We start from the raw sequence: 94862 nt of genomic DNA, 5'->3' as shown, positions 1-94862 counted from the left end.
CCCAGAACCGCGCCTGCTTCTCCACCAACTCATACTTCGACCACACGTACAACACCTCACAAATGGGAGTGTTGCGACGACCGGTTGAATCCGCCGAACGTCTTGCGGGCGCACAATTCAGAGATCGAACACTAACGCGAAGACCCGCCTGAATTCGCCAGGCCCTCCGCCAGACGTTGGAGGTCTTTGGAAGACACTGCGTCCTACGCGACACGGTGCTCCCGGTGCCGCGGAACGGCTACAAATCTGTGTTCGGCTGCACCTGGGCGAGACCTGATCGACGTCCAATAGACAGCCATGCCAGCGGACCGACGACCGGCACGAAAATCGTCACGAGCGCCCAGATCATGGCTTGCGCTGAGGTAAGGCGTTTAGCGGTTCGAGCCATCGAGACAAGCGCTACGACGACCAGGGCAATGACCAGAACCGAGAACATAGTCCACGCGAGGTCGTACCCGACTGGAATGATTGGATTAATGGAGTTGCCCATATCGTCAGCTTACGGCGAAGGTTCTGCGAGCGGCAACGGTACTGGCGGCAACGGTCAAGCCCTCTGCTAAGCGTGGGCAGCCCGTAAGCCGAACCCTCTACGGGACATGGTTCGCCTCTAGCCAGTCGAAGCTGGCTAACCCGCGGCGACAATGTCGCCACCGCAGCGCCGCCAACATTGATGGCGCGATAGTGTCTTAACTTGGTACACGACAGCCGTCATGTGACGATGTCGGCGACGTGCCACTGCCGGCGGTGCCCCGGCTGCCGGTAATGTGCCCTACTGCCGGCGGCTTAGTCCGTGGTCTTCAAACCAGTAGGAAAAGTGGCATCGCCGCTCACGAGGCTCCGTCACGGTCTGCGGTTCTGGCCAAGTCAAGACCGGACTCGAAGACCCGCATCCGCTCGGCCATGGCATCCCGGATCGCGACGTAGGCGTCGGAACCGAGCAGCTGACGGTTCGGCGGGTTTTCAGCATCACCGACGTCGATCATCGCCTGCGCTGTGCGGATCGGGTCCCCGGGCATCGCCTTCGGATCGGTAACTCCCTCGCGAAACCACGCCGCGGGGCTCCCCGCGTAGATCTCCATTGCGGGAGCAATATCACTGGAGCCGCCGGGTTCGAAAAAGTCGGTCCCGATCACTCCGGGCTCGATCAAGGTGGTCAGAATGCCAAACGGTGCCACTTCCTTGGCGAAGGAGTCGAAGAACCCCTCCACGCCCCACTTGGACGTGTGGTACATCGAGAATCCGGGGAACGTCAGGTGGCCGCCCATGCTCGACACCTGCAGGAACCGTCCGCCGCCCTGGGCTCGAAGGTGTGGGGTCACTGCCCGGGCGAGCTGAATGGGCGCGACCAGGTTGGTGGCGAGCTGCCGATCGATCTGGTCGTCGCGCAATTCCTCGGCGGCACCGAGCAGGCCGTAGCCTGCGTTGGAGATGATCACGTCGATCCGTCCCAAGTCAGCGAATGCCTCGTCGACAACCCGCCGCATGGCAGCCGTGTCAGTAACGTCCAGTTCTCTGACCCACAAGCGGTCACCGTACTTTTCGGCAAGAGCGTCCAATCGGCTGGGGTTGCGCAACGTCGCCGCCACACGATCACCGCGCTCCAACAACAGCTCGGAGAGGTGCCGGCCGAAACCGCTGGATGTTCCCGTGATGAACCAAGTCTTGGCCATGTCCGCCTCCGTTATTTGTCGGTGCCCAACGTGGAATGTCAGGTCTTGATAGGGTACCTGCGCATTATTGCTTAGACCATTGAGCCAAGTCTTGAGCTCCTCCTTTGACGCCATTTCGCCACACTGATTGGAACGAGACACCTCGGTTATGCGATAGACGGCGACTACGTCGACGCACTCCTGCAGGCAGGCAGGCGATCATCAGGTCCGGAAACCACGCGGACACCCCGCCCGCAAGGCCTTCCCAAATTCCCACGAGTTTTATCACCGTTCTCTGGCACGGTCTCGTGTAAAGTCTGATCTTTTGCGACACCCCCGCTCAGGCTCGATGCTCTTGGCGGCACGGTGCGCTGTGAACAATCAGGAGAACACGCCATGGCCCGTCCGACTTCTCTCAGAAAAACGTCTGCCATTGCGACGGCTACTGTGTTCGCATTTTTGCTTTCAGGATGTGCCCCTGCAACTTCGCCCCGAGCGGTGCCCTCGCCGGCGGCTTCGACGCAGACAGCTAAGAGCTCCGCGAACGCCGATGCAAAATTTACCAATTTGGAGGCTGCACACGACGCCCGACTGGGCGTCTACGCCGTAGATACCGGCACGGGCGAGGAAGTTGTGTGGCGTTCGGACGAACGATTCGCCTTCGCTTCTACGAGCAAAGCGCTCAGTGCCGCTGCGCTTCTGGATAGCGTCGGCATCGCTGGCTTAAGCGCCGATGTAGATGTTGCTGCGGAAGACATCGTCAGCTCTTCGCCACAAACACAACAACATGTTGGTGCGTCAATGACGTTGGGCGAGCTCGCCGCTGCATCGGTACAGCACAGTGACAACACGGCCGCAAATCTCGTGGTTGAGCATCTCGGCGGTCCCGCCGGTTTCGACTCCGCCCTGTCCCGCATTGGAGACGACACGACAGAAGCGACTCGGACAGAGCCTTCCCTGAACGAATGGGTTCCCGGCGACCGCCGCGATACCACCACGCCGCGGGCGCTGACTATGGATCTACGTACCTATGTCTTGGGCGACGTTCTCTCGGGTGAGGAGCGTGAACTGCTCACAACGTGGTTGATCGATCACTCCCTGGGAGATACTCTCGTGCGCGCGGGGACACCACAGGGTTGGACGGTAGGCGACAAGTCTGGTGCAGCAGCGTACGGCACTCGCAACGATATCGCCGTTATCTGGCCGCCCTCCGGTTCGCCGATCGTGATCGCGGTGATGTCCTCGCGGACCGAAGCAGATGCCGAATACGACGACGCACTCGTGGCCGCAGCTGCAAGCGCGGCTGTCGCCTTACTCGATAAGCGAAGCTAACGAGATAGGTCCGGCCGATCGCGCATCGGACAATTTTAGGGCACCACCGCCGGCACAGTTCCGTCTTCGAGCGGAGACGTACCCGTCAACCCCGAGAACGGCTGCCCGCAAGCCGAACCTCCTGAGGTGCGTCGTCAGACTCTGCAGTACGCCTGCTGGAACCCGAATACCTCTATGTCGCGGAGAAGCTTCAGCTGAGCCTGAGTCTGCGCATCCGGTGCGCCCCACACGGCGTCGTACGCGTTGACGACACGCTCCGACCATTGCTTCACGCTGTTGGTCGGGGACTCCCCCGCCATCGCGCTCATCAGCTTCTTCGCCTCGGTCTGATCTTCTTCATCCGCGGAGTAGGTGGGTGCGGAGAAGTCAACAGCGATATTGCACACCTTCTGGAACGCCTCGTCCTGTTGCTGGTTCGCATACACCGCATTCACCTCGGCCGTGCGGGCGTCAGCGACCGCCGCAATCTTCAGACCTTCGTCCACGGTACTGCTCACCTTCGCTTTCGCGGCAGCGACGTCGAGGACTTTGAACTCGTCGACATGCGCGCCGAAAAACTTCACGATCGTCTGCCCGGCGGTCTTAGTCGTTTGCCCGGAAATAGGGCAGCCCGTAAGGAGCAGGGATACGGCGGTCGCGACCGCGAACGCGCCAAGCATCTTCGGAGATTTAAAAGCAGACATCGGGAGTACCGCCTCACGCGCCGCCGTTGGCGCGACGTTAAGGGTACTCGCGTCAGGTGCGGCTGTCACCCCCCGCCCGGCCCCGGCGACCTCAGCGAGGAACGCACCCCAGCGACCCGCCGAGCCAACTCCTACCTGTCACACAGACAGGTCGCAGCGCTGGCGACCGCCTCCGGCGACCGTGCAACTCTCGTTCTCATAATGGCGTATTGCGGCCTCCGCTGGGGCGAAGCCATCGGGCTTCAGGTCAAGGACATCGACTTTGTCAAGCGCAGAATCAACGTCAATCGCAACGCTGTTGAGGTCGGTTCGCAGATAGAGGTCGGAACTCCGAAGTCCTACAAAGTGCGCTCGGTGCCCTTCCCCGCGTTCCTGCTCCCCGGACTGAGTGACGAATGTCGAGACAAGCCGGCAACGGCTCTCGTCTTCGCCGATCGATTCGGAAACCACCTCAAACGCACCCGGGTAAGCCTGGGCACGCGGAGCTGGTTTCTGACGGCACTTACGACGCAGGCCTACCACGGATGACAATTCACGACCTCCGCCACACGGCCGCAAGTCTCGCTGTGAGCGTCGGCGCAAACGTCAAAGCGGTGCAACGGATGCTCGGTAATGCCTCCGCAGCGATGACCCTCGACACCTACGCGGACCTCTTCGATGACGACCTGGACGCCGTTGCAGACCGTTTGAATCAGGCCGCTATTTTTTCAAATGTTGCCAAAATGTTGCCAAAACAGAATTTTGGGGCAAAGGAAAACCCCTGACTCCCAGTGTTTATATGGGATTCAGGGGTCCAAATCGCTGCGGAGACGGTGGGATTTGAACCCACGGTACCCCGTAAAGGGTACTCCACCTTAGCAGGGTGGTGCACTAAGCCGAACTATGCGACGTCTCCTTGGCATCTGCTTGCGCAAACACACTCGTCCATCTTAGCCGTACTGCGGGCATCCGCTCTGACCATGAAAAGAACGGATGCTCGCGCCCGGCTAACCTTGCTCGCTCAGCAGGCGACCGTCCGTGCAGGTGTAGTCACCGGCCGTCTGACCGGTCACCGACTTCGACAGGACAGCACCGGGCGCTTCCGTGGCCACGGGCGCCTCAGTGACCGCCGGATCGGCTGCCACGGAAGGATCAGTGGTCGCGGCCGGGGCGGGAGCCGCTTCGACGGGAGCATTCGGGTCGGCCACGGTGCCGGTGCCGGTGGTTCCACTCAGGGTCAGCGGCTCATCGGCAGCGACCGCCTCGAACAGGTCGTCGAAGGCCGGCTGACTGGCCTTCACCCCGCCCGCCACATTGCCGGTGGGCACCTGCGCAAAGACGACCTGGTTGAGGTCGATGTCCTTCAGCGCGATGGCAATGGATGCGAGGGTGGTCACGCTATTAAGACTGTCGGACAGACGCATGTTGCCCGTGACCGCCTTGGCCAGGCCGTACACCTTGGCGGGGTCGGAGAGCGTGTCAGCGCTCTGGATGGTGCGCACGAGCGATGACATGAACAGCTGCTGGTTGTTGATGCGGGTCAGGTCGCTGCCATCGCCGAGGCCATGGCGGGTGCGCAGAAATTGCAACGCGTCATAGCCCTCGAGCACGTGCTCGCCCGGATCGAGCATTGTTCCGGTGTATTCGTCTTCGATGCGCTCCGCCACGCAGACCGGCACGCCGCCGACGGCGGAGGACATGGCCATGACACCGCTGAACTGCGCTTCGGCCGCGAAGGGAATGGAGAGTCCGGTGAGCTTTTCAACGGTCAACACGGTGCAGGCGAGGCCGCCGTAGCTAAGCGTGGTGTTGATCTTTTGGCTGCTCATGGCGCTGAACGAGCCGCCCTCGGGGTCGGGGCAGGAGGGGATCGGGACGTACAGGTCGCGGGGAAAGCTGATGACCGAGGCGTTGCTGTGGTCTTCGGAGATGTGCAACAGCATGGTGACGTCGTTGAGGTCGCCGGTGGAGTCTTCGGGGCCGAAGGCTGCGTCCTGCCCGACTCGGCTGTCACTGCCGACGATGAGCATGTTCACGCCGCCGTCGATGGCGCCGATCGATGGGACCGGGCCGTTGCTCTCATTGGCGAGGTGCACGCTGGGCTGCACGCTCACGGCGACGTCGTAGGTGGCGATGGCCGCCACGGAGAACCCGCTGACCAAAACGACAGCCAGGCTGCCGGCAAGAAACTTCGCGACCGTAACGGCAGCATTCGACTTCTTCAGTCGGCCGTGACGTGCAACGGTTTTGAGGTTCCGTGAACTGTTCGAGCGGGGGCGAAGCTGGTCGCTCACTCATGTCCTCTCATCGGGTTGCTGGCTGGGCCGGCCTGAGGCGACAATCACTGTACGCCGGTCGTTGTGCATTTAACAGGTGCTGCGGAGGGCGTGGGATTCGAACCCACGAGACATTTCTGCCCACCAGTTTTCAAGACTGGCTCCATCGGCCGCTCGGACAGCCCTCCCGGTTGCCCTTGCCCCACGCAAAATGCAACGCGGAAACAATTGGGCGAACTGGCCCGATTCTAGCCGATGGCAGACTGCTCAGGCTGACAGAGCCGGCTGATAAACGGCTGAATGCCGCTTAGAGCGTGCGCAACACCGTGGCGAGGCCGTCGATTGCCACGTTGCCGGTGATCTCCGATCCGGCGGCAAGAACGTCATCGGGCGACTCCCCCATGGCTACACCGCGACCGAATTCGGCGGCCCATTGCAGCATGTCGATGTCGTTGCGACCGTCGCCGACGGCCATCACCCGGTCGCGGGGAACACCAAGCGACACCCGTACCCGCTCCATCGCCGTGGACTTATTGACGCCGTCGGGGGCAATGTCGAGCCAGGCTGTCCATCCGATGGCGTAGCTGACCCGGTTCAGCCCCATGCGCTCGACCACCTGGAGAAAATCCTCCATGTCGTGGTCGGGGGAGATGACGACCACGCGGGTTGCCTGGTGCTTCAGAAGCTCATCGAAATCAACCCGTTCGCTATCCATACCGATAGTGGCATCGGGAATCGGCTCGGTGTAGCGGTAGAAGCCGTGCTCGTCCTCGACGGCGAACCGCGCCGCCCCGAGGTGCGCGCGAATGGATGTGAGCACGTCGCTGGGGTCGAAGGTTTCGACCCATTCACGGCGGTAGCCCATGGGCGCTGAGGCGTCACGGTGCATGGTGATGGCGCCGTTGGAGCAGACCACGTAGCGCGGTGAGATGCCGAGTCGGTCGAGTACCGGCAGGGCTGCTGCTGCGGAACGCCCGGTGGCCAGCATGACCTCGTGCCCACCAGCGGTAAGCCGGGCGACCTCGTCGATCACAGCCTGGCTGATCGAGCCGTCTTCGTGCATCGTCGTGCCGTCGATGTCAAGGGCGACGAGCCACCGCTCGGTTGTTACCACCGAGCTCACTTCGTTCCCTTCACGGGGAGCGGCGTGAGCACCTCAAGGCCGCCGAGGTAGGGCCGCAGCGCCTCAGGAACGCGCACCGATCCATCCGCTTGCTGGTGCGTTTCGAGCATGGCGACGAGCCAGCGAGTGGTCGCCAGCGTGCCATTGAGGGTGGCAACGGGCGCGGTCTTGCCCGTATCGGTCCGATAGCGGATGTCCAACCGGCGCGCCTGGTAGGTGGTGCAGTTGCTCGTGCTGGTGAGCTCACGGTATGCGTTCTGGGTGGGCACCCAGGCCTCGATGTCGAACTTGCGGGCGGCGCTCGAGCCGAGGTCACCGGCAGCAACGTCGATCACCCGGTAGCTGAGGCCGAGCGACTGCAGCATGCCCTCCTGCAGGGCGACGAGGCGATCGTGCTCGGCCTCGGCGTTCTCGGGCAGCACGTAGGTGAACATTTCGAGCTTGTTGAACTGATGCACGCGAATAATGCCGCGGGTGTCTTTTCCGCCCGAGCCGGCCTCGCGGCGGTAGCAGGTGGACCAACCGGCGTAGCGCAGCGGCTCCTCGGACAGGTCGAGGATCTCGTCCTTGTGGTACCCGGCGAGCGCGACTTCACTCGTGCCGGTGAGGTAGAGGTCGTCGGCGGGCAGGTAATAGACCTCGTCATTGTGTTCGCCGAGAAAGCCGGTGCCGTCCATGATCTCTGGGCGCACCAGAGTGGGGGTTATGAGCGGCACGAAGCCGGCTTCGAGCGCCCGGTCGAGCGCCATGTTCATGAGGGCGATCTCGAGGCGGGCGCCGATGCCCTTCAAGAAGTAGAAGCGGGTTCCCGACACCTTGGCTCCGCGAGCCATGTCGATGGCGCCGAGCAGTTCGCCGAGCTCGAGGTGGTCGCGCGGCTCAAAGTCGAAGACCGGGGCCTCGCCGTGGGTGCGCAGGGTCGCGAAGTTTTCTTCGGCGCCGGCCGGAACGCCGTCGATGATGGGGTTGGCGATGGTTTTGACGATCGTGGTGAAACGGGCGTCGGCATCGCCAGCGACGACTCCGGCGGCTTTCACCTCGGCGGCGAGGCTTTGCGCTTCGGCGACGAGTGCCTTCTTCTCGGCGCCGGGTGCCGAAGCTACCCGCTTGCCGAACAGGTTCTGCGCGGCGCGCAGGTCTTCGAACGCCGTGATGGTCGATCGCCGTTCCGCGTCGGCGGCAAGCGCGGCATCGACCGCCTCGACGGAGTCGCCGCGAGCCTCCTGCGAACGCTTGAAGAGGTCAGGGTTTTCGCGTAACAGCACCGGATCAATCACCCGGCCAGTCTACAAGCGCCTTCCGCCGGGCAATCGCGAGGCCAACCCAGTAGCCTAGGCCTCGTGAGCGCCTCCGAAAACCTCGCCCGGCACGCCGCCGTCGTCTACAACCCGGTCAAAGTCGACCTCGCCAGGTTGCGGGCGAGCGTGACCACAGCGGAGCAGGCCGCCGGTTGGGGTGCGACGCAATGGTTTGAAACGACCATCGACGATGTCGGTCAGGCAGCCACGAAACAGGCCCTCCATGCCGGCGCAGCCATGGTGCTCTCGGCGGGCGGTGACGGCACAGTGCGGGCAGTCGCCGAGGCGCTGCGCGAGTCCGGCGTACCCATGGCCATCGTTCCATCGGGTACCGGCAATCTGCTCGCCCGCAACCTGCTGCTACCGCTCGGCAGCATCGACGCCGCAACGTCGATCGCTTTCAGCGGTGTCAACAAGCCCATCGATCTCGGCGTCGCCATCGTGACCACCGACGCTGGCGCCGTGGAGGAGCACGTCTTCCTGGTCATGGCCGGGCTCGGCCTCGACGCGCAGATGATCGCCAACACCCGCGACGATCTGAAGAGGCAGGTGGGCTGGCTCGCCTATGTCGACGGGGTGGCGCGAGCGCTTCCGAAAGCGCGTCCGTTTCGCATCCGCTACAGCGTTGCTGGGCGCACGGACCGGCCGGCGCAGGTGAGCGCCATTCTCGTTGCCAACTGTGGGCTGCTGCCGGGCAACCTGCAGTTTTTGCCGGATGCGCGTCTCGACGACGGCATTCTGGACATTGCCGTGCTGCAGCCCAAGGGCGTGCTCGGCTGGCTGACTATCTGGCGGCGGGTGACGTGGGAGAACGGGGTGCTGCGGCGCTCAGCGGTCGGCCGGCGCATGATTGCGGCTACGGAGTCGTCAAATGAGCGGGTGATGACGACCTTGCGCGGACCCGACATTCGTATCGCGCTCGAGCACCCGCAAGATTTCGAACTCGACGGCGACGAGTTCGGGCTGGTGCGCCAGGCGCGGCTGCACGCCGATGCCGGCGCGCTCATCGTGCGCGTTCCGGCCTAATCGCTGTGAGGGGTCGTAAATCGACCTTCCGCCTCCGGTATTTGGCCGATTTGCGCCCCCTCACGCGCTCAAGCGGAGTGCTTATCGGCGGGGCACCCGGGAACGCCAGCGCAGGGCCTGGAAAAACAGCAGCCCGACAGTGGTGGCCAGGCCGGTTGTGATCATTGCGGGTGCGAGATGCCAGACCAACTGCTGCATCACCACTTCGATCGGCAGCTCGGCGCTCGAGGATCCCGTGAAGCCCGAGTTGCCGAAGGACTCGAGAATTGTGCGCACTTGCAGCACCAGCCCGCCAATGGTGAGTGCTGGTCCGATCACCCATAGGGCAATAATGAACGGATTGAGTGGCTCAACCTGGTCGACTTGGTCGCCATCGTCAGGTGCACCGTTTGCGAACACGGGGAGCGCGACCGAGTCGCGCCGGTCTGTGCCGACGGATGCTGCCGGCTGATCTCTTGAGGTGGGCGCGAACAGCTCGGTCATCGCCGAGCTACCGGCATCCGCCGAGTCACCGGGCTCGTAGCCGCGCTGATAGCGGGCATCGTGCTTGGGGTCAAAGCGCGCATCGGTCATTTGGTGGGCTCCCCCGCGATCAGGCCGCGCAACCAGTCGCGGGCCTCGATGAAGATGCCGTCGTCGTAGCGGGAGGTGAACTCGATCTTGCGCTGGTCTGCGCGCGGATAGGATCCGAGAAAGATCACCTTCGGGCTGAAGCGGCGAAGTCCGAGCAGGGCGTCGGCGACGCGCTCGTCAAGAATATGACCGTCGGCGTCGACGACGAAGCGATAGCGACCGAGGGAATCACCGATTGGCCGTGACTGAATCAGGCTGAGGTTCACGCCCCGGGTGGCGAACTGCTCGAGCATGTCGAGCAGTGCGCCGGAGCGGTCGCTCGGCAGCTCGATGATGAGGCTGGTCTTGTCAGCGCCTGTGGGCGCGGTGAGCTCGGCGGTGCGTCCGACCAGCACGAACCTGGTGACCGCGTTCGGGTTGTCTCCGATTTCTGACGCCAGAACAACGAGCTCGTGGTGCTTGTCGATACCGGGCGGGGCGATTGCGGCATCCGCTTGATCATTGTCTAAGAGGGCAGACGCGGCGGCGACGTTGCTCGACGCTGGGAGGTGGCCATGGCTCGGCAGTGTGCGTTCGAGCCAGTTGCGACACTGCCCATAGGCGACCGGATGCGCGTTGATGACGCGTACGTCGCCCAGGGCCGTGCCGGGGCGGGCGACGAGCACGAAGTTCACCGGCACCAGGTATTCGCCGATGATGCGCAGGTTCGGCACGCTCGCGAGGGCATCCTGCGTGGCCGTGACTCCGCCGTCGACCGAGTTCTCGATGGCGATCATTGCCGCCAGGCTGCGGCCGCTCGCGACATCGGCGAAGGCCTCGCCCACATTGTTGACCGGACGCCAGATCTGGCCGCGAGCGCCCGGCACCTGGGCGAGCGCCGCTTCGGTAAAGGTGCCGGCCGGGCCGAGATAGCTGTAAGTCTGGGTCTGCGCTTTGGTCTGGGGCGGATACGGCGAGTCGGGCATGGCTCACAGCCTACTGGGGGTGCCAGACTGTGCTCATGAGCCAACGAGCAGGAACCCGCGCCCAGGAATCTGATTTGATCGACGTTGATGGGCTGGTCAAGGCCTATTACGACCTGAAACCGGATGTCGCGGTGCCGGCCCAGCGGGTCGTCTTCGGCACCTCCGGGCATCGCGGCAGTTCACTGAATACCGCGTTCAACGAAGATCACATCAGTGCCACGACGCAGGCAATTGTGGAATATCGCACCGGGCAGGGCATCACCGGGCCGCTGTTCATCGGCACCGACCCGCACGCCCTGAGCGGCCCGGCTTACACGACCGCCCTCGAGGTGCTCGTCGCCAACGGCGTGCGCGTGCTCGTCGACGAGTTCGACGACTACGTGCCCACCCCCTCCCTGTCGCACGCGATTTTGGCCTACAACCGCGCCGAGCACGGCGACCTGGCCGACGGCATCGTCGTCACCCCGAGCCACAACCCGCCGATGGACGGCGGCTTCAAGTACAACCCGCCGCACGGCGGTCCGGCCGACAGCGATGCCACCTCGTGGATTGCCAATCGGGCCAACGATCTCATTGCGAATGGCCTCGATGGCGTGCTAATGAGCGAACCCAGCGCCCTGGAAACCTACGACTTTCGCGGCAATTACGTGAACGACCTCGAGAACATCATCGACATGCAGGCCATCCGCACCAGCGGGATCCGCATCGGCGCCGACCCGCTCGGCGGCGCGAGCGTCGGCTACTGGGGCGCCATCCGCGACCGCTACGAGATCGACCTGGTCGTCGTCAATCCAACCGTCGACCCGACCTGGCGATTCATGACCCTGGACTGGGACGAAAAGATCCGGATGGATCCCTCGAGTGCGTCTGTTATGGCATCCGTTGTCGCCCACAAGGATGAGTACGACATTCTCACCGGCAACGACGCCGACGCCGACCGGCACGGCATCGTCACCCCCGACGGTGGTCTGATGAACCCGAACCACTTTCTGGCCGTCGCCATCGACTACCTGTACAGCCACCGCGAAGGCTGGAAGCCCGACGCCGCGGTCGGCAAGACCCTCGTCTCATCGACCATGATCGACCGGGTCACCGGCTTTCTCGGCCGCGACCTGTGGGAGGTGCCGGTGGGCTTCAAATGGTTCGTGCCGGGCCTCATCGACGGTTCCGTGGCTTTCGGCGGCGAAGAGAGCGCCGGCGCGAGCTTTGTGCGTTTCGACGGCACCGTTTGGACCACCGATAAGGACGGCATCCTGCTCGCCCTGCTCGCCTCCGAGATTCTCGCGGTGACCGGCAAGACCCCCTCGCAGCGCTATGCCGAGCTGGCCGAGCACTTCGGCGCTCCCTCGTATGCCCGAGTGGATGCCGCGGCCACGCCCGCGCAGAAGGCCGCCCTGGCCAAACTCGACGGTTCCATGATCACGGCCACTGAACTGGCCGGCGAGAAGATCACCGGCGCGTTCAGCGTTGCCCCCGGCAACGGCGCTGCCATCGGCGGCGTCAAGGTCACAACCGAGAATGCCTGGTTCGCGGCCCGGCCGAGCGGCACCGAAGACGTTTACAAGATCTACGCCGAGTCTTTCCTCGGAACGGAGCACCTGGCTCAGGTTCAGCTCGAGGCCAAAGCCATCGTCGACGCCGCGATCGCCTAGGGAACACTCCAGTAGTAGGCCGTTCCCCCCGGATGCTCCACGGTGATTGCCGTGTCGACCGAGCGATAGTCGGAATCCAAAGTGTGCCCGGCAAAGAAGATCGAGACGGTGTCGCCGACCTTCTCGACCTTGGTGACAATGCCGGTGTGGTCGCGGTCGCCGGTGTTGTCCCAATCGAATTGCGCGATGTCACCGACCTTGACCTGATCACGCTGCTGATCGGTCAGCGCGGTGGCTTTGCCGGTCTGCGCGATGTACTTCATGAAGGCGGTGGAGCTGCGCCAGGCCGCTGAGGATTCGTACGCGTTGCCGTTCTTCGGACTCGACCAAACAGCGTCCATGGTCCAGCCGCGGGCGATCATGGCCTGGCTGGCGAAGTTGACGCAGTCATTCTCGCCGAGCACTCCCCACTCTGCGGAGTTGTAGTTTTCGAGGCTCCAGTGCGCGAGAAGGTAATCCACCTGGGCTGTTACCGCGGCGCTCACAGCCGGTGCTGCCGCGACCGGCGCCGCAGCAGCAGACTCGGTGGGGGTGGGGCGGGCCGGTTGCTCCGTTGCGGCGGGAGCGGCGGCATCCGTTGTCTGCGCGGTCTTCGCAGAGTCGGCGGAACCCTCGAGGGCCTGCACGACGAGCGCGGTCGCGCCGACTGCGAGCACCGCTCCGACGGCCGACGTAAGGCCGAGTAGCTGCCACCGGGTCAACCGCACTGTGTACTCACTTCGATTTTTCTGGGAATGGTGGACTGCCTAAGCATTGAAGGCGGCACTCAAATAGAGCCCGATGGCCGCGAGGGCGACAAGCACTCCGACGATGATGACGCCGATCAAAAACCGGCGGCGGAGACGCCGCTGGTCGGCTTCCGTGGGTTCGTTGTTCTGCAGCATGATTCGAGCTTAGCCGCGACGAATATCAGAGTTCTGGATGCCGCGTGCACAACCGCGGAGATATCCGGCAAAGACTGCGGTTCCACCCGATTGCAGGCCCCTTTCGACCGGAGGTCAGCACTGATGCACGCAGGCTTCACGGGGAAGGTTCAAAACGTTGGTTGCATGCCGCACGGCAGGATAGCGTGACGTCATGTCGCAGATCGAACCCACACCCTTCTCCTGGCCGCACGGATTTCTCTGGGGGTCGGCGACGGCCGCCGCGCAGATCGAGGGCGCCGGTCATGCTGGCGGCAAGGAAGACTCCATCTGGGACGCGTTCGCGCGGGTTCCGGGCGCCATCGCGGGCGGCGACGACCTCGAGACCGCCGTGGATCATTACCACCGGATGCCCGCCGACGTGCAGGTCATGGCCTCCCTCGGCCTCGACTCCTACCGTTTTTCCACGAGCTGGGCGCGGGTACGCCCGGGCGACCGCGCCGTGAACCCCGAGGGGCTCGACTTCTATTCCCGACTCGTCGACGAACTGCTCGGCGCGGGTATTCTGCCCTGGCTCACCCTGTATCACTGGGACCTGCCGCAGGCCCTGGAGGAAAAGGGCGGCTGGGCCAACCGCGACACCGCCTACCGTTTCGTCGACTATGCAACGGATGTCTACTCCGCCCTCGGCGATCGGGTCACCCACTGGACAACCTTCAACGAACCGTTCTGCTCCTCGCTGCTCGGCTACGGATCGGGCGTGCACGCGCCGGGCCGCCAAGACGGCCGGGCGGCGATCGCTGCCGTGCACCACCAGCACCTCGCGCACGGCCTGGCGGTCAATGCGCTGCGCTCAGCGGGCGCCCAGAACCTCGGGATCACGCTCAACCTCACCAATGCCGTGCCGCGCGATGCCACCGACCCGGTCGACGTGGAGGCGGCCCGGCGGCTCGATTCACTCGCGAACCGCATCTTTCTCGACCCGCTGCTGCATGGCGCCTACCCCGAGGACACCCTCCGCGACCTCGGGCCGTTCGGACTCGCCGAGGTTATCCACTCGGACGACCTCGAGATCATCGCCGCCCCGCTCGACTTTCTCGGCGTCAACCACTATCACGACGACCTCGTGAGCGGGCATGCGGATGCCTCGGCGAGCGACTCTCACGCCGGCGGCGCTGCGCGTTCGGTCGGATCGCCGTGGATCGGATCCGAATACATCACCTTTCCCAGCCGCGGGCTGCCGCGCACCGCAATGGACTGGGAGGTCAACCCCGACGGACTGCGCCTGCTGCTCGTGCGGCTCGGCAAGGAATACGACCGGCTTCCGCCGCTCTATGTCACCGAGAACGGCGCGGCCTACGACGACGTGGTGAGCGCCGATGGCGCCGTGCACGACGCCGAACGCACGGAGTACATCGTGGCGCACATCAACAAGGTGGGTGAGGCAATCGCGGCCGGCGCCGACGTGCGCGGGTACTTCGTCTGGTCGCTGCTCGACAACTTCGAATGGTCCTATGGCTACGAAAAGCGCTTCGGCATCGTACGGGTCGACTACGACACGCTCGAGCGCACGGTGAAAGACAGCGGACGCATGTTCGCCGAGCACCTACGGGTGGCACACGCGGGCTGAGCGGCCGCAGGCGAGCGGATGCCGGCAGCTCGCAGCATTCGCTTCCCGCGGCACTCGTCGGCGATCGCGGCACTCTTAGGTGGGGGTGCCAGCATCTCTAACGAGTGCCGCGAGCGTTGAACGGCCGCCGGCGAGCTAGCGCAGCTGCGGAACCACCTCGGCGGCGAGCCAGGAGAGGTGGTCGAGGTCATAGATATCCATGATCTGCAGGTAGACGCACTCGACGCCGGAGTCTCTGAGGGTACCGAGCCGGTCGACGATCTCGGAGGCGGTGCCGGCCAGGCCATGCTCACGCAGCTCGGCCGGCTCACGGCCGACCGCGGCAGCCCGGCGCGTGAACGCGGTTTCGTCGTGGCCACCGACGGCGATCAGCGCGGCCGAATAGGTCAGCTCGGCCGGGTCGCGGTCGATGGCTTCGCAAGCCGCCCGCACGCCGTCGAACTTTGCCGCGATGTCAGCGAAGTCGGGGAACGGCAGGTTGAACTCGGTCGCGAACCGGGCGGCAAGTTTCGGGGTGCGCTTGGCGCCGCCGCCACCAACGATCACCGGCACCCGCGCCTGCACCGGCTTTGGTAGCGCCGGCGAATCGACGAGGGTGTAATGCTCGCCGGCAAAGTCGTAGCGCTGCCCGGCCGGCGTGTTCCAGAGCCCCGTGATTACCTCGAGCTGCTCCTCGAGCATGCCGAATCGCTTGGCCGGAAAGGGGATGCCGTAGGCGAGGTGCTCCTGCTCAAACCAGCCGGTACCGAGGCCGAGTTCCACGCGGCCACCCGACATCTGGTCGACCTGCGCCACCTGGATGGCCAGGATACCCGGCGGTCGATAGGTCACCGACGAGACGAGGGTACCCAAACGGATGCGCTTCGTCTCGCGCGCCAGCCCGGCCAGGGTGGTCCAGGCATCCGTCGGACCGGGCAGGCCGTCACCATCGCCCATGGCCTGGTAATGGTCGCTGCGGAAGAAGGCGTCGAAGCCGAGCCGTTCGGTGGTCTGGGCAACGGCCAGGATGTCGTCGTACGTTGCGCCCTGCTGGGGCTCGGTGAAAATGCGGAATTTCATAAGTTCTCCTTTAGAGAAAGTCGACGCCGGACACCGGCGCGAATCGAGCGCGCATCACGTCGACGGCCTCCGGGTTCTGGTCGATGAGCACGAACCGTCGGTCGAGCGCTGCCGCGACCGCGCCGGTCGTGCCACTTCCGGCGAAGAAGTCGAGCACCCAGTCACCCTCGCGGCTGGATGCCTGGATGATGCGGCGCAGAATTCCGATCGGTTTCTGCGTGGGGTAGCCGGTTTTCTCCTTGCCGGTGGGCGAGACAATCGTGTGCCACCAGACATCCGTCGGCAGTTTTCCCTTCGCCACTTTTTCGGGCGTTACCAGGCCGGGCGCCATGTATGGCTCGCGGTCGACGGTAGTGGAGTCAAAGTAGTACCGGGCCGGATTCTTCACGTAGACCAGAATTGTGTCGTGCTTGGTGGGCCACTTGTTCTTGGATTTCGCACCGTAGTCGTAGGCCCAGATGAGTTCGTTGAGAAAGCATTCCCGGCCGAACAGGGCGTCGAGCAGCACCTTGGCATAGTGCGCTTCGCGGTAATCCAGGTGCAGGTAGAGCGTGCCGTCGTCGGCGAGCAGGCGCCAGGCCTCAATCAGGCGCGGCTCCAGAAAGGCCCAATAATCCTCGAACTGATCGTCGTAGCCGAGCAGGTCACCCTTGATGCGCTCGTACCGCTGACCTTTGAATCCCGTGATCGTGCCGGCCGCGTGCGAGCCGTCGGTGGAGACCGACCGTACGGAGGTGGTGCTCTGCCGTTTCTGTGACCGGCCGGTGTTGAACGGCGGGTCGAGGTAGATCAGGGTGAAGGCGCCATCGGGCAGGCCCGGCAGCACCTCAAGGTTGTTGGCGTGTACGACACGGCTCGGGCTGGTCGGTGTCCACGCGTTTGGCATGTGTCCATTCTTTCAGCCTGCGCGCCGCTAATCGGCTTAGTCTGTCGGGATGACTGCTGAAACGACGACCATCCACTCGCAGAATCTGGCCGATGCCGGGACTGTGGAAGTACGCCACGAACCGGGCCAGAGCCGCTACACGGTGTGGCTCGACGACGAGAACGTGGGATTAGCCGACTACACCACGACGTCAACGGCCGTGCACTTCACCCACACCGAGGTCGATCCGGCCCAACGCACGCACGGGCTCGCCAGCATTCTGGTCGAGCAGGCGCTCGACGACGTGCGCCTGCGCACCGAGCACGCCGTCGTGCCGGAGTGCTCCTACGTGGCGCACTGGATCGACACCCACGCGGATTACCAGGACCTGCTGACGCGCGGGCGTTAGTGGTGAGCGGATGCTGGCGGCCGCGCCGCCAGCATCCGTTTGTCGCGGTTTAAGGAACCCGGGTCAGCCAGGCTTCTGTGCTGAATTTGTTCGCGACGAGCTCAGTGGCCTTGGCATATTCCTCGGCGGTGACGTCACCCTCGATGGCGCCGTACAGGCCGGTGAAGGTCTCTTTCATACGGTCGATGATCGCTGCGCGGGTGAGACCGGTCTGACTGCGCAGCGGGTCGACGCGCTTGGCGGCGCTCGTGATGCCCTTATCGCTGAGCTTTTCGCGGCCGATGCGCAGTACCTGCACCATTTTTTCGCCGTCCATGTCGTAACTCATGGTGACGTGGTGCAGCACGGCGCCGCTTCCGAGACGCTTCTGAGCGGCTCCGCCGATCTTGCCCGCTGGGCTCGTGATGTCGTTGAGCGGCACGTAGTGCGCGTCAATACCGAGGGATTTGAGGGCGGTAATGACCCACTCGTCGAGAAAAGCGTAGGAGTCGGCGAAACTCATGCCCTGCACGAGGTCGGTCGGCGCGTAGATGGAATATGTGATCACCGACCCGGCTTCCATGAACATGGCACCGCCGCCGCTGATGCGCCGCACCACGGTGAAGCCATACTTGGCGGCATTCTCGGGGTCGACCTCGTTCTTGAGTGACTGAAAACTGCCGATCACGACGGCCGGTTCGTTCCACTCCCAGATACGGAGTGTGGGCTGTCGGCGTCCCTCCCCGACCTCGGTCGCGAGCACCTCGTCGAGGGCCATCTGCAGCACGGGCGCGACGGGCTTCCTCGAGTGGATAATCTGCCAGTCGTAGTCCCGCCAGGTGCTCGCCTGCGCGAGCGAACGGCGAATCGCCACGGCCACGGCCTCCGGCGAGAATCCGAGAAGAACGGCACCGCTGGGGAGCGCGCCGCGCACCGTAGCGGCGATCGTGGCCGCCGCACTGGCGGCGGGGAGGCCGGTCACCGCGGAGTTGATGTCTTCGAGGGCATCGTCGGGCTCGAGAAAAAAGTCCCCGGCCAGACGAAAGTTGGTTATGACGTCATCGACGACATCGAGATCTACGACGACCAGTTTGCCGCCCGGAACCTTATATTCACCATGCATACAATTAGCCTACGGCGGTAAAGCGGTCGTTGAGCCAGTCCACGAGGTCGCCGATGACGTCGTCGCGGTTAATCTCGTTGAAAACTTCGTGCCGACCGCCCGGGTACACAATCAGGCGTACGTCCCGCAGCCCGGAACGCTGAATGTAGGAGTTCACCAGTTTGAGCGCACTGCGTTCCCCGCCGACGGTGTCGTCGCCGCCGACGAGCACGAGCATCGGCAGGTCACCGGGCAGGCCACGCGCTGGGCGGCCGAACAGGCGGGCGGCCTCACGAATGCCGAACAGCTTCGCGAGCGGCGTCGCCGTGGTGAGCGGGTCGGCCACGAAGGTCGCGGCGACGGCCGGGTCACGGCTGAGCCACTCGACCCCGGTGGTGCCGAGCGTCTTGTGCTTGCGGTTCAGGTCGCCGCCATCGAGGTAGCCTGGCCACCGGTAGGCGGTTCCGGAGAGCACGATGGCGTCGTACTCGGCCGCGTGCTCGTTGACGATCATCTGCACCATGAACGATCCCCAGCTGTGCCCGAGCAGCACGAGTGGCAGGGTCGGCTGCTCTGAGCGGATGATTCCACTCAGCTGGTAGACGCCTGCCACTGCCGCCCGCAGCCCGCCGGCACCGAGCCGACCAAGCCTGGTGTGATCGCCGCCGTGCTGGGCGAGTCCGGTCTGGCCGTGGCCGAGGTGGTCGTCGGCGTAGACCGTGTAACCGGCCCGATTGAGGTCGGCGGCGAGCGCCGCGTAGCGCTGGGCGTGTTCGCCGACACCGTGGGCGAGCTGAATCACGGCGCGGGGGGCCGGGACCCGCCAGACGTAGTAGGTAATAACCAAGCCAGAGGCATCCGTATATGTGGGCACGAGGCTAGTCTGCCCCGTTGTGCGCCGCAGGCTCTAAATAATAATGTACTTAGCAAGGCTAATTTGCTATGCTAATGATATATGGAATCGCGATTACCCCCGAAAACCGCAGCCCTTGGCGTCGTCAAGGCACAGCCGCCGGTGAGTTCTGACCAGGCGGCGAATAACACCTCGGAGATCAGCCACGAATTTCGGCTGGCCAATGGGCGCCTGGCTCGTCGACTCCGGCAGGAGAAGGCCGAGAACGAGCTGGGTAGCGGCCAGTTTTCAGCACTCGGCGTACTCCACGTGCACGGTCCGCTGACGCTCACTGAGCTCAGCGAATTCGAGCGGGTGACCCCGCCGTCAATGACCCGCACGGTCAAATGCCTCGTCGATGCCGGCCTCGTGACCCGCACCGACTCCACACTCGATGGCCGCAAGATCGTGCTCACCACAACGGATGCCGCGCGCGAGATGATGACCGAAACTCGCAAGCGTCGAGATGCCTGGCTGGTGCAACGCGTCGCCCAGCTCAGCCCCGCACAACACCGCGTTCTCGCCGACGCGACCCTGATAATGAAGGACCTCGCCGACAGTTGAGTGCCATGTTTCGCTCGCTGAGCGTCGTCAATTACCGCATCTGGTTCGCCGGAGCTTTGGTGTCGAACATCGGTACCTGGATGCAGCGCACCGCCCAGGACTGGATCGTGCTCACCGAGCTCACCAACTACGACGCCACGGCGGTTGGCATCACCATGGCCCTGCAGCTCGGCCCGCAGCTTCTACTCATGCCCTGGTCCGGGCTGATCGCCGACCGGTTCAACCGGCGCAAGCTGCTCATTCTCACTCAAACACTGATGGGGTTACTGGCTCTGGGACTTGGCATTTTGACCGTGCTCGAGGTGGCCGAGCTCTGGCACGTCTACCTCTTCGCCTTCGGCCTCGGCGTCGTCGCCGCGATCGATGCTCCGGCCCGCCAGGCTTTCGTCTCCGAACTCGTCGCCGAGGACCAGCTGTCCAACGCTGTCGCCCTCAACTCCGCGTCATTCCACGGTGCACGCTTGATCGGTCCGGCCGCCGCCGGCCTGCTCACCGTTGCCGTCGGTGCCGGCTGGGTGTTCATGATCAACGCGGTCACCTTCGCAGCGACTGTCTTCGCGATGACCCTGTTGCGCACGCACCAGCTGCGCCGCCAACCGACGATCTCCCGCGAGCGTGGGCAGCTGTTGGCTGGCTTTCGCTACGTGCGGGGTCGTTCCGACATTGTGGTCGTCATGATCGCGGTCTTTCTGATCGGCACGTTTGGCCTTAACTTTGCCATCTTCACGTCGACCATGGCCACGATCGAGTTCGGCCGGGGTGCCGCGGAATTTGGTCTGCTCAGTTCGATCATGGCCATCGGCGCCGTCATCGGCGCCCTTCTCGCCGCCCGGCGGAGCCGCGCCCGGCTGCGCCTCATCGTGCTCGGCGCCGCCCTGTTCGGCATTGCGTGCGCGCTGTCCGCGATCATGCCGACATATACCACTTTCGCCATATCTCTCACGCTCGTTGGCCTGTCCTCGCTTACCCTGATGACGACCGCAAACGCGTACGTGCAGACCACGACGCGGCCCGAGATGCGCGGCCGGGTGATGGCGCTCTACATGGCCATCTTCGTCGGCGGCACTCCCCTCGGCGCGCCACTCGTCGGCTGGGTAGCGGATACCTTCGGCCCACGTTGGGCGCTCGGCCTCGCCGCGATGTCCGGACTGTTGGCGGCGGCGGCCGTACTGATTTGGATGGTGCGCTATCGCCGGTTGCGGGTGCACCTGCATCCGTTCTCGGCGCCCAGGGTGCGCGTGGTGCATGCCGGCGACGGGCGCGATATGGAACGTGACCTAGACCGCGAGACCGCCACGCGCGAGATCGCGATCGTCGAGGCCACAGTCCCCCGTTAGGGCACGGAGTCGACAACTTCGGGTGGTTGCGACCTCGCGGTACCGATCAAAGTTGTCGAGTGAGCGCGGGCTAGCGCACCCCGCCCATGAGGCGCAGCACCGGGCGGGCGATCAGGGCGAGCATGAGTCCCAGCAGGATCGCGATGCCGCCGAGAACGCCGAAATAGAGTCGCTCGGGCGCCGTCGCGTACCAGGTGGCGAGTGCCCCCGACACGGCAGAGCCGAGCGCGACCGAGAGAAAGAACAGCGCCACCATCTGGGTTTTGAACACCGCGGGTGCGAGCTTGGTGGCGACGGAGAGCCCGACCGGTGAGAGCAGCAGTTCCGCGACCGTGAAAACCAGCAGAATGCCGATCATCGCCAGCAGCGGGGTCGAATTCGCCGCGCCGCCGGCAAACGGCAGGAACAACAGGAAGGCGGCCCCCATGACCGCGGTTCCGACCGCGAACTTCATCGGCGTAGACGGCTGCCTCGAGCCCCACTTGGTCCACACAGCGGCGAAGATGCCGGAGAGCACGATGATGAAGACGGGGTTGATCGACTGCACCCAGGAAATCGGCATCTCCCAGCCGAACAGAGCACGGTCGAGCCGCTCGTCGGAATAGATCGTGACGACCGTAAATTGCTGCTGGTACAGCGACCAGAACGCGGCGCTTGCCACGAAGAGCGGGATGAAGGCGTAGACGCGTTTGCGTTCTACCGGAGTGATCTGCCGGTTCGTGAGAATCACCGCGAAATAGGCGACCGTGGCGATGACGGTCAACGCAATCACGATCGTGACCAGATTGCTCGCCGTAATCACACCGGTCAGCACGAGCACGACGATAACGACGACCGCCAGTATTGCCACGAGGGCATAGCCGCGCCAGCGGGACCGCGGGAGGGGATCCGGCACCAATCGGACAGCATCAGGCAGCCGTTTGCGGCCGAACGAGTACTGGGTCAGACCGATCGCCATGCCCACAGCGGCGAGTCCGAAGCCGTAGTGAAATCCGATCTTGGTCTGCAGCAGACCGGTGAGGATCGGCCCGGCAAACGCACCGAGGTTGATACCGAGGTAGAACAACGAGAAACCGGCGTCGCGCCGGGGGTCGTCCGGGGCGTAGAGCGAACCGACGACGGACGTCGCGTTGGCCTTGAGCCCACCGCTGCCGACGGCGACCAGGATGAGGCCGGTTGCGAGACCACCGACCCCCGGCACGACGGCCAGGGCGATATGACCGAGCATGATGACGATGGCACTGTAGAACAGCACCCGCTCGGAGCCGAGCAGACGATCGGCGACCCAGGCTCCGAGGATTGTCGACAGGTAGACGCCGCCACCGTACGCGCCGACGATGCCGGCTGCCGTGGTCTGGGGAATTCCGAGGCCGCCGTCGGTGGCCGAGAAGTACAGGTACAACAGCAGGATGCCCTGCATGCCATAGAACGAGAAGCGCTCCCACATCTCGACGCCGAAGATGTTGGCGAGTGATCGCGGCTGCCCAAAGAAGGCTCGGTCCTCCTGGACGGCACCGGGGTCGACGACTTTGCTCATTAGACAATGGTAACAACCACGCTGACTACCACCCAGGCGCTGGCTGCGCACCGGGCAAAGTAGGCTCGGGGCATGAGCTCATTGCTGGTCAGCCTGCCCGATTCCCTCCTGCTCGAGGCGGTCGGCGAACTGCCCGCCGATGTCGAAGTCGTCGTATGGGCGCTCGACGGCCCGGCTCCCCGACCGCGGTTCGACCTCGTCGTCACGCCGTATATGGGTAAGGCCGACCGACTCGCGCACCTAGCCGGCGTCGAGACCCGATTGGTGCAGAGCCAGTCCATCGGCTACGACGGAGTCGATCAGGTTCTACCTGCCGGGCACGTCTTCGCCAACGCTGCGAGCGTGCACGAGACCTCCACCGCCGAGCTCACCCTCGCGCTCATCCTGGCCTCCCAGCGCGGCATCCCCGATTTTGTGCGCGCCGCCGACGCCGGCGAATGGGCGCCAGCCCACCACCCGAGCCTCGCCGACCGCACGGTGCTGCTGCTCGGCTATGGCGGTGTCGGCCGGGCCGTCGAGAGCCGGCTGCTCGCCTTCGAAACCACGGTCATCCGCGTTGCACGCACCGCGCGCAGGGATGAGCGCGGCGTGATCCACGGCTTCGAATCCCTGCCAGAGCTGCTGCCACAGGCCGACATAGTGGTCATTGGCGTGCCACTCACGGCGGACACCACGGGAATGGTCGACGACGCGTTCCTGGCCCGCATGCGTGACGGGAGCCTGCTCGTAAACATCGCCAGGGGCCCGGTCGCCGACACGGATGCCCTGCTCGCGCACGCGACCAGCGGCCGCCTCAGGCTCGCACTCGACGTGACCGAGCCGGAGCCACTGCCGGCGGGGCATCCGCTCTTCGCGCTGCCCAATGTGCTCATCTCACCACACGTCGGCGGCGCCTCGAGCGCCATGCTGCCGCGCATGGCCCGGCTCGTGCGCGAGCAGATCGAACGGATGCTGCGCGGCGAAACCCCGGTCAACGTCGTACTGACAAGTTAGCCGCTGCGCCCACCCATTCAGCCGTCGACGGCCGCGTTAGCGGTGGCCTGGGCAGTTCGCAGGGCCTGGTCGACCGGAATACGACCCAGGAACATCTCGGCGAAGGTCGACTCGAACGCGTCGGACGCCTCGGCCCATCTCGCTCCCTGCGGCGCCTGCACGGTGCCGTTATCGAGCACGTCAATGAACGCGGTCACGTCGATGCCCTGTTTCTGCCACGACTCGACATAGCTGGCCTGCGCACCGACGACGGCTGGCGATGCCGACCCGTCGGCGCCGATAGCCGCGCTACCCGCGGTGCTGCCGAGCCACTCGAGCAGTTTGCGGGTCTGTTCCGGATGCTTCGAGGCTGCGTTACCGGCGGCGATGACGCCGTTGGTGACGCTGATCGCGCCGGCCGGACCCGACGGAATCGCGGCGACACCCCACTCGAAGCCGGCGCCATCGCTCACGTTACTGAGGTTGTAGACGCCGCTCTGGAACAGGGCCATCTTGCCCTGCAGAAACTGGTCGAGCGCGAAGTCGCCGTTGAGGTTGGTGTCGGCGGCCGACGGGGCCACGTGATATTTGTTCATCAGGTCGATCACGTACTGGAACGATTCCTGCCCCTCGGCCGTGTCGAAGACGAAGTCGTCGCCGTCTTGCAGGGCTGCGCCGTTCGAGCCGAGATAGTTGAGGTAGATGGCGTTGAGGTCGTTGGCGGCGTTGTAGCCGTACTGCGCGATCTGCGAGGGGTCGAAGGTTGCGCTGTCAGCGGTGTTGCCGTTGGCGTCGATGGTGAGCTTTTGCAGCACGGGCAACAAAGTGTCTTTGCCGGTGGCCGGATCCCAGTGCAGGTCGCCGACGCTGGCCGGGTCGATACCGGCTGCCGCGAGGAGTTCTTCGTTGTAATACAGGCCGATCCCGGGGTCAGCCAGCTGGGGTACTCCCCAAAGTGCACCATCGAGGGTGTACTGGTCGATGACGCTGGGTTGCCAGTTGGCCTGCGCGTCGGAGCCGAGGGCATCCGTTATGTTCATCAGGCTGCCGTTGACGGCATAGTCGGCGAAGTTGCCGGCGTTCACCCAGAACACGTCGTCGGCGGTCGCGCCTGCCACGTCGACGCGCAGTTTGGTGAAATAGTCTGCCCACGGCACAACGTTGACGGCAACGTCGATGCCCGGATTGGCTTTCTCGAACGCCGTGAACGACTTTTCGTAGGATTGCGCGACCTGTTCGTCCCAGACTCGCACGGTCAGCGTCGTGTCGGACCCGGTTTGCGGTGTCAGCGCCAGCGCGGTGGCCACGCCGCCGATGGCAACAACGGATGCGACGGTGACAATGGCAATAATGGTTGAGCGCTTGGCGATGGTGTCCCCGGTTCTTGTTGGAGGGCTACCAGTCGTAGCCCACCCCCAACGCTACTCTGACACTCCGAGGTGATCGCCGAAGAACGCCTCGATGCGCCTCCAGACGTCGGCCACCGGGTTGGGCCAACGCCGTGGATGCATGCCAGCACCGGGCGCAGCGGTCATGGTCTCTCCCTGGTCGGCTGAAACAGTATCCCGCACACCCCACAAAGTGGTGTAGCCTGTGGTCAGACCACAGCTCGTCGATGAGAGGACCCCATGACCGCGATCGGCCCTCGTGCCTGGCAGGTCGTGCTCGACGCCGTCGAACTCGACCTGCTCGAGGGGCGCCTCAGCCCGGGCGACCACCTGCCACCCGAACGCACCCTCGCGGCCGACCTGGGTGTCGGTCGATCGAGCGTGCGAGAAGCACTGCGGGTGCTCGAGGTCTTGGGCCTCATTCGCACCGCCGTCGGCTCCGGGCCCTCTGCCGGCGCGATCATCGTTGCTCGCCCCGGCGGTGGTATGTCGGCGCTCATGCGCCTGCAGGTCGCGGCCCAGGGGTTTCCGGTAGCCGATGTGGTGAAGACCCGTCTCGTGCTGGAAGGTTCCATCGTCGCCGAGCTGGCCGAGACGTGCCGCACGAGCTCTCCCGACCTAACCAGCTCCGACCAAATCCTCACCGCCATGGAAAACCAGGCCCTCACCGAAGCCGAATTCCTCGCCCTCGACGCCCAGTTTCACCTCTCGCTGGCCGAAGCGAGCGGAAACCAAGTCATCACGGCGACCATGGCCGGCCTCCGCAGCGCCATCGAGGGGTACGCCCGGGCAGGCGCGGTAGGTCTGGCGAGCTGGCCGCAAACATCCGCTCGTCTCATGCTCGAGCATCGCGGCATTCTCCGTGCCATCCTGACCGGTCAAACGGAGGCCGCCCGCCTCGCCGTGCAGGCCCACATTTCGGGGTACTACGCCGAGACCCACCTCACCGCACACTAAATAAGGACGACCATGGTTCAACGACGCATCCCCAGGATCACAGACCTCGCCCCGCTGATGAAGTTCAAATCCCCCGAGCTCAACGCGAAGAAACGCCGACTCGATGGCGCGCTCACGATCGCCGACCTGCGGGCCATCGCCAAGAAACGCACGCCAAAGGCTGCGTTCGACTACACCGAGGGCGCAGCCGAAGCCGAGATCTCGCTGGGCCGGGCTCGCCAGGCCTTCGAAGACATCGAGTTTCACCCGTCGATTTTGCGCGACGTTTCGACCGTGTCGACCGGCTGGGACGTGCTCGGCGCCCAGGTTTCGCAGCCCTTCGGCATCGCGCCTACCGGCTTCACCCGAATGATGCAGACCGAGGGCGAAATTGCAGGGGCGCACGCCGCGGCCCGCGCGGGTATTCCGTTCGCGCTGTCGACCATGGGCACGACCTCGATCGAAGACGTCAAGGCTGCCAACCCGAACGGGCGCAACTGGTTTCAGTTGTACATGTGGAAGGACCGCGACCGCTCGATGGCGCTCGTCGACCGCGCCGCCAAGGCCGGCTATGACACGCTTCTGGTGACCGTCGACGTGCCCGTCGCCGGCGCGCGCCTGCGCGACAAGCGCAACGGCTTCTCGATTCCGCCAGCGCTCACCCTCGGTACCGTCGTGAACGCGTTGCCGCGCCCGGAGTGGTGGATCAACTTTTTGACCACCGAACCGCTCTCGTTTGCGAGCCTCGATCGCTGGAGCGGCACCGTCGCCGACCTGCTCGATACGATGTTCGACCCCACCGTCGACTTTGAGGACCTCGCCTGGATCAAAGCGCAGTGGCCCGGCAAGGTCGTCGTCAAGGGTGTGCAAAACCTCGAGGACGCCAAGCGTCTCGTCGACCTCGGCGTTGACGGCATCACCCTCTCAAACCACGGCGGTCGCCAGCTCGACCGCGCGCCGATCCCGTTCCACCTGCTGCCGCAGGTTGCCCGCGAGGTCGGCGCACACACCGAGGTACATCTCGACACGGGCATTATGTCGGGGGCCGACATCGTCGCCTCGATTGCCCTCGGTGCCCGCTTCACGATGATCGGCCGCGCCTACCTCTACGGCCTCATGGCCGGCGGCGAAGCCGGGGTGGACCGTACGATTGCGATTCTGTCGGAGCAGGTGGCCCGCACCATGCGCCTGCTCGGGGTGAACGCGCTCGAAGAGCTGAACCCCGGCCACGTGACCCAGCTCGCCCGGCTGCAGCCGGTGGCCGCCCCCCTGATTGCCGCCGCCGAGGCGGTTCCGGTGCGATAGGCGAGCGTCGCCGCACCTGCCGCAATGACGGCCACGCCGGTCGCTGCTGCCGTGACGGCCACGCCGCTCACGCGGGCGCCGACGAAGGCGACATCGACTGAGTAGCCGCAGCGCGCTACGGCCTCTTCACCCGGTGCGCGGCGATTCGTCGCTCGGATTCGTCCAGGTCGACAACTCCTTCGGCGACGCCGATCACGAAGTCGAACCCCTCGTCGGCGGTGAAATCGTGGGCAAAGCCGTTGAGCCAGAGAAAGAGCACCATCAGGGTCCAGCCGGTGCGCTTGTTGCCGTCCACGAGCGGATGATTACGCACGAGCGATTCGAGCAAGGCTGCGGCCTTGCGATCAAAAGTCGCATAGGCATCCGTTCCAAACATGGACGCCGATGGCCGAGCCAGCGCAGATGCGAGCAGGCCAGCGTCACGTACGTAGAATCCGTAGCGTTCGGTCACTTGAAGCGCGTCAACGATCTCCAGGTATCGGGTCATGCGTCTTCGAGCCGCTGCAGCAACTCGGCGTCGTGGGTCAGCACGAACTGCAGGCCCGACTCGATTTCATCTCGACGCGAGTAGCGGTCGACAACGAGCGTTGCACCCTGCAGCAGCAGAGCGTGCTTCGACACGTGTTGTGCCGCCGCGAGCTTTTCCAGCTGACGATCGAGCTCCGCCGGGATACGCACATTGATAGCCATACCAAAATGGTACCGCTGTTGGTTTTTGTCGGCAAGGGTCTGCGCGAGGCGCGCTCAGGCGAGGTGCTCGACAAACGCACGCAGGGAGAGAGCGTCGTCCTCCCAGGCGCCGCCCTCGTGCCCGTTGTACGGCCAGACCGTGATCTCCTTCGGCCCGGCATAGTTGTTGTAGGCGGCAAACACGGTCGACGGCGGGCAGATCGGGTCCATCAGCGCGGCTGTCATGGTCACCGGCGCGGTGGCTCGTTTGGCGAAATTGACGCCATCGAAGTAAGCGAGCACGTCGTGCACCCGCGCCACCTTCAGCCGGTTCGTGGCGAGGTACCGGCCGAGCTCGCGGTACGGCATTGCGTCGGTGATGACGGATGCCCGCGGAAAGTCACACAGAAACGGTACCCGCGCGACCACAGCGGCCAGGTCGGGCACCAGTCCGGCCACGGCGAGCGCGATGCCACCGCCCTGGCTGGTGCCGGTCACGCCCACCCGGGCGTCGTCGACGAGCGTCAGGCTGCGGGCCGCCGCGACGGCGCGCACGGCGTCGGTGAATAGGCGGCGATAGTAATAGGTCTCGCGCGAGTCGATGCCGCGGGTCATGAATCCGGGCACCTGTGGGCCGCTCCCTGCGTCGTCGGCCGTGTCGCCGGTGCTGCCGCTGTAACCCTGACCGCGCAGGTCCATTTCAAAGTGCGCGTACCCGGCGGATGCCCACAAGAGGTTCTCGAAAGCCTGACCACGTCCCCGGCCGTAGCCGTGAAACTGCACGATGGTCGGCAGCGGCCCGGTCGCGCCGGTGGGAACGCGCAGCCAGGCTTTGATCGGCTGCCCGCCGAACCCGGCGAAGGTCACGTCGAACACGTCGAGCGTGCGGAGGCCGGCGTCGACCGGCGTGACGGTGACATTGAGCGGATAACTGTCGGCTTCAGCCAACGTGTCGGCCCAGAACGCGTCAAAGTCGGCCGGGTCGGCCTGGCCGCTGCGATAGGTGCGGAGATCGGCTTCGGGCAGGTCAGTGTACATGTATGTCAGCCTAGGGCCGCCTGGCAGAGCGCGACCGCGCCCGATATGTGTGCGCGCTACGGTAACCGTACGTAGCGGGCACCCGTATCGGGCGCGGTCATGAACGGGCGGGGCCTACTTCGAGGCGGCTAGGTCGGCGAGCACGAGGCGCAGCTGCTCGACGGCCCAGTCCACGTCCTCCGCAGAAACCACGATCGGCGGCGCGAGGCGGATGGTCGATCCGTGCGTGTCCTTGGCCAGCACACCGCGGGCCAGGAGCGCCTCGCAGACCACTCGGCCCGGGGCGAGCGACGGGTCGATGTCGATGCCGGCCCAGAGCCCGACGCCACGCACCTCGACCACGCCGTGGCCGATCAGCTCCGAGAGCCCGGCGTGCAGGCGCGCGCCGAGCTCGGTCGCGCGCTGTTGGTATTCGCCAGTGGCCAGCATGTTCACAACGGCCAGGCCGACGGCTGCGGCGAGCGGGTTGCCGCCGAAGGTCGAGCCGTGCTCGCCCGGGCGCAGCACACCGAGAACGTCGGTGTTGCCGACCACGGCCGAGACGGGAACGATGCCGCCGCCGAGCGCTTTTCCGAGCAGGTAGAGATCGGGCACGACGCCCACGAGGTCACAGGCGAAGGTCGAGCCGGTGCGGCCGAGCCCGGACTGAATCTCGTCGGCGATGAACAGCACGCCCAGGCGCGTGGTGATCTCGCGCACGGCCGGCAAGTATGCCGCCGGTGGCACAACAATTCCGGCTTCGCCCTGAATCGGTTCGAGCAACACGGCGACGGTGTTCTCGTCGATTGCGGCCTCGAGGGCTGCGGCATCGCCGTAGGGCACGGTGCGAAAGCCGGGCGTGAACGGGCCGAAGTCGGCGCGGGCCGACTCGTCGTCGGAGAAGCTGATGATGGTCGTCGTGCGGCCGTGAAAGTTGCCGGCGGCGACGATAATATTGGCCAGGTCGGGCGCAACGCCCTTGACCCGGTAACCCCAGGCGCGGGCCACCTTGATGCCGGACTCGACGGCCTCGGCACCGGTATTCATCGGCAACACCATGTCTTTGCCGGCCAACTCGGCGAGCGCGGTCACAAACGGTCCGAGCTGGTCGTTATAGAAGGCACGGCTGGTGAGGGTGATCCGGCCGAGCTGCGCGCGGGCGGCGTCCAGCAGCACCGGGTTGGAGTGCCCGAAGTTCACGGCCGAGTACGCGGCCAGGCAATCCAGATAGCGGTGACCGGCAACATCCGTTACCCAGGCACCGTCACCGGAGGCGACGACGACCTCGAGCGGGTGATAATTGTGCGCGGCGTGCGCGCTCTCCTGCGCGATCAGGGCGGTGGCAGCCGGCGAAACGGATGCCGCGGCTACGGCCTGCGCGTCGGTCAGGTTCGTGGTCATGTCATGCTCCTTCAGGTTGGTCGTCGCGGACGCTGTCTTGGTCGACGCGGTCATCGGCGCAGCTCGAGCGTGCAGCACTTGACGCCGCCACCGCCCAGCAGCAGCTCGGACAGGTCGACGCCGATCGGGTTGTAGCCGCGCGCGCGCAGCTGGCGTTCAAAGTCCTTGGCGCGGGCGGCGATGACGACGTTGTAGCCGTCGGAGTAGGAGTTGAGGCCGAGGATTGACGCGTCCTCCTCGGTGACGATGATGGCATCGGGGTAACGTTCCTGCAGAATGGCCAGGCTCGGCGCGTCGAAAGCGCTCGGCAGATAGGCGATATTCGTGTCATCGAGCACGGCGATGGCTGTGTCGAGGTGGTAGAAACTCGGGTTGATTAAACGCAGGGTGATGACCGGGCGGCCGGCGATAATCGAGAGTTCAGCGTGACTGTTCGAGTCGCTGCGAAAGCCGGTACCGGCCAGGATGACGTCGCCGACCAGCAGAAAGTCGCCCTCGCCCTCGTTAGTCTCGACCGGCACGCGCACGTCGAAACCGTTGGCGCCGAACCAGTCCATGTAGGCGGGGCCCTCGGGCTGGCGCTCGACGTGGGTGAATTTAGCGCCGTAGGCCTGGTTGTCGATCACGAAGCCGCCGTTGGCCGCGTAGACCATGTCGGGCAGGCCGTCGATGGGATCGATCAGGTGCACGTCAAAGCCGAGGCCGACGTAGGTGTCGTAGAGGGTCTGCCACTGCTTGACGGCGAGCGAGGTGTCGGTGGGCAGGGCCGGGTCCATCCACGGGTTGATGCGGTAGACCACGGTGAAAAACTGTGGCTTGCACATGAGCACGGTGCGCTTGGTGGCGGTGCGCACGGAAGTGGCCGGTTCTTCGGCGCGAATGGGGGTGGCTGAGTCGATCGACATGAGGCTCCTTTTGGGATCCGCGGGCCTTCGGCTGGCGGAACTCGGGGTGGATGGCGGACCAGGTCGCTCACGAGAGCCCGGAACGACCAACTGTTGATCGGTCCGGGACGCCGCTCTCAGTCTCACACAGCATGATTCAATGTTTCACGCTGATCTGCGCAAGAAATCTTCGAGATCCACGGTCTGAACGCAATTTTGCGTAGGGCATCCCCCTAGACTCGGCCCATGGACAACCTCGACCACAGCATTCTTGACCTGTTGCGACAGAATGCGCGCGCCGGCTATGGCGACATCGGTTCGGTAGTCGGGCTTTCGGCATCCGCGGTTAAACGTCGCGTTGATCGGCTGGTGGCCGATAAGGTTATCCGCAGCTTCACCATTCAGGTCGACCCGGCCGTTGACGGCATGAGCACGGAAGCCTACGTCGAGCTGTTCTGCCGGGGAACGGTGGCCCCCGACGAATTACTGCGCATTCTCTCTGGCGTGCCAGAGGTCGTCGATGCGGGCACCGTGACGGGCAGCGCCGACGCCATGGTGCACATTCGTGCCCGGGACATTCCGGGCCTCGAGGCGGCGCTCGAAAAGGTGCGTTTGGCCCCCAACGTCGACCACACTCGCAGCGCGATAGTGCTCTCTCGCCTGATCCATCGCTCAATCCAGTAGTGCGCTGTTCTACCCCGGTAGCGGCTTCTGGCGCACCGGAGAGATCAGGTGCAGCAGGGTGACCGCGGCGATCGACCCGGCACAGAGGATGCCGGCGAGCACGACGATCTGAAACCGGCCAGCCTCGAGCGGCGAGGCTCCCCCGAAGATCGCTCCAACGAACGCGCCCGGCAGCGTCACCAGCCCCGTGGTCTTGGTCTGGTCAGTGGACGGAATGATGGCGAAGTAGACGGCCTGTCGTGCCAGTTCGCGGGTGGATTGCCGCGGTGTGGCCCCGAGCGCGAGCCAGCCCTCGACCTCATCCCAGTGATCCCCGACCGCCTCGTTGAAGCGGCGTCCACTGAGCGTCGCGATCGACATGGCATTGCCGATGATAATCCCGCCGATCGCGAGCACGTAGCGCGGCGAGAACTCAATCGCCCCGGTCGTGAACACGATGGTGAGCGTGACGGCCACGCCGAGCGCCATCGCCGCGGCGACGCGCACCAAATGTGTGCGGCTGAAGCCGATGCGGCGCGTGACGGTAACGACAGCCGCCGCGAACATGACGAGCAGTCCGACGCCAACCCAGAGCGGATCGTTGATAATTCCACTGAGAATGAGGCTGATCGCGGCCAACTGCAGGGTTCCGCGCAGCACGGCGAGGGCCGGGGCGAACGGATGCTGGGTGCGATAGACGCGCAGAACCGTCACGACCACCGCGAGCAGCAGCACGACGCCGACCAGGGTTGGCAGCAGGCCGGCCAATTCTGCGGGAAAGGTCATTGTTCGAGCCTACCCAGCCGAGCGAGAGCGGACAGTTCGTTGGTTCGCTGATGCTGAGGCAACTCATTACTCGATTCGCGGAACATCCCGAGGGAACATACCGTGGGTATGCCATTGCAGCATTTGTTGTAGCGAGGCAAAATTGTTCAAAACGTCGAACGGAGGGTCCCGTGCCCGCTTCTTTTATTGCCATTGATCCCCGGTCGAGTACGCCGCCGTTTGAGCAGTTGCGCAGCCAAGTCATTGCGGCCGTGCGATCCGGCGAGCTGGCCCACGACGACCGCTTGCCGACCGTGCGGGCCCTGGCCGCCGAGCTTGGCCTGGCCACAAACACGGTCGCGCGCGCTTATCGTGAGCTGGAACGGGACAGCGTGATAGAAACGCGTGGTCGGTTCGGGTCGTTCGTTGCTCCCAACGGTGATTCGGCCGATCACAACGCGAAGGCGGCGGCCGACGCCTTCGCGACGCGCACCGAGCAACTCGGCGTGAGCCCGGCCGCGGCGCTCGCCCTGGTCACCGACGCCCTGAACCGCCGTTCCGACGCCTGAACAGCGGCGCTTCTGCTCGCGCTCTCGACCGCTGCGGGCCTGCCCCGTCCGCAGTGGTGGCGGGTCGCGGGTGGCGCCAGGGGTTGAGCTAGGGGGTCTGGCGATAGTGGGCGGCCAAGCGGGCGAAGCCCTCGTCCAGCGAAACCTCCGGGGTCCAGGCCAGGTCGGCGCGGGTGCGACGCTGGTCGAACCAGTGCGCGGTCGAGAGCTGCTCGGCCAGAAAGCGGGTCATCGGTGGCTCATCCGTTCCCGGGCGAGCGCGCCAGATGGCCTCGATGAGCGAGCCAGCCGCGCGGGCAGCGGATGCCGGTACCCGCCAGGCCGGCGCGGCCACGTTGGCCGCGCCGCAGATTCCGGCCAGGAGTTCCGCAATCGGGCGCGGTTCACCGTTGGTGATCACGTAGGACTGCCCGTGCACACGCTCGGCGGCGTCGAGCGCCGCGTGGATGGCGGAGGCTGCATTGTCGATATAGGTCGTGTCGATGAGCGCCGCGCCGCGCCCGAGCAGCGGCAGCCGTCCACGGCGGGCGCGATCGACGATCCGGTCGATCAGCTGGGTGTCGCCTGGACCCCAGACCAGGTGCGGCCGCACGGCGACAACGCTGAATGCGGGAGCATCGGCGGCGAGCGCGAGCAGTTCGGCTCGGGCCTTGGTGCGGGCATAGTCACCGCGAGCTTGCTCGGGCGCGGCCGGCAGGGCATCGGAGCCCATGATCGAACTGCCGGCGTGGGCCACCGATGGCGAGGAGACGTGCACGAAGCGGGAGACACCGGCATCCGCTGCGGCCTGCAGGACAGTGCGCGTACCGCCAACGTTCACCGCCTCGAACGCGGCCGGGTCGCCGGTGAGCGATACCTTGGCCGCGAGGTGCACGACCGCGTGCATACCGCTCACAGCGTAGGCGAGGCCGGCATAGGGGGTGTCGGCGGGCGTCGTGATCGAGCCGTGCACATCTTCAACGCCGGCCACGCCGGATGGCCGGCGTTGAAAGGTGCGCACCTCGTGCCCGGCCGCGCTGATGCGGGCAGCAACGGCACGGCCGAGAAATCCGCTGGCGCCCGTAACCAGCACTCTCATGGCGCGCCCCTCATGGCTTAGTCCAGCGACCACCAGAGAGGATGCCGGTGGCCCAGCGCGACAACCGGCCGCGGTCGATCTTGGAGTTGTGCCGGATATCGGTCGGGAGGCCCGGAACCACGAGCACTGCGGCGACCGGTGTGCCGACCATCGAGCGCACGGCGGCGGCGAGCTCCTCGGGGGCCCGGTGCACCCGGCGGGCTCGTGGCACGGTTTCGAGCACGGCGACCTGCTGCTGAGTGCCGAGTGGGCCGACGCCGACGAAGGCCGCACGAAAAACGTCGGGCAGGGTTTCAATGCGCTGCTCCGGGCCGACCGGGGTGACCACGCCGTCGGCCGTCACGATGACGTGCGGCATACGCCCCTCGACCCAGAGGCGGCCAGCGCTGTCGAGGTGGCCGACGTCGCCCGTGCGGTGCCAGCGTTCGCCGGCAACCGCGCCGCGCCGCGAGGCCCGCTCGGTGAGCCAGAGGCGGTCGTAGCGGTCCTTGACGTGTGGTGCCGACACCACGATTTCGCCGGTCACGTCTGCTTCCTCCGTCAGCTCACCAACGGATGCCCCACTCGCGTCGAGCGCGCTGATGCGGATGCGCGTGGTCGCGGTCGACCGGCCGACACAGACGCCCCCTGCCGCGTTCGCCGTCGGAGTCGCAGTGTCGGGCGGCGCCGGGACCGACTCGCCGTCGTGCGCCACGGCAGGCACCGTCGTCAACGGTGCGACACTCGCGGCCGCGGCTCGGATGCCCTCGAGCGTGATGTCGGCCATGAGCAGGCCCTCGGTCATACCGTACGGCGTGTGCGCGGTCGCTTCCGGCATGAGCGCCGCGGCCTGGGCGAGCAGGCTCTCGGAGATCGGCGCGCCAGCCGAGAGAAAACGCTGCACCCCGGCGAGGGCGGCGTGGTCGACGGGCGTGAGCGCAGAGGCGGTCGCGACGACGTTTACGAGGGCGGCCGGGGAGAGAAAGACCACCGTCGCATCGATGGCGGCGACGGCGGCTGCGACCGCGCTGGCGGTGAGGGTCTTCGGCGCGGTGACGTCCATATCGGGCGTGACGGAGCGGGCACCGAGGGCCGGTCCGAGCAGCGCGAACGGGGCGAATCCGGCAACGAGGCCGGTGCCGACGCCGACGCCGTACTGCAGATAGAGCGCGCGGCTCACCGCGGAGAGCTGACCGTGCGTGTAGACGACCCCCTTGGCCGGGCCCGTCGAACCGGACGTGAACAATACCGCGGCGGCATCGGTCGGTGCGGGCTCCGGCGGAAGCCCATCGCCGGCGCTGAGTCGGGCCTGGCCCAGGCTGATCAACTCGGCGAGGGTGTGCTCGACGCCGATCAGTCGGGCCATCGGGGCGACAAAACCCGCGACCGAAATTTTACGCCCTGGCCAACCGAGCGCACGGGCGGCCAGGAGGCCGGGAGCGGCCCCGATGACGAAGTCGGGGCGGGCGCCGCGAACGGCACGAGTGAGGCCGGACAGGCCGAGGCCGGCATCCGCTACGACAACGATGGCACCGATGCGCACGCAGGCGTAGAGCACCGCAGTGAGGTCGGCGCTTGGCGGCACGAGCAGCGAAACTCGGTCGCCGGGTTTCACGCCGATGTGGACGAGTCCGGCGGCAATCTGCCGCACGCGCTGAGAGAGCAGCCGCCAGCTGACCGTGCGCGGGGCCGGCAGCATGTCGACGAGGGCGGTGTCGTCGGAGTCCTGCAGTTCGTCGAGGTAATGCCAGAGCGGATGCGTCCCCGCGGCTTCCCACGCGGCACGGTTCCCCGAGACGGCTGTCTCGCTCGGCTCGACCGGTGCCGTGACATCGCGGGGAGAGCTCACGACAGCATCGCCCAACCAGAGCAGCGCTGCGGCGGCGTAGTCCGCATCTTCGGCGAGCAGGTGGCCAGCACCCTCGAACCGGTGCACGCGGGCGTGCGGCATCCGTTCGACCAGGTCGTCGAGGTAGCGGTCGCTGAAGATCGGGTCGCGCGGACCCCAGAGCAGCAGAGTGGGCACCGCGAGCTTGCGTACGCTCTCGGCGATGCGGTCGAGTTCGGGCCGACTCTCGTGCTCGAGTGCGACCGGAATGTCGGCGACGAAGCCGCCGATTCCGCTGCGGCGGGCGCTGGTCAGGTAGGGCGCTTGGTAGCCGCGCTTGACCTCTTGCGACAGCGGCGGATGCGCGAGGGCCAGCGTTGTGGCCAGGAACGCCGGCGTCGCCACGGTCGCCGGGCCGAGTATCCCGCGCCCGAGGGCCAGCCGCAGCGGTGCAGGAATTGGGTCGCCAGCGGGCTGGTGCACAGCGGTGTTGAGCAGCATGACGCCGGCCAGCAGTTCGGGATGGTCGACAGCCCAACCGAGCGAGACGACGCCACCCCAGTCGTGGCCGAGAGTGATCACCGGGCCGGCCAGTCCGAGGGCGTCGGTCAGGTCGCCGAGGTCCTGCACCCGTCGGGCGAGGGGGCGAAATGTCCCGGTGCGCTCGGAGAAGCCCATGTCGAGCTGGTCGACGGCGATCACCCGCCAGGCCGGCGCGCCCGACGTTGCGGCCTCCGTTGCCGACGCGAGCAGGCCGCGCCAGAGGTAGGACCAGGTGGGGTTGCCGTGCACGCACAGGATGGTGCCGACGGGAATCACGCCGAGCGCGTCAAGCTCCGGGCCGTTGTCGAGCAGGTGCCAGCCGTGGGTCACAGCGGCATCTTCGCTCTCCGCGACCTCGGCCAGGCTGGACCATTCTGGGTTTAGCCCAGCCAGCCCAGACGAAGGCAGGGTCGCCGCGGCCGGAACCGCACGCGGAAGTCGGGAAGCTGGGGTTGCGCGGATTTCAGTCACACTCCTCTTGGGCCCGAGAAACCACTTTCGGCCCCCTTGGCACCGTCCCATGGGCCCGAAAGTGGCATCTCGTGGGCGTTTGGACAATTCATGAGGCCGAAGATGGCATCTCGCAGAATTCGACGTTGGTGTCGGACACCCACCATCACCAAACGAGTTCCATCATGGCGGTGTTCAGGCCAGAGCCGACGCCCATGAGCAGCACCCGGTTGCCCGACTGGAGCGTCGATGCCTCCTGCGCGAGCGTGATCGGAATCGACGCCGGGCCGACGTTGCCGAGGGTGGGAAAGGTCAGCGGAATCTTGGTCTTGTCCATCCCCGTGGCCTTGACGATGGCGTTGGTGTGCACGCTCGAGACCTGATGCAGGATGTAGCGATCCATGTTTGACCAGCTCCAGTCCCGTTTAGCTTCGGTCCAGGCTGAAACAACGAGTTCCATACCGCCCCGAAGCAACGCTTTCGCGTCGGTGAACATGCCGTCAACACTGCCGACGCACAGGTCGTTGAACTGGGTTGCCGCGCGGGTGACACCGCCGAGGATGCGGTGTCCACCTGGGTGGGCATCCGCCGGGCCCAGCACTGCGGCGGCTGCGCCGGAACCCAGGGTGAGGCTCGCGAACTCGCTCATGAAGTCTTTGCGCTTGATGCCGGGGCGGCCGAGGCGCTCGATCGTGTTGGACTGAATCTCGTCGGCGTCTTCGCCGTCGATGATCACCGCGTACTTGATCTGCCCGGAGTCAATGAGCTGCGCTGCGAGGGTCATGCCGTTGACGAAACCCAGGCAGGCGTTCGCAATATCGAAGTTGATCGCCGACGATGGCAGGCCGAGTCCGTGGTGGATGCGCACGGCGACCGAGGGCTCAAGGTGTTTGCGGGTGACCGACGTGTTGATGAGCAGGCCGACGTCGCTCGGCTGGATACCGGCTTCGCGCAGTGCGATCTTGCCGGCTTTGACGGCGGCGTCATCGAAGGTCTCGTTCGGGCCCCAGTTGCGTCGCTCGTAGACACCGGCCACGCGCTGCAGCAGCCCGGTGGGCAGCTTGAGGCGTGTCAAAACAGGCTTCAAACGTCGGTCGATTTCTTCGGACGTCGTGATGAGGGGCGCCAGGAGACTAGCTACCGACAACAAGGCGACGTTTCGATGCGTCGTCGTCGCATTTCCGTTCACGCGTGAACCCCTGTCGAATTGTGGACAGCGGTAATCATACGTCCGCTTTGAGTTTGCCCCATCAAACTGAATGCCAACCGTACGTAGCCTGTGCGCCCCGTCGAGGCGCACAGGCCGTTCGTTAGATCACGCCCTCCGAAAGCGTGCTCGGGTTGCCAAACCGGTGCGCGGTGATCGAGATGGCCTGTTCGCGCAGGAACGGAAGCACCTCGATGCGGCCGGCCTGGGTAACCGCGTTGGAATACACGGCAATGTCCGGGCTGCCGTTCATGGCCTCAGCCAGAGCGGATGCCGCCTCCGCCGCGCCCAGCACCGGGTCACTGCCGATGAGGCGCACGCGGCTGGCCGTGATTTCGCCCGAACGGGCCCGAGCGAGCCACTCCTCGTCGCTCTCGACCACAACCACGATCTCGCGCTCGGCAAGGATATTGCGCACGGCGGGCGGCACCGGGATGGTGCTGGACACATCGAAGCGCGACGTTGACAGGGTCGCGGCGGCGATCACGCGCAGCAGCTGGGCGAGCGTGCCGGTTTCCGTCAGGCGCACCGTGACCGGCAGCGCACGGTAGCGGAACAGGTTGCGCTCCACCCCGAGATCGGTCGCGTCGCGCACGACGTTAAACTCCTCGCGCCAGGCCAAAGCGTCACTCACCGCCGAGCGGCGCAGCACGTCGAAGTCGGCGTAGTCGAGAAAGGGCTGGCTGGCCTCGATGATGTCGGTGACGCGCTGCTCGAGACCACGCAGGTGCAGCGTCGAGCTATTGCGGCCCGGTTCGTTGACCCAGCTGCCGAGGCCGAGGAGATAGTTCGGTCCGCCGGCCTTGGTGCCCGCGCCCACGGCGGAGCGCTTCCAGCCACCGAACGGCTGGCGCTGCACAATGGCGCCGGTGATGCCGCGGTTGACGTACAGGTTGCCGGCCTCAACAGAGTCGACCCAGACGGCGAGTTCGTCGGCGTCGAGCGAGTGCAGCCCAGTGGTCAAGCCATAGTCGACGGCATTTTGAAAGCGGATGGCTTCTTCCAGATTGCGCGCGTGCATCACGCCGAGCACCGGGCCGAAAAACTCGGTGAGGTGAAAATACGATCCGGGCGCGACGCCGGTGCGGATTCCAGGCGACCAGAGCTTACCGGTCTCATCGAGCTGCTTCGGCTCGACCAGCCACTTCTCTTCAGCACCGAGAGTGGTCAGCGCGTGCAGCAGTTTGCCGTCGGCCGGCGACATGATCGGGCCCATCTGAGTGACCGGATCGCTGGCCGGTCCGACCTTGATCGAGGTAGCGGCATCGACCAGCTGGCCGAGGAACCTCTCCGATTTTGCGACCGATCCGACCAGGATCACGAGGCTGGCGGCCGAGCACTTCTGGCCGGCGTGGCCGAAAGCACTCTTGATGACGTCAGCGGCGGCCAGGTCGAAGTCGGCCGAGGGGGTGACGATGATGGCGTTCTTGCCGCTCGTTTCGGCGAGCAGCGGAAGGTCGTGGCGGAAGGAGCGAAACAGCTCGGCCGTCTCGTAGCCGCCGGTGAGAATGACCCGGTCGACCGCGGGGTGCGCGATGAGCTTGGCTCCGAGGTCCCGGTCAGGCAGGTTGACGAGCGCGAGCAGCTCGCGCGGAATGCCCGCCTCCCACAGCGCCTCGACAACGACGGCGCCGGTGCGCTGGGCTACGGTCGCGGGCTTGACGACGACGCCAGCACCGGAGGCGAGGGCGGCGAGCATGCCACCGGCCGGGATGGCGGTCGGGAAGTTCCACGGCGGTGTGACCACGATGAGTTTGGAGGGCACGAAGATGGCGCCCTGCACGCGGTCGAGGTCCTTGGCTCGTTCGGCATAATAGTTGGCGAAGTCGATGGCTTCGCTCACCTCGGCGTCACCCTCTGTAATGGTCTTGCCGCACTCGCTCGCCATGACCTCGATCAGGCGATCGCGGTTGGCGGCGAGCGCGAGTCCGGCGCGGTGCAGCACGGCAGCGCGTTCGGCGCCGGTTTTCTGCCCCCAGGCGGCTCCGGCGGTCAGCACGCCGTCGATGATCGTGTTGAGCGCGGCCTCGTCGGGAACGGCGGCGGCCTCGATGGTCTCGGTGCCGAGAACGGATGCGTCAGCGCGGGCCAGGATGCGCCGGCCCCAGGCCCGGTTGGCCGGCAGCGACGGGTCGGTGTCCGGCTCATTGCGGAAGCTCGAGTGCGCCGGCACCGAGCCGCGGGTGATGCCGAGCAGGGCTTCGGTCAGCTGCGGGTCGGCATCGGGGGCGGTCTCGATGCCCTGGCTGCGGGCATCCGGGAGGGCAGCGGCGAGGCGATCGAGGTCATAGCTGCTCGAGCGATCCTGCACGCGGTTGGGCGCAGGAACCCGATCATCGAGCGCGTCGAGGGAGGCCTGAAAACGGGCCTTCTCGCGGTTGAACAGCTCCGGGCTGCTGGTCAGCTCGAACACGGCCGACATGAAGTTCTCCTGGCTCGCGTTTTCTTCGAGGCGGCGAATGAGGTAGCTGATCGCCACGTCGAAGTGTGAGGGGTCGACGACGGGGGTATAGAGCAGCAACTGCCCGACGTCCTGCCGCACGGCTTGGGCCTGGCCGGTGGCCATGCCAAGCAGCATCTCGAAATCGACCCGATCATCGACGCCACGGGCGACGCTGAGCAGGTGCGCCCAAGCCACGTCGAACAGGTTGTGGCCGGCGATGCCGAGCTTGACGGCGTCGGTATTCTGCGGGGTGAGCGCCCAGTTGAGCACCCGCTTGTAGTTGGTGTCGCTATCCTGCTTGGCCCCGAACGTGGCAAGCGGCCAGTCGTGTACGGCGGCGTCGACGTGTTCCATGGCGAGGTTGGCGCCCTTGACGAGGCGCACCTTGATCGCAGCTCCCCCGGCCGCGCGGCGGTTCTGGGCCCAGTGGGTCAGGCCCTGGATGGCGCTGAGTGCGTCGGGCAGGTAGGCCTGCAGCACGATGCCGGCTTCGAGTTGGGCGAGCTGCGGCTGGTCGAGCAGGCCCTCGAACACCGCGATGGTGAGGTCGAGGTCGCGGTACTCCTCCATGTCAAGGTTGATGAATTTTGGGGTAGCGGATGCCGCGGCGAACTCAAACAGCGGTGTCAGCCGTTCGATCACCCGGGCGACAGTCTCGTCAAAGGCCCACATCGACAGCTGGCTGGCGATAGATGACACCTTGATCGAGACGTAGTCCACGTCCGGGCGTTCAAGGATGCGTTTGGTGCCCTCAAGGCGTTCGAGCGCTTCCTTCTCGCCGAGCACCGATTCGCCGAGCAGGTTGATGTTGAGGCGGTTGCCACCCTCTTTCAGATGGGCCAGCGCGGGCCCCAACTTGTCGGGGGTGGCGTCGACGACGAGGTGGCCGACCATTTGTCGAAGCACCGTGCGGGCGGCGGGGATGACTACCCAGGGCAACACCGGACCGAGAATGCCGCCGAGCCCGATGGCTGCGCGCATGGGCACCGGCAGAAAACCGGGTGCCTTCCTGGCCACTTTTTGCAGGCTGTAGCCGGCGACCATCTTGTCTTCGGGGCGCATGACGCCGTCCACGAATCCGACAGTGAAGTCGAGGCCGTTCGGGTCTTTCAGCACGCCGGCGAGCCGCTCGGCCGCGGCATCCGCTGGGATGGTGGCGCTTTCGTCGAGCCATTTCTTTACGAGCGCAACGACCTCCGTACTGAAATCCTCGTTGGCGGGGCGGGTGGAGGCGTTGGTCATGGTCACGAGACTAGTCTTTCGTTCGCGGATGGGGTGCTCTGGTGTTTCAAGTCTGCGACCAGCCTATATTTAGCAAAAGCAATTGTTTATGCACGGTATTCGTTACAATTTCTAATGATTTGGTTTTCGGTGGGCTGATGGGTGTAGGGAGTAGCAAATGCTGGATGTCAGGCGGCTGAGGCTGCTGCGTGAACTGAAGATTCGCGGCACCCTGGCCGGGGTCGCCGCAGCCCTCGCGTACAGCCCGTCCGCGGTGTCGCAACAGCTCGCGCTGCTCGAGAAAGAGGCCGGCGTGGTGCTGCTCAAGAAAGTTGGCCGCCGGGTGCAGCTCACCCCGCAGGCTGAGATCCTGGTCGAGCACACCACGCATTTGCTGGAGCGGCTCGAGCTCGCAGAGGCCGACCTGCGCGCCAGCACGACGACAGTGTCTGGCACCGTGCGGGTGGCCGTGTTCCAGTCGGCGGCCCTCGCCGTGATTCCGCGGGCGCTCACCTTTCTCGCCGAGGAGTACCCGGCGTTGCGGGTAGAGGTGACCGAGCGTGAACCGGAGCGCGGCCTGTTCGAGGTCGCCGCCCGGGACTTCGACCTCGTGCTGGCCGAGCAGTATCCCGGCCACACCCGAGCACACTGGCCCGACCTGGACCGGGTCAATCTCGCGACGGATGCATTGCGGCTCGCGGTGCCTCCAGCGGAGAACTCGCGCGTCAGCGCGGACACGCTCGAGGACACCGCCGGCCTGCCCTGGGTGATGGAACCGGTCGGCACGGCCTCGCGCCAGTGGGCCACGCAGCTGTGCCGTTCGGCCGGTTTCGAACCTGACGTTCGGTTTGAGACCGCCGACCTGATCGCACATATCCGCTTGATTGAATCGGGCAATGCCGTCGGGATTCTGCCCGATTTGGTCTGGGCCGGTCGCATGCCGGCCGTGCAGCTGCACGATCTGCCTGGCACACCACACCGCACCCTGTTTTCGGCCGCTCGCCGGTCGAGTGCGCAGCGCCCGGGCGTGGTCGTGGTGCGCAGAGCCCTCGACCGAGCGGTGAGCAAGGTTGCCAAGCCCACCGAATCCGACCCGCTCGAGCCGCCGCGCCCGTTCGAGCCTCTCGCGCCGGTGTAGCCGCTCCTACAAAGAACGGATCCCACTCTCGTGAACAGATCGCCGGTCGTGAACGTTGGGATTGAGGTCTCTAATGCGACCGCGATGCGGCAGGGTGAATGAGGAGTCGCCACGGCCGGGCGGCAAGGACGAAGGCAATCAGACCGATGAGCAGGCATACCCAGCCAAGGTTGATCGACACGTTGAAACCACTGGCAGAGGGGCTGTAGGCGAGATTCGAACCTGGGAAGAACGTCATTGCCCCGGAAACTCGATTCTCGGGCGCTGCCGCGATGGCACCGTCGAGCCAGCTCAGCGTCGCGAGCAGCTCGGCGATCAATGAGATTGCCAAGAGGCTGCAGCCCACCCCGAATCCGACTGCCCAATGCGGGCGCGTTGGGTCTGCGACGTCGGCGGCAGCGGCCATCTCTCGTGTGCTGCCCAGGCCGCGCACGGCATTGCGCGAACCGACGAGTGAGGTCGCGTCGCCGAGGTTGGCTCGCAGTTCGCGCCTCAGATCGCGTCGTCGCCTGCCCGGCACGCCACGCAGGTCGAGCCACATGTCGTAGGAGAAGGTCGCGTTAGCGATGCGGGCGCGGTCTAAGACGTTCATGAGGGATTCCTTACCTTCAGTACACGATCAACGTTGGCGATGAGGGTGACCCATGCGTCGAGTGCGCGAGCTGCTTCTGACTGGCCTGCTGTGGTGACGTTGTAGTACTTTCGTGCCGGCCCGGTTGTCGAGCGCACGAGGCGCGAATCGAGCAGTCCGGCTGATTCCAGGCGTGTCAGTGCGGGATACACGCTGCCCTCGGTCAGCTCTGTAAAGCCGGCCCCTTGGAGGCGGACGACGAGAGCGTAACCGTAGTCGTCGCGGTCCCCGACCAGGCGCAGGAGAAGGAGGGAGAGCACTCCCTTGAGCATCTGTGCATCCTGAGCCATTTCGTCAGCATATCGCCTAGTACTTGGCATAGGCAAGTAGAAGTTTCTCGATCTCGGTCTGTCCACGATGATGTCGACCCGGCGTGGTGGCGGGGTCAGCGGGCGCGGCGGTCACAACGCCGCCATGGCCGTTCTGGAGGGTTTTTGACGTATAGCCGGGGCGTGCAAAGTGGCCTAGCCTGAGTTAAAGACTCGCGTTTCACTCAAAGTGGAGGTCACCATGTCAGCCAAGCCCACCGGACGCCTCGTTCACCGCGAAGACGGCCTGTATCTCATGTTCAATCGGCTGTTCAACGCGCCCATCGAAAAGGTGTGGGCGAGCATGACCCGCCCCGCCGAACTCGAGAAGTGGATCGGCACGTACACGGGGTCGCCGGCCACCGGCGCCGTAAAATTCAAGATGACGGCGGAGCCCGACGCTAAGTGGGAGTACGTGAGCATTCGGGAATGCCAGGCTCCGCACCGCTTCAACGGCGATTTCGGTGAGGGCGAGGATTCCTGGCGCGCTCTATTTCACCTGGTCGAGGGTGATGGCATGACGAACCTGACCTTCGGGCAGCGCTTACGCTCGGCGTCTGAAGCGGCCACGGTCGGTCCCGGCTGGGACTACTACCTCGATCGCCTGGTCGCCTCGCGCGCTGGCCTGCCGGTACCGGCGTGGGAGCACTACTACCCCGCCCACGCCCAGTTTTACAAGGACCTCATCATTCCGGTGCGCACCGCCAGCTAGTTCCAGATGCTCGGTGCGGGGGCGCGCGTGGCAGGTGCCGCAGCGGTGCGGCTCCACTCCAGCAGCCAATCCGGAACACTCACGTTGTCGGGGGCGACACCGATCGCCTCAAGCAGCTCGTCGATCGTCACCACGCCGCCGGTGCGCTTGAGAAAGCGGCCTCGAATGTAACCGTGAGAATAGATTTCGGGCGCACCATCGGCATCCGGTCGCACGAAACGCTGCTCGACGTAGACCGCCTTCTCATCGAAGCCGAGGATGCGCGACTCCACGGTGAACTTTTGGCCGACCGTGAGCGACTTGCGAAAGCTGATCGTCTCAGAAACCACCACCGGGTACCAGCCGCGCTCCTTGAAAATGGCCCAGACGCCGGTTCGATGCAGCATGTCGAAGCGGGCCACGTCCATGATCGACAGGTAGACCCCGTTGTTCATGTGTCGCAAAATATCCTGGTCGGTCGGCAGGGTCACGAAGTTGGTGCGCGCGACGTCGAAGTGGCCAAGTCTTGGGCCGAACTTTGACAGCAGGGCATGGAGGAGGGTTCTAAAGAACATATGCACGAGACGATGCTAACGAAGCGAGGGCACGGGCGAGCAACCCGTTGTGGGTGAGCGCTATCATCCGTCTCGCCAGACCGGGTCGCCTGCACGATATGCCACAGTCAGCCATGCTTTCCCGCTCGCCGCTGGCAACACCGCCGCAACTTCGGGTGTAACTCATGGGGTTTTGTCATAGCCTCGAGGGTGACATCGGAAGACAACGATCTGGAGGGACCACCGCGTGCACGAGAAAACGCTCAGAAACGTGTCTGCGCCTGGCCAGGCGCCCGAGGGCACCCCCCGGTGGGATCCACAAGCTGAGAGTCTTCCTCGCGTGTTCAGAAGCGTTGAGGAAGTGCGCAATGAAATCGGAAAAATCGTTGGGTTCAGCCCTCCATTTCGCGTCACGCAGCAGAAGGTAGACGCTTTCGCCGACTTGACCGGTGACTACGAATGGATCCACGTCGACCCCGTCAGAGCCGCCTTGGGGCCATTCGGAGGTACGATCGTGCACGGTTACCTCACGCTGTCGCTCATCGCCCGCTTCGCGAGCGAGGTTTTTCGACTCGAGTTCGAGTCGGCAACGCTCAACTACGGGTTAGACAAGGTACGCTTTCCCGCGCCGCTCTCGACCGGGTCGCTGGTGCGCGCGAAAGTGTCTTTCACGAGCATCACTGATCATCCTGCAGGATCACTGGTCGCGGTGCAGTACATTCTTGAGGCCGAGAATGTCTCCAAGCCGGTGTGCATCGCCGATACGTTGTTGCTCGCGTTGTCGGTATCGGATCCAGCGAGGTAAGTCCTGATTTGAACCCTGACCGTACTTGTGCTCAGCCGCGCTTGTCCTGGTAGGGCACGTTCGACGCCTGATGTTGGGGCCTCTGATACAGGTCAGCGGGAGTCGGTTCATACGGATAAGTTGTGGTTTGGCTCGACTCGAGATAGGTCGTGATGCGACGACGGATCAGCCAGCCCGCCGGCGTGCGCACATATGCGGTGTCGTAGTAGCCCGAAACGGAGCGGGCTTGGCTGCGACCATACTCATTCGTCCCAGAAGCCTCGAACTTAAAGTGGACTCGCCCGACGGCAGTGTCCCCCGCCAGTGTGAAATGCGGAACGTGCAGAAAGTGCATGCCGCTGAGCGGCTCATTCTCGCAAAAGTTGGCCAGGTTGCTGCGACCCTCCACCAGATTCTGCGCTGCCATTCCCACGAGCTGACGCCCCTGATAGATCCCGTCCTCCGTAAACAACTCTGACCACGGTCCAGACTGTCGGCTGTCATAGAGGAAGCCGTATTCCCCTTCGAGATCAAGGAGAGCGAGTCGATCTTCGGCGGCCTCCAGGCGCTGCTCAATTCCGAGCGTCTCGACGTTTTGCGTGGCGCTTCCAACCATCTTTTCCTCCTGAAATCCAGCGTGAACAAACTTCTCTATGACGCTAGCCGACACAAACGCCACTGTCGACACTTGTGTTGACCCACCAGGTATTGGACGCTGCCGCCGATGCACCAGACGAGGGTGATGTATCCGTGTACCGTGGAAGGAATTAACTGAAGGATGTACATGGTGGCTAATTCAACACCGCTGACCATAGATCCCATTGCGGAAGCTCGTCGCCAGTGGGCCGAGCACGGGTGGGGCGAGGCCGCCGACGGCATGGCGGCAGTCACATCCATCATGCGGGTGCAGCAGCTCATGCTGGCGCGGGTCGAGGCCACGCTGAAGTCGTTCCGGCTGTCTTTCGCGCGGTACGAGATGCTCACGCTGCTCAGTTTCACCAAGGACGGAGCTCTCCCGATGACGAGCGCGAGCGTGCGACTGCAGGTCCACCCAACGAGCGTCACCAACACCGTAGACCGTCTGGAACGTGACGGGCTGGTCAGGCGCGCGGCACATCCAACAGATGGTCGCGCGACCCTGATCGTTCTAGAAGATGCCGGACGCGAGTTGGTCGCTCAAGCATCGGCCAGCCTTAACGAAGAGGTGTTCGTCCGGCCGGGCCTCGTGCAAGACGACATGACTCAACTCATCCACATCCTGGCGCGCTTCCGGCGCAACTCCGGCGATTTCATTGACCCTCCAGTGCAGCCCAATCCGCTCTAGCGCACAAAAGAAATAAAACTAAGTCCTAGTAAATACTTTATCCTCCTAGTATATTGCTCTAGAAGACGCATCCGCTCATCGATGCGTCTCGCCATCTGGAACGCAATAGCAGGGAGTGAAATAGTGAAGATCGTTGTTCTCATGAAGCAGGTCCCGGATACGTATGGTGAGCGCATTTTGGATCCATCGACGGGATTAGTCGATCGTTCCGGCAGCGACGCCGTCATCGACGAGATTGACGAGCGTGCGCTCGAGGTGGCACTGAGCTACAAGGACGCCCACAAGGACGTCGAAGTCGTCGTCGTGTCGATGGGGTCAACGGCAGTGACCGTGGGCCTGCGTAAGGGGTTGGCGATGGGCGCCGACTCTGCCGTTCATGTTCTTGACAGCGCCCTGGCGGGCGCAGATGTCGGGTGGACGTCTACCGTGCTCGCTGCGGCCCTGACGACAACCGGTTTCGATCTGGTCATCGCCGGCAACGAGTCGACGGATGGCGGGGGCGGGGTGGTTCCGGCGATGGTGGCCGAACGATTGGGCGTTCCACATGTCACGTACCTCGAATCGGTACAGATCTCGGATGACGGGGTGGTCGGGGAGCGTAGCACCGGGCGGGGAAAGCTCCGCGTGCACGCTGCATTGCCCGCGGTCATCTCGATAACGGAGCGCTTGCCCGAGGCGCGCTTTCCGAAATTTAAGGGGATCATGTCGGCTAAGAAGAAGCCGTTCACCGTGGCATCGCTCGGCGACCTGGGTATCGACCCGGCTGTCACCTTCGCCGGTGTCGGGCGCTCCGTAGTGCTGCAGACAACCAAGCGTCCTGCCCGCGCTTCGGGTAAGAAAATCGTCGACGAGGGAAATGCCGGTGTTGAGCTCGCGGATTTCCTTGTTGCTGGCCACCTGCTCTAAGGAAGGAAATGTCAATGTCGAACATTCTTGCGCTCATCGAAATTTCTAATCACGGCGACCTTGAGGACTCGACTCCCTCGCTGCTCGCCGCCGCCGCCAAGCTCGGCACTCCCGTCGCCGTCGTGGTCACCGCGCCAGGGGCAGGGGCTGCCCTGGTCGACCACCTCGGACGCCTCGGTGCCGCTCAGGTTTATCTTGCGCAGGGCGAGCAAGTGGGCACGTTTCTGGTCACGCCGCAGGTGGACGCTCTAGCCGCGGCCGTGTTGGCCTTCGATCCTGGCGCTATTCTGACGGTGAATTCGGTCGAAGGGCGTGACGTTGCCGCTCGCTTGGCGGCGCGAATTGATGCTGGCCTCGTGATCGATGCCGTCGACCTGCGCTTTGAGGGAACGAATGTCGTCGCGACCCACTCGGTATTCGGAGGTGCGTACACGGTGGAATCCACCGTAGAAGGCGGCCCGACGATTGTCACCGTTCGCCAGGGAGCGATCGAGGGGCAAGCGGATGCTGTCGCGCCAGTCGTCACAACAGCGTCACTGGGGAGCGAAACGGGTCGTTCCGCCATCATCGATGAGGTCATTGACAATGTCGTTGTTTCGGCCAGGCCGGGGCTTCGCGGTGCGACCAAAGTCGTCTCTGGAGGCCGTGGGCTGGGGTCGCAGGAGAAGTTTGAACTCGTCGAACGGCTGGCCGATGCGCTTGGCGCAGCCGTCGGGGCCTCACGCGCGGCGGTCGATGCTGGCTTCGTCTCGCAAGCCTCCCAGGTTGGCCAGACCGGGGTAACCGTGTCGCCGCAGCTCTATGTGGCGCTCGGAATTTCCGGAGCGATTCAACACCGCGCGGGAATGCAGACAGCGAAAACGATCGTGGCCATTAACAAAGACGCGGACGCACCTATTTTCGATATCGCGGACTTCGGCATCGTCGGCGACGTTTTCACCGTCGTCCCACAGCTCATAGAAGCTATCGAGTCCCGCAGCAAGAAGTAGGACGCGCACCATGTGGAGAGTAAGAAATGCGCACGAGTAAGTGGTTCAAGCTGGTCTGGATCGTTCCCGCAGTGCTGGTACTGCTGGCGGCGGTGGTTCTGGCCGCGCAGGGGCTTCGCACGCTTGAGGGGGTGCGGGCCTTCCTCGACAAGTATCCCGGTGAGTCAGAGCTTCCAGCTGGGGCGCCCGTCGGTTTTCCGGCGTGGCTGGCCTGGCAGCACTTTCTGAATGCGTTCTTTATCGTGTTGATCATCCGTACCGGGTGGCAGATTCGCACGGTTGCGCGACCCGCAGCCCATTGGACGCGCAACAACACCGGTCTGCTCAAAACCAAGAACCGCCCGGCTAAAATCAGTTTGACCCTGTGGTTTCACCTCAGCCTTGACGCGCTCTGGGTGCTCAATGGAATCATTTTCTACATCCTGATTTTCACAACCGGTCAGTGGCTGCGCCTGGTCCCGCAAAAGTGGGATGTGTTCCCCAACGCACTCTCCGCCGGCCTGCAATACGCTTCGCTCAACTGGCCCACCGAAAACGGCTGGACCAACTACAACAGTCTGCAACTCCTCACCTACTTCGTCACGGTTTTTATAGCCGCGCCGCTAGCCATCATTACCGGCCTGCGAATGTCGGGGGCGTGGCCGAAAAACGCCACCAGAATTAATAGGGTCTATCCGGTCGAACTTGCGCGAGTGATCCACTTTCCCGTGATGCTCTACTTCGTGTTTTTCATAATCGTCCACGTGACCCTGGTGCTCACCACCGGCTTGTTGCGCAATCTGAACCACATGTACGGGGGAAGCGACAGCAACAGCTGGGTAGGGTTCTGGATCTTCGCAGCCTCACTCGTCGTCATGGCCGGTGCCTGGGTTGCTGCCAGGCCCATCTTTCTGCGCTCGATCGCAGCCCTGACGGGATCCGTCACGCGCTGATCCGGCCCGCCGGCCGGTTCTCATTCGACGCTCACACCGTCTGCTCTTCGTGGCAAAAAATTACTTGATCTACCTAGTAAATGGTAGTACTTCCTAGTACATTGATTATGAGGCAGGTCACCATGGCGGTGAGCAGAAAGTAGGAAATTCGATGGTTCAGGGATTGACGCTGGTTCGGGAATTGACCCACTTCGTCGGGGGAAAACACATCGAAGGCACCTCAGGTCGTTTCAGCGAGGTCTTCGACCCCAGCACGGGAACGGTGCAGGCTCGGGTCCCGCTGGCCTCCAAGGCCGAAGTCGAAGCCGTCATCGCCAATGCCGAAATTGCACAGGTCGAGTGGGCGTCCTGGAACCCCCAGCGCCGCGCCCGAGTGCTTCTGCGCTTTCTCGCTCTGGTGGAGCGCGACATGGATTCTCTCGCCCGGCTCCTCTCCTCCGAGCACGGAAAAACATTCGAGGATGCCAAAGGTGACATTCAGCGCGGGGTCGAGGTCGTTGAATTTGCTGCCGGCGCTCCGCACCTCCTCAAGGGCGACTACACGACCGGTGCCGGAACTGGAATCGACGTCTACTCGATGCGTCAACCGCTCGGTGTCGTCGCTGGTATCACCCCGTTCAACTTCCCCGCGATGATTCCATTGTGGAAGGCTGGCCCCGCCCTCGCCGCCGGCAACGCCTTCGTTCTCAAGCCGTCGGAGCGTGACCCCTCCGTTCCCCTGGCCCTGGGCGAACTCTTCATCGAGGCCGGAATGCCCGCCGGTGTGTTCAACGTGGTCAACGGCGACAAGGAGGCCGTCGACACGCTACTGACCGACGATCGGGTCCAAGCGATCGGCTTCGTGGGTTCGACCCCCATCGCCCAGTACATCTATGAGACGGCCGCCGCTCAGGGCAAACGTGCCCAGTGCTTCGGCGGTGCAAAGAACCACCTGATCATCATGCCCGACGCGGACCTTGATCAGGTTGCCGACGCCCTCATCGGCGCCGGATACGGTGCAGCTGGGGAACGGTGCATGGCTATTTCGGTCGCGGTGCCCGTCGGAGCGGCCACGGCCGATGCCCTGGTGGCGAAACTGGTCGAACGGGTCAAACAGCTGAACGTCGGACCGTCCCTCGATCCGAAGTCGGACTACGGCCCCCTCGTCTCGCAGGCCGCCGTCGAGAAAGTCTCCGACTACATTCAGATCGGAATCGATGAAGGCGCCGAATTGCTCGTAGACGGCCGCGGTCATGTCGTCGACGGTTACGAAAACGGCTTCTACCTCGGGCCGACGCTGTTCGACCACGTTACGCCGTCGATGACGATCTACCTGGAAGAAATCTTCGGCCCCGTGCTCATCATCACTCGCGCGGAGGACTACGAAGCGGCCCTTCGTCTTCCGTCGGAACACATGTACGGCAATGGAGTGTCGATCTTCACCCGGGACGGCGACACCGCCCGCGACTTCGCCGCCCGGGTGAATACCGGCATGGTCGGAGTGAATATTCCTATTCCCGTCCCGATCGCGTATCACAGTTTCGGCGGGTGGAAGAAGTCAGGATTCGGTGACCTCAACCAGTTCGGTACCGATTCGTTCAAGTTCTATACGAAGACCAAAACGGTAACGTCGCGCTGGCCGTCCGGCATCAAAGAAGGCGCCAGCTTCGTCATGCCCCAGATGCACTGACCATGTACGAGCTCACTGACGAACAACAGGCACTGGTCGGCGCCGTGCGGGATTTTTCCGGCTCCGCTCTGGCGCCGCACGCGATCGAATGGGATCAGAATAAACATTTTCCGGTCGATGTGCTGCGGGAGGCCGGCGAGCTCGGCCTCGGCGGAATTTATGCCCGCGAAGACGTCGGCGGAGCCGGACTGAGTCGTAGTGACGCCGTATTGATTTTCGAGGAACTCGCCAAGGGCGACACGACCATCGCGGCCTACATCTCCATCCACAACATGGTGGTCTGGATGATTGACACCTTCGGCAACGATGAACAGCGTCACCGGTGGGTTCCACCACTGGCATCAATGGAGCAACTGGGCAGCTACTGCCTGACCGAACCGGAGGCCGGATCAGACGCGGCGGCGCTCACCACATCCGCCGTGCGCGACGGAGACGACTACGTCATCAACGGTGTGAAGCAATTCATTTCCGGTGCCGGTTCCTCCAGCATCTATGTCGTCATGGCGCGTACCGGCGCCGCGGGGCCGAAGGGGATCAGCGCGATTGTCGTACCGACCGGCACCCCCGGGCTCTCATTTGGCGCCAATGAAAAGAAAATGGGCTGGAATGCCCAGCCCACCCGCCAGGTGATATTCGACAACGTTCGCGTGCCGGTCACCAACCGACTCGGCGACGAAGGAACCGGCTTTCACATCGCCATGAAGGGCCTCAACGGCGGCAGAATCAATATAGGCGCCTGCTCCCTCGGCGGCGCCCAATGGGCCCTCGATCAAGCCGTGCACTACCTCAAAGAACGCAAGGCCTTTGGCAAGCTCCTCGTCGAACAACAGTCCCTGCTGTTCACCCTCGCCGACATGGAGACCGAGCTGCAAGCGGCGAGAGGGCTGCTTCGACGCGCTGCCTGGGCACTGGACACGAACGCCCCTGACGTTGTATCGCTGTGCGCGATGGCCAAACGATTTGCAACGGATGCCAGTTTCACCGCAGCCAACGCCGCGCTCCAGCTGCACGGCGGCTACGGATACCTGGCCGACTACGGCATCGAGAAAGTCGTGCGTGACCTTCGAGTACACCAAATTCTGGAGGGGACAAACGAGATCATGCGGCTCATCGTTGGTCGCGCCCTCGTGGACGACGCGGCATGACCCAGTCGGCCCCAGCAGAGCCCGAGGTTCTCTTTACTCGCGACGGCCAGGTTGGACACATCACTCTGAACCGACCGAGATCGATCAATGCCCTGACCCACGGCATGGTCAACGCCATCCAGGCCGTGCTCGACGAGTGGGCCGTCGACGCCACTGTGCGCACCGTGCTGCTGACCGGGAGCGGAGAGCGCGGCCTGTGCGCCGGGGGCGACATCCTCTCGCTGTACCGCGATGCCACCACCGGCGATGGAACGGCAGCGTCCGAGTTCTTCCGGGACGAATACCGACTCAATGCCAGCATCGCCAACTACTCAAAGCCCTTCGTTGCGATCATGGATGGACTCGTGCTCGGTGGCGGAATCGGCCTCTCGGCTCACGGCTCGCACCGGGTTGTGACCGAACGCTCACAGCTGGGGATGCCCGAAACCGGAATCGGCTTCGTGCCAGACGTTGGCGGGACGTGGCTGCTCTCACATGCGCCCGGTGAGCTGGGAACTTTCCTCGCGCTCACCGCCGCACATGTGCGAGCGGGCGACGCGATCGCGATCGGGCTGGCAGACTCATTCATCGCCTCCGACCAAATTTCGGCACTGATAGACACACTGGCCACGACGGATGCTGAGCCAGCAATCGCGTCGATGAGCCAGATCGCGCCCGCCTCGAACCTGAAAGCTCAACGATCCTGGATAGACCAGGCGTTTGCGGGCGAGAGCGTCCCCGCCATTATCGACCGATTGCACGCCTCGACCGCCGAAGAAGCACAGGCCGCCGCGGAGTCGATGAGCTCAAAATCTCCCACGGCACTGGCCGTCACGCTGGCGTCGCTGCGCTGCACCAGGCACTTACCCAGCCTCGAAGCCGCCCTCGAACAGGAATATCGAGTGTCAGTGCGCGCCCAGCGCGCGCCTGACTTCACCGAGGGAGTGCGAGCTCAAGTCGTCGATAAGGACCGCCAGCCACGCTGGTCGCCGCCAACTCTTGACAGCGTGACCCGTGCGCGGGTCGATTCCTATTTTGCACCGCTCGAACCCGGTGAGCCGCAATTCACACTTTCTGATCGTGTAACAGGCACGTCAGCTTTCTGACACAGCCCCTCGAGCGCCAGCGCAGGCGCCGAAGAAAAGGATGAAGAAGATGAACACCTCAATAGCGTTCCTGGGTCTCGGGCACATGGGCGGCCCGATGGCACTCAATCTCGTCAAGGCGGGCTACATCGTGACGGGATTCGACCTGATGCCCGCCGCCATCGAGGCGGCGCAGGCGAGCGGCTTAACTGTGGCCGAGACCGCGGCGCAGGCCGTGGCAGGAGCTGACGTCGTCATCACCATGTTCCCGACCGGGCGCCACGTCATCGACGCTTACTCGGGCAGTGCGCACACCCCCGGATTACTGTCCATCGCCAAGCCCGGCACCCTGTTCATTGATTCTTCGACCATTGCGGTCGACGACGCCAAGTTAGCACACGACCTCGCCGTCGAAGCAGGTCATCTAAACGTGGACGCTCCGGTCTCCGGCGGTGTCGTTGGGGCGACCGCCGGCACCCTCGCCTTCATGGTGGGCGCCTCGGCGGCGGACTTCGCGATCGCCGAACCAATTCTTGCCACGATGGGGGCGCGCATCGTGCACTGCGGCGACCCGAGCGCCGGACAAGCCGCAAAGATCTGCAACAACATGATCCTCGGCATCTCGATGATCGCCGTCAGCGAAGCATTCGTGCTCGGTGAAAAACTGGGTCTCACCCACCAAGCGCTCTTCGATGTCGCGTCCACGGCATCCGGTCAATGCTGGGCACTGACCACCAACTGCCCCGTTCCCGGCCCGGTACCCACCAGCCCGGCCAATCGCGACTACCAGCCCGGCTTCGCTGGCGCTCTGATGGCCAAAGACCTCGGCCTGGCACTGAATGCGCTTGAATCTACCGGAGTCGCCGCCGAACTCGGCCCCATCGCCGCAAAAATCTACCGCCGCTTCGCCGATGAAAACGGCTCCGGAGTGGACTTTTCGGGAATCATCAACGATATTCGCGATAATTCGACGGCGCAGGCCAACGCATGAGCGACACCATCCTGCTGGAACGTCGTGGACGCGTCGCCCTGATCACCCTTAACCGTCCGGAAGCTCTCAATGCCCTGAACGAGGCGATGATGAACGAGGTCGTCGACGCCGCACGCGAACTCGATCGCGACCCCAGCGTCGGTGCGATCATCATCACCGGTTCGGCCCGGGCTTTCGCCGCCGGCGCCGACATCAAGGAGATGGCTGGCCAGAGCTACCTGGACATGTATGCCGCCGACTGGTTCGCCCGATGGAGCGAGCTCGCCCGGGTGCGCACACCGCTGATCGCCGCCGTTGCCGGCTACGCCCTCGGCGGAGGCTGTGAACTGGCCATGCTCTGCGACTTCATCCTCGCGGCCGACACGGCCAAATTCGGCCAACCGGAAATGAAGCTCGGAGTCATACCCGGAATCGGGGGCTCCCAGCGGCTGTCGCGCGCCCTCGGCAAGGCAAAAGCCATGGAAATGATCCTCACCGGACGCACGATGGATGCCGCAGAAGCCGAACAATCCGGCCTCGTGGCCAGGGTCATCCCTGCCGACCAACTGCTCGAGGAAGCGTTCGCCACCGCGACCACGATCGCCAGCCGGTCATTGCCCGTGGCCATGCTCGCCAAGGAATGTGTCAATGCGGCCTTCGAAACGACCTTGACGGAGGGCGTGCATTTCGAACGACGGCTGTTTCACTCCCTCTTCGCCACCCAGGACCAGAAAGAGGGAATGGCTGCGTTTATTGAAAAGCGGGATCCACGGTTCACCCATAAGTAAATATCACCATCCCGGTCCTGCGGGACGTGCGCACTGATTGAGGTAACGGGCACCCTGGCGAGCAAGCGTGGATTACCAAACCCACAATTGCAGCGATGGGCATCGTTTCGGCTCGGAATCACGCTGATGGTCGTACACAGCGCGTGCTGGCCATCCCGAGCACGCCCGGCGACTCTCTTGGTCTCGAGACTGGGCTGGTCTGAAGCTACGGGTTACGACCGCCGACAAGAAGACGCAGGTCAACCGAATCAGTTGGCCTGCGTCTTCTTCTCGACAGCTTCGCGCAGTCCCAGTCGCTCAGAGCAACTCGAGGATCGTCGCGTTCGCCTGGCCGCCGCCCTCGCACATAGACTGCAAACCGTAACGAATCCCATTGGCCTGCATGTGGTGGATCAGGGTGGTCATTATGCGACCGCCACTTCCGCCGAGCGGATGCCCGAGGGCGATGGCGCCACCGTTAGGGTTCAACTTCGCCGGGTCTGCCCCAGTCTCGGCTAACCAAGCCAGTGGCACGGAGGCGAAGGCCTCGTTGATTTCGAAAGCCCCAATGTCGTCGATGGAAAGTCCCGCACGATCGAGGGCTTTCTTCGTGGCGGGAATCGGCGCGGTCAGCATCATGATCGGATCATCGGCAGCCAGCACGGCCGTGTGGATGCGCACGATGGGCTTGAGACCCATTTTGCTGGCATTCTCACTGGTGGTGATGAGCAGAGCTGAGGCTGCGTCGCTCATTTGAGAGCTATTTCCAGCGGTGAGGACCCCGTCATCCTTGAACGCGGTTCGAATGCCCGCCATCGATTCAATAGTGCCACCGCGTCGAACGCCCTCGTCTGCCGAGATGGTCACTCCATCTTCACGGAGAAAGGCGGCAATCTCCTGGTCGAAGCGACCGGCATCTTGAGCCGCGGCGGCCTTGGAGTGCGAGCCGAGCGCGAACTCGTCCAACTGGGTTCGGGAGAGGTTCCAGCGCTGCGCGATGAGCTCAGCGCCATCTCCCTGGCTGGGGGTGATGTCGTTGTAGCGCGCACGGAAGCCCGCTCCGAACGCGTCGGCTCCCTGCACCGAGGAGAACATGGGCACCCGACTCATCGATTCAACGCCGCCAGCGACGGCGAATTCGTACTGACCGCTGATGACGCCGGCGGCCGCCGAGTGCACGGCCTGCTGGGACGAGCCGCACTGGCGGTCCACCGTCGTTGCCGGCACGGATTCGGGCCAGCCGGCTGCAAGCACCGAAGTCCGCGCAAGATTGAGACTCTGCTCGGCAACCTGCATGACGCAGCCCCAGATGACGTCGTCGACCTCGGCCGGGTCGACCCCGGAGCGGGTGGCCAGTGCCGTCAAAATCGAGGCCGACAAATCGACCGGATGCACACCGGACAGCCCGCCATTGCGCTTGCCTACCGGGGTGCGAACTGCTTCTACTATGACTGCGTCGCGCATAATTTTCTGTACCTTTCGGTCGTACAAATTGTGATTTGATGGAAAATCTGGCGGGCTTAACCAGCCAGCTGTTTCGTGGGAACATGAGCATCCTCGAAAGTGAATCCGACGTAACCGCCATCGGCAATCTCGTCGCACTTGCGTCCGAAGGCCCGCACACCGCCGGAATAGGGCATAAAGACCCGCGGTTTTCCGACGATTTCGTCGCCCATGTAGTACGACGCGGCCTGAGAATACAGGGTCTTCGCGGCCGTCACGTTGACGTGGTCGGTCCAATCAGCTTCGGCTTCGGCCGTGACCTCCACCGTGCTCGCATTCTCGGCTTCGCCGGCTCGTAGCACCCCCGCCAGCCAGGTGATGTGCTGTTCGATCGAGAGCAAAACATTACTGAGCAGGGAAGGGCTGCCGGGGCCGGTGATGAAGAAGAAATTAGGAAAGCCTTCGGTGGCCAGACCGAGATAGGTGATCGGACCTGCGGCCCATTTGTCCCGGAGCGACCGACCATTTCGGCCGCGGATGTTGGGTTTCAGCAATGACCCAGTCATGGCATCGAAACCGGTCGCGAAGATGAGCACGTCCAACTCGTAGGTTGCCGCGTTCGTAGCGACGGCAGACGGCGTGATCGTCTCGAGGTGTTCGTCTCGAATGTCAACGAGGGTCACGTTATCGCGGTTGAAGGTTTCGAAGTATCCCGAGTCGACACAGGGTCGCTTGGCCCCAAACGGATACCCGGTGGGCGCGAGCTTGACTGCCGTGGCCGGGTCTTGAACAGTGGCATTGATCTTCGCCCGAATGAAGTCGGCTGCCGTGTCATTGGACTCCTTGTTAAGGAGGAGATCGTAGTACGCCAGCACGAAACCGAACCCGGCCGTTTCCCACTGGTGTTCGTAGTGCCTATTGCGCTCAGTCGGGTTTGCCTCCAGTGCAGACTGCTTGTTCGGCACGATGCCGAGCCCACTCGGGGAATTACGGGCCTTGGCCCGACGATCGGCGTAGGTGGCCTTGATCTCTGCATCTTCCTCGGCGGTGATGACAGCGTTGCGCGCCGGAACACTGAAGTTGGGGGTGCGCTGAAATACTGTCAGGTGTTTGGCCTGCTGCGCGACGACCGGAATGAGCTGAGTTCCGGATGACCCGGTTCCGATAACGCCCACCCGTTTACCCGCGAAATCTACGGTCTCCTGTGGCCAGTACGCGGTGTGATAAACCTCACCGGCGAAGCTATCGCGACCGGCTATGTCGGGAAGCTTGGCCGTCGACAGGCAGCCAGTAGCCATCACGAAATACGTGCAGCGTAGCGAGCGTCCATCACTCGTTTCTACGACCCAATTGTTTCGGTCGTCATCGAAGTGCGCTCCGTGAACCGTCGTACCCAGCGTGATGTCTTGGCGCAAAGAGAACTTATCGGCGACGAATTCGACGTAACGCAGAATCTCGGGTTGCGTGGGATAGCGTTCGGACCAGCGCCACTCCTGCTCGAGCTCGGTGGAAAACGAATAGGAGTAATCCGCGCTGAAGACATCACACCGTGCTCCGGGATAGCGGTTCCAATACCAGGTTCCACCGATACCGTCGCCGCCTTCGATCACGCGAGCCTTGTACCCCAACTCTCGAGCTTCGATGAGCATTCGGAGACCCGCGAAGCCAGCCCCGACGATAACCATGTCGTAGTCCAATATCGCCATTGACTCTGTGCCAGCTTCGTCTGCCTGGCTTCCCGGCGAACGCATTGTCTGTGTCATTACCGTCCTCCGATTGTGATCCGTTTTTCCAAAGTAGTTCACGTGCATTATCTTGTCAACACTTACGTTGACTCGATTCTCACGGGCTGGTGAACCGTCGATTGAGAGCATCCGCGATGACACCGACGATCGTTTTTGCTTGGCTGAGATGCCCGGCCATCCAGAAGAAGCCGTGGATGGTTCCGGCATATTCGACCAGTTCTGCGTCGCTGCCAACGTCCCGCAACCGCTGAGCGTATGCCGCACCTTCGTCCCGAAGTGGGTCAAATTCAGCCGTTATAATCGTTGCCGATGGCAGGCCGCTGACGTCCTGGGCCAGAAGCGGCGATGCGAGCGGGTTCAGCGCGTCAGCCGCGCTGGCCAGGTACAGCTCCCAAAACCATTTCATGCCAGCTCGAGTCAGGGAATACCCGGAGGAGTTCTGGGCATACGAGGGGTACGGGCTTCGTTCCGCCGGGGCGAGGGCGGGGTAGAGCAAGATTTGATGAGCTATCGGATGCCCGCCTCGCTCCCGGGACAGCAGGGTCGTGGCTGCAGCCAGATTGCCACCAGCGCTGTCGCCGAAAACGACAATCTTGTCGGGGTCGACTCCGAGTTGTTCCACGTGCCGGGATAGCCACTGTACCGCCGCATAACAATCTTCAAGCCCTGCGGGAAATGGCGCCTCTGGAGCAAGCCGATATTCCACCGAAGCCACGACAGCGCCAGCCCCCTGACACAGCGCTCGAGCCGGCCGATCAGCGACTTCCACGTTGCCCGTCGCCCACCCGCCCCCGTGAAAGTAGACGATCAGGGGACGCGGCTGGGGGCCTCCCCCTGACTCAGTCACGACAGGGTGATACAGACGAATCGGAATTCGCCGAGTTCCTGCTGCCATTGATTCGCCCACATTGTCGCCTTCGCAAACCTCAGCCAGAACGTCGTCAACGCTGGCGACCCTGACGCGCTCACCCTGCAGGCTCGTCGAGAGATCGACCATCCGTCGTGAACGCAGCACGCCCAGCTCTTCGAACGGTTTCGTGGCCTGGCTGGCGAACAGGGCGAGCACCGCGGCGGTTTCAGCGTTGAGCGGCATCACAATCCTGTCGGTCAAGGGTGGTGCTATTACGCACGACTGAGCGCCCGCCTCAGTCCGGCTCGGTCGCGCACGACGTGGCCCGTGATGGCGTTTGTCCGATCAGCTCGTACAATTCCCACCGATGACAGTGAACCCGATTTGCCCAGCAGTTGATCCGGCAAATCGAGGCCGTCGTGGTATCCGCCAGACTCCACAACTCGAAACACGACGGTTTCGCCCGCCGAAAATAGATCGAGCACGATCGTCGACGTCACGTTGAGAATGGGCACCGAGGCGGCAGCACCCTCATCCCAGGTCAGCCTTGACTCCTGAGCGTCCCGTACCGAGAGCCCTCCCGCTTCGAGCCAGTCTCGAACTCGCGTCTCTGCCCCTGCATTCGGCGCCCGAGGTTCTGTGACCCACGGTTCGAGCAGGGCGTCGCTGAGCGCGTCGGGGACTCCCGACCCGAGTTGGCGGCGCCGAGAGGTGTAGTCCTCCTCGGTGACGTTTCGCACCAAAACCGACCCGTCGGACCAAAACAGTGCTATTCCGACCCAGGCCGCATAATTTCCCTGGGTCGATCCTCCATGTTCGGTGAATCGCAACGCCATCTGGTTCCCATTGCTGATCACCTCGTGCACCACGATTTCGAGTCCGGGGAATTGGCGCAACTGCTGGAGGGTCGCCGGAACGTATTCCGCCAACCCCGACAACACGATGCCGCCAATCTCGACGCGATACTCCGCGCTCATAATCTGTCGACAGACATCGGCATTTGCCTTGTTCAGCCAGTCCGCGCAAAAGCGCCTCATCAGTTCGATGGAATCCGTTTGCAGATCGGCCGGCGGAAGCGCAAGTTCCGGCGCCAGGTCCACTGGGTCGCTCACGAGCGCACCGCGCTTGAGCTGGACGCGAGGTTGGGGACGATTTGCGGATTCTCGGGTTCGAGAGCATTCTCCCGCAGCACGCGCTTGAGGAGCTTGCCCGATGCATTCCGCGGGAGGGCGTCAATGAATTGAACGGTTGTCGGGCACTTGTATCGCGCCAGGCTGCTGCGACAAAATTCCACGATTTCGACCTCGGTCACCACCCGCCCAGCGACAGGAACAACCATGGCACGCACGGTCTCGCCCCACTTTTCGTGCGGAATTCCGATGACGGCAACTTCACGAACATCCGGATGCTGCATCAGGACGTTCTCAACTTCGATGGAGTAGATATTTTCCCCGCCGGAGATGATCATGTCCTTGATCCGATCCTTCAAAAATATATAGCCCTCCCCATCGCAATACCCGGCGTCGCCGGTATGCAACCAGCCGTCGGCATCGAGGGCTTCCTTCGTCATCTCAGGTTGATTCCAGTAGCCGGCCATGTTTTGCTCGGAGCGGATGCAGACTTCTCCGACGAGTCCGGACCGGGCTTCCAATCCCGTTGCCGGATCGATAATGCGAATCTCATGCCACGGCAAAGACTTGCCGATGGAACCCAACAGGTGACTGCGCTCGCCGTTCAGTTCATGATCAGAGGGCGGCAAACAGGTTACTGTTCCAGCCGCCTCGGTCATTCCATAGACGGCCATGAAGTCGCAGTCGAACGCGGCGAAGGCGGCCAGAAGCTGCTGGATGGTGATGGGCGCCCCCCCATAGGCAATCAGAGCGATACTCGACAGGTCGTACTCACGGTTCTTGCTCTCGGCGATCAACATGTCTATCGTTGCGGGCACCAGGAACATGTTGGTGACTCGGTGTCGCTGAATGTCCTCGAGGACGGCAGAGGCAACGAAGTCTCGCACGAGGATGGTGTGTCCTCCCTGCCCGAGCGTTGTGAGCGCATAGCCAGCTCCGCCGATATGAAACAGCGGCGACGTCAACAGGTTCACGGTCTCCTGGTGCATGCCGTAGAACTCTCTGCCCATTCTCGGAGTGAACGATAGGTTGCGATGCGTGAGCATCACGCCCTTCGGCAGCCCGGTCGTGCCGGAACTATACATCTGCAAGACCACGTCATCTTCGGCAACGGTGGCGTCCGGTCGCCACGCTCCGGCAGTCTGCGCGGCGGCCTGGCACCAGATCTCGAAGTCCGGCCCCAGCCTGACAATGGTCAGCCCTTCCAGTAGGTCAGCCCCGAGTTCTGCACTGAGATGCTCGAGGTCAGGGCTCACGAAGAGCACCCTGGGGCGCGAGTCAAGGATAAGTGTGCGGATCTCCTGCGCGCAGAGGCGATAATTCACGCCCACCACGACCGCACCGGCCCGTCCTGCGCCGAACAAGACCTCAAAGTATTCAATCGAATTCTTGTCGAGAATTGCGACCCGATCTCCGGGCTGAATCTGAGCCGCCGTGAGCGCGTCCGCCACGAGCGACGCAGTCGAATCCAGCTCCGAAAAAGTGATGGTTCGCTCGCCGAGCGTGAGCGCCGGGGCGCCGCCATGTTCGCGTGCGAGGGACGACAATAGGGACGACAGAGTGCTATTCACGGAACGCGTCTCCTCAGTAACTTTTCGGCAGGCCGAGGCTGTGGCTTGCCACATGGTTGAGGATCATTTCTTTACTGACCGGTGCTGTTCTAAACATGCGAGCCACGAACCACAGGTCGGTCAATCCGTACTCGTTCGAGAGGCCATTACCACCGTGAATTTGGATCGCGTGATCCAGGGCCGCGATGGCTGACTCTCCGGCGGCATACTTGGCCATATTGGCCGTGTCACCAGCGTCACCGCCGGCGTCGTAGATCTCGGCCGCACGCATGGTTATCAACCGGGCCATTTGCAGGTCAATGTGCGCTTTGGCCAGCGGATGCGAGACGCCTTGGTGCGTTCCGATCGGTACGTCCCACACCGTGCGGTCCCTGGCATAGGCGGCCCCTCGATCAATGGCGTAGCGGGCGATTCCGTTGGCGACAGAAGCCGCTGCCACCCGTTCCGGATTCAGCGCCGCAAATACTGTCTTGAGCCCCCCGCCAGCGCCACCTACGACGGCGCTGTGTGACACCTGCACATCGTCAAAGAAGACCGTGAACTGCTTTTCCGGCATCATGAGGGCCGAATCGATCGGCGTGAAACTAAGGCCGGGGGCATCCTTTGGCACGATAAAGAGGGAGAGAGGATGACGCCCAGTGGCGTCAGCTTCGGCGGAGCGCGCGACGACCAGAACCGCGTCTGCCTCGTCGATTCCCGAAGTCCAATACTTCTGTCCCGTGACGGTCCAGCCCGTGTCGGTCGGCGTGGCGGTCGTCGTGATGCGGTGTGTATTGGAGCCGGCGTCGGGTTCGGTAATCGCGAAGGCCATCTTGAGCTCACCGCTGGCAATGCCGGGAAGCCAGGCGGCCTTCTGCTCTGGCGAACCGTGCGAATCGAGCAGCGTGCCACAAATGGCCGGCGAAATAACAATCATGAAGACGGGACACCCCGCGGCCGACGTCTCCTCGATCACAATGGCCAGATCGGCCAATCCACCACCGCCACCGCCGTTTTCCTCGGAGATGTGCACGCCCAGATAGCCGGCGTCGCCGAGTGCCTTCCACAGCTCGTCGGGCTTTTCACCCTTGCGAACAACTTCCTGAAAGTATTTGCGGCCGAACTTGCCCACGAGCGCACTCACGTTTTCGCGCAAGGACTGCTGCTCATCACTCTGATCTACAACAAGATTTGTAACGCTGCCAACACTCATCGACGGACTCCATTGTTTGTCGTTCAAATTATTCGACGTTCTACTTGTTGGGCGGATCTACCAATCGTAGAAACCCTTACCGGTCTTTTTACCGAGTTCGCCGGCTTCAACCTTGGCGATCAGGAGGGCTGGAGGAGTGAACCTGGGGCCGAGTTTTTCGGTGAGGCCCCGCGCAATGTCCAACCGCACATCGAGGCCGACGATATCGCTCAATCGCAGCGGCCCCACCGGATGCCGGTAGGCGAGTTCGGCCGCGCGATCGATATCGGCCGCCTCTGCCACGCCCTCCTCCAGCATTCGAATGGCCTCCAGCGCGAGGCACACATCGAGGCGGCTGGTCGCAAATCCCGGCGAATCGTTCACGACGGCTGACTGCTTACCGATGGCCTTGACGATGGCCAGCGCGGCTTCCACCGTGTCGGCGGAAGTTTGCTTGCCCCGCACTACCTCGACCAGCGCGAGTGACCACACCGGGTTAAAGAAGTGCATGCCCAGGAAGGCTTCGGGGCGGTCCAATCCAACGGCCAGCTCCGTGATCGACAGCGCGCTGGTGTTACTGCCCAGCAGAAGCGGATTTCGTGACTCCGCTTCGCGGAGGACTTCAAGTTTGAGTTCCTGCCGTTCAGGAACAGTCTCGATAATGACGTCGAGACCGAGCGGTAAGTCAGCGATCCTCGTCACGTGATGAATATCGCGGGCGATTCGCTGCATATCCTTGGTCTGCAGCTTGCCACGCTCAACTCCCGCAGCAGCCACGGCTTCGATCTCGCGGGTCAACTGGTCGACTCGCTCGAGACTTGGCTCGACGACCCAAACTTCGTGAGAGGCAACTGCGAGAGTATAAGCAATACCCGCGCCCATCGTGCCACCGCCAATAACGGCGGCCCGCGGTTGGTGCCCTGAAACGAGGGTTGTCATTTCATTCCTAACGTCAGTGTTCGAATGCAATACGCTCTCAGTCAACATACTCGTTGACGCCAATTGCCGTCAACGGGCGGCGAAGAATTCCTACCTAACGTTCTGGAGAATCACGGATGGGCATACCTATCGAAGGCGCTGAGGTGCTCACGGGCATCGACGGAGGCGTTCTCACCATCACACTCAATCGACCCCTGGCGCACAATGCCGTAAATAGCGCAATGAGCAGGGCGATCGCCGAGGCAGTCGACCTGTTCGATGCTGACGATTCGCTGGCAGTCGGAATCCTCACCGGCACTGGCGCATCATTCTGTTCTGGGATGGATCTGAAGAGTTTCCTGCGCGGCGAGCGTCCGGAAGCGGCGGGGAGGGGTTTCGGGGGGTTCACGCAGCAGCCACCCCGAAAACCGATCATTGCAGCCGTAGAGGGCTATGCACTCGCGGGCGGATTCGAACTCGTACTGGCATGCGACCTGGTCGTGGCGTCAGAGAAGGCGCAGTTCGGGCTGCCAGAGGTGCGCCGTGGCTTGATCGCCGGCTCGGGCGGACTCACCCGTTTCGGCACTCGGGTACCGCCGCAGATTGCGATGGAATACGTACTCACGGGAAAGAACATGTCCGCGGCCGAAGCGCACCGGTGGGGTCTCGTGAACCGGGTCGCACCTGTTGGCCAGAGCCTCGCGGTAGCCCAGACCCTCGCGCACGAGATCTCTCAAAACGCTCCGCTCGCGCTGCGCGAAAGCAAGAAAATTCTGACCGAGTCGCCAGACTGGACTGTCGCCGAGCGGTGGTCGAAGCAGCGCGAATCACTCGAGGTGATTTTTGCGACGCGCGACGCCGCCGAGGGTGCAACGGCATTCGCCGAAAAGCGCGCGCCGGTTTGGGAGGGCAGCTAACCCGTGGCTGGCACCGGATCGGCATCCGGGGAGGCCCCGAGATAAACATGTTGGATTGTCTTGTCGGCACGAAGTTTCTCAGCCGTACCCTCAAGCACCATCGCCCCTCCGCTCAGCAGGTAGCCACGGTCGGCAAGTTCGAGGGCTGCGTGGGCGTTCTGTTCGACGAGAACAATGGTCAGGCCATTCCGCTCGCGAAGCTCGCCCAGCACGGCCATGATCCGAGCCGTCATCTGGGGAGCCAGGCCAAGGCTCGGCTCGTCCAGTAACATCACGGTAGGTTGGCTCATGATGGCGCGACCAATCGCCAGCATTTGCTGTTCCCCACCACTCAGAGTGCCCGCGAGCTGAGCAGAACGTTCTTCGAGTCGGGGAAAGACAGAGAACACGTCCTCCATGAGCCTTTTGCGATTGGCACGTCGGTCAGTGAATCCGCCGAGCACGAGGTTGTCTCGCACTGTCAGCGACGAGAACACCTGTCGCCCCTCGGGTACGAGCACACACCCGTGCTTCACAACGGCGGCCTGGGAAAATGCTGCTGTGTCCGTGGCGCCCAGCGAGACTTCGCCAGACCGCAGCCGGTGAGATCGCGCCACGACGTTCAGGAGGGTGCTCTTGCCTGCACCATTTGGCCCAATGATCGTCACGATTTCACCTTCGTCGGCGTACAACGACACACCGTGCAGAACTTCCGTTCTGCCATAGGAGAAGCGGAGGTTACTCACTCGCAGGATTGCACTCATCACTGGGAACCTTTCTCGGGACCTAAAACTACGGCGGGCACACACTCTTCATGAGCGACACCGAGATAGGCGTCGATGACGCTCGGATCAGACTGAATGTCGGCTGGAGTACCGACCCGAAGTGTTGCACCGAAATTGAGCACCTGAACTCGATCTGCGCTACTCATGACGAACTCCATGTCGTGCTCGATGACCAGTACGGCGAGACCTTCGGCACCCAGCTGCCGCAGGAGCAGCATGAGATTCTTCTTTTCGGCCTTGTTAAGGCCGGCGCAGGGCTCATCTAGCAACAAAATGGAGGGGCGTCCCACCAGCGCCCGCGCAATCTCGATTTGTTTTTGCTGGCCCAGAGAAAGGGTGTTTGCTTCCCGATCGGCGAGATGCCCGAGGTCCAGACGCTCCAGGACCGCCCACACCTCGGCATCGAGTCGTCGCTCCTCCCGCAGCGCTCCCACAGTCGGCAGAGCCGAACGGAGCATGCCGACCGAGCCTCGCAGGTGTGCGCCAACCTTGACGGTCGAGGCAACATCCATTTCGGCGAACAGGGCTGCGGTTTGAAACGTACGGCTCAGCCCGTGATTGGCGACCAAATAGGCCGGTTTCCCCGTCGTGGCCTCGCCGCCGATAAAGACGGAACCCTCCGTGGGCGGTAGGTTTCCCGACAGCAGATTCACCAGTGTCGATTTGCCGGCGCCGTTGGGTCCGATGATCGCTAGGACTTCACCGGAAAAAATTTGCAGGGAGACATCGTCAACAGCAGTGACCCCTCCGAAGCGTTTGGTCAGGCCTATCGCCTCCAGAACGAGCTGACCTTGTCCCGGCGCGATTCCGGTGCGGTTTTCATCATGCACGAGGCGCAGCGCGGCCATCCCCACGGGCTGCTCCTTCTCACTCGTCCGCGACGCGGCCGGCTCGGGTTCATTCACCCGCTGCTGGCGCCGGAAATAATTGGCCACTGCGCCGATCGCGCCACCGATCCCATCGGGACGAACAATCAAAATGACCACCAGGAGGATGCCCAGAATGAGTGCCTGCCCGGCACCGACCGCTCCTGCCCCGAGCACCCCGGGCAACAGCACCTCAATGCCCTTGTTCAGTGCTTCGAGGGCGATCGCCCCCACGATGGCGCCCCACGGACTGCGCATCCCGCCAAGGACTGCAATAACGAGAACATCGATAGCGGTGGCTATTCCGAATGGCTCAGGATTCACGTACATGACCTGGTGCGCGTAGAGAGAGCCGCCAATGCTGCTAATGATGGCCGACGCCGTGAAAATTCTTGTTTTCGACGACGCGATGTTGATGCCAGCGGCGGCAGCTGCCACCTCGTTGCCCCTAATCGCCTTTAGCGCGCGACCTTCCCTGCCCGCGCGGAGTCGCAGACAGCCCCAGAGTACGACACCAACTATCAGCCAGTTCTGAAGGAAGAACTGATCCGTTCTGATGAGGTCGATCCCGAACAGGTTCAGGGGGGCGATTCCGCCCAGCCCGGATGCCCCATTGGTGATCTTCAGGTTTGTCACCAGAAGGTAAAAGACTTCTGTTAATGCGAGCGTACCCATGGCGAGGAAATGACCGCGAAGTCGAAACAGTGGACGCCCCAGCACCTGGCTGACGGTCGCGGCGATTGCCGCACTCGCGGCCACGGCCAAAAGACCGGGCCAGCCAAAATTGATAGTCAGAAGCGCACTTCCGTAGGCACCGATTCCATAAAAGGCTCCGACGGCGAGCGAGAATTGGCCCGCGTACCCGGTAACAAGAATCATCCCCAGCCCGAGAAGGGCGAGAATGGCGACGCTCGCCCCGAGACCGGAAAGGTATGGTCCCGCGGTCTGGGAGACGGCAATCACGGTCGCGATCCAGAGACTGGGGCCCACTGCTGTGCGCCAGGTCACCCTCATGCCCGCGGGGGGGCGTCTTGCGCAGGTGTCTTTCACAGACGAGTCAAACACGCTCGGCCACCAGCTTTCGGGTCAGGCCCTGAGGCCTCAAAATGAGGAGCACAATCAGGAGGGAGAAGACGATGGTGGGCGCATGCTCCGTGAAGACGGATACTGCTGCAAGCGTTTCAACGATCGCGATGAGGAAACCACCGACGAGAGTGAGCCCGATGTTGTGAAACCCGCCGAGGATCGCCGCGATAAACCCCTTGAGGCCCAGTGCGAATCCGGCACCAATGGTAATGAAGGACGACGGAACCTGAGCGGCCAGAACGACCCCGGCGACCGCTCCCGACAATGCAAACGCGATGGTGGCCATCACAACCAGATTGATTCCGACGATTCCCGCCGCATAACGATTAACGGCACACGCGCTCAGTGCCTTCCCGGTTAAAGTTCGATTGAAGAAGTACGCCAGGCCGATGTAGGCCGCGACTGTGATCACGACGACCCAAATCGATTGACGGTAAATTACCCCGCCGGCGATTTCAATCGCTGGCCCGGCGGTAATCGGAGCGAATTGGTATGGGCCGGTGCCAAAAACGAGTTGCAGAGCCGAGCGTACAGCGATGCCAACTCCAAGGGTGACGATGGTTTGCACCATCAGGCCTTGCTTGCGCAAGGGATGGATGGCCAGAAAATACATGAGGACGCTTACGACTCCTGCGGAAATCGCGCCGACGAGGATCGCGCCGATAGGCGGCAGAACTGCCGAAGCAACGACCGCACCAAAAGCCCCCACCACCGCGATGTCGCCAACGGCGAAGTTCACCATGCCGGTCATCCTGTGCACGATGACGTAAGCCACCCCCAACGCCCCATAAATGGCGCCCGCCGGGAGAGCTGTGAGAAAAAGCTGCATGACGGTTTCCACGGAGACCTCCTCATCGCGGAGCCCTGTCACACAGACTCCGCCCGACCATCTTTGGCCAGTGACGATAACCGTAAGTCACGAAAAGATGAATTGTCAACAATCATGTTGACAAAAAGAAGGGGCCTGTGTTCGTATTGTTCAACTGAGCAGCAGCGATCCTTTCAACGATGAAGTGTGGACTGCGTTCCCAACCGCCGAAGGCTCGGCGACACGAGGAGAATTGCACCGTGAATCTGAAGAAATCAACGCTGCGGGGGGGCCGTCGAACGACAATCTTGGCAGCTGCCAGCATCCTGTTGCTCATGGGAACAACCGCTTGCGCCAACGCAGGCGCTGGAACGGTCGATGCCCCCGATTCCACGAACACCGCCCCGTACAAGGTCGGCGTGCTGTTGGCCCTTACCGGCGCGTACGCGAGTGTCGGCACGCCACAACGCGACGCGATCAACCTGTACTTTGAGGACGTCAACGCTAACGGCGGGATTGATGGTCACCCAGTCGAGTTGACGGTGCTCGACACTGCCAGCGATCCGGCAACGGCCATCAATCAATTACGTCAGCTGGCCGTACAGGATGAAGTCGACATCGTGCTCGGGCCAAGCGCGAGCGCTGAGGGAATTGCCCTCAAACCGTTCGCCAAATCACTAAAGATCCCGGTTGTTTCGCTGGGCTCCGCAGAAACGATCATCGCGCCGGCCAGTGAGGCGACCTACATATTCAAGATGTACACGGGCACCGGTCTCTCCCTTGAGGCACAGCTGGAACTCGTCAAGGAGCGCGGCTGGAAAAAGATCGCATTGCTCTACCAGAATGGCTACGGTCAGGACGCAGCGAATTTGATTGAAGCTGCCAGCAGCGACTACAAATTCGACCTTGTGGCCAGCGAGGTCTTTGAGCCCGCAGCAACAGATGTCACGGCTCAACTCACCAAGGTGGCGGCCGCCGATCCAGACGTTGTCCTGGTCTGGGCGCTCAATCCACTGAACGCCATCATCGCCAAGAATGCCGAGTCGCTCAACTTCGATCCCGCGCTCCTCTTCTCTCCCGGAGCCGGATCGCCGACATTTATCGAGAACGCGGGTATCGCGGGAGAGGGCACTCTGTTGCAGGGTTCCAAGGTTCTAGCTGCCAGCACGATGAAACCTGACGACCCGCAATATGAGGTCACGCAGGACTTCGTGACGAAGTACACAGCGAAGTACACAGAGGTTCCCGGTCAGTATGCCGGCAGCGCGTGGGACGCCTCCATTCTGTTCGCCAATGCCGTCTCGGCAATGGACCAGAGCGCTACAAGCGTCCAGGAGCGACGAGACGCTATCCGCGACTCCCTCGAGAGCAACACCAAGGACATTGCCGGCGTGAACGGTATCTTCACCTTCACTCCGGAGGTGCATGGCTCAACCGGCCTGACTGGCCTGGCCGTGCTTCGGGTGGAAGACGGCAAGTTCCTCATCGACAAGGCGTACTAGAGCACATTGGGGTGAACGTTACGAGATGAGTGCCGGACTGGAAATCTCCAATCCGGCACTCATCTTCCGTGCGGGGCGGAGTGACGCGGCGACCGTGACCCTTGCATTGCAGTTTCCCCGCATTGCGCAAGAAGTTAAGGCCGTCACGGCGCGCTAACTTGGTCGAGTTCATTGACTGCTCATCTGCTGTCAACAAGTATGTTGACAGCAGATTCTGCGTGGGTTATTTTTGGTGAAATCACCATCGATATTCCGCAATGCCGCGGGTCAAAGAATGGACAACATATGCAGGTCATCAACGACATCTACGTCAACGGAGCCTTTGTTCCGTCCACGGGCACTGAGCGCACCAAGGTCATCAATCCCGCCACTGAAGAGATTGTGGCCGATCTGCCACAGTGCAGCGTCGCCGACACCGAGGCTGCCATTGCCGCAGCGAAGGCAGCCTTTCCGGCCTGGTCGGCCCTCGCGCCCGCCGAACGCTCCAATTACCTCACACGCATCTATGAGGGCTTGCTCGCCCGGCGCGAAGAAATCGCCTCCATAGCGTCACAGGAAATGGGAATGCCCTACCTCCATGCGCTCGCTTGGCAAGCAGACCTTCCGATCAGTAACTTCCAGTACTACGCCGATCTGGCAGCCACTTACGACTTTGACCACGGTAGCCTCGAGCACTCGCTCATCGTGCGCGAGCCTATCGGCGTCATCGGCGTCATCACTCCGTGGAATTTTCCGTTGCATCAAATTGCGCTCAAGGTGGCCCCTGCACTAGCGGCAGGCTGCACGGTTGTGCTCAAGCCGAGCGAGGTGGCGCCGCTGACCGGGTTTATACTCGCCGAGGTCGTGCACGCGGCCGGACTACCCGCGGGAGTATTCAACCTCGTCTTGGGAAAGGGCGCCGAGATCGGTGAAGTCCTCGCCTCCAGCCCCGACGTCGACATGGTGTCACTGACCGGGTCCACCCGAGCTGGAATTCGTGTCAGTGAACTCGCATCCCGGTCGGTCAAAAGGGTCTCACTGGAACTCGGCGGCAAGTCGGCCAATATCATTCTCGACGGCGCCGATTTGGAAGCGGCCGTGAACGACGGCGTCAGCAACGTACTCTTCAACTCCGGTCAGGCCTGCGCGGCGTTGACACGCATGCTCGTGCCGCGTTCGCGCCTGGCCGAGGTTGAGGAGATCGCAAAGCGTGCCGTTGCCGGTGCGCAGCTGGGCGACCCTCTCGCGGAGACCACCACGATGGGTCCGATTGTGACGAAGGCGCAGCAGGAAAAGGTGCTGGAGTATATTCGGATCGGCCAGCAGGAGGGTGCAAAGCTCATCGTCGGTGGCGCAGATCCTGTCTCGGAAGTTGGATACTTCGTCGCGCCGACGGTCTTCTCCGAAGTCGGGCGGAGCATGCGCATCGCCCGAGAAGAGATCTTCGGCCCAGTACTGGCGATCCTGCCATACGACAATGTCGAGGAGGGCATCGACATCGCCAACGACTCCGATTATGGACTCTCCGGCAGCGTCTGGGCGGGCACGACGGAGGCAGCCATTGCTGTGGCGCGACGCCTGCGCACCGGGCAGGTCGCCGTCAGTGGTGGCGGCTTCAATAGCCGGGCTCCCTTCGGCGGCTATAAGACGTCGGGCAACGGCCGGGAGGCCGGGCTCTTCGGTCTCGAAGAGTTCCTGGAGGTCAAATCGATCCAGGGCGCGGCCGCCTAAAGCCGTGAGAAGCTGAACTTTGACACGCGTCTTGCATTCCCAGCAGGCATGCCAAGTTCGACTTCTCGCCCGTGAGTAGATTCATTTGACCGGTTACGTCTGCACCTGGGTGATGCCGCCTAGGAAAACATCGGCAAAGGTGTTTCCGATTTGCTCGGCGGTCTGACCCGATTCATGGGGATTGAACCAACGGTTCGTCCAGCCCAGCATGCCGAGAAGTCCGTAGGCAATGATCTTGGGGTCCCCGGCGGCGTTGAGGGTACCGTCGCTCATGCCGTCACGAATGATTCCCACAATCGCAACTTCGTATCGGCGGTTTAGTTGCCTCATTTGTCGTGACCACTCGAGGTGCTTGTCACCAATTTGAGACAGGTTCTCCTGAATGAAGACATAAAGGAAGGGGTAATTATCGGCATACGATGTCATCAGAGAAACGATGACAGTGCGTATCTTTTCGGGGGCCGACTGGGCACCGCTTTGAACTTCTTCGATCCGGAGCGTGTTGGCCTCGACTGCCGCGCTCACGACCTCTTCAAAGATCTCTTCCTTACTACCGAAATAGTAATAGAGCGTGGCGCGATCAATGCCTGCCTCACGCGCAACGTCGTTGACGTTGGTCGCCTGCAGCCCCTTGTCCTTGAAGACGCGTCCAGCTGCTTGGGAAATTTCTCGTCGACGCTGCAGGTACTCGGTGCCGCCGTCGTCCAGGGCTGCTGCCCGACGTTTGCCATATTGACTTGCCATATTGCGCCTTCCATTGGCCGTGACCCCATTGATCGGATTCGGGGCCGAGCGTCTTTCGTCAGTCAACGCACCTCTTCGAGTATCGCAGTTCACTACCGGAAAGATTCTGCGCGCTCAACGGCTTCCTGACTCATCCTGCGTGCCTGACAGTCAAAGTAAACACAAACCGGCTTCGGAGTCAACGTTCTCGTTGATACGCGCTCTGCCCGGACGTCTCGACGGAAGCGCCTGAATGGCTGACGTCAACGCCATCGTTGACTTAAATTCGAATCCGTGCTTGAGTCAGCGGCAGAGACGAAGAAGTCTTCATTCATGAGAAGACTGGCTCCCAGTCGGTCGTCCTGAATTGATCATTGGAGAAAGTCCATGCCACGTAGAAGACTACGATTTGGCGCTTTTGTTCCGCCTCACCACGTTCCCGTAATCCAAAATCCCACTTACTCGCTACAGCGCGATGTCGAGATTGTTCAACTCATGGACTCGATGGGTTTCGAAGAAGCATGGTTTGGTGAACACCATTCCTGCGGGGTTGAACCAATTGGTGATCCGCTGCTTTTCATCGCTCACGTTGCGAACCTCACCAAACACATAAAACTCGGCACGGGTGTCTTGTCCCTGCCGTACCACAACCCGCTATGGGTTGCCGACCGGGTAGTCATGCTCGACCACCTCACACGCGGACGCACCATGCTGGGACTTGGTCCAGGCGCCTTGGCTACCGACGCAAACATGATCGGGATTGAGTCATCTGAACAGCGCGACGCGCTTGAAGTCGACACAGGTGTCTTGATGCACCTGCTCACCAGTGACGAGCCGATCTCAATTGAAACTCCACGTTACAAGCTAGTCAATGCTCGTCTTCAGCTGGACAGCTACTCGAACCCTCACCTTGAGGTCGCTACTGCGGCCATCGTTTCACCATCTGGCCCCCGCCTCGCGGGCAAGCACGACCTCGGCATGATTTCCATCGGCGCCACGAGCGCGGGTGGCTTCGACGCTGTCGCACACCACTGGGATGCCCTTACCAAGCGGGCACATGAGTTCGGCCACGAGCCGGATCGCAACCGCTGGAGGATGGTGGCGCCGTTCCACATCGCTGAGACCAGAGATCAAGCGATAAAGGATGTCACACACGGGATTGACGCCTGGTGTGACTATCTGCAGCACACGGCGTCAACGCCGCAGATGCAGGTTCAGGGAGAGACGACCAAGGAACGAATCGAATGGGTCGTCGAGAGCGGAACCGGTGTAATCGGAACCTACAAGGATGCCATTGAGCAGATCGAACGGCTCTGGGATCAGTCCAACGGTGGCTTTGGTGCCATGCTCCTCTTCGACCACAATTGGGCACCCTGGGCGGCCAAGAAGGAGCACTACCACCTCTTCGCTAACTTGGTCATGCCCCACTTCCAGGGAACCACAAAGCGCCTGCAGGCCAACGAAACGTGGACACGATCCGTGCGCGAAGAGGCAACAGCGAAGAACTGGGCCGCTATCGAAGACTTCAGTAAGAAGCACAACGACGAACTCGCCGCAATGGAAGCTGCCGCCAACATTCCAGTGGGGTGACCTCACGGAAACCGTTAAACGGCCCACACAATAAAGCCGGTCACAAGCAGTATCGCGGGCGCCAATCATACGATTGACGCCCGCGATGCACCTACTCGCCACTATGTCTCTTATTCCTCTCGATCAGGAGAGAACGGAACTGAGGAGTTTCGCATGACAACCGATGCAGAAGTCACCCTGCTCGATCCCCAACGACTTCGTCACGTCTTCGGACACTACCCCACCGGGGTTGTCGTGGCTGCTGCCTTCTATGAAGGAGCGCCGGTAGGCATGGCGGTGGGAAGTTTCACCTCGGTGTCCCTCGACCCTCCCTTGATCGCCTTCATGCCCGATAAGAAATCCTCAAGCTTTCCGAGTATCCGTGCTGCGGGCTCCTTTTCTATCAACATTCTCGGATCCGACCAGGAAGCGGCTTGCCGTGCGTTCGCGATGCGAGGCGGCGATAAGTTCGCTGGATTGCGATGGGTGCCATCCGAACAGACCGGATCGCCAATTCTCGATGGCGTTATCGCCTGGATCGACTGCACAATAGAATCCGTCATCAGTGCTGGAGACCACTACATCGTTCTCGGACGAGTGCAGGAACTCTCCGTGATGAATAAGAATTCACCCCTGCTCTTTCTTCAGGGTGGCTACGGCGGTTTCTCCGCCCCTTCCGAAGGGGTCGCATGATGATTGCGTGAATCACCGCCAATGCTGCGCTCAGGGACGAGCTAATGGAGACCGAGCCACGGATAACGAGCGTCATTGACCCCGCAGCGGATCTCCAAGACTCGATTTCTTTTCGCGGAAGTGTTTGGGTTTCATCTGCGTTTTCAGGATGGAGAACGGATCGCCCTATTGAAGAATGGGGAAGTATCGGTGGCCCTGTCCGCGGGTGAAGAGGACATCGCCGTGGCAGTCGCAATCCCGATCGTGGTCATCGATCTGGCACAGGCCCTCGATCGCGCTCTGAGTGCAGGTGCTGAATTGGTATCGAGTCCAAAGCGCGGTCCGCACGGACTTCGCGCGGTGGTGAAAGACGTTACCGGAAACGCATAATCTTGTCCGAGAAAATGCTGACGCAAAATTTGTCCCCGTCTTGCGATGAATTGCACCACTGATGGGGGCCATTCACGGCAAAGTAGATTCGCACGTTAGGAGTAATAAATGGACATTAACGCATTCTCTCTGGCCGGCTCGGTAGCCCTGGTAACCGGAGCTGCAGGTGGAATCGGAGCCAGGGTAGCCTTAGGTCTTGCGGAATTCGGAGCATCCGTGGGCATCCTTGATGTTGCCGGGTCAGACCTCGCAAGTACGACCGAGGCGATCGCCGCTATCGGGGGCACCTCGGAATCAGTCTTCGTGGACGTCACGGATGGCGACGCCCTAACGGCGGCAGTTGCTCGGGTGCAGAACAGGCTTGGCCCGCTTAAGCACGCAGTGAACTGCGCCGGAATCAACAATCAGATTCCTGCGGAGTCTATGACGCGGGCGCAGTGGCAGAAGATGCTCGACATCAACCTGACCGGGATTTTTCTATCTTGCCAGGTTGAGGGCGTCGCCATGATCGCCAACGGCGGCGGGTCAATCGTCAACATCGGCTCGGTGTCGGCCCATATTGCCAACCGCGGACTTGACCAAGTGCACTACAATGCGGCAAAGGCGGGGGTTCTGCAGCTGACCAAGTCGCTCGGGTTGGAGTGGGTGGCGGAGGGCGTTCGTGTCAACTCGGTCAGCCCTGGCTACACGGCTACACCGATGGCGCTGAGTCCAGAGGTCTGGCCTCTTGTCGAGGGGCTTCAAAAGGACATCCCGATGGCCAGACTGGCCAAGCCGTCGGAGCTCGTGGGGCCCATCGTCTTCCTTTTGAGCGATGCGGCCTCTTACGTGACGAGCGTCGACCTGCTGGTAGATGGCGGTGCCGTCGCCTGGTGAGATAGCGAGGTTTGAATACCGCCAAAACACAAGGGTGGGATCGGCGCAACTCGTGGTTGCGAGGAACCTTCAGATGCGCGCTAGTCAACTGTCGCGTCAGGCGGCGACGACCGCGCGCGGCGCCACCGCGCGCACGAAGGCGCCGAGGCGGCGGTAGACCTCCTGCGATTCCGGATGCGTGTCGTCCTGCTGCCAGGTGTGCTTGGTGTTGACGCTCTGGCGACCATAAATCAGGGTATCGACCCGAATCTTGCGAGCCCGCAGCGCCTCGATGAAGTTGAGGTTGGCGCGGTAGAAGTAATCGCGCTCCGACGTCGTGACAAAGACCGGCGGAAACCCCCGGTTAAGCCACTCGATCGGCGACATAAAACGTGCGGCCGTGCGCAGGTGCAGTCCCCGCCCCCGGTCGGGCAACAGCATCCTGACGAAATTGAGACTCAATACAAATCCCCGGTCGAACAACACCGAGAAATCCGCGATGCTGCAGTGCTGCACCAGGCCGCGCAGGTTTCGCGAGGCGACCGGCGGGGCGATGTCATAGTGTGTGGCGAGCTCCGGCTCAAACGTCGCAGCGGTGAGCAGCGCCGCAATGTGGCCGCCGGCGGAATCGCCACCGAGCACGATGCGTGTCGGGTCTCCCCCATAGGCGGCGATATTGCGGGCCACCCAGTCCAGCACCGCGTTGCCGTCTTGCATCATGTGCTTGAGCTGAAACCGCGTCGCCATGCGGTAGTTGGCGTTTACGACGATCATGCCTTCGGCGGCCTGACTGGCGCAGTACTTGGTGAGGGGATCTTTGTCGCCCGAGGTCCAGCCGCCCCCGTGAAAGTACACGTAGACGGGCAGCGGTTCCGCCCCAGCCTCGCGTTTGGGAGCGAGAACGTCGAGCCGGTGAATCTTCTGGCCGTCGCCGATGTAGTCCAGATCGAGGTCATACTCGACGGAGTCGATTGGGTGCAGGTTGAATTTATGCACCGGAGCCACCCGTCGCAGCATGAGCGCGCGCCACGCCCAAACCGGAAGGCGACGAATACCGGTCTCCCGATGAGCCGACCGGTCGACAGTCAGTCCGTCAGTGTGGACGCGGATGCCGTGCAGCCAGGCCGGAGCCGACGTGGCGGCACGGTCTGGCGCGGCACGGTCTGGCAACGACGGGGAACGGTGCGGGGGGATGGGACGATCGATGTCGAACGCGGTACTGGTCTTACTCACTGCCTGAGGTTAATTCGACTCCCCGAATCCTCGCTGGGAACTACCCCATTTGGGGTAAATTCCCGGTTTCAAGTGGGTCACTTAACGGACGTTCAGGCAGCGGATGCCCCACCCGCGACCCCGGTCGCCTCCAGGACCGCACGCGCAAGAGTGTGAAAGTGCAGGTTGAAGCCCAGGACGCCCGGTGTGGACTGCGGGTCGAGCTCAAGCGTTGGCACGTCGAGCGCATGAACGATGAACTGATAACGGTGGGTGCCGGTTCCCGGCGGCGGTCCGGCGCCGGAAAATGAGGTGAGCCGCAGCTCATTGGGCAGTACGAGCGAGCCGGTCGGCAACGACTCGACTCCGGCAGAAAGCTCGGTGACGGAGACCGGCAGGTTCGCCACGGCCCAGTGCCAGAACCCGGAGCCGGTCGGGGCATCCGGGTCGTACACGGTCAGGGCAAAACCCTGGGTCTCGGTCGGGAAACCGGTCCAGGAGAGCTGCGGGGAGACATCCGCTCCCCCGGCATCAGCGCCATATTGGGCCGGCCGCAACGGCCCACCATCGGTCATGTCGGTGCTCGTGAGCGAGAACTGTGGCACCTCGCCGAAGCGGGCGAGCGGGTCTTTTGTCATGCGTGGCCTCCGGTCGATCTGTTGCGAGACAATCAGTGCGGCCAGCCTACGCGCGCACCTCGTCAGCGCGCACCTCGTCACAATGGCTCCCCCGTAAAATGGGCCTATGGCCATTCCGAAGATTCTGCTCTTTTACATCTTCACGCCGCTGGCCGACCCCGATGCGGTGCGCCTGTGGCAACGCGACCTCTGTGCCGGGCTCGGCCTGCGCGGGCGCATCCTCATCTCGAAGGATGGCCTGAACGGCACGGTCGGCGGCGACCTGCCCGCGATCAAGAAATACATCCGTAAGACCCGCGACTACCCCGCGTTCAAAAACATCGATTTCAAGTGGAGCGAGGGTACCGGCCTCGACGAGGGCGGCCAGAGTCTGGACTTTCCGAAACTCGTGGTCAAGGTGCGCGACGAGATCGTGAGCTTTGGCGCGCCCGGCGAGTTGCGCGTCGACCAGGCGGGAGTGGTCGGCGGCGGCACCAAGCTACTGCCGGCCGAACTCAACGCCCTGGTCGCCGAGCGCGGCGATGACGTGGTCTTCTTCGACGGGCGTAACCAATTCGAGGCCGAAATCGGTCATTTTCGGGGCGCTGTCGTGCCAGACGTGGCCAACACCCGCGAGTTCGTGGCCGAACTCGACAGCGGAAAGTACGACCATCTCAAGGGCAAGCCGGTGGTGACCTACTGCACCGGTGGCATCCGGTGTGAGGTGCTCAGCGGCTTGATGAAGTCGCGCGGTTTCGACGAGGTCTACCAACTCGACGGCGGCATTGTGCGCTACGGCGAGGCCTTCGGCAATGACGGCCTGTGGTCGGGTTCGCTCTACGTCTTCGACCAGCGGATGTCCATCGACTTCGCTCCCGACGCTGCCGTGCTCGGTGTCTGCCAAGTGTGCGCCGCGCCCACCACGAACATGCTCAACTGCCGCGACGCCTCGTGCCGGGAACAGCTGATCGTGTGTGCTACCTGCGTGGCCGCCCAGGCTCCGGCCTGCACCACCCATGCGTCGCGAGCGAGCGAGGCGTCGCCCGCAACCTGAGCGGCCGTTCTGGAACACGATCAGCACCGAAACGCCGGTAGAGACTTCCTGTGCTGGCACACGCTGTGATTGGATCGTGGTGTGACCTATGACGCGCTGGCTGTTCGCACCCATTTTCCCGCCCTCTCCACCGGCATCGCTCATTTCGATGGACCGGGCGGCACGCAGACCCCGCGGCAGGTCGGCGCGGCGATCGCACTGACCCTCACTCGCCCGCTCTCGAACCGCGGCACGGGCAGCCTGCCCGAACGCAACGCGGACGAGGCTGTGACCGGGTTTCGCACCGCCGCAGCAGACCTGCTCGGCGCAGAGCCCAATGGCATCGTCTACGGGCGTAGTGCGACAGCACTCACCTACGATTTCTCCCATCATCTCTCCCGCGCGTGGGGTCCCGGCGACGAGGTCGTGGTCTCCCGCCTCGACCATGACTCGAATATCCGGCCGTGGGTGCAGGCGGCCGACCGCACGGGCGCAACCGTGCGCTGGGTCGACTTCGACCCGTCCACCGGCGAATTGTCCGCCGACGCGTTCGCCGCCGTCGTTGGTCCAGCGACGCGCCTCGTTGCCGTCACAGCCGCATCGAACCTGATTGGTACCCGCCCGCCGATCGCGGCGATCGCCGAGGTGGTGCATGCCGCCGGCGCGCTGCTCTACGTTGACGGTGTGCACTACACACCGCATGCACTCGTCGACCTCAAGGCGCTCGGTGCCGACTTCTTCGTGTGCTCCCCGTATAAGTTTCTCGGCCCGCATTGCGGCGTTCTCGCCGCCGCACCGGAACTCTTAGAAGGCATCCGGCCCGACAAGCTCGCGACGTCAACCGATTCCGTGCCCGAGCGATTCGAGTTTGGCACCCTCCCATACGAACAACTCGCCGGCGTGACGGCGGCCATTGATTTTCTCGCCGCGCTCGTGCCGGCCTCGCCCCCCGTTGGCGCCGCCGCCCCAACCCGACGGGAACGCCTCGTCGCGTCGTCACACGCACTCGAAGCGCACGAAGCGCTGTTGCTCACCCAGCTTGAAGCGGGGCTCGCCGCGCTGCCCGGCGTGCGCGTGCATTCCCGCGCCGCTCGGCGCACCCCCACCGTTTTGGTGACCTTCGCCGACCATTCGGCCGATGCCGCCTCCGCGTTTCTGACCGGCCGGGGGATTCTGGCTCCGGCCGGTTCGTTCTACGCCCGAGAAGCGAGTCGGCACCTCGGGCTGGGCGATGACGGCGGACTGCGCATCGGCCTCGCGCCGTACACCACGGCGCACGAGGTCGAGCGGATAATCGACGCGCTCGACGACTTTCTACGGCCGTAGCGATTGTGCCGGAAGGCCTTCTTGGACGGCAGAAGCAGGGACGTTGCCGGCCCTAGGCTGGACTCATTACAGGGGGGAGTCGGATGCCGGCCGGCGCTGTTATCGAATTTCACAACATCAGCAAACGCTTTGGTGGTGTCGCCGCGGTCACCGATCTCTCGTTCACGGTTGAACCCGGCCGGGTCACCGGGTTCCTGGGGCCGAACGGTGCCGGTAAGACCACGAGCCTGCGCATTCTGCTCGGGCTGGTCGCCGCCAGCAGCGGCACGGCCACATTCGGCGGCGTGCGCTACCGCGACCTGCCGCATCCGCTCGCCACGGTGGGCGCCGCCCTCGAAGCCGCGAGCTTTCACCCGGGCCGCAGCGCCCGCGACCACCTCGCCGTGTACACGATCGCGGCCGGACTATCGCGCACCCGAGTGCTGGAAGTACTCACCCAGGTGGGACTCGCCGCTCACGCCGCCCAGCGGGTTGGCGGCTACTCACTCGGCATGCGCCAACGACTCGGCCTGGCGTACGCCCTGCTCGGCGACCCGGGCGTGCTTGTGCTCGACGAACCGATCAACGGGCTGGACCCGGAGGGCATCCGCTGGATTCGCGGGTTTCTGCGCGACATGGCCGCCGAGGGCCGCACTGTTCTGGTCAGCTCCCACCTGCTCTCCGAGGTGCAGCAGAGCGTCGACGACGTCGTCATCATCGCCAGGGGTCAACTCGTGCATCTGGGTCCGCTGTCCAGCCTCGACACGGATGCCGCCCCGCAGACGATCGTCGATTCGCCCGACCGGGACGCCCTCGCCGCCGCCCTCACGGCCGCCGGCATCACCTTCTCGATCGGCCGCACCGGCCTGCTGGCCGCGACGCCCGATCCGGGCCTGCTCGGACATCTCGCCTTCACCGCCGGGGTCGAACTGAGCGTGCTGCATCGTCAGAAAGCCGGCCTCGAGGACTCGTTTCTCGCCCTCGTCGGCGGGAGCCAGTCGCTGTGATTTTGTTCGTGCGTTCTGTCGCGGCCGAATTCGCCAAGATTTTCACCACCCGCCTGTGGTGGATTCTCGCTATCGTGCTTTTTTGTTACATCGGCCTGCTCGCCGGTGGCCTCGCGGCGCTGTTCGCCGGTCTCCAGACCGGTGTGATCAGCCCGGATGCCGTCAATACCGGCGGCGGGGCGATCACCTTCGGAACCCTCCCTCCCCTCATCTACAGCTTCGCCTCCTCGGTCGGGTACGTCTTTCCGGTGCTGCTCGGTGCCCTCGCGTCGACCGGTGAGTTTCGCCACCAGACATTGACGCCGACGTTTCTGGCAACCCCTCGACGCGGCGTGGTGCTGGGGGCCAAGACGGTGACGCTGATTCTGATCGGTGCGGGCTTCGGGCTCGTCGCGCTAGCGGCATCGGTTGGTATCGGCGGCGGGGTGTTGAGCGCCTTTGGTGTCGATGCGTTACTGCAGGGCTCCGAGACCTGGCTGCTCGTGGCGCGCACGCTTCTCGCCATGGGCCTCTGGGCGGCGATCGGCGTCGGCCTCGGCGTGCTCGTGCCCAATCAGGTGGCCTCGATTGTGATCGTGCTCGCCTTCACCCAGTTCGTCGAACCGCTGCTGCGGCTGGCCGCCTCTTTCCTCGAAGTCACGGCGACGATCGGTAACTTTCTGCCCGGAGCCGCCTCCGATGCCCTCGTCGGCGCGAGCATCTTCACCGTGGCCAGCCCGGCCGGAGCCGCCCCGCTGGACTGGTGGCAGGGCGGTCTCGTGCTGCTCGGTTATGCCCTGGTCGCGACCGTCATCGGTTACGCCGTGAGCTGGAAGAAGGACGTCACGTAGTCGTGCCGGTGGGGGCATAGGCTGCGGACATGGCCATTGTCGCTGCTCTGTTCGTTGCCCTCGCCGCCGTGCTGCACGGCTACATCTTCACGATGGAGAGCCTGTGGTGGACCCGCCCCGCCATCTGGAAACGCTTCGGTGTGGCCAGCCAGGCGGACGCCGCCACCATCAAGCCGATGGCCTACAACCAGGGTTTCTACAACCTGTTTTTGGGGCTCGGTGCAGTCACGGGTCTCGGTCTGTTCTTCGGCGGCATTCCCGCCGCGGGCCTCGCGCTCATCTTGTTTTCGACCGCGTCGATGGTGCTCGCCGCCATCGTGCTGTGGAGCGGTGGCCGGAACTATGCCAGGGCCGCGCTGATTCAGGGCACGCTGCCACTGATCGGCTTCGTGCTGTTCCTCTTTGCCTAGCTGGTCGGCTAGGCCGGCAGCTTGAGCGAGTCGATGAGATCGGTCGCGTGCTGGCTGGTGAGAATGACGCGGGCGAATTCTTCGTCGACGAGGTCGATCACCACGGCAGGGCGGTGACGTTTGATCGACACGAAGTCTTTGCCGCCATGAAACTTCCAGGTTCCCGCGGCCAGGACGAGCGGAACGATCGAGCCGAGAGCACGAATTCCGCGCAGCCAAATCCACGGATCTTCGGTGATGATCACCGAGCGGATATTCTCTCGCTGCACCACGATCGACTCCCTTCGCAGCGCGAGGGTTCTTTCCGCGCGCGTCAGGTGGATCTCGAGCCGGTCAGAATGCACGCTCAGGGAAGCCATTGTTCCAGTCTGCCCCGTTGGGGCCGCAAATCTGTTGTGTGAACCTCACAAAGCAGCAACGTCCAAGCGCAGGATCTCTCCAACGGCAGCGGATGCCCTCAGTCGGCCACGCTCATCCGCTCGCCCGGGTCAGCCCCGCGGCGTCGCGGCAGCGGCAGCCTTGGCCGCAGCGGGCAGAGCCTCGAAGATGCGCCCGATGGCGGTCTGATCGTGCGCGTCGGAGACGAACCAGGCCTCAAACACGCTCGGCGGCAACGACACGCCACCATCGAGCATGGCGTGGAAAAACGGTGCGTAGCGAAAGGCTTCCTGGCGCTGCACGTCGGCATAGGTGCGCGGTGCCGACCCCTGGGCCTCGTCGCCGAACACGAAGCTGAACAGGTTGCCAGCCCGCTGCACCCGGTGGGCGACACCCTCGGCGGTGAGCGAGGCGGAAACGGCCTCAGAGAGGATTATGGCGGTCGCGTTAAGACGGTCGTACACGCTCTCGTCGAGCAGGTTGAGGGTCGCGATCCCCGCCGCGACGGCGACGGGGTTGCCCGACAGCGTGCCGGCCTGGTAGACCGGGCCGGTCGGTGCGAGAAAGTCCATCACGTCGGCTCGGCCGCCGAGGGCGGCTACGGGCAGTCCGCCGCCGATGATCTTGCCGAAGGTGAGCAGGTCGGGTGTGTAGAACTCTTCGCCGGCCGCCTCCAGACTGCTGGTCTCCAAGCCCCAGAAACCGGCGCGGCTCACCCGAAAACCAGTGAGCACCTCGTCGAGGATGAGCAGGGCGCCGTTCTCGTGCGCGATCCCCGACAGCGCGGCGTTGAAGCCGGCATCCGGGGCGACAACTCCCATGTTGGCCGCAGCGGCTTCGGTGATGATGGCGGCAATCCGGCCAGGGTGCGCCTCGAAGGCGGCCCGCACGGCAGCGAGGTCGTTATACGGCAGCACGAGGGTCTGCGCTGCGGTAGCGGCCGTGACCCCGGCTGAACCGGGCAGGGCGAGGGTGGCGAGGCCGGAGCCAGCCTGGGCGAGCAGGCCGTCGGAGTGACCGTGATAGTGGCCGGCGAACTTGATCAGCAGGTCACGATTGGTGAAGCCGCGGGCCAGACGGATGGCGGTCATGGTCGCCTCTGTACCGGTCGACACGAGGCGCAGCTTTTCGACCGCGCCGACGCGCTCAGCGACGAGTTCGGCCAGTTCGGTCTCCGCCGGTGTCGACGCACCGAAAGACAGTCCGAGGGCGGCAGCATCCTGCACGGCCCTGATGACCTCGGGATGCGCATGGCCCAGAATTGCCGGGCCCCAGGAATTGACGAGGTCGACATACTCCCGGCCGTCGGAGTCCGTGACGTATGCGCCCGCAGCCTTGACGAGAAACAGCGGAGTGCCGCCGACCGAGCCGAAGGCGCGCACCGGCGAGTTGACTCCCCCGGGAATCACACGGCGGGCGCGGTCGAACAGCTCGTCGTTGTGGGTGGCTGTGTGTTCCGCTGACGTTGACATCGTGTCGGTCATGCTTGCTCCTCCTTGAGCCAGGTGGCCAGTTCAACAGCCCAGTAGGTGAGCACGGCATCAGCACCGGCCCGGCGGATGCTCAAAACCGACTCTTCGATTGCACGGCGACGGTCGATCCAGCCCTGCGCGGCGGCAGCTTCGATCATCGCGTATTCGCCAGACACTTGGTATGCCCAAACGGGAATATCACTCATGGCGGCAACTGCGGCGAGCACGTCGAGGTAGCCGCCGGCCGGTTTGACCATGACGATGTCGGCGCCCTCGGCGATGTCGAGCTGCGCTTCACGCAGGCCCTCGCGCCGGTTGGCCGGGTCGAGCTGATAGGTGCGGCGGTCGCCGACCAGCGTCGAGGCAACGGCTTCGCGGAACGGTCCATAGAAAGCGGAGGCGTACTTGGCCGAGTAGGCGAGCACGGCGGTGTCTTCGAAACCGTTGCCGTCGAGGGTCTCGCGCACGGCCGCGACCTGGCCGTCCATCATGCCCGAGAGACCAAGCAGCGCGGATCCGGCCGTGGCCTGGGCAAGGGCCATGTCGCGGTAGCGTTCGAGGGTGGCGTCGTTGTCGACGTGACCGTCGGCCGCGAGCACGCCGCAGTGGCCGTGGTCGGTGAATTCGTCGAGGCACAGGTCGGTCTGCACGACGAGCGCGTCGCCAATCTCGTCGACGAGAGCGCGAGTGGCCAGGTTGAGAATGCCCTTGGGATCGGTCGCGCCGGTTCCGGTCGCATCACGCACGTCTGGCACCCCGAACAACATGATGCCGCCGATGCCGGCTTCGGCCGCCTGCACGACGGCCCGGCGTGCGCTGTCGATGCTGTGCTGCACAACGCCAGGCATCGACGTGATTGGGCGGGCGTCATCACCTTCGCGCACGAACATGGGGAGCACGAGCTCGGCCGGGTTGACACGAATTTCACTGGCCAGGCGACGGAGCGCGCCGCTGGTGCGCAAGCGTCGTGGGCGGATAACGGGTTTGGTCACTCCTGTACCCTACGCCGCTCGGCTGTGCGTTCCGTTATCCGGCCGTTACCTGACCGATCAGAGTGCCGGTGCGGTTCCCGCCAAAGCGGCATCGACGAGCGCGTCAATCAGCGACTCGGCGCTGCGTTCCTCGGCGATCACATCAACGCGCAGGCCGAGGGCCCGGGAATCCTTCGCGGTCTGCGGACCGATACACGCCACGAGTGTGCGCTCGGGAATGTCGCCGAATTGTTCGCGTACCTGGCGCGCCACGCTGCCACTGGTGACGAGTACGGCGTGCACGAGGCCGGCTTTGACGTCGGCGACGACTTGGTCGCTGACGGGCACGCCGATCGTGCGGTAGGCGACGACCGATTCCACGTCGTGGCCGACGCGGCGCAGCCCTTCGGAGAGCAGTGGCTTGGCGATTTCACTGCGCAGCGTGAGCACGCGCAGGGGGATGACGCCGGCAGTGGCAGCCTCCCACTCCTTCAGCAGGCCGCGCGCAGAATTATCTTCGGAGGGAACGATGTCCACGTGGTAGCCGGCCGCAACGAGCGCGGCCGCGGTGGTTTCACCGACCGCGGCGATGCGCGTTCCGGGTGCGACGACCGCGCGGTGCGACGACAGAACGTCGACGGTCGTGGCGCTCGTGATGGTCATCCAGTCGAAGTCGCCGGCGGCGAGGCGGGTCAGCGCCGCTTCGAGGGCCGGGGCGTCGTCAGTCGCCGCGAAGTTGATCATGGGAGCGACGATCGGATGCGCTCCCATGGCGCGCAGATTGGCTGCCACCTGATCACCCCAGGGTCCACCGCGCGGAACGAGAACTCGCCAGCCCGCGAGGGGCTTGGTCTGTCGATTGATCACGTGGTCACTCAGTCACTTTCAGGGGAGCGAACTCGGCCGCGCCACCGGCCAGAAGATCTATGGATACTCGTTCGGCCACGTCGAGCGCGGCTTCAGTGAGATGGAGGGCAGAGTGGGAATCGGGCGTTGCCGCGTGTGAACTGGTGATCTTGCGAGAGCCATCCGGGCTGTACACGGTGGCGGTGAGAAACAGCAGGCCATCGTCGACGACCGCGGTCGCACCGATCGGTGCCGCACAACCGGCCTCGAGGCGGGCCAGTACCGTGCGTTCGGCGGTGGTCGTCGCCTCGGTCGAGGAATGGTTCATGGCCTCGAGCGCCACGCCCAGCAGGCGATCGGGCTTGCCGCTCCGCACCTCGATGGCGAGCGCCCCCTGGCCGGGAGCGGTGGGCCAGGCCGACAGGTCGAGAAATTCGGGCGCCAGGGAATCGAGCCGACCGAGGCGTCCGAGGCCGGCGGCGGCCAGCACGACGGCGTCGAGGTCTCCCTCGGTGACGCGGCCCACACGTGTATCGATGTTGCCGCGAATGTCGACGATCGTGAGGTCGGGCCGACGCTCAAGCAACTGGGCGACCCGGCGGGGCGAACCTGTGCCGACTCGGGCGCCCTCTGGCAGGGTGTCCAGGGTGAAGCCGGCGCGTGCCACCAGCACGTCCCGGGCATCCGCTCTCTTGGGCGTTGCGCCGATGACGAGGCCAGGGTGCGCCTCGGTCGGCAGGTCCTTGAACGAGTGCACGATGACGTCGCACTCGTCGTTCAGCAGGGCTTCGCGCAGGGCGCTCGCGAACACACCGGTGCCGCCGAGGCTCGAGAGCGATTCGGTCGAGGTATCGCCGTGCGTGGTAACCCGCACGATTTCAACCTCGACACCGGCCGAAGCCGCGATGCGGTTGACGATGGTCTGGGTCTGGGCGAGGGCCAGGGCACTCGCCCGAGTGCCCACGCGGATGACGGTCATGGTGCCATTCCGGCGAGGGCCGGCTTGAAGCCGAGGCGCACGTTTTCGCAGCAGCCGGGACGGCAGACGTCGTACCAGGGACCGAGGGCGGTTTTAGCCGGGCGGTCGGAGGTCGGGGTGTCGTTCAATCGTTCCTCGATCAGGTCGACGAGGCCGCTTACGAAGTCGGGCGAGACACCGGGGGTGGGCACGCGTACGGCGTGGAGGCCGAACTTTTCGCTCGTCTCCATCGCCTCGTTGTCGAGGTCCCACAGGACCTCCATGTGGTCACTCACGAATCCAAGCGGCACGATGATGACGGCACGGATGCCGCGGGCGGGCAGCAGGGCGATCGCATCGTTGATGTCGGGTTCGAGCCATGGCATGCTGGGCGGGCCGCTGCGGGACTGGTAGACGAGCTGCCACTGGGTCTTCAGCGGCGCCTCGGTATCGGCCGGTTCCACGAGGGAGTCCATGATGACCTGGGCGACGGCGCGGTGCTGCGCTTCGTACGCGCCACCCTCGCCGAAACCGCGCTCGGCTGGGCCGCTCTTGTTGGCATCCGTCATGGGGATCGAGTGGGTCGAGAACAGAATCTCGACCTCGGTGTCGACATTGATGCCGGGGATGGCATCTCGGACGTCTTGCAGGCCCTGGGTGACACCGGTGATGAAGGGGGTAACGAAGCCGGGGTGGTCAAAAAACTGGCGAATTTTGTCGATGTGCACCGTGTCGTTCAGGCCCTTGGTCGTCAGCGCCGCAGCGAAGTCTTCGCGGTACTGGCGGCATCCGCTGTAGGAGCTGTAAGCGCTCGTCGCGATCGCGAGCAGGCGGTCTTGGCCCGCATCGTGAGCGTCAGAGATCGTGTCGGCGAGGTACGGCGCCCAGTTACGGTTACCCCAGATCACGGGCAGGTCGATGCCGCGACGGGTCAGTTCGACCTGAAGCGCAGCTTTTAACACACGGTTCTGGTCGTTGATCGGGCTGACGCCGCCGTAGTGGCGGTAGTGCTTGGCCACGACCTCGAGGCGTTCCTCGGGGATGCCACGGCCGCCCGTCACGTTGCGCAGGAACGGAATCACGTCGTCCTGGCCTTCGGGGCCGCCGAAACCGGCCAGCAAAACGGCGTCGTACGTGGTCATTACTGCAGAACCTCGACGACCTCGGCGGTGGAGATGCGGCGTCCGGTGAAGAACGGGATCTCCTCGCGCACGTGGCGGCGGGCTTCGGTTTCACGCAGGCCGCGCATCAGGTCGACCAGTTCGGTGAGTTCGTCGCTCTCGATCGGCAGCAGCCACTCGTAGTCGCCAAGGGCGAAAGCCGAGATCGTGTTGGCCAGGGCTCCACGGTAAGCGGCGCCCTTGCGGCCGTGGTCGGCGAGCATCTTGCTGCGCTCGTCGTCGGGCAGCAGGTACCACTCGTAGCTGCGCACAAAGGGGTAGATCGTGAGCCAGGCCTTGGGTTCTACGCCGCGCAAAAAAGCGGGCACGTGGCTCTTGTTGAATTCGGCGTCGCGGTGCACCCCCATGGCATTCCAGGTGGGTAGGAGACTCTTAAGCAGGCGGCTGCGGCGCAGCTCGCGGTTGGCCCACTGCAGGGTCTCAGCCTCGTCGGCGTGGGTCCAGATCATGACGTCGGCATCGGCCTTGAGTCCGGAGACGTCGTAGAAACCGCGAACCGTAACGCCCTCGGCTTCGATCAGGGCGACAACGTCGTCGAGCTCATTGACCGCGTGCGGGACATCGCGGCCGTCGAGGTCATCCGGGTTGTTCGGATCTCTTCGCAGAACGGTAAAGAGGGCGAAACCTTGCGGCGAAGCCGCGGGTACTTCGGAATCGGTAGGGGTGGCGGGCTGAACGTTGGTTACTGCCTCTCCGGCAGCCGGGTGAGTCATAGGTCTAGTTTGCTCTTTATTGAGCCCGGCACCAAAATGAGCGCTGCGATTCTGTGAACTGACTCGCCCGGTTTGATCGGAACTAGCGGTTCTTAACCACCGCGGAAGCGCCGAACCAGACGATAACGCCGACCACGGTCGCCGCGCTGAGCGCAATTCCCACGAGGGCGGCCGGGCTGTCCTCGCCGAGCTGGCGCAGGGCATGGGTCAGGCGACGGCGATTAATGCGCAGCTGCTTGGGCAAATTGAACTTGTACTCGATAGCATCGAGCGTCGAAGCGAGCTCGGCGCGCGCCTGCCGCGCTTCGGCGCGCAGGTCATCGATGTCGCGCTTGTCCCTGCCAGCCTCGGTGAGCTCGGGGTTATTTATGGTCATATTCGCCAACTCCCTTGAATGCATCAACGTCGTGACGGATGCTCGCGTGCACACCCTCCGGATCGGGTTTCGTGGCCGCCTTCACCCGGTTGACACCGATAAGCAGCAGGATGACGGCGATGAGCACCAGCGCGACCGCCACGATGAGTGTGGCCAGCCAGAGCGGCAGCACGAGGGCCAACGCGATCACAGCGAGGGCGACGAACACCCCGAGGGCGAAAAAGAGGATGGCAGCGGCCACAATGAAGAGGGCGGCACCGACCCCGAAATTCTTGGCCTTAGCAACGAACTCGGCTTTGAAAGCATCCAGTTCGGCCCTGACGAGGGCGCTGATCTGGCCGGGCAGTTCCCCGATCAGTGCAAGCAACGGGCGCTTGCTTTTCGGGTTGAATCCACTGCTAGTCACGGATTGCCTTCCCTATACTCGGGTGTCGGGGTTTCAGGTGTCTGAATTCTACGAGCTGTTGCGCGCTTACTGCGCCGTGGAATCGTCTGCCGCCGTGGGGGTCGCCATGGGGGTCGCCTTCGGCTTGGGCTTTGCGGCGGCAGTACGGCTCGTGGCGGTACTGGCCTTCGCGGCCGGCGTGGCGTAGGCATCCGTTTTGCCAGCAGCCTGCTTCTTCTTCGCCGCGGCCTGTGAGACGGCCTTCTTACCGACCTTGTACAGGGTGGCGGGAACGTCGCCGACCAGTTCGAGGGCGGCGTCGCGTACCTCAGTCACCCGGCGCTGAACGGGCTTGGCGTTCCAGAGATCATTGGCAGCGGCGGCGATCTGGTCGTAGCGTTTACGGCCAGCACGTGCGCCGAGCACATAGCCGACGAGTCCGCCCGTGATGAACAGAAGCTTTCCGCGCATTGAGTCTCCACTTTCGTAAGGTTCCCCCAGAGTAGCCCGCTTCGCCGTTTTGGACTCAGGTGGTGCGGGTATGTCTGGTTGCGCTCGTATCAATACAGGAAGTGCACAGTTTCGGCTAGAGATCTGGCGCGGAGATGTTGAGGCCGAGGGCGGCGTGCCGAATGCGGTCGCCGGCCTGGAGAGCGTGCGGAATGACCGAGGCAAGGCCCGTTCCGGCCAACCAGGCACCGGTGATCTCCAGCCCGGGGGTCGCGGCGACGGCTTCGCCCACCTGCTGCGCACGTTCGGGCGCTCCGAGAGTGGCGGGTGACAGTGCGTCGCGCCATTCGGTGCGGGCAAAGGCTCGCACGCAGCCGGCCGGCAAAGGAACGCCGAGCAGCACGGATGCGTCGTGCAGCGCGAGTGCCTGGAGTTCATCGTCGGTCAGGGCGTCGGTCGGGTTGGACTGACCGGCCCGACCGTAGGACAACCGCACGACGTGACGGCCGGGGCCGGCGGCTTCGGCAACCCAGGCCCATTTGGCGGTGACGTGGGTGAGCGCCTTCGCGGTGACGTCGGGAGCATCAATCGACACGAGCACACCGGTGCCGCGCGGGTGCGCGTCGAGGGCGGGTGCGTCGAGCACGAGCGAAGTGAGGGTGACGGCGGTCGGGGCCGGCCAGTCAAGTTCGGCGAGCGCGTCGAACTGTGCGCCGAGCGGATTGACCAGTCGCAGTGCCTGCGCGCCCTGGGTCGCGACGATGACATAGCGGGCGGTGAGGGTGTCAGTCGTGGGCTCGGCGTGTGGGTCGGCGGGGTCGGCATCCGCTCGCCGGGTGACGGTGACGGCCCAGGTGGGCGCGTCGTCGGTGCCGGAATGAGTCAGACTCTCGGCCGTGGTGCCGGTCAGAATTGTCACGTTGTGGTGTTCCAGGGCGGCAACGATGGCGGCGGGCAGGCTGGCCATGCCGCCGAGCAGTCCGCCCACGTTGGAGCCGGCCGGGGCGCCGGATCGCAGGGCCGAGACGGCCCCGGAGAGCGAGCCGGCCGTGGTGAGGGCGCGGTTGAGTCCGGGGGCAACGACGTCAATTTCGAGGTCGACGGCGCTCGTCGTGTAGACGCCGGAGGCGACGGGCTCGACGAGGCGGTCGAGCACACGCGCTCCCATGCGCTTCTTCACCAGGTCGCCGAGGCTGTGCTCTCGGCCGATCGTGAGCACGGGCATGAGCCGGTCGCCGTAGGCGCGCAGCGCCCCCTTCCAGCCGATGACGCGGCGCACGTCGTCGGCGAGCGGGGAACCCGGAATTCCGAGCACGCCGGCCTTTGGCAGCGGAACGCTGACCGAGGTATCCGCTGGGGAACCGGCTTTGAGAGCCGGAAGGTGCAACCATGCGCCGGCGACGTTCGGAGCGACAACCTGATCGGTGAGACCGAGGTCCTCGATGAATGACGCCACGGTGCCGCCGCGAACGGCGAAGCTTTCGGCGCCGCTGTCGAGGGTGAGTCCGTCGAGAACGTGGCCGGCCACCGGGCCGCCGACGGCATCCGTTGCCTCAATGAGGGTGACGCGGAGCCCCACCTGGGCGCATTCGCGGGCGGCGACCAGGCCGGCCACCCCTGCGCCAATCACGAGTACGTCGATCGGTGTGGTCATGTTGCTGCTCCTAATCGGCCGCACTCACATCGTGCACGAGGCTGACCAGCCGGGTCAACACGTCGGGGTCGGTGTCGGGCGGAACGCCGTGGCCGAGGTTGAGCACGTGCGACGGCGCGGTGCGTCCACGTTCGAGCACGTCGCGCACGTGCGCTTCGAGCACCGACCATGGCGCCGCGAGCAGCGCGGGGTCGACGTTGCCCTGGAGCGGGACGGCGCCGCCCAGCCGGCGGTTGGCCTCGTCGAGCGGCACCCGGTAATCCACGCCGACGACGTCGGCACCGATGTTGTGCATTTCTTTGAGCAGTTCGCCGGTTCCCACGCCGAAGTGCACGATCGGCACGTTGCGGTCGGTCGGTTCGTCTCCTGCGCCACGCACGGTGTAGGTCAGATCGCGCACGTGGGCGATCGCCGCGGCCGACGCGGGGGCAACGGATGCCGCATAGTCGGCTAACGAAAGCGCTCCGGCCCACGAGTCGAACAGTTGGGCAGCACTAGCGCCGGCAAGCACCTGCGCGCGCAGGAACCGACCGGTGACGTCGGCGGTCCAGGCCATGAGCTTGGCCCAGGCTTCCGGTTCGGCATGCATGAGGGTACGGGCGTGGATGTGGTCCTTCGACGGACCGCCCTCGACCAGGTACGCGGCGAGCGTGAACGGGGCGCCGGCGAAGCCGATCAGCGGGGTCGATCCGAGCTGGGACACCGCCAGCGCCACGGCCGCACTGATCGGTGCGAGGGCCGTATCGAGCAGGGTGGGGTCGAGGGCGGTGAGTTCATCGACATCCGCTCGGGTGCGCACGGCCTTGCCAAGAACGGGGCCCTTGCCGGCCACGATCGACACGTCGACCCCGACAAGCTTGAGCGGAACGACGATGTCGCTGAAGAAGATTCCGGCATCGACCTGGTGCCGACGCACCGGCTGCAGCGAGATTTCGCTCGCCAATTCGGGGTCGAGGCACACGTCGAGCATGCGCGTTCCAACGCGTAGCTCACGGTATTCCGGCAGCGATCGGCCGGCCTGACGCATGAACCACACCGGGGTCACGGCGGGCCGAGTGCCCTGATAGGCCTGGATCAGGCGGGAGTCGGCGGTGAGGCCGGAGGAGAGTGGATGCTGCGCGTCGAGGATCATCTCGACCATTCTCTCAAACATCGCTGGCGGCGCGCGCCGAAAGCGTACAGCATTGAGTCGTACAATTGCGTAGTGCTTATTCTTTTGTCCGCCAGTCATAAAAACTCCACCTTCGATGTGCTGGAGAAATTGTCTGTGGGCGGGGGCGCATCGGCCACCCGCATGGTAGAGCAGCACGGACCGCTCAGCGGTGCCGTCGTTGTCGCGACCTGTAACCGGTTTGAGGCTTACCTCGACCTCAATGAGCCCTACGGCGTGTCGCCTCTTCCCGCCGTCTACGCCGCCATCGAGGCCGTGAGCGCCAGCAGCGGCCTTGACGCAGACACCCTGCGCGACAATCTCACCCTCGTGCACGGCAATGGCGTCGCTGAGCACCTGTTCGCCGTGACGAGCGGTCTCGAATCCGTCGTCGTCGGCGAGGTCGAAATTGCCGGCCAGGTGCGCCGCGCGCTCGAGCAGGCTCGCGCCGACGGCACCACGAGCCCCGAGCTCGAGCGCCTCTTTCAGCGGGCGTCCCAGACCTCGCGCGGTGTCAAGAACCGCACCGGCATCGGCTCAGCCGGTCGCTCGATCGTGCGTCTCGCCCTCGAACTGGCCGAAAGCCGGGTCAGCGACTGGTCGAGCGCCCGCGTGCTTTTGGTCGGCACCGGCCGCTATGCCGGCGCCTCCCTCGCCGCCCTGCGTGACCGCGGGGCCGAGAACGTGCGGGTCTACTCGCCCTCCGGTCGCGCCGTCGGATTCGCCGCGTCGCACGGTATTGAAGCCGTTCCCACCGAGGATTTCGCCGCTGAGGTTGCCCGCGCCGACGTGGTCGTCACCTGCACCCTGCGCGATGACCACGTCATCGATGCAGCCCTGATCACCCGCGGGCGCACCGAGATCGGCGTGGACCCGTTCGGGATTTCCGGCGCGACCGCCGATGCCCCGGCCCGCCTGTGCCCGGCCGATGCCGGCCCCGCAGCGCCACCGCAGCTCATCATCGACCTAGGGCTGCCCCGCAACGTGGCACCCGATGTCACCCTGGTACCCGGTGTCGAACTGCTCGACCTCGAGACAATCAGCATCCATGCGCCGCTCGAGGAGCTCAATGCCACAACCGATGCCCGCGAGATCGTGGGCAAGGCCGCCCGCAAGTTCTCCGACGTCGCCGAAGAGCAAAGCCTGACCCCGGCCGTCGTTGCCCTGCGCAGCTACGTGTTCGAGCTGCGCGACGCTGAAATCGCCCGGGCTCGCAGCCGCGGTGATTCGAGCGAAGCGAC

95 protein-coding genes and 2 tRNA genes (1 of these 97 only partly in view) are annotated in these 94862 nt (G+C 63.9%); 40 read left to right on the top strand and 57 right to left on the bottom strand.

Annotation, left to right across the window (positions count from 1 at the left end):
* Positions 1-238: 238 nt before the first annotated feature.
* Positions 239-490: a PLDc N-terminal domain-containing protein gene (locus E3T39_RS04395; RefSeq protein ID WP_134513501.1), complete on the bottom strand. Its 252-nt coding sequence runs from the start codon at positions 488-490 to the stop codon at positions 239-241.
* Positions 491-827: 337 nt separating this feature from the next.
* A complete protein-coding gene (locus E3T39_RS04390; protein WP_134513500.1) occupies positions 828-1670 on the bottom strand; it encodes an SDR family oxidoreductase in 843 nt (280 codons plus the stop codon).
* A gap of 375 nt (positions 1671-2045) precedes the next feature.
* Here E3T39_RS04390 and bla point away from each other — a divergent pair, with 375 nt between their 5' ends.
* A complete protein-coding gene (gene bla, locus E3T39_RS04385) occupies positions 2046-2981 on the top strand; it encodes a class A beta-lactamase (RefSeq protein ID WP_134513499.1) in 936 nt (311 codons plus the stop codon).
* A 134-nt stretch (positions 2982-3115) separates the two neighbouring features.
* On the opposite strand, the gene E3T39_RS04380 is transcribed toward bla, so the two are convergent.
* Positions 3116-3664 carry a hypothetical protein gene (locus tag E3T39_RS04380; RefSeq protein WP_166784023.1) on the bottom strand — a complete coding sequence of 183 codons (549 nt, stop codon included), beginning with the start codon at positions 3662-3664 and terminating at the stop codon, positions 3116-3118.
* On the opposite strand from E3T39_RS04380, the gene E3T39_RS16260 reads away from it, so the two are divergent.
* Complete coding sequence (locus E3T39_RS16260) at positions 3572-4192, top strand: tyrosine-type recombinase/integrase (RefSeq protein WP_255455914.1); 621 nt, start codon at positions 3572-3574, stop codon at positions 4190-4192. The genes E3T39_RS04380 and E3T39_RS16260 overlap by 93 nt on opposite strands.
* Positions 4189-4428 carry a tyrosine-type recombinase/integrase gene (locus E3T39_RS16530; protein WP_194085991.1) on the top strand — a complete coding sequence of 80 codons (240 nt, stop codon included), beginning with the start codon at positions 4189-4191 and terminating at the stop codon, positions 4426-4428. Before E3T39_RS16260 ends, E3T39_RS16530 begins: the two co-directional genes overlap by 4 nt.
* A gap of 40 nt (positions 4429-4468) precedes the next feature.
* On the opposite strand, the gene E3T39_RS04370 is transcribed toward E3T39_RS16530, so the two are convergent.
* The 5 genes from E3T39_RS04370 to serS all read right to left on the bottom strand — a co-directional run bounded on the left by E3T39_RS04370 (position 4469) and on the right by serS (position 8319).
* A tRNA-Ser gene (locus E3T39_RS04370) sits at positions 4469-4559 on the bottom strand.
* A gap of 91 nt (positions 4560-4650) precedes the next feature.
* Entirely contained in the window at positions 4651-5937 is a 1287-nt protein-coding gene (locus tag E3T39_RS04365) for an LCP family protein (RefSeq protein WP_134513497.1), read from the bottom strand.
* Between the two features lie 85 nt (positions 5938-6022).
* Positions 6023-6107, bottom strand: a tRNA-Ser gene (locus E3T39_RS04360).
* 119 nt (positions 6108-6226) lie between these two features.
* Positions 6227-7042, bottom strand: coding sequence for an HAD family hydrolase (locus tag E3T39_RS04355; protein WP_255455911.1), 816 nt, complete (start codon positions 7040-7042; stop codon positions 6227-6229).
* A complete protein-coding gene (gene serS, locus E3T39_RS04350) occupies positions 7039-8319 on the bottom strand; it encodes a serine--tRNA ligase (RefSeq protein WP_134513496.1) in 1281 nt (426 codons plus the stop codon). The genes E3T39_RS04355 and serS overlap by 4 nt, the downstream gene beginning before the upstream one ends.
* Before the next feature lie 63 nt (positions 8320-8382).
* On the opposite strand from serS, the gene E3T39_RS04345 reads away from it, so the two are divergent.
* Positions 8383-9366, top strand: a complete 984-nt coding sequence (locus E3T39_RS04345) for a diacylglycerol/lipid kinase family protein (RefSeq protein WP_134513495.1) — start codon at positions 8383-8385, stop codon at positions 9364-9366.
* Positions 9367-9447: 81 nt separating this feature from the next.
* On the opposite strand, the gene E3T39_RS04340 is transcribed toward E3T39_RS04345, so the two are convergent.
* Positions 9448-9939 carry a hypothetical protein gene (locus tag E3T39_RS04340; protein ID WP_134513494.1) on the bottom strand — a complete coding sequence of 164 codons (492 nt, stop codon included), beginning with the start codon at positions 9937-9939 and terminating at the stop codon, positions 9448-9450.
* On the bottom strand, positions 9936-10904 hold the full coding sequence (gene pheA, locus E3T39_RS04335) for a prephenate dehydratase (protein WP_134513493.1): 969 nt from the start codon (positions 10902-10904) through the stop codon (positions 9936-9938). The genes E3T39_RS04340 and pheA overlap by 4 nt, the downstream gene beginning before the upstream one ends.
* A 35-nt stretch (positions 10905-10939) precedes the next feature.
* Between pheA and pgm the strand changes: the two genes are divergently transcribed.
* Positions 10940-12556 (top strand): phosphoglucomutase (alpha-D-glucose-1,6-bisphosphate-dependent), encoded by a 1617-nt coding sequence (gene pgm / locus E3T39_RS04330; protein WP_134513492.1) that lies wholly within the window; start codon positions 10940-10942, stop codon positions 12554-12556.
* Here the strand turns inward: pgm and E3T39_RS04325 are convergent.
* Together E3T39_RS04325 and E3T39_RS16085 are read right to left on the bottom strand one after the other, a co-directional pair.
* Positions 12553-13257: an amidase domain-containing protein gene (locus E3T39_RS04325; RefSeq protein ID WP_166784035.1), complete on the bottom strand. Its 705-nt coding sequence runs from the start codon at positions 13255-13257 to the stop codon at positions 12553-12555. The genes pgm and E3T39_RS04325 overlap by 4 nt on opposite strands.
* 45 nt (positions 13258-13302) lie before the next feature.
* A complete protein-coding gene (locus E3T39_RS16085; RefSeq protein ID WP_158251779.1) occupies positions 13303-13440 on the bottom strand; it encodes a hypothetical protein in 138 nt (45 codons plus the stop codon).
* A 193-nt stretch (positions 13441-13633) separates the two neighbouring features.
* Here E3T39_RS16085 and E3T39_RS04320 point away from each other — a divergent pair, with 193 nt between their 5' ends.
* Positions 13634-15049, top strand: coding sequence for a GH1 family beta-glucosidase (locus E3T39_RS04320; RefSeq protein WP_134513490.1), 1416 nt, complete (start codon positions 13634-13636; stop codon positions 15047-15049).
* 135 nt (positions 15050-15184) lie between these two features.
* Here E3T39_RS04320 and E3T39_RS04315 read toward each other — a convergent pair whose 3' ends face one another.
* Both E3T39_RS04315 and E3T39_RS04310 read right to left on the bottom strand, forming a co-directional pair.
* Positions 15185-16108: an LLM class F420-dependent oxidoreductase gene (locus tag E3T39_RS04315; protein WP_134513489.1), complete on the bottom strand. Its 924-nt coding sequence runs from the start codon at positions 16106-16108 to the stop codon at positions 15185-15187.
* Between the two features lie 10 nt (positions 16109-16118).
* Positions 16119-16994: a DNA-methyltransferase gene (locus tag E3T39_RS04310; protein ID WP_134513488.1), complete on the bottom strand. Its 876-nt coding sequence runs from the start codon at positions 16992-16994 to the stop codon at positions 16119-16121.
* Between the two features lie 49 nt (positions 16995-17043).
* Here E3T39_RS04310 and E3T39_RS04305 point away from each other — a divergent pair, with 49 nt between their 5' ends.
* Complete coding sequence (locus E3T39_RS04305) at positions 17044-17382, top strand: GNAT family N-acetyltransferase (protein WP_134513487.1); 339 nt, start codon at positions 17044-17046, stop codon at positions 17380-17382.
* A 49-nt stretch (positions 17383-17431) separates the two neighbouring features.
* Here E3T39_RS04305 and E3T39_RS04300 read toward each other — a convergent pair whose 3' ends face one another.
* A complete protein-coding gene (locus tag E3T39_RS04300) occupies positions 17432-18484 on the bottom strand; it encodes a lipoate-protein ligase LplAB (RefSeq protein WP_134513486.1) in 1053 nt (350 codons plus the stop codon).
* Between the two features lie 4 nt (positions 18485-18488).
* Positions 18489-19337, bottom strand: a complete 849-nt coding sequence (locus tag E3T39_RS04295) for an alpha/beta fold hydrolase (protein WP_134513485.1) — start codon at positions 19335-19337, stop codon at positions 18489-18491.
* A 141-nt stretch (positions 19338-19478) separates the two neighbouring features.
* Between E3T39_RS04295 and E3T39_RS04290 the strand changes: the two genes are divergently transcribed.
* A complete protein-coding gene (locus E3T39_RS04290) occupies positions 19479-19919 on the top strand; it encodes a MarR family winged helix-turn-helix transcriptional regulator (protein ID WP_241979507.1) in 441 nt (146 codons plus the stop codon).
* A gap of 5 nt (positions 19920-19924) precedes the next feature.
* Positions 19925-21256 (top strand): MFS transporter, encoded by a 1332-nt coding sequence (locus E3T39_RS04285; RefSeq protein WP_134513483.1) that lies wholly within the window; start codon positions 19925-19927, stop codon positions 21254-21256.
* A gap of 70 nt (positions 21257-21326) precedes the next feature.
* Here the strand turns inward: E3T39_RS04285 and E3T39_RS04280 are convergent, their stop codons facing one another.
* The gene (locus E3T39_RS04280; RefSeq protein WP_134513482.1) at positions 21327-22793 is read right to left on the bottom strand and encodes a peptide MFS transporter; all 1467 of its coding nucleotides are present in this window, start codon (positions 22791-22793) and stop codon (positions 21327-21329) included.
* A gap of 72 nt (positions 22794-22865) precedes the next feature.
* On the opposite strand from E3T39_RS04280, the gene E3T39_RS04275 reads away from it, so the two are divergent.
* Positions 22866-23786 (top strand): 2-hydroxyacid dehydrogenase, encoded by a 921-nt coding sequence (locus tag E3T39_RS04275; RefSeq protein WP_134513481.1) that lies wholly within the window; start codon positions 22866-22868, stop codon positions 23784-23786.
* Between the two features lie 17 nt (positions 23787-23803).
* On the opposite strand, the gene E3T39_RS04270 is transcribed toward E3T39_RS04275, so the two are convergent.
* Entirely contained in the window at positions 23804-25072 is a 1269-nt protein-coding gene (locus E3T39_RS04270; RefSeq protein ID WP_241979506.1) for an ABC transporter substrate-binding protein, read from the bottom strand.
* A gap of 321 nt (positions 25073-25393) precedes the next feature.
* Between E3T39_RS04270 and E3T39_RS04265 the strand changes: the two genes are divergently transcribed.
* Together E3T39_RS04265 and E3T39_RS04260 are read left to right on the top strand one after the other, a co-directional pair.
* Positions 25394-26110 (top strand): FadR/GntR family transcriptional regulator, encoded by a 717-nt coding sequence (locus tag E3T39_RS04265; protein WP_134513479.1) that lies wholly within the window; start codon positions 25394-25396, stop codon positions 26108-26110.
* A 12-nt stretch (positions 26111-26122) separates the two neighbouring features.
* Positions 26123-27394 (top strand): alpha-hydroxy acid oxidase, encoded by a 1272-nt coding sequence (locus E3T39_RS04260; protein WP_134513478.1) that lies wholly within the window; start codon positions 26123-26125, stop codon positions 27392-27394.
* Between the two features lie 115 nt (positions 27395-27509).
* On the opposite strand, the gene E3T39_RS04255 is transcribed toward E3T39_RS04260, so the two are convergent.
* The 5 genes from E3T39_RS04255 to ddaH form a co-directional block, all read right to left on the bottom strand.
* On the bottom strand, positions 27510-27881 hold the full coding sequence (locus E3T39_RS04255) for a type II toxin-antitoxin system death-on-curing family toxin (RefSeq protein WP_134513477.1): 372 nt from the start codon (positions 27879-27881) through the stop codon (positions 27510-27512).
* The gene (locus tag E3T39_RS04250) at positions 27878-28084 is read right to left on the bottom strand and encodes a ribbon-helix-helix protein, CopG family (protein ID WP_241979505.1); all 207 of its coding nucleotides are present in this window, start codon (positions 28082-28084) and stop codon (positions 27878-27880) included. Before E3T39_RS04250 ends, E3T39_RS04255 begins: the two co-directional genes overlap by 4 nt.
* A 54-nt stretch (positions 28085-28138) precedes the next feature.
* Positions 28139-29101 (bottom strand): acetylxylan esterase, encoded by a 963-nt coding sequence (locus tag E3T39_RS04245; protein WP_134513476.1) that lies wholly within the window; start codon positions 29099-29101, stop codon positions 28139-28141.
* Positions 29102-29215: 114 nt separating this feature from the next.
* Entirely contained in the window at positions 29216-30481 is a 1266-nt protein-coding gene (rocD, locus tag E3T39_RS04240) for an ornithine--oxo-acid transaminase (RefSeq protein WP_134513475.1), read from the bottom strand.
* A 50-nt stretch (positions 30482-30531) separates the two neighbouring features.
* The gene (gene ddaH, locus E3T39_RS04235) at positions 30532-31386 is read right to left on the bottom strand and encodes a dimethylargininase (RefSeq protein ID WP_134513474.1); all 855 of its coding nucleotides are present in this window, start codon (positions 31384-31386) and stop codon (positions 30532-30534) included.
* 225 nt (positions 31387-31611) lie between these two features.
* Between ddaH and E3T39_RS04230 the strand changes: the two genes are divergently transcribed.
* Complete coding sequence (locus tag E3T39_RS04230) at positions 31612-32049, top strand: Lrp/AsnC family transcriptional regulator (RefSeq protein ID WP_134513473.1); 438 nt, start codon at positions 31612-31614, stop codon at positions 32047-32049.
* A 9-nt stretch (positions 32050-32058) separates the two neighbouring features.
* Here the strand turns inward: E3T39_RS04230 and E3T39_RS04225 are convergent, their stop codons facing one another.
* A complete protein-coding gene (locus E3T39_RS04225) occupies positions 32059-32814 on the bottom strand; it encodes an ABC transporter permease (RefSeq protein ID WP_134513472.1) in 756 nt (251 codons plus the stop codon).
* A 170-nt stretch (positions 32815-32984) separates the two neighbouring features.
* Here E3T39_RS04225 and E3T39_RS04220 point away from each other — a divergent pair, with 170 nt between their 5' ends.
* Positions 32985-33362, top strand: coding sequence for a GntR family transcriptional regulator (locus E3T39_RS04220; protein ID WP_241979504.1), 378 nt, complete (start codon positions 32985-32987; stop codon positions 33360-33362).
* An 88-nt stretch (positions 33363-33450) separates the two neighbouring features.
* Here E3T39_RS04220 and E3T39_RS04215 read toward each other — a convergent pair whose 3' ends face one another.
* The 4 genes from E3T39_RS04215 to E3T39_RS04200 form a co-directional block, all read right to left on the bottom strand.
* Positions 33451-34440, bottom strand: coding sequence for an NAD-dependent epimerase/dehydratase family protein (locus tag E3T39_RS04215; RefSeq protein WP_134513471.1), 990 nt, complete (start codon positions 34438-34440; stop codon positions 33451-33453).
* Between the two features lie 10 nt (positions 34441-34450).
* Positions 34451-37261, bottom strand: a complete 2811-nt coding sequence (locus E3T39_RS04210; protein ID WP_241979503.1) for an alpha/beta fold hydrolase — start codon at positions 37259-37261, stop codon at positions 34451-34453.
* A 145-nt stretch (positions 37262-37406) separates the two neighbouring features.
* Positions 37407-38429 carry a 3-oxoacyl-ACP synthase III gene (locus tag E3T39_RS04205; protein ID WP_134513469.1) on the bottom strand — a complete coding sequence of 341 codons (1023 nt, stop codon included), beginning with the start codon at positions 38427-38429 and terminating at the stop codon, positions 37407-37409.
* Positions 38430-38550: 121 nt separating this feature from the next.
* Complete coding sequence (locus E3T39_RS04200) at positions 38551-42132, bottom strand: proline dehydrogenase family protein (protein ID WP_134513526.1); 3582 nt, start codon at positions 42130-42132, stop codon at positions 38551-38553.
* Positions 42133-42289: 157 nt separating this feature from the next.
* On the opposite strand from E3T39_RS04200, the gene E3T39_RS04195 reads away from it, so the two are divergent.
* Complete coding sequence (locus tag E3T39_RS04195) at positions 42290-43249, top strand: LysR family transcriptional regulator (RefSeq protein WP_134513468.1); 960 nt, start codon at positions 42290-42292, stop codon at positions 43247-43249.
* 70 nt (positions 43250-43319) lie between these two features.
* On the opposite strand, the gene E3T39_RS04190 is transcribed toward E3T39_RS04195, so the two are convergent.
* Positions 43320-43841: a hypothetical protein gene (locus E3T39_RS04190; protein ID WP_134513467.1), complete on the bottom strand. Its 522-nt coding sequence runs from the start codon at positions 43839-43841 to the stop codon at positions 43320-43322.
* The gene (locus tag E3T39_RS04185) at positions 43838-44170 is read right to left on the bottom strand and encodes a PadR family transcriptional regulator (protein ID WP_134513466.1); all 333 of its coding nucleotides are present in this window, start codon (positions 44168-44170) and stop codon (positions 43838-43840) included. Before E3T39_RS04185 ends, E3T39_RS04190 begins: the two co-directional genes overlap by 4 nt.
* A gap of 220 nt (positions 44171-44390) precedes the next feature.
* Here E3T39_RS04185 and E3T39_RS04180 point away from each other — a divergent pair, with 220 nt between their 5' ends.
* Positions 44391-44900: an SRPBCC domain-containing protein gene (locus E3T39_RS04180; RefSeq protein WP_134513465.1), complete on the top strand. Its 510-nt coding sequence runs from the start codon at positions 44391-44393 to the stop codon at positions 44898-44900.
* Here the strand turns inward: E3T39_RS04180 and E3T39_RS04175 are convergent.
* A complete protein-coding gene (locus E3T39_RS04175; protein WP_134513525.1) occupies positions 44897-45454 on the bottom strand; it encodes an acyl-CoA thioesterase in 558 nt (185 codons plus the stop codon). The two genes, E3T39_RS04180 and E3T39_RS04175, sit on opposite strands and share 4 nt — an antisense overlap.
* A 319-nt stretch (positions 45455-45773) precedes the next feature.
* On the opposite strand from E3T39_RS04175, the gene E3T39_RS04170 reads away from it, so the two are divergent.
* Complete coding sequence (locus tag E3T39_RS04170; protein WP_134513464.1) at positions 45774-46238, top strand: MaoC family dehydratase; 465 nt, start codon at positions 45774-45776, stop codon at positions 46236-46238.
* Positions 46239-46269: 31 nt separating this feature from the next.
* Here E3T39_RS04170 and E3T39_RS04165 read toward each other — a convergent pair whose 3' ends face one another.
* Positions 46270-46833 carry a nuclear transport factor 2 family protein gene (locus tag E3T39_RS04165; RefSeq protein ID WP_134513463.1) on the bottom strand — a complete coding sequence of 188 codons (564 nt, stop codon included), beginning with the start codon at positions 46831-46833 and terminating at the stop codon, positions 46270-46272.
* 168 nt (positions 46834-47001) lie between these two features.
* Between E3T39_RS04165 and E3T39_RS04160 the strand changes: the two genes are divergently transcribed.
* From E3T39_RS04160 to E3T39_RS04120, 9 genes are all read left to right on the top strand, one after another.
* Positions 47002-47541: a MarR family winged helix-turn-helix transcriptional regulator gene (locus E3T39_RS04160; RefSeq protein ID WP_198416082.1), complete on the top strand. Its 540-nt coding sequence runs from the start codon at positions 47002-47004 to the stop codon at positions 47539-47541.
* A gap of 123 nt (positions 47542-47664) precedes the next feature.
* Positions 47665-48447, top strand: a complete 783-nt coding sequence (locus tag E3T39_RS04155; protein ID WP_134513461.1) for an electron transfer flavoprotein subunit beta/FixA family protein — start codon at positions 47665-47667, stop codon at positions 48445-48447.
* A gap of 14 nt (positions 48448-48461) precedes the next feature.
* Entirely contained in the window at positions 48462-49436 is a 975-nt protein-coding gene (locus E3T39_RS04150) for an electron transfer flavoprotein subunit alpha/FixB family protein (RefSeq protein WP_134513460.1), read from the top strand.
* A gap of 26 nt (positions 49437-49462) precedes the next feature.
* Positions 49463-50368, top strand: coding sequence for a cytochrome b/b6 domain-containing protein (locus E3T39_RS04145; protein ID WP_134513459.1), 906 nt, complete (start codon positions 49463-49465; stop codon positions 50366-50368).
* Between the two features lie 169 nt (positions 50369-50537).
* Positions 50538-52037 carry a CoA-acylating methylmalonate-semialdehyde dehydrogenase gene (locus tag E3T39_RS04140; RefSeq protein WP_134513524.1) on the top strand — a complete coding sequence of 500 codons (1500 nt, stop codon included), beginning with the start codon at positions 50538-50540 and terminating at the stop codon, positions 52035-52037.
* 2 nt (positions 52038-52039) lie between these two features.
* Positions 52040-53182, top strand: a complete 1143-nt coding sequence (locus E3T39_RS04135) for an acyl-CoA dehydrogenase family protein (RefSeq protein ID WP_134513458.1) — start codon at positions 52040-52042, stop codon at positions 53180-53182.
* Positions 53179-54267 carry an enoyl-CoA hydratase/isomerase family protein gene (locus tag E3T39_RS04130; protein ID WP_134513457.1) on the top strand — a complete coding sequence of 363 codons (1089 nt, stop codon included), beginning with the start codon at positions 53179-53181 and terminating at the stop codon, positions 54265-54267. Before E3T39_RS04135 ends, E3T39_RS04130 begins: the two co-directional genes overlap by 4 nt.
* Positions 54268-54316: 49 nt before the next feature.
* Entirely contained in the window at positions 54317-55237 is a 921-nt protein-coding gene (mmsB, locus tag E3T39_RS04125; RefSeq protein WP_134513456.1) for a 3-hydroxyisobutyrate dehydrogenase, read from the top strand.
* Positions 55234-56004 carry an enoyl-CoA hydratase gene (locus tag E3T39_RS04120; RefSeq protein ID WP_134513455.1) on the top strand — a complete coding sequence of 257 codons (771 nt, stop codon included), beginning with the start codon at positions 55234-55236 and terminating at the stop codon, positions 56002-56004. Before mmsB ends, E3T39_RS04120 begins: the two co-directional genes overlap by 4 nt.
* A gap of 297 nt (positions 56005-56301) precedes the next feature.
* On the opposite strand, the gene E3T39_RS04115 is transcribed toward E3T39_RS04120, so the two are convergent.
* The 7 genes from E3T39_RS04115 to E3T39_RS04085 form a co-directional block, all read right to left on the bottom strand.
* Entirely contained in the window at positions 56302-57447 is a 1146-nt protein-coding gene (locus E3T39_RS04115) for a thiolase family protein (RefSeq protein ID WP_134513454.1), read from the bottom strand.
* A gap of 56 nt (positions 57448-57503) precedes the next feature.
* Positions 57504-59189, bottom strand: coding sequence for a flavin-containing monooxygenase (locus E3T39_RS04110; protein WP_241979502.1), 1686 nt, complete (start codon positions 59187-59189; stop codon positions 57504-57506).
* 79 nt (positions 59190-59268) lie between these two features.
* On the bottom strand, positions 59269-60264 hold the full coding sequence (locus E3T39_RS04105) for an alpha/beta hydrolase (RefSeq protein WP_134513453.1): 996 nt from the start codon (positions 60262-60264) through the stop codon (positions 59269-59271).
* A 29-nt stretch (positions 60265-60293) separates the two neighbouring features.
* Positions 60294-61133 carry a nuclear transport factor 2 family protein gene (locus E3T39_RS04100; protein WP_134513452.1) on the bottom strand — a complete coding sequence of 280 codons (840 nt, stop codon included), beginning with the start codon at positions 61131-61133 and terminating at the stop codon, positions 60294-60296.
* Entirely contained in the window at positions 61130-62722 is a 1593-nt protein-coding gene (locus E3T39_RS04095; protein ID WP_166784033.1) for a long-chain-fatty-acid--CoA ligase, read from the bottom strand. The genes E3T39_RS04100 and E3T39_RS04095 overlap by 4 nt, the downstream gene beginning before the upstream one ends.
* A gap of 13 nt (positions 62723-62735) precedes the next feature.
* Complete coding sequence (locus E3T39_RS04090) at positions 62736-63914, bottom strand: acyl-CoA dehydrogenase family protein (protein WP_134513450.1); 1179 nt, start codon at positions 63912-63914, stop codon at positions 62736-62738.
* Between the two features lie 57 nt (positions 63915-63971).
* Positions 63972-64832: a 3-hydroxyacyl-CoA dehydrogenase family protein gene (locus E3T39_RS04085; protein WP_134513449.1), complete on the bottom strand. Its 861-nt coding sequence runs from the start codon at positions 64830-64832 to the stop codon at positions 63972-63974.
* A 116-nt stretch (positions 64833-64948) separates the two neighbouring features.
* Here E3T39_RS04085 and E3T39_RS04080 point away from each other — a divergent pair, with 116 nt between their 5' ends.
* Complete coding sequence (locus tag E3T39_RS04080) at positions 64949-65728, top strand: crotonase/enoyl-CoA hydratase family protein (RefSeq protein WP_134513448.1); 780 nt, start codon at positions 64949-64951, stop codon at positions 65726-65728.
* On the opposite strand, the gene E3T39_RS04075 is transcribed toward E3T39_RS04080, so the two are convergent.
* The 3 genes from E3T39_RS04075 to E3T39_RS04065 form a co-directional block, all read right to left on the bottom strand.
* Complete coding sequence (locus E3T39_RS04075) at positions 65725-66471, bottom strand: ABC transporter ATP-binding protein (RefSeq protein ID WP_166784032.1); 747 nt, start codon at positions 66469-66471, stop codon at positions 65725-65727. The genes E3T39_RS04080 and E3T39_RS04075 overlap by 4 nt on opposite strands.
* Positions 66471-68348, bottom strand: a complete 1878-nt coding sequence (locus tag E3T39_RS04070; RefSeq protein WP_166784031.1) for a branched-chain amino acid ABC transporter ATP-binding protein/permease — start codon at positions 68346-68348, stop codon at positions 66471-66473. The genes E3T39_RS04075 and E3T39_RS04070 overlap by 1 nt, the downstream gene beginning before the upstream one ends.
* A gap of 67 nt (positions 68349-68415) precedes the next feature.
* The gene (locus tag E3T39_RS04065) at positions 68416-69273 is read right to left on the bottom strand and encodes a branched-chain amino acid ABC transporter permease (RefSeq protein ID WP_255455913.1); all 858 of its coding nucleotides are present in this window, start codon (positions 69271-69273) and stop codon (positions 68416-68418) included.
* Between the two features lie 314 nt (positions 69274-69587).
* Here E3T39_RS04065 and E3T39_RS04060 point away from each other — a divergent pair, with 314 nt between their 5' ends.
* The 3 genes from E3T39_RS04060 to E3T39_RS04055 all read left to right on the top strand — a co-directional run bounded on the left by E3T39_RS04060 (position 69588) and on the right by E3T39_RS04055 (position 72464).
* The gene (locus E3T39_RS04060; RefSeq protein WP_166784030.1) at positions 69588-70754 is read left to right on the top strand and encodes an ABC transporter substrate-binding protein; all 1167 of its coding nucleotides are present in this window, start codon (positions 69588-69590) and stop codon (positions 70752-70754) included.
* Between the two features lie 25 nt (positions 70755-70779).
* Positions 70780-70911 carry a hypothetical protein gene (locus tag E3T39_RS16525; RefSeq protein ID WP_255455910.1) on the top strand — a complete coding sequence of 44 codons (132 nt, stop codon included), beginning with the start codon at positions 70780-70782 and terminating at the stop codon, positions 70909-70911.
* Positions 70912-71039: 128 nt separating this feature from the next.
* Positions 71040-72464: an aldehyde dehydrogenase family protein gene (locus E3T39_RS04055; RefSeq protein WP_134513444.1), complete on the top strand. Its 1425-nt coding sequence runs from the start codon at positions 71040-71042 to the stop codon at positions 72462-72464.
* Between the two features lie 93 nt (positions 72465-72557).
* Here the strand turns inward: E3T39_RS04055 and E3T39_RS04050 are convergent, their stop codons facing one another.
* A complete protein-coding gene (locus E3T39_RS04050) occupies positions 72558-73208 on the bottom strand; it encodes a TetR/AcrR family transcriptional regulator (RefSeq protein ID WP_134513443.1) in 651 nt (216 codons plus the stop codon).
* Positions 73209-73574: 366 nt separating this feature from the next.
* On the opposite strand from E3T39_RS04050, the gene E3T39_RS04045 reads away from it, so the two are divergent.
* The 4 genes from E3T39_RS04045 to E3T39_RS04030 all read left to right on the top strand — a co-directional run bounded on the left by E3T39_RS04045 (position 73575) and on the right by E3T39_RS04030 (position 76694).
* Complete coding sequence (locus E3T39_RS04045) at positions 73575-74777, top strand: LLM class flavin-dependent oxidoreductase (RefSeq protein ID WP_134513442.1); 1203 nt, start codon at positions 73575-73577, stop codon at positions 74775-74777.
* Between the two features lie 153 nt (positions 74778-74930).
* Positions 74931-75449 (top strand): flavin reductase family protein, encoded by a 519-nt coding sequence (locus E3T39_RS04040; protein WP_134513441.1) that lies wholly within the window; start codon positions 74931-74933, stop codon positions 75447-75449.
* 75 nt (positions 75450-75524) lie between these two features.
* Entirely contained in the window at positions 75525-75818 is a 294-nt protein-coding gene (locus E3T39_RS04035; RefSeq protein WP_134513440.1) for a VOC family protein, read from the top strand.
* 108 nt (positions 75819-75926) lie between these two features.
* On the top strand, positions 75927-76694 hold the full coding sequence (locus E3T39_RS04030) for an SDR family oxidoreductase (protein ID WP_134513439.1): 768 nt from the start codon (positions 75927-75929) through the stop codon (positions 76692-76694).
* Positions 76695-76790: 96 nt separating this feature from the next.
* Here E3T39_RS04030 and E3T39_RS04025 read toward each other — a convergent pair whose 3' ends face one another.
* Together E3T39_RS04025 and E3T39_RS04020 are read right to left on the bottom strand one after the other, a co-directional pair.
* The gene (locus tag E3T39_RS04025) at positions 76791-77906 is read right to left on the bottom strand and encodes an alpha/beta hydrolase (protein ID WP_241979500.1); all 1116 of its coding nucleotides are present in this window, start codon (positions 77904-77906) and stop codon (positions 76791-76793) included.
* Positions 77907-77998: 92 nt separating this feature from the next.
* Positions 77999-78523, bottom strand: coding sequence for a YbhB/YbcL family Raf kinase inhibitor-like protein (locus E3T39_RS04020; protein WP_134513438.1), 525 nt, complete (start codon positions 78521-78523; stop codon positions 77999-78001).
* Between the two features lie 106 nt (positions 78524-78629).
* Here E3T39_RS04020 and trhO point away from each other — a divergent pair, with 106 nt between their 5' ends.
* The 5 genes from trhO (at position 78630) to E3T39_RS03995 (ending at position 83087) form a co-directional block, all read left to right on the top strand.
* Positions 78630-79556 carry an oxygen-dependent tRNA uridine(34) hydroxylase TrhO gene (gene trhO, locus E3T39_RS04015; RefSeq protein ID WP_134513437.1) on the top strand — a complete coding sequence of 309 codons (927 nt, stop codon included), beginning with the start codon at positions 78630-78632 and terminating at the stop codon, positions 79554-79556.
* Between the two features lie 81 nt (positions 79557-79637).
* Positions 79638-80861 carry a cysteine desulfurase-like protein gene (locus E3T39_RS04010; RefSeq protein WP_134513436.1) on the top strand — a complete coding sequence of 408 codons (1224 nt, stop codon included), beginning with the start codon at positions 79638-79640 and terminating at the stop codon, positions 80859-80861.
* An 83-nt stretch (positions 80862-80944) separates the two neighbouring features.
* A complete protein-coding gene (locus E3T39_RS04005; protein WP_134513435.1) occupies positions 80945-81847 on the top strand; it encodes an ATP-binding cassette domain-containing protein in 903 nt (300 codons plus the stop codon).
* Positions 81844-82677 (top strand): ABC transporter permease, encoded by an 834-nt coding sequence (locus tag E3T39_RS04000; RefSeq protein WP_241979499.1) that lies wholly within the window; start codon positions 81844-81846, stop codon positions 82675-82677. The genes E3T39_RS04005 and E3T39_RS04000 overlap by 4 nt, the downstream gene beginning before the upstream one ends.
* 29 nt (positions 82678-82706) lie before the next feature.
* The gene (locus E3T39_RS03995; protein ID WP_134513434.1) at positions 82707-83087 is read left to right on the top strand and encodes a DUF1304 domain-containing protein; all 381 of its coding nucleotides are present in this window, start codon (positions 82707-82709) and stop codon (positions 83085-83087) included.
* An 8-nt stretch (positions 83088-83095) separates the two neighbouring features.
* On the opposite strand, the gene E3T39_RS03990 is transcribed toward E3T39_RS03995, so the two are convergent.
* From E3T39_RS03990 to hemE, 12 genes are all read right to left on the bottom strand, one after another.
* Positions 83096-83446 (bottom strand): hypothetical protein, encoded by a 351-nt coding sequence (locus E3T39_RS03990; protein ID WP_104128816.1) that lies wholly within the window; start codon positions 83444-83446, stop codon positions 83096-83098.
* A 129-nt stretch (positions 83447-83575) separates the two neighbouring features.
* Positions 83576-84949: a glutamate-1-semialdehyde 2,1-aminomutase gene (gene hemL, locus E3T39_RS03985; RefSeq protein WP_241979498.1), complete on the bottom strand. Its 1374-nt coding sequence runs from the start codon at positions 84947-84949 to the stop codon at positions 83576-83578.
* Entirely contained in the window at positions 84946-85929 is a 984-nt protein-coding gene (hemB, locus tag E3T39_RS03980; RefSeq protein WP_134513433.1) for a porphobilinogen synthase, read from the bottom strand. Before hemB ends, hemL begins: the two co-directional genes overlap by 4 nt.
* A gap of 57 nt (positions 85930-85986) precedes the next feature.
* Positions 85987-86775: a uroporphyrinogen-III synthase gene (locus E3T39_RS03975; protein ID WP_241979497.1), complete on the bottom strand. Its 789-nt coding sequence runs from the start codon at positions 86773-86775 to the stop codon at positions 85987-85989.
* A 4-nt stretch (positions 86776-86779) separates the two neighbouring features.
* Positions 86780-87733 (bottom strand): hydroxymethylbilane synthase, encoded by a 954-nt coding sequence (hemC, locus tag E3T39_RS03970; protein ID WP_134513431.1) that lies wholly within the window; start codon positions 87731-87733, stop codon positions 86780-86782.
* Entirely contained in the window at positions 87730-88854 is a 1125-nt protein-coding gene (locus E3T39_RS03965; protein WP_134513430.1) for a ferrochelatase, read from the bottom strand. The genes hemC and E3T39_RS03965 overlap by 4 nt, the downstream gene beginning before the upstream one ends.
* On the bottom strand, positions 88854-89606 hold the full coding sequence (gene hemQ, locus E3T39_RS03960; protein WP_134513429.1) for a hydrogen peroxide-dependent heme synthase: 753 nt from the start codon (positions 89604-89606) through the stop codon (positions 88854-88856). Before hemQ ends, E3T39_RS03965 begins: the two co-directional genes overlap by 1 nt.
* An 82-nt stretch (positions 89607-89688) precedes the next feature.
* A complete protein-coding gene (locus E3T39_RS03955; RefSeq protein ID WP_241979496.1) occupies positions 89689-89982 on the bottom strand; it encodes a DUF3618 domain-containing protein in 294 nt (97 codons plus the stop codon).
* The gene (locus E3T39_RS03950; protein ID WP_134513428.1) at positions 89969-90388 is read right to left on the bottom strand and encodes a phage holin family protein; all 420 of its coding nucleotides are present in this window, start codon (positions 90386-90388) and stop codon (positions 89969-89971) included. The genes E3T39_RS03955 and E3T39_RS03950 overlap by 14 nt, the downstream gene beginning before the upstream one ends.
* A gap of 66 nt (positions 90389-90454) precedes the next feature.
* A complete protein-coding gene (locus E3T39_RS03945; RefSeq protein ID WP_134513427.1) occupies positions 90455-90838 on the bottom strand; it encodes a hypothetical protein in 384 nt (127 codons plus the stop codon).
* Between the two features lie 115 nt (positions 90839-90953).
* Entirely contained in the window at positions 90954-92471 is a 1518-nt protein-coding gene (locus E3T39_RS03940; protein ID WP_134513426.1) for a protoporphyrinogen/coproporphyrinogen oxidase, read from the bottom strand.
* A 10-nt stretch (positions 92472-92481) separates the two neighbouring features.
* Positions 92482-93603 (bottom strand): uroporphyrinogen decarboxylase, encoded by a 1122-nt coding sequence (gene hemE, locus E3T39_RS03935; RefSeq protein ID WP_134513425.1) that lies wholly within the window; start codon positions 93601-93603, stop codon positions 92482-92484.
* 72 nt (positions 93604-93675) lie between these two features.
* Between hemE and E3T39_RS03930 the strand changes: the two genes are divergently transcribed.
* A protein-coding gene (locus E3T39_RS03930) for a glutamyl-tRNA reductase (protein ID WP_134513424.1) crosses the window boundary here: on the top strand, positions 93676-94862 show its 5' portion. The gene runs 187 nt beyond the window's last position; only the first 1187 of its 1374 coding nucleotides appear in the window; it begins with the start codon at positions 93676-93678; the stop codon falls past the right edge of the window.

Origin of the sequence: Cryobacterium suzukii (genome assembly GCF_004403185.1) — a bacterium.
Lineage (GTDB): Bacteria > Actinomycetota > Actinomycetes > Actinomycetales > Microbacteriaceae > Cryobacterium > Cryobacterium suzukii.
Note: the sequence above shows the minus strand (reverse complement) of the source record. Positions and strands in the feature narration are given on the sequence as shown.

What these genes read in the sequence shown, in the direction of transcription:
- E3T39_RS04080 (WP_134513448.1), top strand. Translation starts at nt 64,949, where the DNA reads ATGGGCATACCTATCGAAGGCGCTGAGGTGCTCACGGGCATCGACGGA.
- E3T39_RS03995 (WP_134513434.1), top strand. Translation starts at nt 82,707, where the DNA reads ATGGCCATTGTCGCTGCTCTGTTCGTTGCCCTCGCCGCCGTGCTGCAC.
- E3T39_RS04225 (WP_134513472.1), bottom strand. Translation starts at nt 32,814, where the DNA reads ATGACCTTTCCCGCAGAATTGGCCGGCCTGCTGCCAACCCTGGTCGGC.
- pgm (WP_134513492.1), top strand. Translation starts at nt 10,940, where the DNA reads ATGAGCCAACGAGCAGGAACCCGCGCCCAGGAATCTGATTTGATCGAC.
- E3T39_RS04005 (WP_134513435.1), top strand. Translation starts at nt 80,945, where the DNA reads ATGCCGGCCGGCGCTGTTATCGAATTTCACAACATCAGCAAACGCTTT.
- trhO (WP_134513437.1), top strand. Translation starts at nt 78,630, where the DNA reads ATGGCCATTCCGAAGATTCTGCTCTTTTACATCTTCACGCCGCTGGCC.
- E3T39_RS04305 (WP_134513487.1), top strand. Translation starts at nt 17,044, where the DNA reads ATGACTGCTGAAACGACGACCATCCACTCGCAGAATCTGGCCGATGCC.
- ddaH (WP_134513474.1), bottom strand. Translation starts at nt 31,386, where the DNA reads ATGTCGATCGACTCAGCCACCCCCATTCGCGCCGAAGAACCGGCCACT.
- E3T39_RS04230 (WP_134513473.1), top strand. Translation starts at nt 31,612, where the DNA reads ATGGACAACCTCGACCACAGCATTCTTGACCTGTTGCGACAGAATGCG.
- hemQ (WP_134513429.1), bottom strand. Translation starts at nt 89,606, where the DNA reads ATGACTCACCCGGCTGCCGGAGAGGCAGTAACCAACGTTCAGCCCGCC.
- E3T39_RS04060 (WP_166784030.1), top strand. Translation starts at nt 69,588, where the DNA reads ATGGGAACAACCGCTTGCGCCAACGCAGGCGCTGGAACGGTCGATGCC.
- E3T39_RS16085 (WP_158251779.1), bottom strand. Translation starts at nt 13,440, where the DNA reads ATGCTGCAGAACAACGAACCCACGGAAGCCGACCAGCGGCGTCTCCGC.
- E3T39_RS03940 (WP_134513426.1), bottom strand. Translation starts at nt 92,471, where the DNA reads ATGACCACACCGATCGACGTACTCGTGATTGGCGCAGGGGTGGCCGGC.
- E3T39_RS04085 (WP_134513449.1), bottom strand. Translation starts at nt 64,832, where the DNA reads ATGACAACCCTCGTTTCAGGGCACCAACCGCGGGCCGCCGTTATTGGC.
- E3T39_RS03945 (WP_134513427.1), bottom strand. Translation starts at nt 90,838, where the DNA reads ATGCGCGGAAAGCTTCTGTTCATCACGGGCGGACTCGTCGGCTATGTG.
- E3T39_RS04175 (WP_134513525.1), bottom strand. Translation starts at nt 45,454, where the DNA reads ATGTTCTTTAGAACCCTCCTCCATGCCCTGCTGTCAAAGTTCGGCCCA.
- E3T39_RS04315 (WP_134513489.1), bottom strand. Translation starts at nt 16,108, where the DNA reads ATGAAATTCCGCATTTTCACCGAGCCCCAGCAGGGCGCAACGTACGAC.
- E3T39_RS04195 (WP_134513468.1), top strand. Translation starts at nt 42,290, where the DNA reads ATGCTGGATGTCAGGCGGCTGAGGCTGCTGCGTGAACTGAAGATTCGC.
- E3T39_RS04280 (WP_134513482.1), bottom strand. Translation starts at nt 22,793, where the DNA reads ATGAGCAAAGTCGTCGACCCCGGTGCCGTCCAGGAGGACCGAGCCTTC.
- E3T39_RS04395 (WP_134513501.1), bottom strand. Translation starts at nt 490, where the DNA reads ATGGGCAACTCCATTAATCCAATCATTCCAGTCGGGTACGACCTCGCG.
- E3T39_RS04145 (WP_134513459.1), top strand. Translation starts at nt 49,463, where the DNA reads ATGCGCACGAGTAAGTGGTTCAAGCTGGTCTGGATCGTTCCCGCAGTG.
- E3T39_RS03990 (WP_104128816.1), bottom strand. Translation starts at nt 83,446, where the DNA reads ATGGCTTCCCTGAGCGTGCATTCTGACCGGCTCGAGATCCACCTGACG.
- E3T39_RS04030 (WP_134513439.1), top strand. Translation starts at nt 75,927, where the DNA reads ATGGACATTAACGCATTCTCTCTGGCCGGCTCGGTAGCCCTGGTAACC.
- E3T39_RS04105 (WP_134513453.1), bottom strand. Translation starts at nt 60,264, where the DNA reads ATGCCGCTCAACGCTGAAACCGCCGCGGTGCTCGCCCTGTTCGCCAGC.
- E3T39_RS04115 (WP_134513454.1), bottom strand. Translation starts at nt 57,447, where the DNA reads ATGCGCGACGCAGTCATAGTAGAAGCAGTTCGCACCCCGGTAGGCAAG.
- E3T39_RS04380 (WP_166784023.1), bottom strand. Translation starts at nt 3,664, where the DNA reads ATGTCTGCTTTTAAATCTCCGAAGATGCTTGGCGCGTTCGCGGTCGCG.
- E3T39_RS04340 (WP_134513494.1), bottom strand. Translation starts at nt 9,939, where the DNA reads ATGACCGATGCGCGCTTTGACCCCAAGCACGATGCCCGCTATCAGCGC.
- E3T39_RS04215 (WP_134513471.1), bottom strand. Translation starts at nt 34,440, where the DNA reads ATGAGAGTGCTGGTTACGGGCGCCAGCGGATTTCTCGGCCGTGCCGTT.
- E3T39_RS03965 (WP_134513430.1), bottom strand. Translation starts at nt 88,854, where the DNA reads ATGACCACGTACGACGCCGTTTTGCTGGCCGGTTTCGGCGGCCCCGAA.
- E3T39_RS04190 (WP_134513467.1), bottom strand. Translation starts at nt 43,841, where the DNA reads ATGAACGTCTTAGACCGCGCCCGCATCGCTAACGCGACCTTCTCCTAC.
- E3T39_RS04020 (WP_134513438.1), bottom strand. Translation starts at nt 78,523, where the DNA reads ATGACAAAAGACCCGCTCGCCCGCTTCGGCGAGGTGCCACAGTTCTCG.
- E3T39_RS04065 (WP_255455913.1), bottom strand. Translation starts at nt 69,273, where the DNA reads ATGCAGCTTTTTCTCACAGCTCTCCCGGCGGGCGCCATTTATGGGGCG.
- E3T39_RS04200 (WP_134513526.1), bottom strand. Translation starts at nt 42,132, where the DNA reads ATGACCAACGCCTCCACCCGCCCCGCCAACGAGGATTTCAGTACGGAG.
- E3T39_RS04285 (WP_134513483.1), top strand. Translation starts at nt 19,925, where the DNA reads ATGTTTCGCTCGCTGAGCGTCGTCAATTACCGCATCTGGTTCGCCGGA.
- E3T39_RS16530 (WP_194085991.1), top strand. Translation starts at nt 4,189, where the DNA reads ATGACAATTCACGACCTCCGCCACACGGCCGCAAGTCTCGCTGTGAGC.
- E3T39_RS04050 (WP_134513443.1), bottom strand. Translation starts at nt 73,208, where the DNA reads ATGGCAAGTCAATATGGCAAACGTCGGGCAGCAGCCCTGGACGACGGC.
- E3T39_RS04135 (WP_134513458.1), top strand. Translation starts at nt 52,040, where the DNA reads ATGTACGAGCTCACTGACGAACAACAGGCACTGGTCGGCGCCGTGCGG.
- E3T39_RS04075 (WP_166784032.1), bottom strand. Translation starts at nt 66,471, where the DNA reads ATGAGTGCAATCCTGCGAGTGAGTAACCTCCGCTTCTCCTATGGCAGA.
- E3T39_RS04390 (WP_134513500.1), bottom strand. Translation starts at nt 1,670, where the DNA reads ATGGCCAAGACTTGGTTCATCACGGGAACATCCAGCGGTTTCGGCCGG.
- E3T39_RS04090 (WP_134513450.1), bottom strand. Translation starts at nt 63,914, where the DNA reads ATGAGTGTTGGCAGCGTTACAAATCTTGTTGTAGATCAGAGTGATGAG.
- E3T39_RS04055 (WP_134513444.1), top strand. Translation starts at nt 71,040, where the DNA reads ATGCAGGTCATCAACGACATCTACGTCAACGGAGCCTTTGTTCCGTCC.
- E3T39_RS04185 (WP_134513466.1), bottom strand. Translation starts at nt 44,170, where the DNA reads ATGGCTCAGGATGCACAGATGCTCAAGGGAGTGCTCTCCCTCCTTCTC.
- rocD (WP_134513475.1), bottom strand. Translation starts at nt 30,481, where the DNA reads ATGACCACGAACCTGACCGACGCGCAGGCCGTAGCCGCGGCATCCGTT.
- hemL (WP_241979498.1), bottom strand. Translation starts at nt 84,949, where the DNA reads ATGACCGACACGATGTCAACGTCAGCGGAACACACAGCCACCCACAAC.
- E3T39_RS04310 (WP_134513488.1), bottom strand. Translation starts at nt 16,994, where the DNA reads ATGCCAAACGCGTGGACACCGACCAGCCCGAGCCGTGTCGTACACGCC.
- E3T39_RS04150 (WP_134513460.1), top strand. Translation starts at nt 48,462, where the DNA reads ATGTCGAACATTCTTGCGCTCATCGAAATTTCTAATCACGGCGACCTT.
- E3T39_RS04275 (WP_134513481.1), top strand. Translation starts at nt 22,866, where the DNA reads ATGAGCTCATTGCTGGTCAGCCTGCCCGATTCCCTCCTGCTCGAGGCG.
- E3T39_RS03955 (WP_241979496.1), bottom strand. Translation starts at nt 89,982, where the DNA reads ATGACCATAAATAACCCCGAGCTCACCGAGGCTGGCAGGGACAAGCGC.
- hemE (WP_134513425.1), bottom strand. Translation starts at nt 93,603, where the DNA reads ATGATCCTCGACGCGCAGCATCCACTCTCCTCCGGCCTCACCGCCGAC.
- E3T39_RS04130 (WP_134513457.1), top strand. Translation starts at nt 53,179, where the DNA reads ATGACCCAGTCGGCCCCAGCAGAGCCCGAGGTTCTCTTTACTCGCGAC.
- E3T39_RS04110 (WP_241979502.1), bottom strand. Translation starts at nt 59,189, where the DNA reads ATGACACAGACAATGCGTTCGCCGGGAAGCCAGGCAGACGAAGCTGGC.
- E3T39_RS04265 (WP_134513479.1), top strand. Translation starts at nt 25,394, where the DNA reads ATGACCGCGATCGGCCCTCGTGCCTGGCAGGTCGTGCTCGACGCCGTC.
- E3T39_RS04045 (WP_134513442.1), top strand. Translation starts at nt 73,575, where the DNA reads ATGCCACGTAGAAGACTACGATTTGGCGCTTTTGTTCCGCCTCACCAC.
- E3T39_RS04165 (WP_134513463.1), bottom strand. Translation starts at nt 46,833, where the DNA reads ATGGTTGGAAGCGCCACGCAAAACGTCGAGACGCTCGGAATTGAGCAG.
- E3T39_RS04260 (WP_134513478.1), top strand. Translation starts at nt 26,123, where the DNA reads ATGGTTCAACGACGCATCCCCAGGATCACAGACCTCGCCCCGCTGATG.
- mmsB (WP_134513456.1), top strand. Translation starts at nt 54,317, where the DNA reads ATGAACACCTCAATAGCGTTCCTGGGTCTCGGGCACATGGGCGGCCCG.
- E3T39_RS04250 (WP_241979505.1), bottom strand. Translation starts at nt 28,084, where the DNA reads ATGGCTATCAATGTGCGTATCCCGGCGGAGCTCGATCGTCAGCTGGAA.
- pheA (WP_134513493.1), bottom strand. Translation starts at nt 10,904, where the DNA reads ATGCCCGACTCGCCGTATCCGCCCCAGACCAAAGCGCAGACCCAGACT.
- E3T39_RS04300 (WP_134513486.1), bottom strand. Translation starts at nt 18,484, where the DNA reads ATGCATGGTGAATATAAGGTTCCGGGCGGCAAACTGGTCGTCGTAGAT.
- E3T39_RS04180 (WP_134513465.1), top strand. Translation starts at nt 44,391, where the DNA reads ATGTCAGCCAAGCCCACCGGACGCCTCGTTCACCGCGAAGACGGCCTG.
- bla (WP_134513499.1), top strand. Translation starts at nt 2,046, where the DNA reads ATGGCCCGTCCGACTTCTCTCAGAAAAACGTCTGCCATTGCGACGGCT.
- E3T39_RS04255 (WP_134513477.1), bottom strand. Translation starts at nt 27,881, where the DNA reads ATGACCCGATACCTGGAGATCGTTGACGCGCTTCAAGTGACCGAACGC.
- hemC (WP_134513431.1), bottom strand. Translation starts at nt 87,733, where the DNA reads ATGACCGTCATCCGCGTGGGCACTCGGGCGAGTGCCCTGGCCCTCGCC.
- E3T39_RS16525 (WP_255455910.1), top strand. Translation starts at nt 70,780, where the DNA reads ATGAGTGCCGGACTGGAAATCTCCAATCCGGCACTCATCTTCCGTGCG.
- E3T39_RS04320 (WP_134513490.1), top strand. Translation starts at nt 13,634, where the DNA reads ATGTCGCAGATCGAACCCACACCCTTCTCCTGGCCGCACGGATTTCTC.
- E3T39_RS04040 (WP_134513441.1), top strand. Translation starts at nt 74,931, where the DNA reads ATGACAACCGATGCAGAAGTCACCCTGCTCGATCCCCAACGACTTCGT.
- E3T39_RS04120 (WP_134513455.1), top strand. Translation starts at nt 55,234, where the DNA reads ATGAGCGACACCATCCTGCTGGAACGTCGTGGACGCGTCGCCCTGATC.
- E3T39_RS04160 (WP_198416082.1), top strand. Translation starts at nt 47,002, where the DNA reads ATGGTGGCTAATTCAACACCGCTGACCATAGATCCCATTGCGGAAGCT.
- E3T39_RS04245 (WP_134513476.1), bottom strand. Translation starts at nt 29,101, where the DNA reads ATGTACACTGACCTGCCCGAAGCCGATCTCCGCACCTATCGCAGCGGC.